The following is a 115,343-nucleotide window of genomic DNA, read 5'->3' as shown; positions in this document are numbered from 1 at the left end:
TTTTGAATCTATTTTAAAACGCTCTACTCAACAAGATATCAATTGGTTTTTTAAAGACTATGTTTCTACAGATCGTAAAATTGATTTTAAAATAAAGAAGGTAAAGAAAGAAACAGATTCTTTACACGTAACCATAAAAAATAAAGAAGGTACCAATGTACCCATTTCAGTTTTTGGACTTAAAAAAGATTCTGTAGTTTCTGAATATTGGTTCAAAGATATTGAGCTAGAAGAAACCTTCTCTATTCCTAATAAAGAGGAAGATAGACTAGTACTTAACTATGACCAAAAAATACCGGAATTTAATCAACGTGACAATTGGAAATCATTAAAAGGATTTTTATCAAGTAACAAAAAATTAAAGTTCACCTTCTTTAAAGATGCTGAGAACCCGTATTACAACCAGGTTTTCTATGTTCCTGTGCTAAGTTTTAATGTTTATGATGGTTGGACTCCTGGTATGCGTTTGTACAACAAAACCTTACTAGAAAGACCATTTGTATATGATTTCTCACCCTCCTATTCATTTAAAGAAAAAGCATTTGTAGGATCTGGAAAATTCAGCTATAGAAAATACTTAAGCAAAAGCGGATTGTATGTAGCTCAATATAATATAGGCGCCGGCACATCGCACTTTAATGAAAACTCTAGATATTCATCTATAACTCCCTCGGTAAGCTTTGGTTTTAGACCAGCAGATTTATTATCGAACAAAAGAGAGTTTTTATCTTTTAGATATGTAAACATTTTTAGAGATTTTGACCCTGCACTTTTAAGTTTGGCGAATGACCCAGAAAATCCAGATTATAGCGTATTCAACGCACGGTATTCTAGCAGAAACAATGGAATTTTAGATTACAACTCTTGGTTTGCAGATTTTCAATTAGGTGGTAATTTCAGTAAATTATCATTTGAATATGAGTATCGAAAATTATTTGAGAACAATAGACAACTGAATTTAAGATTCTTTGCTGGTAAATTTTTAAGTAATAAAACCCAAACAGATTTTTTCAGCTTTGCCTTAGATAGACCTACAGATTACTTATTTGATTACGGCTATTTAGGTAGATCGGAAGATTCTGGTATATATAGCCAACAGATTATTATCGCCGAAGGTGGGTTTAAGTCTTTCCTAGATCAACGCTATAGATTTTCTAATGATTGGATGGCAACCGTAAACGGTAGTTTTAACCTTTGGAAATGGATTGAATTATATGGGGATGCCGGTTTGGTAAAGAATAGAGGTCTAGATGGCAAATTCGTTTATGATTCTGGTGTGCGTTTAAATTTGGTTACAGATTACTTTGAACTGTACCTACCACTTCACTCTAATAATGGTTGGGAAATTTCACAGCCTAACTACGGTGAGAGAATTAGATTTATTATTACCGTTAGTCCAAAAACCCTAACAGGATTATTCACAAGAAAATGGTTTTAAACTAAGAAATTCTAATACCGTCAATAGAAATTTTGGTTTAAATTAAGATATTTTCAAAATAATATCACTTTTGTTGAAAAATATGGAATAAATTAACTGGTTACAGCGTTGCTAAAAAGTACTTGATTAGGTAATTTTGTAAAAACACGTTTAATACATGGATGTTTCTTCTAAAACCAGTAATGATATTTCTTTTGAAGATTTTAAAGAACAAATTATCAATGACTATGAAGTCGCTTTTTTAAGCCGAACTTGTAGCTTATTGGGGAGAAAAGAAGTGCTTACAGGCAAAGCAAAATTTGGCATATTTGGTGATGGAAAAGAGTTACCTCAGTTAGCTATGGCACGTTCATTTAAAAATGGCGATTTTAGAAGCGGTTATTACAGAGACCAAACATTTATGATGGCCTTAGGTCTATTACAGCCCAAGGAATTCTTTCACGCATTGTACGCTACTACAGATATAGAAAAAGAACCTATGAGTGCCGGCAGGCAAATGGGCGGTCACTTTTTAACGCATAGTTTAAATGCGGACGGAAGTTGGAAAGATTTAACTAAACAAAAAAACAGTAGCGGAGACATTTCTTGTACCGCAGGGCAAATGCCACGTCTTTTAGGACTGGCTCAAGCATCTAAAGTTTATAGAAACCAAGAAGGTCTAGACAGTGCTAAATTTTCGGTAAACGGAAATGAAATAGCATGGGGAACTATTGGCAATGCAAGTACTAGTGAAGGCATGTTCTTTGAAACTATAAATGCAGCCGGTGTCTTACAAGTACCTATGGTTATTAGTATTTGGGATGATGAATACGGCATTTCCGTACCAGCTAAATTCCATACAACAAAAGAAAATATTTCAGAGATTCTATCTGGTTTTCAAAGAACTGAAAATGAAAAAGGATATGAAATCTTAAGAGTAAACGGTTGGGACTACACTGCATTAATGCACGCTTATGAAAATGCAGCAGATATTGCCAGACAAGAGCATGTGCCGGTCATTATTCATGTAAATGAATTAACACAACCACAAGGTCATTCTACATCTGGATCACATGAACGTTATAAGGACAATGAACGTTTAGAATGGGAACGTGACCATGATTGTAACAAACGCTTTAAAGAATGGATTTTAGAATCTGGTATTGCCACTTCAGAAGAATTAGCATCCATTGAAAAAAGAATTAAACGCTCTGTCAGAGAAGCTAAAAAAGAAGCTTGGGACGAGTATTTGAAGGATAATCTATCTGACAAGTCAGTTTTATTAAATCTGATCGAAAAAGCTGCTTCTAAGAGTCCGAACAAGAATTTCCTCAATAAATTAAAAAATGATTTAATTGCTACTGAGGAGCCCCTTCGTAAAGATTTGGCTATTTCTGCCAGAAAATCTTTACGCTATTTACTTGGAGAAAATACGCCGGAAAAGCAAGACATTATAAACTGGACAGCAAACTTTTTAGAAGAATCCCAACATAAATATAGTTCTCATCTTTATAGTGAGAATGACAACAAGGCTACAAACGTTACAGGTATTACACCAGAATACAGTGATGATAATGAATTGGTAGATGGTAGAGTTATCCTTAGGGATAATTTTGACAAACTATTTGAAAAATATCCGAATACGTTGATTTTTGGAGAAGATACTGGCGCAATTGGTGATGTAAACCAAGGTCTTGAAGGTATGCAGGAGAAATACGGTAAAATACGTGTCGCAGATACCGGTATTCGTGAAACAACAATTATTGGGCAAGGTATAGGCATGGCATTAAGAGGTCTTAGACCTATTGCTGAAATTCAATATTTAGACTATATCTTTTATGCTTTATCGACCCTTACAGATGATTTAGCGACTTTACTATACAGAACAGCTGGCAAGCAGAAAGCTCCGTTAATCATTAGAACAAGAGGTCACAGACTAGAGGGCATATGGCATTCTGGTTCAGAAATGGGCGGATTGATACATCTTCTTAGAGGTATGTACATTTTGGCACCTAGAAATATGACCCAAGCAGCCGGATTTTACAATACCCTTCTAAAAAGTGATGAACCTGCATTGGTTATAGAAAGCTTAAATGGGTACCGATTAAAAGAAAAGAAGCCAAAAAATCTTGGTGAGTTTTGTACACCTATCGGTAAAGTTGAAACAATTAAGGAGGGTAGCGATATTACTCTAGTTTCTTATGGTTCTACACTACGCATCGTTGAAAAAGCTGCCAAAGAATTGATTGAAGTTGGAATTGATGCAGAAGTTATAGATGCACAAACATTGCTACCATTCGATATTGAAATGGAAGTATTGCAAAGCGTAAAGAAAACAAACCGTTTATTGGTAATTGATGAAGATGTACCTGGTGGATGTTCTGCATATCTGCTTAATGAAATCATAGAAAAACAAGGTGCTTTTCAATATTTAGATAGTACACCACAGACTTTAAGTGCAAAAGCGCATAGACCTGCATATGGTTCTGATGGCGATTATTTCTCAAAACCTAATAGAGAAGATATTTTTGAGAAGGTATATGCAATTATGCATGAAGTTAAACCTAATGATTATCCTAAATTGAGATAGAAAATAATTAAATTTAAGTAAGAAAAATCCCATGAAATATGGGATTTTTTTATACCCTATTATTCCGCCCAAAAAAAATGAATTTATTTAATATTTTCTACTTAATTCTTAACTCACTGAAAACTAAGCAACCTCTATATTTCACTACTACAAAACTAGAACTTACCTATAGTATACTTTAATATATTTCAGAAAAACAAAAAAAAATCTATACTTTTAAAGGAAATAATGCCAAAAATGAAAAACACTTTATTAAAAGATATCGGTTTAGCTTTTTTTAGAATTGCAATTTCAGCAATGATGTTGACACACGGTCTTCCTAAATTTCAAAAATTAATTTCTGGAGATTTTCAATTTGCTGATCCTTTTGGTATTGGAGCAGCCCCTTCTTTATTTTTAGCTGTTATTGGCGAATTCATTTGTCCTATTCTAATTATTATAGGTTTTAAATCGCGTTTGGCTGCAATACCTGCAGCAATTACTATGGCAGTCGCAGCATTTGTAGCCCATGGTGCTGATGATTTTAGTACAAAAGAAAAAGCATTGTTTTACTTAGTAGCTTTTATAACCATTTCCTTAGTAGGACCAGGTAAATTTGGAATAGACAAAAAGTAATTAACCTCAAGCTAAGTCAGCGCGGTTTTGAAATGAAAACCATAGCTCTATTTCTACGCAAATGTAGAAACGCTTGAATTTCAATTATCAACTAATCGTTAAACAATTTTATAAAGTAGTTCTTTTAAAAGGTCTGCCTCTTTCATTGGTGTAGCCCCTACTCCTTTTCCTTTCAAATCCATTTCACGCAAACTAGAGATAATTCCGCTTACTTTCTTCATTGGGTAATTTCTAGCGGCAGTTTGTACCTCTTTTACAAAATAAGGATTTATGCGTAATGCACTCGCCACATTTTTAGGTGAATGATCCGTAAGACCGTGATACTGTAATAACTGTGTAAAGAACGAATGTAATAGCGTAATCGTTAGTATAAACGGATTGTCTTTTGGATTCTGGGCAAAATAATTAATGATTTTGGTCGCCTTCACGATATCTCTATCACCTATAGCTCTTTTCAACTCAAAATTATTATAATCTTTACTTATACCAATATGTTCCTCTATATGCTGAGGATTGATTTCTGTCTGTTTTGGCAGAACCAATTTTAACTTATCTAGCTCTTTACTGATTTTACCTAAATCCGTTCCTAAATATTCTACCAATAGTAGAGCAGCTTTATGAGATATGGTATAACCACGGCTCACCAAATGTTTTCTAAGCCAATCACTTACTTGATTTTCATATAATTTCTTACTTTCAAAAACTACCCCGTTCTTCTTTATAATTTTGTGTAGCTTCTTGCGCTTATCCAGCTTTTTGTATTTATAACAAATAACAAGAACTGTGGATTGTTGCGGGTTTTCTGCATATGAACATAGGTTCTCTATAGTACGGGATAAGTGTTGAGCTTCCTTTACAATGACCACTTGTTTTTCTGCCATCATAGGATAACGTTTGGCATTGCTTACAATATCTTCAATAGATACATCTCTTCCATAAAGCACCATTTGGTTGAATCCCTTTTCTTCTTCGGTCAACACATTGGCACTTATAAAATCGGAAATTTTATCAATAAAATAAGCTTCTTCCCCATAAAGGAAATATATAGGGCTTATCTGCCCTTTCTTTATTGCATTGACTATTTGTACAGCTTCATCCATTCAGAAAAAATCATCAACTTTGTATAATGCAGCCACTAAATTTCCCTAGCTACACTTTCAGGGTCAAAAATAGCGAAAATAGAACCTTGATTTTTGACGTTATACGTAAAAAATTTTTGGTGCTTACTCCAGAAGAATGGGTTCGGCAACATGTAGTTCAGTTTCTTATCCAAGAAAAGAATTATCCAATCAGTCATATTAATGTAGAAAAACAAATTACACTTAACGGATTAAAGAAAAGATATGATGTAGTTGTTTTTAAACCCAACGGTCAACTGCACATACTTGTAGAATGCAAGGCACCAGAGGTTTCTATATCTCAAATGACATTTGATCAAATAGCACAATACAATTTTAAATTGAATGCTACTTACTTAATGGTTACGAACGGACTCTCACATTATTACTGCCAAACAGACCTTATTGCGGAAAAATATGAATTTATGAAGGAAATTCCTGATTTTAGCCGTTAATTTGCGATCGTTTTGAAGATAGCTGTAGTCATATTAAATTGGAATGGTGAAGTGCTTTTAGAAAGGTACCTGCCTTCTGTTATCAATTATTCTCCCGGTGCAGATATATATGTTGCGGATAATGCTTCCACAGACGGCTCCGTTGCATTTGTAAAAGAAAACTACCCAACCGTAAAAATTATTCAAAATTTAGAAAATGGTGGGTTTACAAAAGGATATAATGATGCTTTGGTACATGTAGACGCAGACATCTTTTGTTTATTGAATTCAGATGTAGAAGTTTCACCTAATTGGCTGACCCCTATTAAAGAAACCTTTAACAAGGTACCCGAAGCTGCAATCATACAACCAAAAATTCTAGACTTACTTAAGAAAGATCATTTTGAATATGCGGGTGCAGCTGGCGGATTCATTGATCAGTTGGGCTATCCATTCTGTAGAGGAAGGGTTTTTCAAACCTTAGAGAAAGATGTTGGTCAATATAATGATGTGCGAGAAATATTTTGGGCAACAGGCGCATGCATGTTTATTAAAAAAGAAGTATTTCAAGAGCTAAATGGTTTTGATGAAGACTATTTTGCACACCAAGAAGAAGTAGATTTATGCTGGCGTGCTAAAAACCACGGTTACAAAATATTTTATGTAGGTACCTCTAAAGTATTTCATTTAGGTGGTTCTACATTAAGTAACATGAATCCAAAAAAAACATACCTTAACTTCAGGAATACATTATTTTCGATTACAAAGAATCTTCCTAGAAGAAAAGCTTTCATCATTATATTCTTAAGATTGCTGTTAGATGGTATTGCGGCAATACGATTTCTTTTCCAGTTAAGATTTAAACACTTTTTCGCTATTTTTAGAGCGCATTTAAGCTTTTACAGACAGTTTAGAAAAATGTATAAAAAGAGAGAGAAAACACAATTTCTCAGAAAATACTATGCTACGAAGTCCATTGTATGGTCTTACTTCGTACATAGGATAAGTAATTTTAACATTTTAGTAAAAGATTAACTAACAACACATATAAGTGACTTTGTAATTATATAATTTTGAAGTCGCTTAGATGCGAAAAAAGAGTAAACCACTTAAATAAGTATAATAGAATAGAATTATGAAAAAAGTATTATTAGGATGTCTTGGAGTAACGCTTTTACTTTCATCATGTGTATCTTCAAAGAAGTACGCTGATCTTGAAGCTAAGCACAAAAGTGCACAAGATTTATTGAATTCAGCTACAGTTAAATTAAATGATTGTTTAGAAGAAAAAGCAACAGCTTCATCTAGACTTCAAACTTTAGAAGATCAAAATGCTTTCTTAAAAGCAAACAATCAAGAATTGATTAATAATATGGGTAACTTAACAACTTTGACTACCAAAGGTGCTGAGAACTTGGAGAAATCTTTAGAAAGCTTACAAGAGAAAGATTTAACTATCCGTAAATTAAATGATGCTATTACACGTAGAGATTCTGTAAACCTTTCTTTGGTACAGAGCTTAAAAGGTGTACTTGGTAATATGGACGATGAGGATATAGAAATCAGCGTTGAAAAAGGTGTTGTTTTTGTTTCTATCTCAGATAAATTATTATTTAGCAGTGGAAGTTACAACGTAACTGGTAGAGCTAAAGAAGTTTTAGGTAAAGTTGCCAAAGTAGTAAACAACAAGCCTGATTTTGAATTTATGGTAGAAGGTCATACAGATGACGTACCTTACAGAGGTAACGGTTCTTTATTGGATAACTGGGATTTGAGTGTTAAGCGTGCAACTGCTGTTGTTCGTATCTTACAAAAAGACTTCAATGTAGACCCTAAGCGTATGACTGCTGCAGGTAGAGCTGAATATGTACCGGTTTCTACAACAGAAAAATCTAAGAACAGAAGAACTCGTATCGTTGTTCTTCCAAAAATCGATCAGTTCTATAGCATGATCGAAGAAGGAATGAAAGATCCTGCAATCAACAAATAATTGCTGATTGTCATATAAAATTAAAGCGGCTCAATAGAGCCGCTTTTTTTATGTCTTGGTTTAAAGTATAACTTTTAAATAATATCTAAACTACCCTTTCCTTCACGAATAACTTCTGGTAAACCTCCTGTAGAAACATCTATTATAGTGGATCCTACATTACCACCATAACCACCGTCAATTACAATATCCACAAGGTTGTCCCATTTCTCGTAAATTAATTCGGGATCTGTAGTGTACTCTAAAACATCATCTTCATCACGAATAGAGGTTGAAACAATAGGGTTACCTAATTCTTCAACCAGCGCTTTAACTATGCTATTATCTGGAACACGAATACCAACGGTTTTTTTCTTTTTAAACTCTTTAGGCAGATTATTATTACCGGGTAATATAAAAGTATAAGGACCCGGTAAAGCTCTTTTCAATATTTTAAAGGTAGCAGTATCAATTTGCCGTACATAATCTGACAGATTGCTTAAATCGGTACAAATGAAGGACCAATTGACCTTTGCCAATTTCACCCCTTTAATACGTGCAATTTTTTCCAATGCCTTGGTGTTCGTAATATCACAGCCCAACCCGTAAACCGTATCTGTTGGATAGATAACCAAGCCACCTTTACGCAATACGTCCACTACCCTTTTAATCTCTTTAGGATTGGGATTCTCTTCGTATATTTTGATAAATTCTGCCATTGCCTTTAGGTTTAAAAACCCTACTATTATTAAATATAACTAAACTATCCCAATACCTCTAACTTAGCAAAGCGAAGCAATAGTTTTTTAATATCGCCTTTATCGAACATTATTTCTGCCTTTCTATCATTACCGGCCCCTTCAATTTTCACGACCTTACCACGACCAAAACGAGTATGGTTAATCAATGAACCTTCAGTAAGATTTGGATCGATCTTATTTGTATTACCAACAGGCTCTGATAGCTGAGGCTTTAATTTTCGTAATTTTTTAAGTTGTCCTGTATTTGGTTGACCAACTATTGGCGGTGTGCCCCTTTTTGGTTTTTCTTGACGCAACCTGCTCTTATCTACTTCACCAAAAATATCGGCATTTATAAGAGATTTGTAACGGTACCCACCATCAATTGGTGTAAGGTTCTCCACATATTTCTCGTCTATCTCTTCTAAGAAACGACTAGGTTCTGCGTCTATTAATTTACCCCAACGATATCTATTTTGCGTGTATGTCAAATACGCTTGTTTCTCAGCCCTGGTCAACGCAACATAGAACAACCTACGCTCCTCTTCCAGCTCACTTCGGGTGCTCATACTCATACCAGACGGAAACAAATCTTCTTCCATACCAACAATATACACGTACGGAAATTCTAGTCCCTTTGCCAAGTGAATGGTCATTAATGCAACCCTATCGTCATCACCAGTATCATTATCCAAATCGGTAGCAAGTGCAACATCTTCTAAAAACTCACTAATATTTCCCGTTGCTTCATCAATCTCTTTCTGGCCTTCAACAAAATCCTTAATACCATTTAAAAGTTCCTCAATGTTTTCCATTTTACCAATACCCTCTGGGGTCCCGTCTTTTTTAAATTCTAAAAGAACACCGGTTTTTTTGGCTACATGTTCAGATAATGCAAAGGCATCTACAGTTTCGTTCATGACCTGAAAACTCTTGATCATGGTTACAAAGTCAGTTAACTTACGTTTAGTACCCGAATTAATTTTTAAATCTATACGGTCTATGTTTTCCATTACTTCAAAAATGGAACGGTTGTAATGATTTGCAGCTACAATTAATCTATCTAAAGTAGTACCACCAATTCCCCTAGCAGGAAAGTTTATCACCCTTTTTAAAGCTTCTTCATCTTTAGGATTAATGACCAAACGCAAGTAAGACAACACATCTTTTATCTCTTTACGTTGATAAAATGAGAGTCCGCCATAAATACGATACGGAATATCTCTTTTACGCAAGGCATCTTCCATAGCCCTAGATTGGGAGTTTGTTCTATATAATATACAAAATTGACCATTGGTCATTTGTTGCTGCATTCTATGTTCCCAAATAGAATTTGCTACAAACCTACCTTCTTCAGCATCTGTAGTACTTCTATGAATTTTAATAGAGGGACCATCATCATTATCCGTCCAAACTACTTTTTCAATTTGATTTTGGTTTTTACCGATTACGGAGTTGGCAGCATTTACAATGTTTCGTGTAGAACGGTAGTTCTGCTCTAAACGGTACATCCCTACATTATCGTAATCTTTTTGAAAGTTCAAAATATTACTAATGTTCGCTCCCCTAAATGAATAAATACTCTGTGCATCATCACCTACCACGCATATATTCTGAAAACGATCGGCCAAAGCCTTTACAATCAAATACTGAGAATGATTGGTATCTTGGTACTCATCAACCAAAATATATCTAAATCGATCTTGATATTTTGCCAACACATCTGGGTAGCGTGTTAAAAGCTCATTGGTTCTCAATAGTAAATCATCAAAATCCATTGCACCAGCTTTAAAACAACGATCTACATAATTTTCATAGATATCACCTGTTCTTGGCTTTTTTGCCATGGCATCCTGCTCTACCAAATCTGGATCATTACGGTACGCCTTTACGGTAATTAAGCTATTCTTAAATGACGAAATTCTATTTTGAATCTGCTTGTATTTATAAATATCCTTGTCAAGCCCCATTTCCTTAATGATAGAAGCTAACAAGCGCTGAGAATCTTGCGTGTCATAAATAGTAAAATTGGCAGGATAGCCCAATTTATCACCATCAATTCGCAGTAATTTGGCAAAGACGGAGTGGAAAGTTCCCATCCAAAGATTTTTAGCTTCAGATGCCCCCACAATTTGAGCAATACGTGCTTTCATTTCACGAGCCGCCTTATTGGTAAATGTTAGGGATAAAATATTAAAAGAATCTACACCCTGCGCCATAAGGTGTGCAATTCTATAAGTTAGTACACGAGTTTTACCCGATCCAGCGCCGGCAATTACCATTAAAGGTCCGTCTTTATGCAAAACAGGAGCCTTTTGGGCATCGTTCAATTCATCAATAAATGAGCTCAAATTTTCTTTCTTTTAGTGACGTAAATTTAGCCATAAATGAGGGATAGTAAAAGTGAAGTGATTTAGATTTGTGAACAATGGATGGTATTTCTTTTCATTTTGAATATATTTAAACTTTAATTCCGCATAGAGAATACACCTGTTGATGCATTTTTGTCTTAATGATCAACAAAATATAGAGAACAAACTAACATTAAATACTGATTATGAGAAAACTAGGCTTATTGGCTCTCGTTCTTTTCGGTTTTACCGTTCAGGCACAAGGTCCAAATCTTGAAAAAGACTACAAAGCTATTGAAAGCAAAGTAGTTGATTGGAGAAGAGAAATTCATCAGAATCCTGAATTGGGGAACCGTGAATTTAAGACAGCGGAAAAAATTGCAAAGCATTTAAAGTCTTTGGGAATTGAGGTAGAAACCGGCGTTGCACACACTGGTGTTGTTGGTCTACTAAAAGGTGATTTGCCTGGTAAAGTGGTAGCACTTAGAGCAGACATTGATGCCTTACCTGTAACAGAAAGAAATGATTTACCATATAAATCTAATGTAACTTCAGAATTTATGGGTGAAAAAGTAGGTGTTATGCATGCTTGTGGACATGATACGCATACTGCTATTTTAATGGGTGTTGCAGAAGTAATGTCTAAAAACAAGGACAAAATTAAAGGAACCGTTAAGTTTATCTTTCAACCAGCAGAAGAAGGACCACCACCAGGAGAAGAAGGTGGTGCACTTTTAATGGTTAAGGAAGGTGTTATGACCAATCCTAAGGTAGATGCCATTTTTGGTCTACATATTAACTCACAAACTCCTGTTGGCACAATCCGTTACAAACCAGGTGGAACTATGGCCGCAGCACAACAATTTGTAATTAACGTCAAAGGAAAACAATCTCATGGTTCTCAACCTTGGGCCGGTGTAGATCCAATTTTAATAAGCGCTAAGATTATTGATGGTTTACAATCAATAATTAGTAGAGAAACAGATCTCACCAATGAAGCTGCAGTAATAACTGTTGGTAAGATCAAAAGTGGTGTTCGTTTTAATATTATTCCAGAATCTGCAGAGATGATCGGTACTATTAGGACATTAGATTATGAAATGAAAGACAAGTTAAATGCACGTATGGTAGAAATGGTAAGTGATATTGCCAAAGCTTATGGCGGTGAAGCTACATGTGTAATTACCGATGCTACAGATATAACCTATAACAATCCTGAATTAGTGGAACAGATGTTACCAACTATTAAAAGAGTGGCGGGTGATGAAAATGTTCAATTTCAAAAAGCGGTAACAGGTGCTGAAGATTTCTCTTATTTTCAAAGAGAAGCGCCAGGATTTTTCTTTTTCTTAGGAGGAATGACTCCAGGTACAACAGAATCTTTTCCACACCACACACCAGACTTTTTAATTGATGATAGCGGATTACTTTTAGGAGTTCGCACGTTGACAGAGATGAGTTTAGATTACCTAAATAGCGACCAAACACCGCTTTTAGATATAAAACCAAAAGGATAATTTTGATGAACGATTTTTTAAATGCTATTCCAAGTCCACCATGGTGGACTTGGATTTTTTTGTTTCTTTTCATTGTTGCTATCTATGATATTTTTATTCAGAAACGGCACACCATAAAGCATAACTTCCCCGTTGTTGGTCATTTGCGTTATTGGCTAGAAAGTATCGGTCCGGAAATGCGTCAGTATTTTGTTGCCAATAATAGAGAAGAACTGCCTTTTAATAGAATAGAAAGAGGTTGGATTTACGCTTCTGCAAAAAAGGAAAATAATTATGAAGGTTTTGGTTCTGACAGAGATTTGTATGCACATCAGCATATTTTCGTTAAGAATAGAATGATGGGTTACCAAGTTCCTGCAGGTCACCCTAACGAAGCAGAACCCAATTTTATACCCTGTGCAAAAGTCATGGGTGAGCACAATAAGCGTAGAAAACCTTTTAGACCTGGCAGTGTAGTAAATGTATCTGCCATGAGTTTTGGTTCTTTATCTGCAGCTGCGGTAGAAGCAATGAACAAGGGTGTTCACAAATCAGGTGCATATCATAATACAGGTGAAGGCGGTTTATCACCATACCACAAACACGGTGGCGATATAGTATTTCATTTTGGTACTGGCTATTTTGGTGTTAGAACTGAAGATGGCAATTTCTCTATGGAGAAAATGAAAAAACTGGTAGAAGAAAATCCGTGCATCAAAGCAATTGAAATTAAGTTATCTCAAGGAGCAAAACCAGGAAAAGGCGGTGTTTTGCCAGGAGCAAAAATTACCCCAGAGCTTGCAGAAATTAGAGGTGTAGAAGTAGGTAAAGATGTTTTATCGCCCTCAACGCACAAAGCATTTTCTAATGTAAAGGAGCTAATGGCACTTATTGAAGATATCGCTAACGAAACAGGCTTACCAGTGGGTATTAAAGGTGCTATTGGAAAATTAGACCAATGGGAAGAATTGGCCGATCTCATGTTAGAAACGGGAAAAGGTCCAGATTTTATTACCGTAGATGGTGGTGAAGGTGGTACCGGTGCCGCTCCCCCATCATTTGCCGATCACGTCTCTTTGCCTTGGGTATATGGCTTCTCTAGTCTATACAGAGTATTCTTGAACAGAAAACTTACAGAACGTATCGTATTTATTGGATCTGGTAAATTAGGCTTTCCCGCAAAAGCAGCAATGGCATTTGCTATGGGTGTAGATTGTATTAACGTTGCTCGTGAAGCCATGATGAGTATTGGCTGTATACAAGCTCAAGTTTGCCATAATAATACGTGCCCTACAGGTATTGCTACGCAAAGTAAATGGTTACAAAAAGGTATAAATGTGCCTTTAAAATCAGATAGACTGGCACAATATTTCAGTACATTCAGGAAAGAATTTTTAGAAATCACTCATGCCGCAGGTTATGAACACCCCAGTCAATTTACCATGGATGATGTTCAAGTGAACGTAGATGACAATGACCTAAATAAAAGTTTAGCCTCCACGTACGGCTATAATAAAGCGAAAGTACCGTTTACAAGTGTACAAGATTTAAAAGACTGTTTGTATCTTGGCGGCAAAATATAGATTAACCTATTTAATGCATTTTACTATGAAACGATTTCTTATATGTTCTACTTTATTTTTTATTGGACTAAGCACAATTCAAGCTCAGAAAAAAAGTGAATTGATAGAGCAAAATCAAGAATTGAAATTTAAACTAGATTCTATTTCTAAAATGGTAAGCACATCTCAACGTAACGAGAAATTGGCGGACCAGCGCTCAGATGAATACCAATCTCAAGTGACAGAATTACAAGATGCGAATGCTACCTTAATGAAGAACCTAAACAGTTTTGCAGCATTATCCAGTCAGAATTCCGAGAACATCAACAAAACCATGGCTGCTTTAGAAAGAAAAGAAAAGCAGTTAAAAGGGGTAACCGATGCCGTAGCCAGTAATGACTCTACTGCAGTGGTAATATTGACCAATGCAAAACAAGTACTTGGTGAAAATGCAAAAGTTGGTGTAACCGATGGTTCTGTAGTCATCTCAGAAAAATTAGACTTCTTCTTTACAGATGGTGTTGGTGTTAATCCTTCAAGCGAATCTAGAACATGGATAGAGAATGTAGCCAAGGTTGCAAATGCAAATCCAAAAAGTGTCATAACGGTTGCAAGCCTGAATATTACTGGTGAAATGAATGTAGCATTGCAGCAAGCTACTGCCATTGCAAGTATTTTAATTAAAGATTTTGGTGTAAACGGAGAACGAATTGTTGCTGTTGGTCAAGATGGCGGCTTACGAGAATCGTTACAAATAAAGTTTCAACCAGATTATAAAGCATTTTATGATATGGCGAAGGGAGACGCAAAAAACTAATTTTAAGTATTTCATCGATAAAGCACTATACTAATTGAGAAATTTGGACGTTCTTATTTCGTAAATAATAACTAATTAAAAAATGAACTCCGACCAAATTTTTCAACTTTTCGCTTATTTGATACCTTCTGTCGTTACAGGTGCCATTGCCTTCTATTTCTTTAGAATGCACACTAACAATGAAGAAGGAAGAAGACGTTTTCTTTTACATAAAGATTCTCAGAAAGATACATTACCGGTGCGTTTACAAGCATACGAAAGAATGGCCTTGTTCTTAGAGCGCATTGCAATACCAAGTTTGGTAGTTCGTGTATCACCACAAAGTGATGACAAAAACGCCTATGAAAATTTGTTGATCAAAAGTGTTGAAACGGAATTTGACCACAACCTTTCTCAGCAAATCTATATGACAGATGAATGCTGGAACGTTATTAAAGCAGCAAAAAGCGCCACTATTCAAATGATTAGAAAAGCTGCAATGAGCAATACTGAAACTGCAAATAAATTAAGGGAAGATATTTTGAATGAAACTATGGATAAAACATCACCCTCAGCTACTGCCCTTTCTTTTGTAAAAAGAGAGATTGGTGATTTATGGTAGAAATAAAAATATATTGAAATAAAAAAAATGCTTTCCAGATGGAAAGCATTTTTTGTTTGTAGTTGTAACTAGCATTATTCATGCTCATTTGGTTCTATAGGATTTGTTTCTTCGTTCTTATTCTTTGCATACAAATACCCTCTCTTCCACCACAGTGTCATTTTTGCTTTATCGAATATTAATGAATTGGTAGTTAAAATTGTAGGCGTATAAAACAAGTTGATGATTGCGTTCTTTTGATTGGCAACTAATTTTCCTATTCTAATATTCTGATGTTCTATTCTATCTAAAATAAAACTCATCATTGTTGTAATCAACTCGAATGGATTACGTGAGGCTACCCTGTTCATATAGTTAACTTCAGTATGTAAAACCACCACATCTACTTCTGTGGCACCTCTTTTTATAGCTTCTTCAATGGGCACAATACTACCTAAACCACCATCAGCATACTCACAATAGTTTTTACGTACCAAACTCATGAACGGTGTATAGTTGGCTGAAATCCATATCCAATCGCAATAATCTTCATAAGTACAATCTTTAATAGACTTATACTCTACTTGATTTAATGACAGATTAGACACCGTAATAACAACATCTGAATCTCCGTTCTTTAAGGTTTCAAATTCCTCAATAGTTAAACTGTTTTCTATTAGCTTACGCAGGTTTTCACTTTCGCCAAAAGTCTTTTTCCCAGTCATGAAATTTCTAAAAACATTCCAATGATTAATTGAAATTTCTTCATTACCACGAATATTCTTAACTAAAAACGGACAGTTGTTAAAAATACTTTTCTGATTGACATTAGAATATATTTCTTTGATCTTATCTAGCTTGCCTAATGCCAAATGAGAGATAAGTAGACTACCAGTAGAAGTACCTACAAAAATATCATACTTTCTTCCCTCTTCTTGAATAAGGTATTGGGCAACGCCACCGGCAAAGGCACCTTTACTACCACCACCAGAAATAACTAATGCTTTCATTATTAATTTAATTTCGTTTTAAGATAACGCAAATCTGAGGAATTTAGTTGATTTACAATCTTTTCAATCTCTTTTTTCTGTTCTTGGTCGCTCCAAAGTGCATCAAATAACTTTCTGGCATAATTTCTAAACTGCCAAGAATGATGATTGGTCGCCTTTATCAAATTAATATAGGCATCGTCATTTAAAGCCTGAATTTCTGATAAATATTGAAACGCTGTTTGTCTTACTTCTGTATTATAAATGGGGCTTGTATAACCAACAAGCTCCCGATGAAAGTAAACATTCTCCGTAGGTCTATAATCTGGCGTAAACAATGCTAATGCTAACCATAGTAAACGGACATTTTTATTAGGCAATCCAACAATATCTTTCGTCCTTTCCAAATACCTACTTCTATCATAATCAAAACTGCTCCAAAGATTATAAAGCATTAACTCATTGATTATATAACTATTATCTAACAATAGTGGCTCTGTAAATTCTTTTAGCTCCTCAGAAATTTTACCCATTTTCTGTGCTGCAAATTGTCTTATTTTTATATCGTCGCTAGCAATTAATTTAAAAAGTTCTATTTCAGATATACTATCTTTTAACTCAAGTATTTCAAGTTTTAATCGGGTGCTAAGTTCAGAATCCTTTAAAGTTTCAGAAGATATAAAAGTACTGGCATCATCATTTTTTAGATTATAAAACTTTCTTATTTCAGGGTTTTGTTTCATCAAAAAATCCTTAGCTATCTCTTCAGGAAATTCTTCCGTTTTTAGCCAAACCTCCTTAAACTCATTCAATTCCTTTCCACTCGCCTTTTCCATTTCAGCAATAAAATAGGCAACAGTCACATTTTGGTACTGATATTTATTTAGGTATGTTTTTATTCCTTCTTTAAATGCGGAGTCCCCTATTTCTTCTCTCAATACAGCTAAAGCCCAAGCCCCTTTTTCATAAAATGTAAGACTACTAGCCTTTGGGTTAAGCAAGCTCTGCCCCTCTCCCTTTTCTGAGATATCACTTAATACTTTTGCCGTATCAAATAACTTCCAATAAAAATAATCGTCTCCAAAGACTTCTTTTTCAGCCAAATAGGCATAGTAGGTAGCAAAACCCTCATGCAACCAATGATGCTCGCTGTTCTTTTCCGTAACCAAATTACCAAACCATTGGTGCGCCAGCTCATGGGCATTGATATTTACATAATTTCTATCTATAAACGAAGTGGAATCAATGACATAAGCGTCAGAGAAAAAAGTAGCGCTCGTATTTTCCATACCTGCATATAAAAAATCGTGTACAGGTACTTGCTTATAATTCTGCCAAGGATAAGCGACACCTATCTCATATTCTAAAAAATCAAATATTCGTTTTGTGTATCTATACGTAGGTTCCACTTTTAGACTATCATTAGGATAATAATAGTTTTCAATAACTACTTCACTTTCAGATGTCAATACTTGTTTGTCATAATTACCCATTGCAAATGCCAACAAATAACTACTCATTGGTTTTTTCATATCAAATATCCAAATAGGATCATCTTCGTCATTGCTAGTTTTTAAAAGTAGATTACCATTCGCAATGACTTGATATCTATTATCGGCTTCAATAGTAAGATCAAATTCTACTTTTTCTTCCATGTCATCAAAACTAGGAAGCCAATGGCTAGTGTATTTTCCTTGTCCTTGCGTCCATATCTGCTCATTGCCTTCTACATCATCATCCCAACCAATAAAATAGACCGTTTGTTTGGGTTTCGTTACATATTCAAGAAACAGTTTATGCGATTCACCCTTTTTAAATTTATGTTTAATGGAAATGATCTTTTCTGTGGCATTAAAATCCATCTTTTTTCCGTCAAGTTCTACTTTTGAAAAATCCATATTCTTTGCATCAAGGAATATAGAGTCAACATTTTGTAACACATTAAAACGATAGATTACACCACCTTTAATCGTTTTTTCTTTAGGTACTGGGCTTAGGTAAACCTTAGCCTTAATATAGTCTACTTTATCTTGATGTTGCCCAAAAGCATAGAGGGATAAGAATAAAAAAAAGGTGAAAATTAATTTCTTCATACAGCAAACCAAACAAATAACATTTCAAATTTAATGTTTTGGGGAGCACTTCCCTAACCTTTACCTGAATTGAATGTGATGCTAAACAACACTTAATTCGTTAGTTACCATTAGAACCATATTTACAAGAGCAGTAATGATATTTTCCCCTTTGGGGATTAAGGGCTTATCCCTATTTTAGTGCCATGAACGCAAACTTCTTGCAAACTCCCGTAGTGTACTTAAAAGGTGTTGGTCCAAACAGGGCAGAAACCTTAAAGTCCGAATTAGGGATAAGCACCTACCAAGATTTGCTGAATCTTTTCCCTAACCGTTACATTGACAAAACCCAATATTATAAAATAAGTCAATTACAACGTAGCAGTGCAGATGTTCAGATAGTTGGCAAAATAGTTCATTTAAAAACAGTAGAACAAAAAAGAGGTTCTCGTTTAGTAGCCCGTTTTAAAGATGATACCGGGGAAATAGAATTGGTTTGGTTTCGTGGTCAGAAGTGGTTACGAGAGAACTTAAAACTAAATGTACCCTATGTCATTTTTGGAAAATGTAATTGGTACAACGGTACATTTTCAATGCCACACCCAGAGATGGAACCATTGAAAGCACATGAACAAGGTACTAAGGTATATATGCAACCCGTTTACCCATCTACTGAAAAGCTAAGTAATAAAGGCATCACCAATAAAGTTATCAGTAAACTGATGCAACAGCTTTTTATAGAAATCAACGGAAAATTCACCGAAAGCTTATCAGATAAATTACTGCATGACCTAAAACTCATAAACAAGAGCGAAGCCATGTTCAATATTCACTTTCCTAAAAGTCAGGAATTATTGGCAAAAGCACAATGGAGGTTAAAGTTCGAAGAACTTTTTTACATACAATTACAGCTTATTGGTAAAAACGTTTCTAGAAAGAAAAAGATCAAAGGTTTTCCGTTTAGTGAAGTTGGCGAGTATTTTAAGGATTTTTACAATAATAAATTGCCTTTTGAGCTTACCGGTGCACAGAAACGAGTAATTAAAGAAATACGATCAGACTTAGGCAGTAATGCCCAAATGAACCGTTTATTACAAGGTGATGTAGGGTCAGGAAAAACCATTGTTGCCGTTATGACCATGTTGTTAGCAATCGATAACGGATTTCAAGCTTGTCTAATGGCGCCTACTGAAATTCTAGCCAATCAACACTTTCAAGGCATTTCTGAATTGCTGGAAGGAACGGAGATTACATGCGCCTTACTTACTGGTTCCGTAAAGAAATCTGCTCGTAAACCAATTCACGAACAGTTAGAAAATGGAGAGCTCAACATACTTATTGGCACTCATGCCCTTTTAGAAGATAAAGTAAAATACAAGAATTTAGGAATAGCGATTATTGATGAGCAGCACCGTTTTGGTGTAGCTCAGCGTTCTAAATTATGGCATAAAAATGAATTTCCGCCACATATATTAGTAATGACCGCAACACCCATACCTAGAACTTTGGCCATGAGTTTATACGGTGATCTGGATATCTCAGTAATTGACGAATTACCACCTGGTCGTAAGCCCATTAAAACCGTACATAGGTATGACGGAAACCGATTAAAGGTTTTTCGATTTATACGCAATGAAATTGAAAAAGGCAGACAGATATATGTGGTGTACCCATTAATTCAAGAGTCTGAAGCAATGGACTACAAAGATTTAATGGATGGTTATGAGAGTATTGCCCGCGATTTTCCTCAGCCTAAATATCAGATTTCAATTGTTCACGGGCAAATGAAACCGGCGGACAAGGAATTTGAAATGAACCGTTTTGTACAGGGCGAAACTCAAATTATGGTAGCCACAACGGTTATAGAAGTTGGTGTCAACGTACCTAATGCATCGGTAATGATTATTGAAAGTGCCGAACGTTTTGGTCTATCACAATTACATCAATTGCGCGGTCGTGTTGGTCGTGGGGCAGATCAAAGTTTTTGCATTCTAATGACGAGCCATAAATTATCTAGCGATTCAAAAACTAGATTAGAGACCATGGTCGCCACTAATGACGGCTTTGAAATTGCAGAAGTTGATTTGAAACTTCGTGGTCCGGGAGATATTATGGGTACACAACAAAGCGGATTGCTTAGTTTAAAAATAGCGGATATTGTGAAGGATAATGATATTCTAAAATCGGCTCGCTTCTTCGCATTACAGTTGCTTAAAGAAGACCCATCTTTAAGCAAACCAGAGAATCTAATTATAAGACATATGTATGCCCAGTTGGTAAAGCATAAGAATATCTGGACGTATATTAGTTAGTTGTATTTTTAACAACTTTCCCGTTGAACATCGTAATTTTCAAGAGTGTTAATTTCTAAAAAACCCTTGTTTTTAATAGATTTGTCGTACTTACATTAGAAAGAATATGAGCGCAACAAAAACATTATTTGACAAAGTGTGGGATTCCCACGTAGTACATAAAATACAAGATGGTCCAGATGTACTGTTCATTGACAGACACATGGTTCATGAAGTAACAAGTCCTGTTGCTTTTCTAGGTATTAAGAACAGGAATATTCCTGTTATGCACCCTGAGAAAACTTTTGCAACAGCTGACCATAACACTCCTACTATTAACCAACATTTACCGGTTGCAGATCCACTTTCAGCAAACCAATTAAGAATGTTAGAAGAAAATGCCAATGAATATGGTATTTCTTATTGGGGATTAGGTCATGCAAAAAATGGTATTGTACACGTTGTAGGACCTGAATATGGTATTACCCAACCAGGTGCTACTATTGTTTGTGGAGATTCACATACTTCTACACATGGTGCTTTTGGCGCTATAGCTTTTGGTATTGGTACTTCTGAAGTTGAGATGGTATTGGCTACACAATGTATTATGCAGCCGAAGCCAAAGAGAATGCGTATTAATATTAACGGTAAAATGAGCAAAGGGGTTACTCCTAAAGATGTTGCTCTATTTATCATCTCTCAATTAACCACTTCTGGAGCAACAGGATACTTTGTTGAGTATGCAGGTGAGATCTTTAGAGAGATGAGTATGGAAGGTCGTATGACGGTTTGTAACCTAAGTATAGAAATGGGTGCCCGTGGTGGTATGATCGCTCCTGATGAAAAAACATTTGAATATGTAAAAGGGCGTGAGTTTACTCCAAAAGGTGCAGATTGGGATAAAGCAATGGCATATTGGGAAACCTTATATACAGATGAAGACGCCATTTTTGATAAAGAATTGACTTTTGACGGTTCGCTTATTGAACCTATGATCACCTATGGTACCAACCCAGGTATGGGAATGGGAATTTCTAATGACATACCTATGGCTGATGCTGTACAAGGTGGTGCTACTACATATCAAAAATCATTGAAGTATATGGATTTCAATGAAGGTGATAGTATGATGGGTAAACCAATTGATTTTGTTTTCCTTGGAAGTTGTACCAATGGTCGTATAGAAGATTTTAGAGCATTTGCGTCAATTGTAAAAGGAAGAAAAAAGGCTGACAATGTTACGGCATGGTTGGTACCGGGATCGCATAAGGTTGAATCAGCTATTAAAGAAGAAGGAATTCTTGATATTTTAACCGAATCTGGCTTTGAACTTCGTGAACCTGGTTGTTCTGCTTGTTTGGCAATGAACGACGACAAGGTACCGGCTGGTAAATTAGCGGTAAGTACATCGAACAGAAACTTTGAAGGAAGACAAGGACCTGGTTCTAGAACCTTATTGGCTAGTCCGTTAGTTGCTGCTGCAGCTGCCGTTACAGGTAAAGTAACCGACCCAAGAGAATTAATGGTAGAACTTGTGTAACAAGTTTGCCTTTCGCTATTAGCCGCTGGCTTTTAGCACAGTAACAATTATAATAATACAAGCTAATGGCAATACGCCAGAAGCAAAAAGCTATAAAAAATGGCATACGATAAATTCGACATATTAACATCAACTGCGGTTCCTTTACCAATAGAAAACGTAGATACAGATCAAATCATACCTGCACGATTTTTAAAGGCAACTGAGCGTGTTGGTTTTGGTGATAACTTATTTAGAGATTGGCGTTACAATCAAGACAATACCTTGAAAGAAGATTTTGTTTTGAACCAAGATAAATTCAGCGGAAAAATATTAGTAGGTGGTAAAAACTTTGGCTCAGGATCATCTCGTGAGCATGCTGCTTGGGCCGTTTATGATTACGGTTTTAGATGTGTAGTTTCAAGTTTCTTCGCAGATATCTTTAGAGGTAACTGTTTAAATATTGGTGTATTACCAGTACAAGTAAGTGCTGCATTTTTACAGAAAATATTTGATGCTGTTGACGCCGACCCTTCTACTGAGCTGGAAATTAATCTTCAAGAGCAAAAGATAACCTTATTGCCTACCGGTGAAAGTGAGTCTTTTGACATCAACGATTACAAGAAAAACAATATGCTTAACGGTTTTGATGATATCGACTACTTGTTGAACATCAAAAAAGATATTGAGACATTTGCAGAGAACACTCCGCTTTAATCTCAAATATCCGAACAATACAGAGCACTTACGTTAACTAACCCAATGCCATTTTTAGAACCTAAAAATGGCATTTAGAACACATGAAAAAAAGAAAGTTAGAAATAATGGATACCACCCTTAGGGATGGTGAGCAAACCTCGGGCGTATCCTTTTCTGCATCGGAAAAACTAACCTTGGCAAAGTTGCTTTTAGAAGAACTAAAAGTAAACCGAATTGAAATTGCATCTGCTCGTGTTTCTGATGGGGAGCTAGATGCTGTTCAAAAAATTACCGAATGGGCCGGCGAAAAAGGTTATTTAGAACGTGTAGAAGTATTAACTTTTGTTGACGGCGGTATTTCCTTGGATTGGATGCAGAAATCTGGAGCCATTTCTCAAAATTTACTGACCAAAGGTTCCATGAACCATTTAAAGTATCAGTTAAAGAAAACTCCCGAGCAACATTTTTCTGAAATAGCTGATATTTTCAAACAAGCTACAGAAAGAGGAATTATCAATAATATCTATTTAGAGGATTGGAGTAACGGAATGCGAAATTCCAAAGCATATGTATTTGAATTTCTAGATTTTCTATCCACTCAGAATGTAAAAAGAATATTACTACCAGATACATTAGGCATTTTAACGCACACCGAAACATATGCGTATTTGTCTGAGATAGTGCAAAAATATCCAAGTTTACATTTCGATTTTCATGGTCATAATGATTATGATTTGGGTGTTGCTAATATTATGGAAGCTGTAAAAGCTGGCTGCCATGGTTTACACCTTACTGTGAACGGAATGGGAGAAAGAGCCGGTAACGCACCTATGGCAAGTGCCGTAGCAGTTATTAACGACTTTCTACCAGAAGTTGAAATTAGTGTAAATGAGACCTCTTTATATAAAGTAAGTAAACTAGTATCTGCCTTTACAGGATTTACCATACCAGCTAACAAACCTATTGTAGGGGATAATGTATTTACCCAAACCGCCGGTATACATGCAGATGGCGACAGCAAAAATAATTTGTATTTCAGTGACCTAATGCCAGAACGTTTTGGTAGAAAACGTAAATATGCATTAGGTAAAATGTCTGGTAAAGCCAACATACAGAAAAACCTGCAGGAACTTGGTTTAACTTTAAACAATGAGGAGTTAAAAAAAGTTACTGAACGTATTATTGAATTAGGAGATAAAAAAGAACGTGTCACTAAAGATGACCTCCCTTTTATTATTTCCGATGTTTTGGATACTGCGGATTATAAACAGAAAGTATTTATAAAATCATATGTACTTACCCATGCTATGGGATTAATGCCTTCCACTACCCTATCTGTTGAAATTGATGGAAAAGTGATTGAAGCACATGCACAAGGAGACGGGCAATATGATGCATTTATGAATGCGTTAAAAAAAGTATATATAGCCAAGAAAATTACATTACCAAAATTGACGGATTATGCAGTAAGAATACCCCCAGGAAGTACTTCTGATGCTTTATGCGAAACGGTTATTACTTGGGAATTGGATGGAAAAGAATTTACATCAAGAGGTTTAGATTCTGACCAAACGGTTAGTGCGATTAAAGCTACCGAAAAAATGTTGAATATAATTTAGCGCTGTGCGCTATAATAGTTTATTACTTAAAGCCTTGATAAGTTAATAAGTGATACAAAAGATAAAATTAAAATTAAATTGAACAGATTGCTTCGTACCTCGCAATGACCAGATACGAGCAACATACAAACACATCAAATGAAATTAGATATTGCCTTATTGGCCGGTGATGGTATCGGTCCTGAAGTTATTGATCAAGCAGTAAAAGTATGTGATGCCATTGCAGAAAAGTATGAGCACCATATTACTTGGAAACCTGCTCTTACAGGTGCAGCGGCCATTGATGCCGTTGGTGAACCTTACCCAGATGAGACACATGAAATATGTGCAAATGCTGATGCAGTTCTTTTTGGCGCTATAGGTCATCCTAGATTTGATAATGACCCTTCTGCCAAAGTTCGTCCAGAGCAAGGGTTATTGAAGATGAGACAGAAATTAGGTTTGTTTGCCAATGTTAGACCAACATTTACATTCCCTTCTCTTATAGAAAAGTCGCCATTAAAAAAAGACCGTATTGAAGGTACCGACCTAATAATTCTTCGTGAATTAACTGGAGGTATCTACTTTGGTGAGCGTGGAAGAAAAGATGACGGTAATACCGCTTTTGACACTATGACCTACCAACGTTTTGAAATAGAAAGATTAGCTAAAAAAGGCTTTGATTTCGCTATGAAGCGTTCTAAAAAATTATGTTGTGTTGATAAAGCCAACGTATTGGAATCTTCTAGACTTTGGAGAGAGACTGTACAGGCTATGGAAAAAGATTATCCAGAAGTAGAAGTTACTTATGAATTCATTGATGCGGTTGCAATGCGCTTAATTCAATGGCCAAAAGGGTATGATGTAATTATTACCGCAAACTTATTTGGTGATATTTTAACTGATGAGGCATCTGTAATTGCAGGTTCTATGGGACTTATGCCTTCATCCTCTGTAGGTAGTGATGTTTCTTTATACGAACCTATTCACGGTTCGTATCCACAAGCAGCTGGTAAAGACATCGCTAACCCGTTAGCTACCGTACTTTCAGCAGCAATGCTTTTTGAAGACATGAATATGACAGAAGAGGCAGAAGAAATTAGACGCGTAGTAAACAAATCATTAGCAGAAGGTTATGTAACCGAAGATCTTGCCGATGGTGGTAAAAGTTATAAAACAAGTGAAGTTGGCGATTGGTTAGCTAGCAACATTTAAGAAATATACTTTAAAAGAAAACCCCTTTAATCAAAGATTAAAGGGGTTTTCTATATCTGATAATTACAATGTACTTAAATACTCGTAGCTATTTCAATTTCTTGTTCATAAATACTTTTAACGATTGCACGTAAATCAGGAATTACTGTTTTAACCAATTTCGATGGTCCGTTGATTAGTACACAAATACCTAAATCTGAATCAGGAAAAAGAGCAATTTCATTTCTGTAGTTGTTTACACTACCACCATGATGCCAAATAGTTTCCTCAGGGGCATTCTCATTCTCTTTTACAGTATGTATTCTCCAACCAAATCCATAACCAGAACTCACATGTCCGGGCCATTTTTGATAATATTTTCTATGACCATTTAATTCTACAAAAGGTTTAAATACCTGAGCCATATCTTCTTTAGACATTATATTAGGATTATGACCTAGCAAAAAACGCATCCACTTAGCCATATCTTCAGAGTTTGCATTGATACCACCGGCAGCAATAGCATTATAGTAGTTATCTCTTGGCAAAACTGTTCTCAAACGATGCCCTCTTCTAATATGTGGTAGCGCAATATTTTCATTTTGCATTAATGTCTTATGATCCATAGACACAGAAGTCATACCCAAAGGTCTAAAGAATTTTTCTTCTAAAAGCGTTTGAATATTTTTTCCTGTCGCTTTCAACATCACTTCTTGTGAAACAGAAAACATAGCATTTTGATAGCTATATTGAGAACCAGGTTCGGCAATCGGATTTATTTTATCGAATTTTTCGCTAATCGAAGACATGGTGTAACCCGCCTCCACTAAATCTGTATAACTGTGGTATGGAGTTCCTGTAGTGTGAGAAAGTAAATGTGCTACTTCTATTTTTTGAGTATTCTGTTGATTACCAAAATGGAAATTCGGTAAATAATCAGCCACTTTATCATTTAGGTGTAATTTACCTTCGCTTTCTAAATTGGCTGCTAAAACACCGGTAAAGCCTTTTGAGATAGAACCTAATCTAAATAAAGTTTCCTCGTCTACCGTTTCACTGCCATTAGAACTTCGCTTACCATATCCATCGGATAAGATAACGGAATCACCGTTTACTATACTTACCCCTGCCCCTACGATATCACCAGCTGAAATAGCTTTATTGAAATAATCGGTTAAAGCATCTTTCAGTGCTTTTTGACGTATGTTATATAATTTGATTTCCCTTTTCTCCGCAAGAGTTTTTACGGCATTGGGATTTGAAATAATAGCTTTTGAATGCTCCGGCTTAAATGAGGAAGCCGTAAGAACAAAAAGTAAAAGAACCATAATTATGGCTCCCAGGAATAGTTTGGTACGTGACACAGCATTGTAAGTTTTGGTACTTTAACAACGTGATAAAATGGATAAAATTACCGATGAACTACATAAAATGAAAAATTTAACAATCAAACCAACTGAATACAAGGCAAGAAAATAAATTGAAAATAATCATGCGGCTGAATATTTAGACAAAAAAAAAAGGAACCCCATTTTGAAGTTCCTTTTTTAAAATTTATGAAAATAAAGACTAACAGCTCATCGCCATTTTTCTATATTTAATTTCTTTTCTCTTTCTAACTATCAAAATAGCTACAGCGATTGCAACACCGGAAAAAGCTAAAATAGAGCCTACTAAACTAGAGTAAATAATTCCGTAGCCAAATGCGATAGGTAATCCGGCTAAATAAGCACCAGATGCATTCCCCATATTAAAAGCACTTTGGTTCATAGAAGAACCCAGCATTTCAGATCCCTTAGAAGTATTGATTATCGCCATCTGAATAGGTGTGGCTACCGTAAATGAAATTGCTCCAATAACAAAAGTCAATACCATTAATAAATAAGGGTTAGTAGCAATAATCATATTCAATAATAAAATACCACACATAACCGACAAGCTAATGATTACCGCTTTCAAGGGTGAAAATAACTCTGCCATCTTCGCACCTAAAAAATTACCAACTACCATACCTAAGCCAGCTAACATCATAGCGTAACCAACAAAGTGGTTTGGCAAACCAGCAACATCAGTAATTAAAGGGGCTACGTAACTGTACCAAGCAAAGAACCCACCTGTACCTATAGTGGTCAGTGCAATTAATGCCCAAAGTTCAGTATTCTTTAATCCTTTAGAAACACTTACTTTCTCTTCGGTTTCGTCTACTTCAATTTTTGGCATCCATAGGTAAATGCTTCCTAAAGCCAATAAACCAACAAAGCCTACTAGGTAGAAAGAAACACTCCAGCTGAACTGCTGCCCTAAATAAGTACCAATAGGCACTCCAATAACATTGGCAACCGTAAGACCGGAAAACATAATTGAAATAGCTTGCGCACCTTTGCCTTTTTTTGCCAATTTTGTAGCTACTACAGCACCGATACCAAAAAAAGCACCGTGCGGAATACCAGATAAAAATCTCATAAACAACAAACTGGTATAACCTGTGGCAAGTCCGGACAAGGTATTAAATACTGTAAACCATATCATTAATAAGAACAGTATTTTCTTAGGCGTAAGCTTAGAACCTAAGCCTGTTAATAATGGTGCACCTACTACAACGCCCAATGCATAAGCTGCTATAAAGTGACCTGCCTGCGGAATTGTTATTCCTAACGACCCAGAAACTTCGGTCAAAATTCCCATGATAACAAATTCGGTAAGTCCTATTCCAAAACCTCCTATTGCTAAAGCAAATAATGCTTTCTTATTTGATTTTATAGCATCCATAACTTATAAATTTTAAGTTTAACATATATACTATAGGTTCTCAATCAATTTTAAAAAGACAAAGTTAAAACCAATATCCCGGTTAAAACACGCATGAATTACCATATTTATGTTAATAATTAACCGTGTGAATTGGCAACATATATTCAGTTTTTACAATTCAGTATAGAAATTCTACAACTGAGAAAATCAATTTATTCAAACCTACAATTACGATTCATATTTGTGATATCAATCATAAAAAAAATCAACAATGAAGACGCTATTATCTGCATTACTTACACTTTTCTGTTTCAATGCATTCTCACAATCAACTATTTCGGGTAAAATTATTGATCAACAAGGATCACCAATTATGGGAGTAAATATCTATCTAAAAGGTACTTATGATGGTACTGCCACCAATGAAGATGGGGTATTCACTTTTAATACAGATGTTACCGGTACACAAACATTGATTGCATCATCTATTTCATTTGAGACTTATTCTAAAACAGATGATGTCACGAAGCTAAATACCATAACCATAAAACTCAAAGATGATGTGAATACCCTAGATGCCGTAACCGTAAATGCCGGAACATTCAATGCTGGCGACAACGCTAAGGTTACCGCATTAAAACCTTTAGATATTGTAACCACAGCAGGAGCTTTAGGGGATTTTGTTGGCGCTTTGCAAACATTACCAGGAACATCAAATGTTGCCGAAGACGGAAGGTTATTCGTTAGAGGTGGTGGCGCAGAAGAAACACAAATTTTTGTAGACGGTATGCGTGTATTTACACCCTACTCCCCTTCTGCAAACAACATACCCACAAGAGGTAGGTTATCTCCATTTCTATTTAAAGGAATTACATTTTCTACCGGAGGATATTCAGCTGAATACGGACAAGCCTTATCAAGTGTTTTACTTTTAAATAGTATAAACGAACCACAAGAAGAGAAAACTGAAATTTCTATTATGACCGTTGGTCTGGGACTTGGAAATACCCAAAAATGGAAGAAAAGTTCACTTAGCTTAAATACGTCCTACATTAATTTAGCTCCTTATCAAAAACTGTATCCTGATAATAATGAATGGCATAAACCTGTAGAATCTGTAGGTGGTGAAGCGGTATATAGATATAAATTCAATAACGACGGACTTTTAAAAGTTTATGGAGCATACAGTTCGGTAGACTTTGATCTAACACAAGAAGACATTAATGTAGCTGATGGTATTCGTTTCGGACTTAAAAATAGAAATCTGTACATCAACTCCTCTTACCAAGATTTCTTAGAAAAAGACTGGAGCATTGCAACAGGTATTAGTTTCGCCAATGACCGCTCTGAAATAAAGTATAATAATTCTGACATCACAGATATTGAAAACTCGGCACATCTAAAAATCGCTTTTAAAAAGTTCTTTTCTAGTCGCTACAAATTGAACTTTGGGGCAGAATATTTCGCAACAAACTTCACAGAGAACTTTGAAGATTCTAATTTTGAAGACGATTATGAATTTGATAATAATATATTCAGCAGCTTTGTAGAAACAGATATTTTCTTTTCGAAAAAACTTGCTACTAAGATTGGATTGAGAGGAGAATATTCTGAACTATTACAAGAATTCAATCTTTCACCAAGATTATCACTAGCCTATAAATCCGGTGCAAATTCTCAATTCTCTTTGGCATATGGTGAATTCTTTCAAAACCCGAAGAACGATTACTTAAAATACAATTCTGATTTTACTGCTGAGAATACAACCCACTATATAGCCAATTATCAATATGTAAAAAACAAACAAATATTTAGAGCAGAAGCATATTACAAAGAGTATGGTGATTTAGTAAAATACGACACACCGTTCGCACTGCCGACTTCAACTTACAACAATAGTGGAAGTGGTTATGCAAAAGGATTGGATATATTCTGGAGAGATAATAAGTCCATTAAAAATACTGAGTATTGGATGTCATACTCCTATCTAGATACTGAAAGAGATTACCAGAATTACCCAACAAATGCTACTCCTGATTTCGCATCAAAACACAACGCATCTTTAGTAGTAAAACGTTGGATTGAAGATTGGAAAAGTCAATTGGGCTTTAGCTATAATTATTCATCTGGAAGAAAATACACAGACCCAAATTTAGGAGGATTCTTAACGGAGGAAGCAAAAAGTTTCAATTCTTTAAATGCAAATTACGCGTACTTAATTAGTCCGCAGAAAATATTATACGTATCGGTAAGTAATGTATTAGGAACTAAAAATGTAAACGGTTATCAGTATGCCAATCAAACCAATACAGATGGTTTATTTGATAGAAGAACCATTACCCCCGCTGCAGATCGTTTCTTTTTCATAGGTTTCTTCTGGACAATAAGTGACAATAAAAATGACAACCAATTAGATAATCTTTAAAAATTACAATTCAACACCAAGAACCTACAACTCGGTCATCTATTTTATTAAAAGCAATGGAATAAAAAGATATTTGAACATCAATAATTAACTATAAAACTTCACATCATGAAAACAGTACTACTAATCGCCACATTTATTTTTACGCTAAGCCTAAGTGCACAAACACCATATGAAAAAGGCATGAATGAAGCTTTTGCCTTATGGGAGCAACAAAAAAATACAGAGGCTGTTCAATTATTTGAAAGAATAGCATCTGCTGAAACCGATAATTGGCTACCACCCTATTATGCCGGATTGATAGAAATAGTAAGCAGTTTTGGTTTAAAAGACGAAGCGTTATTAAATACAAAGCTGACAAGGGCGAAAGAATTTTTAGATAACGCCTCTGAAATATCAGAAAACAATCCTGAAATAATGATTACATATGCGCTATTGAACACAGCCTACATTGCTTTTGATGGTGCAAAATACGGTATGACTTTGTCTGGAGAAAATATAGCTATCTATCAAAAGGCACTAGCAATTGCACCAAGCAATCCAAGAGTACTATTAGGCAAGACTGAATGGGATATGGGCGCAGCTAAATTCTTCGGTAAATCTATAGCACCCTATTGTGAAGATGTTGAACGAGCCATTGTATTATTCAATGAAGAAGAACAAACGGTACCCTACTACCCATATTCCGGTTTAGAAAGAGCTAACGAAATCAGTGCAAACTGTAAAAAAGAAACCTCCCCTAATTAATAGGAGAGGTTTTTTATAATCTAAGTTTAAGACCTTTATAATATATAATCTGTACTCACAAAATTAGAAAGTTTGGCTTCCAATAAATTCTGAATTATTTCAGTATTCAATTCATTGTCTTTAAATGCTACAAAAGTTCTAATAGAGAACGAACGTAATGCATCATGAACACTTAAGGTTGCTTGTGCAGAATCTTTTCTTCCCGTAAACGGGTATACATCTGGTCCTCTTTGGCAAGAACTATTTAAATTTACACGACAAACCAAGTTTACCAAGGTATCTATTAATGGAGAAAGTGCATATACATCTTTACCGAATAGGCTTACTTGTTGACCGTAATTACTTTCTGCCATATCATCTAAAGGTTCTTCAATATCAGAGAATGGTACTATAGGGATAATAGGTCCAAATTGCTCTTCTTGATACACACGCATGTCTTTAGTAACTGGGTAAAGAACTGCAGGCCATATATAATTATCAAAATGCTTACCTCCTTTTTTGTTGATGATTTTTGCACCTTTTGAAAGCGCATCATCAATTAAACCTTGAATATAGGCAGCCTTATCAGGTTCTGGTAGCGGAGTTAATTTTACTCCGTCTTCCCAAGGATTTCCAAATTTCAACTCATCTACTTTACTGGCAAAATTCTTATTGAACTCCGCACTGATTTCTTCATGAACATACACCACTTTCAATGCAGTACAACGTTGACCGTTAAAAGACAAGGTACCTGCCAGACATTCATTTATGGTTAAATTTAAATCGGCATCTGGTAAAATAATTGCAGGGTTCTTAGCCTCTAGACCTAGTACTAAACGTAATCTATTGCTCTTTGGGTGTTGATCCTGTAGCGCATTAGCAGATTTACTATTGCCTATTAAAGCCAGTACATCTACTTTACCCGTTTGCATAATTGGTGCAGCAACAGTTCTACCGCGACCAAATAACACATTTACCACACCTTTTGGAAAACTTGTTTGAAAAGCTTCTAAAAGTGGAGTAATCAATAAAACACCATGCTTTGCAGGTTTAAAGATGGTGGTGTTCCCCATAATAATTGCAGGAATCAACAAAGCAAAAGTTTCATTTAACGGATAGTTGTAAGGCCCTAAACATAAAACAACACCTAAAGGTCCTCTTTTAATATGCGCATACACACCATCATGTTTCGTAAACTTTGCAGCATCACGATCTAATTGCTTATAGTCTTCAATAGTATCTTCAATATATTCAACGGTACGGTCAAATTCTTTCTGAGAATCTGGTAAAGATTTACCAATTTCCCACATTAACAATTTAACTACTTCTTCTCTTTTAGTTTTCATTTTTGAAACGAAAACCTCCATACATTCAATACGGTCTTTAACATGCATTGTTGGCCACACTCCTTGCCCTTTATCATATGCTTTTAAGGCACCATCTAAGGCATCTAACGCTTCTGCCTCTTGCAAATCTGGAATAGTGCCCAATAATGTTGGCTTGTATTCTTTTGTTGAAGATATGGTAGAATATACTTCTGTAGTCTCACCCTTCCACTCCTTTAATTCTCCGTTGACCAAATAATGTTTTTGGTCTATAGTTGATGTAATTTGAAATTCTTCTGGAATCTTAATATCGCTCATTTCATTTTCTATTTTGCACTATGATTGATAATTGAATTATAGATTGATTTCTAAAAAACTAGAAATTGAATCTGTAGTATTAAAAGTAGTTTAAACCAAATACTCAAACAAGTCCGGTTTATCATTTATATATTCTCCATAGAAATTGTTAGATTTCATACGTTCTATCAATGGCTTCAAGTCGTCTGGATTCTTTAATTCTATTCCTACCACTGCCGGAGCATTTTCTCTACTAGATTTCTTTGAATACTCAAAGTGTGTAATGTCATCCGTAGGTCCAAGAATGTCAACCACGAACTCTTTTAAGGCTCCTGGTCTTTGAGGGAATCTAATGATAAAATAATGCTTTAGTTTTCCATATAGTAATGCTCTTTCCTTAATTTCAGCCGTTCTAGTGATATCATTATTACTACCACCAATAATACACACTACATTTTTACCAGCAATTTCTTCTTTATAATCGTCTAAAGCTGCAATAGATAAAGCTCCAGCAGGTTCAACCACAATAGCATCCCTATTATAGAGGTCTAGAATAGTCTGGCAAGCTTTGCCTTCATCTACCGTAATCATGTTATCTAAATAATAGTTACAGATGGCATAGGTTAAGTTACCTACTTTTTTGACCGCTGCACCATCAATAAACTTATTTATATGATCAAGCGAAACTACTTCTCCCGTATCTATTGATGTTTTCATAGACGGAGCACCTTTTGGTTCTACACCTATTATTTTAGTATTAGGCGAAAGCTCACTAAAAACACTAATAAGTCCAGATGCTAGACCACCACCGCCAATGCAAACGAAAAGATAATCTATAGGTGTTTTTGATTGCGAAATCAACTCAAGACCAACTGTGGCCTGACCCTCTATAATTTTAGGGTCATCGAACGGATGTACAAATATTTTTCCGTGTTTATCACCATAAGTTCTAGCAGCCATTGAGGCATCATCAAACGTATCGCCTTCCAAAACTATTTCAACCCATTCGCCACCAAACAGTTTCGTTTGTTCTACTTTTTGCTTAGGTGTAACCGAAGGCATATAAATAGTACCCTTGATTTTTAAATGAAAGCAAGCAAATGCCACGCCCTGGGCATGATTACCTGCACTGGCACAAATGACACCTTTTGCCCGCTCTTCTTCGGTTAAGGAGCTTATTTTATTAAAGGCACCTCTAATTTTATAAGAACGTACTCGCTGTAAATCTTCACGCTTTAAACGAACTTGACAGTTGTATTGTTTTGACAAACGAATACTATCTGTTAGTGGAGTTACTTCTGAAATTTCAGAAATGGTTTGTGCAGCTTGTAAGACATCATCTAATTTTGGAAAATATGCCGGCTTTGACCCTTTCATATTATTAGCATTCTGTGATTAAAAAATTATAACTAGCATGAAACCTAAATTGTCCGCTTGAGAACATTACTTTTAAAACTACAACCTAATAAATGGTCATAACTTTTAGAATGCACCCAACCGGACAATCGGTATATCTATAAAATATGATAAATTTATACGATAGGCTTCATTGCTGTCATTGACTCACGTAAACGAGTACCAACTATTTCTACCGGATGCGTACGTAATGCCTTATTTATAGCAATTAACTGTGCATTATCAACGTCATTATCAATATCTCCAGAGAAATTAGTACCAATTACATCAGTATCTATTCCCTTCATGAAATCAGTCAATAATGGCTTACATGCATGATCAAAAAGATAACAACCATATTCTGCTGTATCAGAAATAACACGGTTCATTTCAAACAATTTCTTACGAGCAATTGTATTCGCTATTAATGGAGTTTCATGTAAAGACTCGTAATATGCAGATTCAGCAATAATACCAGATTCCGTCATTGCCTCAAAAGCCAACTCAACACCAGCTCTTACCATGGCTACCATTAACACACCGTTGTCGTAAAACTCTTGCTCGGTAATCTCTTGGCTACCTGCAGGAGTTTTCTCAAAAGCCGTTTCACCAGTTGCAGCTCTCCACGTTAATAAGTTCTTATCATCATTTGCCCAATCTTCCATCATTGTTTTTGAGAAATGACCGGTCATAATATCATCCATATGCTTTTGAAACAACGGACGCATAATATCTTTTAATTCTTCTGATAATTCAAATGCCTTTACTTTAGCAGGATTTGAAAGACGATCCATCATATGGGTAATACCACCATACTTCATTCCTTCAGTGATAGTTTCCCATCCGTATTGGATTAATTTAGAAGCATAACCAGCATCAATTCCTTTTTCAATCATTTTATCGAAACAAAGAATAGAACCTGTTTGCAACAAACCACAAAGAATAGTTTGCTCTCCCATTAAATCTGATTTTACCTCAGCAACGAAAGAAGACTCTAATACACCGGCTCTATGACCACCTGTACCAGCAGCATAGGCTTTTGCCTGTGCTAAACCTTTACCTTCTGGATCATTCTCAGGGTGAACCGCAATTAAAGTCGGTACGCCAAACCCTCTCTTATACTCTTCCCTTACCTCAGAACCAGGACTTTTAGGAGCTACCATAATCACAGTTAAATCTTCACGAACCTGTGTACCTTCCTCTACAATATTAAAACCGTGAGAATAAGACAGTGTAGCACCTTTTTTCATTAATGGCATAACAGCACCTACTACGGCAGTATGCTGTTTGTCTGGAGTAAGGTTGATTACAACATCAGCAGTAGGAATCAATTCCTCGTAGGTACCCACTGTAAATCCGTTTTCAGTTGCATTTACAAAAGATTGTCTTTTTTCTTTTATAGCAGCATCACGAAGTGTGTAAGCGATATCTAAACCAGAATCTCTCATGTTCAACCCTTGATTTAAACCTTGTGCACCACAACCTACGATTACAATTTTTTTGCCTTTTAAAGCATTTACGCCATCTGCAAACTCAGATGAATCCATGAAGCGGCATTTTCCAAGTTGCGTTAATTTATCTCTTAATGATAGCGTATTAAAATAATTGGCCATTTTGTATTTACTTTATTTGATTATTGTTTAGATTCTTTATTTAAAATTCTTTTAGTATCGCTGAAATTTTCATCTCATCTTTAGTAACCGATATACGACCAGATCTAACAAACTGCATTATGCCGTAAGGTTTTAATTGATCGTGCATTTCATCAATTTCATTTCTTCTACCGCTTTTGGCGATTACAAAAAAGTCTCTTGATACGGTAACAATCTGTGCATTGTTATCTTTTATAATGTTCTGAATTTGACGCTCGTCAAACAGAAGTCCTGATGCTATTTTGAATAAAGCAGATTCTTGATAAATGGTTTCATCATCTGTATGGTAATATGCTTTTATAACCTCAATCTGTTTCTCTATTTGCCCGACGATATTATGTACCCATTTCTCAGTTGTATGAGCTACGATTGTAAATTTAGAAACGTCATCAATCTCTGATTTAGAGACATTTAAACTCTCTATATTTATATGTCTCTTTAAAAATATACCTGATATTCTGTTCAGTAATCCAACATTATTTTCTGAATATACCGATATTGTAAACCATTTATTTTCCATAAGCTTTAATTACCTATTCCTTTCTTCAAAAGGATTTTATGGTGTCATTATAATTATTCTATACTATTTCTTTACGGCCATTATTAAGCCTGTAGACCAATTCATTTTGGTCAATTGTAAATCTTTACGTTGTTCTAAATACGCTGTAAGTTCAATCACATTATCTTCATGACCCGCTGGCCAATTTGGCTGTTTGGTCATATCATCTATAATGTAAAAGCCGCCAACATTTATCAAATTTAAAACCTCATCGATTTCACTGTACTTACCTGGCCAGGCATCTGCAAAAATCAAATCGAATTTTGCACCTGAATATTCCTTGATCCAATCAGCACCATCTTTGCAAACAACCTCAACTCTATCATCATCACCAAAAAAACTAGAAGCGATAGAAATTAATTCTTGATCGTTATCTACGGATATCAATTTAGAATCAGCATCCATACCTTCAATCATCCAAGAAAGACTTAGACCAATACCAGTTCCAATTTCTAAAAAATTACCATTTGGTTTAGAAGCTATTAAGGTTTTGAGAAAGCTACCAACGTACAGGTCTGAAGGCATCGTAAATCCGATTTCCTCAGATTTACGAGTTATCTCCGTATGTATTTTAGGAATGTCCTGTATGTTCGTATCGTTCATGAGATTGTTATTGCTGCTATTTCAATCTAACTTCAGAAACCGAAGCTCCAGAAGGTATCATAGGAAATACATTATCTTCTTGCTCAACCTTAACCTCTAAGAAATAAGGTTCTTTAGAAGCCATCATTTCTTGAATGGTAGATTTTAAATCTTTACGCTCAGATATTCTTTTTGCTTCAATGCTATAACCTTCAGCAATTTTTACAAAGTCAGGATTCACCATAACCGTAGATGCATATCTTTTTTCAAAGAACAACTCTTGCCATTGGCGTACCATACCTAAATGTTCATTGTTCAAAACAACAATTTTCACAGGTACTTTATGTTGAAAAATTACACCTAATTCCTGAATAGTCATTTGATAACCACCATCTCCAATGATAGCAACCACTTCCCTATCCATAGCGCCCATTTTAGCACCTATAGCTGCTGGTAAAGCAAAACCCATAGTACCTAATCCACCAGAGGTAATATTACTTTTAGTTTGAGAGAATTTAGCATATCTACAAGCAATCATTTGATGCTGACCTACATCAGAAACGATAACCGCTTTATTATTTGAAGCTAAATTAATTTCTTCGATGACCTCGCCCATAGTTAAACCTTCTTTGGTTGGATGAATGTCATTCTTTATAATAGCATCGAACTCAATTTTATATTTTTCTTTAAAGATATTATGCCAAGACTCATGTTTATTCTCATTTATCAATGGCAATAACAACCCTAAAGTTTCTTTTGAGTTACCTAAAACCGCGACATCTGCATGCACATTCTTATTTATCTCAGCAGGGTCAATTTCAAAGTGAATTACTTTAGCTTGTTTTGCATAAAAATCTAAATTACCGGTTACACGATCATCAAATCGCATACCTATAGCAATTAGTAAATCGCATTCATTGGTCAAAACGTTAGGACCATAGTTACCATGCATACCTACCATACCCACATTTAATGGATGAGAAGTATCTAAAGCCGAAGCTCCCATGATAGTCCAAGCTGCAGGTATACCTGATTTTTCAACTAACGCTTTCAACTCTTGCTCAGCCTTGCCAAGAATAACACCTTGCCCCCATACGATAAATGGTTTTTTAGCGCTATTAATTAAATCTGCAGCCGCTTGAATTGCACTCATTTTTGGTTTTGGAACCGGCTTATAACTACGCACAGCAGTACATTTCTCATAAGAGAAATCGAACGCATCTATCTGTGCATTTTTAGTAATATCGATTAATACCGGACCTGGTCTACCAGATTTAGCGATATAAAATGCTTTCGCCATAACTTCTGGAATTTCAGAAGCTTCGGTAATTTGGTAATTCCACTTCGTTACCGGAGTAGAGATACCTATAATATCAGTTTCTTGAAAAGCATCGGTACCTAACAGTTGCCTAGTAACTTGACCAGTAATGCAAACCATAGGTGTTGAATCTATCTGCGCATCTGCAAGACCAGTCACCAAATTTGTTGCACCAGGACCGGATGTTGCTATTGCGACACCCACTCTACCGGAAACACGAGCATACCCTTGAGCAGCATGCGTAGCACCCTGTTCATGTCTTGTAAGAATATGTGTTAATTTATCTTGAAATTTATATAGTTCATCGTAGACGGGCATAATTGCACCACCAGGGTAGCCATACATTGTTTCGACACCTTCTGCCAACAAACAATGAATTATTGCCTCTGCTCCAGAAATCTTAATAGTTTTCTTGGAATCTGTACCTTTTTTCTTCTCTTTTACTGTTTCCATAATTCATAATCAAATTCAAGCATTGCATATAAGAGTTACAATTACCTGATATTAAAATCCTTCTAGACTTCCTAAAGTCTAGCCGGTGTTATTTAAAACTCATCGGTTACACAACCGTTAGATGCAGAAGATACCATACGAGCATATTTGTATAAGCTTCCTCTTTTCACCTTTAACTCCGGTTGTTTCCAATTCTTTTTTCTTTCTGATAATTGCTCATCGGTAAGATTTACTGAAATTTCGTTTTTCTCTGCATCAATGGTAATAATATCTCCATCTTCCAATAGACCAATTGTTCCACCATCTTGAGCTTCTGGAGCAACGTGACCAACAACAAAACCATGAGTACCACCAGAAAAACGACCGTCTGTAATTAAAGCAACATCTTTACCAAGACCAGCACCCATAATTGCTGCAGTTGGCTTCAACATTTCTGGCATACCCGGTCCACCTTTTGGACCTTCATAGCGAATAACAACAACATCACCTTTTTTCACTTCACCTTTACCGATACCTGCATTCGCAAGAAATTCGTCGTTATATACTTTAGCCGGACCTGAAAAATACAATCCTTCTTTACCGGTAATTTTTGCCACAGCACCTTCAGTGGCAAGGTTACCATAAAGAATACGTAAGTGACCAGTTGCTTTTATAGGATTACTAAGTGGTTTAATGACTTGTTGGTGTTCTAATAAACCAGGAACATCAGCTAAATTCTCAGCAATTGTTTTACCTGTAACGGTAAGACAATCTCCATGTAGCATATCATTTTCTAACATAAACTTCATAACGGCAGGTACACCACCTACACGGTGAACATCTTCCATTAAGAATTTACCACTTGGCTTTAAATCTGCCAAGAATGGCGTAGTATCACTAATTTTTTGAAAATCATCTAAGGTAAAATCTACATCAGCAGCTTTAGCTATTGCTAAAAAGTGAAGTACGGCATTCGTTGACCCACCTAAAAGTGTCAGCAAACGAATAGCATTCTCCATAGATTTACGGGTAATGATATCGCTTGGCTTAATATCTTTTTCCAAAAGGGTTCTTAAAGCTTTACCAGAATTTATGGCATCGTACTGCTTGTCTTTACCTATTGCAGGGTTAGAAGAATTGTAAGGCATTGCCATACCCAAAGCCTCAATAGCCGATGCCATAGTATTGGCAGTATACATACCACCACAAGCACCTGCACCTGGACAAGCGTTCTGGATAACACCTTTGTAATCCTCTTCATTCATAGTACCGGCAACTTTCTCTCCCCATGCCTCAAAAGCAGATACTACATCTAATTTTTTATCTTTAAAACAACCCGAAGCAATAGTACCACCATAAACCAAAACAGATGGTCTATTTAAACGAATCATTGCCATAAGTGCACCAGGCATATTCTTATCACAACCTACAACAGTAACCAAACCATCATAATTCATAGCTTGAACCACAGTCTCCATAGAATCGGCAATAATATCTCTAGAAGGCAAAGAATAACGCATACCATATGTACCCATAGATATACCATCACTTACACCAATAGTATTAAATACAAGCCCCACTAAACCACTATCATTAACACCGACTTTTACCTCTTGCGCCAAATCATTTAAGTGCATATTACAAGGGTTACCCTCATAACCTGTACTACCAATACCAATTAACGGTTTCTTTAAATCTTCTTCAGTTAAACCAATGGCATAAAGCATTGCCTGTGCTGCTGGTTGTGTTGGATCTTGGGTTACATTCTTACTATGCTTATTCAACTCCATAATATAATTCTCGTATGCTTATCTTGATTTCTTAAATACTACTTAATCAAAGATAAAAGTTTATAAAAATTTCTAATTTTAACAATAATTGACAATACAAATTCATTTTATCAAAAATGAACTTAATTAATTGAATATCAAATATTTAAATAGTCATTATATACCATATTCAATACTTCAAAACTCACCGATATTATTCATTTTACATAAAAAAACCTGCATCAAATAAATCTGATACAGGTTTTTTCATTGTATGAAAAGCTATATCATCCCTTAGTAGGAATGACAATGACTAGTCTAGTAATTAAATTTGATAATATCATACTACAATAGTACTGAAAAAATAGCTGATAAATACCCGCTTAACAAAATCGGTACAAAAAGTATTAAATTACACCAATTTGAAGCTAATGGTATCTCCACCTTTCTTTTGTGCCAATATGCAAATAGCCCTATCGGTTAATTGAACCGCTCTTGGATAGCCGCCTGTCGTTTGTCCGTCTTTCATTAACACAATTAGTTTGCCCGCAGGTGTTAACTGTACCGTACCGGGTATAGTTGCAGACGTAAGCATTGAAATTGTATGTGCCTGTATAGTTTCAGACAATTGATATGCCATTCTATTGTTCTCATGTGCAACAGTGAATGTTCTAGAGAAAATTTCTTCTAACTGCTTATCTGTCAATATATCAAATTCTGGTGCTTTATTTACTTCAAGAACAGAATCGTCTAAAAATGAAGCTACCTTAATCTCTGATATTTTAGGCTGAAAATCTTCTTGTACCGCAAAAGGCACGGCATCATTATCACTTAATCTATTATATTTTGTGATCGGTTGATAGAAAGACCTACTACCTAATACTTGTTTAGAAGTAAAGCCACCTTTTACAGCTAAGTATGATCTAAATCCTTTTTCTAATCTACCAAAAGAAAGAATATCACCTTTGTTTATCATATAAACCTTATAATTTTGAATAGGAAGATTATTCAGCGTAGCGGACATTTTTGCCCCACCAAGTGCCATATAGGTTTCTTTTTCAAAAATAAGCGTTGGTCCGGTCATGGTAATTTCTAACACAGCAGCAGATTCTTCATTCTCAAGTAGAGAATTTACCTTAAAAACCGAAATCTCATCCATAACTCCAGAAACAGGAACTCCTTTATTTCTATAGTGAAATCTACCTGCATCTTGTATGGTTGTATAAAAACCTGCTTTTAATACTTTAAGCATTTATCTTAATTTTTTCAGGTTTATAAATTCCTACCTCAGCTTCTATTTTGCAAAGATCATGTTCGGCTTTTGATATTTTATAAAATTCAATTTTATCACCAACACTTACAAAGCAAGGATTCTCTTTGGATGCATCAAAAATAGGTACGGCACAATTACCGATAATATTCCATCCACCGGGAGACTCTTGCGGATAAATACCCGCCTGCTTACCAGCAATACCTACTGCACCTTTTACCACTCTTGACCTTGGTGTAGCTTTTCTTGGCATTTCCAGTTTTTTATCAATACCGCCCAAATACATAAAACCAGGCAAAAACCCGATACCAAAAACGGTATATGTAGCACCTGTATGCAAGGCAATAATCTCTTCTTTCGTTTTATGCAGTTGACTTGCTACTTCCTCTAAATCTAAACCAAACTCCAAATCATACGAAACCGGCAATCGCCACAAATATCTATCCGGTTTTGGTGACTCTTTTAATTGCAAGTACCACTTATGTATGTCAGAAGATAATTTCTGGAAATCAAGTTGTTTCGTCCTATTTATAATTAAAAGAGAATTATAAGAAGGTACCAATTCCCACTCTTTATTCGTAAACACTTCTTTGGTTAAAAACCTTTCGAAATGTAATATCTTTTCTAATATAATTTCACTGACCTCATTTGGCCATTCAATTAAGACAGAATGGACGCCAAACGGTTTAATATTTATTTTAGGGGAATTCACGATTTTACTTGTAGATTATGATGTGGCAATTCATTTGAAAGATACGCCAAAATTTGTAATGCAGCAGGGGTATCACCATGAATGCAGTAGGTATCTGCTTCCATAGTTACATAATTGCCATTTATTGTATTTACCACATTATAATTATACATGCGTAAGATATGGTTCAACACCTCTTTACCAGTGGTAACCAAAGCATTCTTTTCTTTTCTTGACACCAAACTTAAATCATCATTATAATTTCTATCTGCGAAGGCTTCTACCAAAACTTTAAATCTGTTTTTAGTTGCCAATTTTTGAATGACGCTGTTAAAAGGAACATATAACAAGGCAGTATGTTTATAAGGTGCTATCGCTGTTAAAAAAGTTTCTGCCAAATATTCATCTTTAGCTATATCATTATACAAGGCGCCATGGGGCTTAATATGATGTAATGTGATATTAATTTCTTCTCGCACAGATTCAAATAACTCCATTTGTGTTTGAATACTTTTAATAAGCTCATCATTAGAAATTGACATACTAACACGCCCAAAATTTTCTATATCTGGATAGGAGGGATGCGCACCAACCTTAACTCCATATTTTCTTGCCAGTTCTAAGCATTGTATAATAGTTTCTTTTGAACCTGCGTGACCGCCACAAGCAATATTACAAGAGCTTATCATTGGAAATAGGTCTTTCTCGTTCCCTATACCCTCTCCTACATCGCAATTAATATCAATAACTCTTTTCGTCATCTATAAAATACCTAAAACGGTTAGTATACTTTTAGCACCCAATAAAACGGAAAGAAGAATAATTAGTCCGCCGAAAATATTCTGCAACACAGAGTTCTTATATTTTCCCATCACTCCCGTTCTATTTACAACCCATAATAAAAATACCGCAATAACAGGCAATAACAATCCATTTGTTATTTGTGCGAATTTTATAATCTCAATAGGTTTTATTCCAAATGATAAAAAGAAAACACCAAGCCCTAAAATAATCATCCAAATCATTCTAAACTTAGCATCTTTAAATTCAGCATTCCAACCAAAGCAACTATTGGCAACATAAGCTGCAGCTAAAGGCGCCGTTATTGCAGATGTAATACCTGCTGCACACATACCTATTCCTAAAAAATATAAAGCAGCGGAACCATACAATGGCTCTAAAGCTTTCGCCATATCTATTACATTATTAACTTCAGATGAATTAATAGCCGCAGCGGAAATAATAATACTGACAGATACAAGGCCTCCTAATATAATAGATACCAAAGTATCTCTTTTCGCCAATTTCAGATCATCTTTAGATTTCCATTTCTCACTGACCAAGGCGGCATGTAAAAAAAGATTATAAGGAACAACGGTAGTACCTACCAAAGCAATTATGGTAAGAATACCTTTTTCAGGAATTGTTGGTATAAATAATCCCTTAAGAAGTTCCCATACGTCTGGCTTGGTCAATATAGCCGTCATAACAAAAGAAAGGCTCATAATAAGTACCAGTACTATAAATACTTTCTCCAAGGCCTTGTAACTACCTAGATATAGTAATAGAAAAGCAAGACCACCTAATATAAAAGGGTATAAATTACCGTATGTTGTACCAAACAAAGCTTCCATACCTAAAGTGGCACCACCAATATTACCGGCTTCATAAGAAGCATTACCTATTATAATAGCAGAAAAGATAAGAGCTATAACACTATTACGAATCCATGGATTACGAAGCTCTTGCTTAATTACATCTGCTAACCCCTTTTGTGTCACTATACCTAAACGTGCAGACATTTCCTGAAGAATATAGGTTGCTATGATAGATAACAACATGGCCCACAGTAAACTAAACCCAAAATTAACACCTGCCAAAGTACATGCCGTGACTGTTCCCGGACCAATGAACGCCGCAGCTACCAATACTCCCGGTCCTAATTTCTTAAACATATATTAAAATTATAGTTCTTGTAAATATAATTGGTAAATATGACATTCCTCACCATACTCAGCATCATTTTCACCACAATTTTAACATTTCAAAATGCCGTTAATCTAAAAAAATGCAGTTCGTCTAAAACTTGGATGTCATTCATCGAGATTACATAATAAACCAAAAACAACAAGGTTATAGCTATCCCCAAACCTTAAACTTAACCTATTAATGATTTGTTTAGAATGTAAGAAAGAACTCGGTTATTTAGATCACAAAAATGCAATGGAAAGTGCAGGTGTAGAGCTATGTGCCAAACACCATGAGCGAATTAAATTATTGATTAATAAACACAATACACCATTAGAAGCTATACAGCTGTATTATGCCCTTAAAGAAGCAGGTGTAAATTCTATGTTAGAATGGTGGGATGGTAAAAAGTCTATCGACATTGCCATTTCTCGTGTAAAACTCAATATTGAAATTGATTCTGAATATGAAAAGCTAACACAACATGAAGCTATCAATAATTTAGAAGAAGCAATGCATTCATTTAAAAATGGTTTTACAACCATTAGAATTCCGCACATTGTAGTACGCTATTATTTAAATGAAACCGTAAATAATATTATCGGAATAATGGAAGGCTTAAAAGCCAACATTAAGGTTATTAACTAAAAAACTAGATATGGAAAATTCTAAAAAAGCATTTAGAAACCCTATTAGGGCTGCAATAGCAACTCTTTTAATAGGTATGGTAATGCGAATACTTCATTATCCGTTTTCTGAAGGAATAATATTTATTTCTTTTGCCGCGATATTAGTATTATATGCAATACGTTTTTCAAGAAAAGAAGAAAAGAAGTCCGTTGATTTAATAAAAATGGCTTTGGTGCTCTTTTGGACAACCAACGGAATATTGACAATTTTAGACTTTACCCACACCTTGTTTTTTCAAATAGGCACAGCATTTACTTTTATTGCATGGTTTGCTATGGAAGGTACTTCTTATTTCATGTCAAAAGACGGAGATGTAAACAATAACATGACAGAAATTATATGGAATTTTGTAATGGTTATAGGTGTAATTACCCTTATATGTGGCGGATTAATGCATTTGTTAACCTGGGATTATTCCATACCTGTTCTTACTCTTGGTTTAACCATTGTAACCAGTTACATACTTAAAGATATCTTTACAGCTCCTAAAAACACTGAAGACGATATTAACAATGAAGAGTTATATTCTTAAAGAAGACTTCTCTTTATTACAGACAATTATACCCCAACCAACCCTCTCAAGTTGGTGAACAGTTTTGAATGGTTTTTGAAATATAATTACCATTCAATTCTTGTTCATTTTTAGATTAATATTACCCCAGCCAACCTTCTCTATCTAATGAGCGGTATTGTATGGCTTCAGAAATATGGTTTCCATCCAAATCATCGGCGCCACCAAGATCTGCAATTGTTCTTGCCACCTTTAAAATTCTATCATAGGCCCTAGCAGAAAGATTCAATCTTTCCATCGCATTTTTCAACAAGGCTTTAGACTTATCGTCTAACTTACAATATTCACGTATCTGTTTCGTATTCATTTGAGCATTATAGTGTACATTTTCCATACCCTCAAATCTTGCGGTCTGTAACTCTCGTGCTGCTGTTACTCGCTTTCTGATATCAACACTACTCTCCCCTTTTCGTTCTTCGGAAAGCTTTTCAAAAGGAACCGGAGTAACCTCAATATGAATATCTATTCGATCCAATAAAGGACCTGATATTTTGCTTAAATACCGTTGCATTTCTGCAGGCGATGAAGTTACCGGAGCATCTGGGTCGTTAAAATATCCGCCAGGACTAGGGTTCATACTGGCAACCAACATAAAACTACTTGGGTAGGTAACGGTGAATCTAGCTCTAGAAATAGTTACTTCCCTATCTTCTAAAGGTTGACGCATAACTTCTAAAACGCCACGCTTAAATTCAGGAAGTTCATCTAAGAATAAAACCCCGTTATGAGAAAGCGATATTTCTCCCGGTTGCGGGTATGCTCCTCCACCTACAAGTGCGACATCTGAAATGGTGTGATGGGGACTTCTAAATGGTCGCTGACTCATTAACCCCATATTCTTGATTTTACCGACTACACTATGAATTTTAGTGGTTTCTAAAGCTTCATGCAAGGTCATAGGCGGTAAAATAGAAGGCAGCCTTTTTGCTAACATCGTTTTACCGGCACCTGGTGGACCAATTAAAATTATATTATGACCGCCAGCAGCGGCAATCTCCATACAGCGCTTAATGCTTTCTTGTCCTTTAACATCCGAGAAATCAAATTCTGGGAAGTCTAAACTTTTATAAAACTCTTCTCGTGTATCAATAATGGTTTGCTCTAATGGCACTCCTTTATCAAAGAAATCTAAAACTTGTTTAATATTATCTATTCCGTAAACTTTTAAATCTCCAACAATCGCTGCTTCTTTAGCATTAGCGGTTGGCAGAATAAAACCAGTAAAACCTTCTTCTTGAGCTTTAATAGCTATTGGTAAAGCTCCTTTTATTGGCTGCAGACTACCATCTAAAGACAATTCGCCCATGATGATATACTTCTCTATATTCTCTGATTTTATCTGACTAGATGCTGCTAAAATACCAATTGCCAAGGTAAGATCATATGCAGAACCTTCTTTCCGAAGATCTGCAGGCGCCATATTTATGGTAATTTTTTTACCGGGAATTTTATATCCGTTATTCTGTAGTGCAGCAGCTATTCTATAATTACTTTCTTTAATTGCATTGTCAGGCAACCCTACTAAATGATAGCCAATTCCTTTATCGATATTTACTTCAACAATAATCGTAGTGGCTTCTACACCAAATACCGCACTCCCATAAACTTTTGTAAGCATTTTTAATCCTTTGGCTTAAATGTAAGGATTTCTTTACTCTTTTGAATTTCTACCTTATTCATCTTCATTTTACGGAACTCTCCTTTGACGTACATTTCCGCTTGATCTCTATAATGTTTACTAAACGGATTACCTGACTGACCGGTAGGCAAAATACTAATACTGTTTTCTACATCTGAAAAATCTACAAGTCTTCTAGTAGAAGGACCTACATTAGTTTTGTAAAAACCTGTTTTATCGTACGAGAATGCCAAGTTGTTTATTACTTCTCTTGTTCCATTAACGGGAAATGGACCAACATTAAAAAAGGAACGCAAAGCGGCTATTTGACCAATAGGATGAGGATGTTCAATACTATGTACTCTCTCCCAGCGCCAATTACCCATATTATTACCAAAATCTTTCTCTAAAGAAGCTATGGCGTCCATAAAAGATGTATTCACGATGTCTGCCATGTTTTCTTGAACGTTGGAAGTATTTAAATTGTCTAACCATACGGATTCTTCATCCTTAGATAACGGAGCTATTAAACGTTTAATAAAATGGGTATTTATAAGTTGATTGAATAAATCCTCATCTAATTCATCTTTAAACGTATTCTCTAAAAAATAATAAACCCATCTATTATATATAGTGGCTTCAATTGAAGACAGCTTGTAATCTCCTGTCCACATTTTTAAACTATCAATCGCTTTTAATCCATTTTCACTTAATAAAGAAACATCTAAGTATTTAGATAAATTGGTTACAATTTCTGGATCTACAGATGAAACAACATCAGTAATCATTTCGCTTGCCGAATCTAAATTCCAATCATTTTTAGGCTCTAAAAGTTGAACTATTCGTTTTCCTCTATTTTCTGGCAAATAGTAACCAGGGTAAAGCATACCAGCAATGGAATCGGGTTGATTATTGGCAGAATACACATAGTTGCTTGGTGGATTTATAGCCTGCGGATTTTCGTTAAATGGTATAAATTCTTTTTCAACCGGAAGCCCTTCCCCGACTTCAAAAATCAACTTTGTATTTACTGAATCTGGAATATTATATAGTTGGGCAGTAGCAAACCAAGCTACATTACCTTCATTATCGCCATACATAATATTCAATCCCGGCGCATGAATTTTCGGTAATGCTTTCTTGAATTCTTTAAGATTGTTAGAATGGCTTAAACCAAATAATGCATCTATTACTCTATTTTCCATTTGAGTATATAACCAAGACATAGCAATTGGTCTTTCTCCCTGTACTTGATCGGCGATACCATTTAAAACTGGTCCGTGGATTGATTTTTTATAGGTAAACTCAACATCAGAAGAATCTTTAACTTTAAAAGACTTCGTTATAACTTCATAGTCTGCATATCCATTTTCAGATAAATATTGATTCTCATTATCAGGGTTATTCTCTTCAAAATAAAAATCAACATCATCATTCTCGAACATAGTTAGACCATAGGCAACATTTCTATTATGCCCTAATAATGGAAATGGTATACCTGCAATATGATAACCATACTTAGAATATGTAGGTGTCTCTATATGCGCCTCAAACCAAACCGAAGGCTGTGAGAAACCAATATGTGGATCATTGGCAAAAATGACTTTACCATTCTTAGTTTTTTCTGGAGCAATAACCCAGCTATTACTACCTTCAAACAAAGGAATATCCAACACACTTAAAGCCTTGTTTACAGAAGCCGAAAGGTTATTTTGAATAGTGTCTGATGTGGTTGGGTTATAGTTTTTAATCCATTCCGTTTCCACACTTGACCCTACATGTAAACCATTTAAATACTCAGGTCCTAATTTGGCATTTATAGTGGTTAAAAGAGGATCTGTTTTATGGGCCATAGCAAAACTAAAAGCCATATATCCTATAGTGTTATAGACGTCTTCTAAAACGAATTCTTTTTTATCTATACCTGTTAGATAAAACTCTACCGGTGTTGGTCCTTCTTTTATAAATTGATTGATGCCGTCTAAGTAAGCCTTAGCCAAAATAACACCTTCATCGTTGTCACCTGCATTACTTGCTGTTACTTTAGAAGCATCTGCAATACCTAGTGATAAAAAGAATTTATCAGTACCTATTAAATCAGCACCAAAAACTTCTGACAAACCGCCACTGGCAATTCTTCTAAGAAGTTCCATTTGCCAAAGTCGGTCTTGGGCATGTACATAGCCTAAAGTTCTAAAGGCATCTTTTTCATTGGCTCCGTAAATATGCGGAATACCGTATTCATCATAATAGACGTTTACCTCTTGCTCAAGATCTGCAAGTTCTTTTTCACCAGAATAATCTGGTTTTAAAGTATATGCAAATAGTCCGACAACAATAATCAGAAGGGTAATAATAACCAATAGGAAAGCTCCTATTTTTTTAAGTGTTTTCATAGTTCAGTTTGGGGGAATTGTTCCCAAGTTAAAACTATTTTTTACACTAAACACCTCGTAGGTCTGCTTTTTATTGACAAGTAATCAACATCCTACAAAACTCTCTACTTTTCATTATTTCGTAATCCTTCAAGCAACCAGTTTTTATAGGTTGGTATATCGGTATTTTGAATAGATGTGTTCAACACTTTTAAATCTGGAGAAAGTAACACATAAAAAGGCTGAGAAATAGAACCAAAATTCACATCTTGAAAAGTACCCCATTTTTGGGCAATGTTATTAATTTCCTTCACACGACCACTATCAAACTGAAAATTAAATTGTTCAGCTTCTGGCAGTTCTTCTCTATCATCAGTATATAATGATATAAGGACATAGTTTTCTTTTATAATCGGAAAAACCTCTGAATCGCTCCATACATTTTCTTCCATCTTTCTACAGTTTACACATGCCCAACCTGTAAAATCTAATAGAATAGGTTTATTTACTTCTTTTGCATACGCTAAACCTTCATCAAAGTCTTTATAGCAATCAATACCTAACGGACAATCGCTCTCTTGCTCAAAGATGCTGTAAAATTCAGGAGGAGGAAATCCGCTTAACAATTTTAAATTGGTGATATTGGCAACCCCTAAAATCATGTAAATAGTAAATGCAGCACTTACAAAAGCTGCTACCTTTCTACTTAGCGATAATTTTTTAACCGGACCATCATGTGGAAACTTATATAACCCGAATAAGTATAAAGTCATTGCTATACCCAGAACTATCCAAATACCTAAAAAGATCTCACGCTTTAGTATACCCCAATGCCCAACTAAATCTGCATTAGATAAGAATTTTAAAGCCAAACCTATTTCTAAAAAGCCTAATACCACTTTTACCGTGGTCATCCATCCACCAGATTTTGGAAGTGAATTTAACCACGCAGGGAATAAAGCAAATAGTGCAAACGGCAATGCTAATGCTACGCCAAAACCCGTCATACCAGCAGTAAGATTAGACGCAACTTCCCCTTCCGCCAAGGTTGTACCCCCAAGCAACCCTCCTAGTATAGGACCAGTACAAGAGAAAGATACAATAGCTAATGTGACTGCCATGAAAAAGATTCCTAAGACACCACCTACTTTTGTTGATGCGTCATCCATTTTATTTGCCCAAGAACTTGGCAACGTTAGTTCATAATATCCAAAAAAGGAAAAGGCAAAGAATATGAAGATTACGAAGAACAATAAATTCAACCATACATTGGTGGCGATTGAATTTAAAATTTGAGAATCTACCGAGTCGAACAAATGAAAAGGCAGACTCAATAAAAAGTAAATAAGTATTATGAAGAAACCATATAACAGCGCATTAATTATTCCTTTAGATTTTTTCTGCGAGTGCTTGGTAAAAAAAGAAACCGTTAAAGGTATCATTGGAAAAACACACGGAGTCAACAAGGCTATTAATCCGCCAAGAAAACCTAAACCAAAAATAACCCAGATACTGGTTGTCTCTGCAATGCTATCTTGTCCTTGAGTTAGCAATTCCCTATTCTTTAAATCTAATCGTAACTCTTGCCCTAAGGCTAAGCTTCTATCGTCTACTGTAGTTACAACTTCTTGAGCAGCTGAACCATCTAATGTAAAAATGAATTTTTTATCCATAGGGATACAAACCTCTTCACATACCTGAAAAAACAAGTCGACATCTATCTGATTTATGGCCGGATCCAATATTTTAATTCGCTGCGTAAATGTTACATTTTCTTTGAAATAAGTTTCCTCAACCTCAAAAATTTCACTGTATTCTTTTATTGTTTCACTTTCCGTGGTTCCGTCTATTAATTCATAAATAGTTCCATTTCCATTATAAGTAAATTCACTAGGTAGAGAGCCAAATTCTGAAGTAAATTGAGAGTACATATGCCAGCCATCTAAAATTTTAGCCTGCATTACCAATTCATATTCCGATTCTGAAATTTTGTTGACCTGCTGTTCCCAAACCACCGGTTCATCTTCCGTTTGCGCAAAAGTGCTGAACGGAAAGACTACTATAAAAAATAATAAAGTAAAAAATCTAATCATGTAATTCTATTTTTAAAATCTCTTGAGCGGTATCTGAAACCCTAAAACGATGATCCGCACGCATACCAATTACCCAAACAATTTGCTCGCCTGAGCATAACAACCAAGTTTTTTCTTTAGACAAAACGTCTACTTTCTCATCTTTAAAAAACTTAGATAATTTCTTTTTCCGGTTTAATCCTATCGGATAAAAATAGTCGCCCGTTTTCCATTTTCTTACCGTCAAAGGGTACTTTAATGTATTCTTTTGAACAAAAATCTCACTATTCGTATTATCTAAACGTTCAAAAACGACCGAAAATTTTAAATTCACGGGTAGGTTCAAAGGTACTTCTTCTTCAGTAATGAAATACTCCTGCCTTTCTAATTTACTTTCATCTTTAGCAGACAAAATCAATACCTCACGATTTTTAACCAGCACATGAGAACTAGATACCAATTGTTTACCCGAAAGTCCGTCTAACAATGCCTCTAAATTTTCCATCTCCTTGAAACCGTAAGAACTGAACAAACCAAATAAATAGGTAGACAAAGGCTTTAATTCTTTCAACTTTGAGATGCTCACTTCTTGCCTTTCGTCTTTTTCAACAAAGAGTTCTTCTTTAAGTTTTTCAAGGTATGCCGATGCAATAACATCGGTTTGTCCTAAATAATCTAAGGTACTTTTAAAATTATCTGAAAAAGTAGGATGCAGTTCATTCAACTTCGGAATGATCTCTAGTCTAATTTTGTTACGTAAATATTTTGCATCGGCATTACTGGCATCTTCACGCCATTTCATTTTTTTTACCTGTGCAAAAGATTCAAGTTCTTGCCTAGTAAAAGGCAACAAAGGCCTTCGTATATCATTTATTTTAGCAGGAATGCCCGTTAAGCCATCAATACCAGTACCTCTGGATAAGTTGATTAAAAAAGTTTCTAAATTATCATTGGCATGATGTGCTGTTAACAGATAAACACTATTATGCTCTTTTAACAACTGATCAAACCAAGCATAACGCAGTTCTCTTGCTGCCATTTGCACAGAGACCTTGTGCTGATTAACATAACCAAGCGTATCAAAGTGAGTTACAAAAAAGGGTTTATCTATTTTTTTCGCATACTGCCGCACAAAATTTTCATCACCATCACTGGCTTTTCCTCTTAAATTAAAATTACAATGCGCTATAGAAAAACTCAAGTTTGTTAGATGGCACAATTCTACGAGTACAGAACTATCAAGACCACCACTGCATGCAATGATGAAATGAGAATCTAGCAATTCTGGAAAAGAATCTTCAATATGTTTTTTGAATGCATTTAACACAAAACAAAGGTAACGAAGTCCTATAATTTAAATAGAAAGCCTAAGAATAATTTAACTTGCCATTAGTTATGTAGACTTATGAAATTGCCTTTACAAAAGAGTCTAGTTTTGCAGCAAAAACCTTCGCCAGGTCGTCATTGGTAATACCCTTTTCTTCATCAAAGTTTTCACCATACTTAGGTAATGAGAAAGTTTCTACAACCGTACCCTGAAATCTTGCAAGCATTTTTTCCGCAACTTCAAGTGCTCCTATTGCTCCTCTACCCCCACCGGACGTAGCCATTAAGAATATTTTTTTATCAGCAAGAAATTTAGAATCCAATCTAGATAACCAGTCCAAAGTGTTTTTAAAATAAGCTGAAGGATAACTATTGTGCTCGTTAACAGATATGATCAGCCCCTTTGCATTGGTGATTTCATTCTTGAATTCAACCAAAGAATTAGAGAATCCGTTTTCATTTTCTACATCTTGACTATACATAGGAAACGGATATTTAGACATATCTCTCAACTTTACTTCTTGCCCCTTTATTAAACTAGCAGTATACTTTACCAATTTGTAATTAATGGATACTGAAGAATTGCTACCTGCAAATGCCAAAATGTAACTCATAGACCTATTTTTATGTGTGATTGCGAATTTAATTCAATTACAGTAAACCTTAGAATATTTTATCTAATTTTGCGACTTTAAACATCCAAACATACTGTTTTATAAGTATATAGGATATAATTGTGATAATGAGCAACTCTAAGTCAAGATTGTTTTTTCTAGATGCCATAAGAGCATGGGCTATTTTAATGATGTTACAAGGCCATTTTATAGATGGGCTTTTAGACAATGCCTTTAGAAACGATATAAATATACTTTTCAGTACTTGGAAATATTTTAGAGGAATTACCGCTCCGGTTTTCTTTACGGTATCCGGATTCATATTCACTTTCTTGTTGATAAGATCTAAGCAAACTGGTTGGTCTAACCCACGGGTTAAGAAAGGTATTAAGCGCGGATTTGAATTATTGGTCATTGCATACCTCTTACGCATGAACATTTTTGGTTTGTTCAAAGGCGAGGTTTATGATTCTTTCTATTTAGTTGACGTGTTGCACTGCATAGGACTTTCTCTGCTATTCATCATCGGATTTTACATCCTGACATTTGCAAAACAGAAATGGATTTTCCCAACCATACTAGCTTCTACTACGCTGTTGCTTTTTGTTTTTGAACCCATATACAAAACAGTAAGCTTCGAGTTTTTACCACAAGTCTTCGCCAACTATTTGACCAAGGCTAACGGCTCGGTGTTCACCATTATTCCTTGGTTAGGGTATGCTACCATAGGTAGTTTTATGTCCGTAATATTCTCTAAATACCAAGACAGTAAAAATCTTTACAACTACATTATACCTGCTTATGTAGTAACGGGACTAACTTTGATATTTCTTTCTTCGGATTTCTTTCTTTCTGTGTATAATTTTACGGGAATAGAATTGTTTCAATCCATAAATAACAACAATTACTTGTTCATTCGTTTAGGGGATGTACTTATTGTTTTTTCCATATTTATACTACTAAGAAAGTTTTTGATGAACGCTACTTGGCTAAAAATAGGTCAAAGCACCCTTTCTATTTACATTATTCATTTCATTATTCTATACGGTAGTTTTACTGGCGTAGGCTTATATAGATTCTTTCATCATTCCTTGAATCCGTACTTTGTGGTTCCAGGCGCAATACTTTTTATGTTTGCAAGCACTTATTTGGCTTTAAAATATGAAGACCATAAAGTAGAGATTAAATCTAATGTATGTTCAGTATTATCAACTACAAGAATTTACTTAGAGCAATTCGCAATTATTGCTTTTGAAGTATTAAGAACAGTTACAGAAAAGGTATTACGCGTGCTAGGGTTGATAAAAAACTAACATATGAAAATGTAGTTCTCAGCATATTGTAAAACAAAAAAAAGGCAGCCAATTGGCTGCCTTTTACATTACTATTTTTCATCTAATTATACATGCAATGCACGATCATCAGTAGCAGCTAACGCCGCTTCTTTAACCGCTTCCGCATATGTTGGGTGAGCATGGCTCATTCTAGATATATCTTCGGCAGAAGCTCTAAACTCCATCGCTGTTACCGCTTCGGCAATTAAATCAGCACAACGTGCACCTACCATATGAACACCTAAAACTTCATCGGTTTTCTTATCAGCAAGAATCTTTACAAATCCGTCAGTATCCATACTTGCTCTAGCACGACCTAACGCACGCATAGGAAATTGACCTACCTTATATTCCACACCAGCTTCTTTAAGTTCCGCTTCTGTTTTACCAACAGCGGCAACTTCTGGCCAGGTATATACAACACCAGGTATTAAGTTATAATCTATATGTGGTTTTTGACCTGCTAATATTTCAGCAACCAACGTACCTTCTTCTTCTGCCTTGTGAGCTAACATAGCGCCTTTGATTACATCACCAATAGCATAAATGTTATCAACGTTTGTTTTCAAATGCCCGTCAACTATAACCTTACCTCTTTCATCAAGTTTAACACCAGCAGCATCAACATTTAACCCATCGGTATATGGTTTTCTACCAACAGCAACCAAACAATAATCGCCTTCAAAAACTACTTCTTCACCCTTTTTGTTATCAGCCTTTACAATAACCTGATCACCTTTTCTTTCAACGGATTTTACTTTATGAGACAACGCAAATTTTACTTTTTGTTTTTTCAACACCTTAGTAAGCTCTTTGGAAAGTGCAGCATCCATTCCTGGAATTATGCGATCCATAAACTCAACAACAGTAACATCCGCACCAAGTCTTTTGTAAACTTGACCTAGTTCAAGACCAATTACACCGCCACCAATAACAATCATATGCTTTGGTACTTCTTTAAGCTCTAAAGCCTCAGTAGAAGTAATAATACGTTCCTTATCTAATTTTATGAAAGGTAAAGTTGAAGGTTTAGAACCAGTTGCTATTATGATATTTTTAGCCTCTATCTCTTCGGTCTTACCATCGTTCTTCTTGATTGACACATGTGTTGCATCTTTAAAACTACCCAAACCTTCATAAACGGTAATCTTATTCTTATCCATCAAGAACTCAATACCTTTGGTGGTTTGATCAACAACACCTTGCTTACGGGCTATCATTTTTTCCAAGTTCACTTTTATCTCACCAGGAATTTCTATACCGTGTTCGTCAAAATGTTTAATGGCATCTTCATAATGATGGGAAGAATCTAACATCGCCTTAGAAGGAATACACCCAACATTTAAACATGTTCCGCCTAAAGTGGAATATTTTTCAATTATTGCAGTTTTCATTCCTAGTTGCGCACAACGTATAGCTGCCACATATCCTCCAGGTCCTGAGCCTATAATGGCTACATCATATTGATCCATAAATTTTATTTTCTAATGTCTTACAAAATTAATACTATTTTTAGTTTTAGAACTCATTTTAATATATTGTTTAAAAGCGAAAATGTTAGCTTTTATAACAGTTTATTGCAGTTTTTTAACTTTTCTAAGGAAATATGCATTAAAAAGCCAAATAGTCTCACAAAGGGCGATAGTTCTGATTCTCCCTTAGGTTAAAAAATTTCAAAGCGGTATAGCCGTTGAATGCTTCACCTCTTTTATGGTAAATGAACTTTGAGTACTACCAATATGACTCATAGTCGTTAATTTGTTGACCATAAAGTTTCGGTAGGCTTCCATATCTTGAACGTGTATTTTTAATAAGTAATCATAGTCACCACTTAAGTGATGACATTCAACCACTTCTTGCAAGCGCATTACCTGCGCTTCAAATTGGGCAATATTATCCTTTACATGCTGCACCAATTTCACATGACAGAATACCGTGAAATTTCTATCTACTACAGCCTTGTCCACTAATGCTACATAACTTCTAATAGCCCCTACTCTTTCTAACCTTTTAATACGCTCATAAATAGCGGTGGTAGAAAGACCCAACTTCAAAGCATATTCCTTGGTCGTCTTTTTACTATCTGTCTGTAACAGTTCTAAAAGGCTATTATCTATTTTGTCTAGCTTCATAATGATTGATATTCTAGTAATTACACCAAATTTACTAAATAATAGAATTAAATTCTAAAATATTATTATTTATAGTTTCAAAAACTAAATTAACAACTTCATATTGACAATTTTACTATCAAAAAGTATTTTTACGGAAAACAACAACCCATGAGCCACAAGAACAGCAACGACTTACAAGATTTACAATATTTTGGAGAATATGGCGGAGTAAACCCCTCTATATCAGATTCATCTACCTATACCTTTATATCGGCAAAAACAATGTTCGATACATTTGAAGGTAATACAGAGGGTTGTTATCTGTATAGCAGACATTCTTCACCTTCCAATTTATATTTAGGTGAGGCATTAGCTGCATTAGAAGGTACCGAAAGTGCGAATGTAACCGCAAGTGGTATGGGAGCAATTACAGCAGTTATTTTACAATTATGTAATGCTGGTGACCACATTATTAGTAGTAGAACAATTTATGGCGGCACCTATGCATTCATGAAAAACTTCTTGATAAAATTTGGAATCAAAACTACTTTTCTAGACATCACAGATCTTAATGCAGTAGCTGAAGCTATTACACCAAACACCAAAATGATTTATTGCGAAAGTGTAAGTAATCCGCTTTTAGAGGTTGCTGACATTTCTGCTCTATCGAGAATTGCAAAGAAAAATGAATTGCCTTTAGTAGTTGATAATACATTTTCACCATTAACCGTTTCACCGGCAAAATTAGGAGCGGACATTGTTATTCATAGTCTTACAAAATTCATTAACGGAACTAGCGATTGCGTTGCAGGTGTTGTTTGTGGGACAACAGAATTCTGCCTGAGCCTAAAAGATGTAAACAATGGCGCGGGAATGTTATTAGGAAGCACTCTAGATAGCATGCGAGCAGCATCAATTCTAAAAAATATGCGCACGTTACATATTCGCATGAAAAAACATAGTGAGAACGCTCAGTACTTAGCAGAGAATTTTGAAAAAGACGGCTTACGCGTAGTTTACCCGGGACTACCTTCTCACCCAGGGCATTTGATCATGGAAGATCAAATGAATCCGGAATACGGATACGGAGGATTAATTACTATGGATGTAGGCAGCTTAGAGAATGCCAACGCACTTATGGAATTAATGCAAGAAAGAAAATTGGGTTATTTAGCGGTTAGTCTTGGCTTTTACAAAACATTATTCAGCGCACCTGGAAGCTCAACATCTTCCGAAATTCCACTAGAGGAACAAGAAGAAATGGGACTAGGTAACGGATTAATTAGATTTTCTATAGGTTTAGACGATGATATTAAAAGAACCTATTTGTTAATGAAAAAATGCCTTGAAGACCTTAATATACTGGATTTCAAAAGCATAAAAGCCTAACCTTTCAAATATAAAATGGGTTTGCACATCCGTAACAGAAATCGTAATATTACGTAGAAACCAAACTCACTCTTAATGTCAGACCAAAATACCAATGAACACAGGGAAAACGAGCATATCGTTGACAATAAAGAATTAAGCATTTTCGCCGCTTTAATTCCCGTTATAGCCCTGGTTGCTATGTTGGCATACAATGTTTATGTTTTTGGTGATGACGCTTTAAGTGGCTCTAATCAATTCATTCTTTTATTAGGTGGTGCAGTAGCGGCAATTGTTGGTTTTATGAATAAAGTTTCATACAAACAAATGATTGCTGAGGTTGAGGAGAATATCAGGTCTACCACAGGTGCCCTCCTTATACTTTTAATGGTAGGCGCTTTGGCAGGTACTTGGCTTGTAAGCGGTATCATTCCCGCAATGATCTATTATGGCCTGCAAATTCTAAACCCTACCATATTCTTAGCCGCATGTGTGATTATATGTGCTATTATATCGGTAGCAACAGGTAGTAGCTGGACAACATCCGCTACTGTAGGTATAGCTTTAATAGGTATTGGCGAAGCATTGGGTATTTCTTTGGGAATGACCGCTGGTGCAGTTTTATCTGGCGCATATTTTGGCGACAAACTATCTCCGTTGAGTGATACCACAAACTTAGCACCTGCCATGGCTGGCGGAGAACTTTTCTCTCATATTAAATATATGTTGTGGACAACCGTACCAACAATAACGGTCACCTTAATCGTATTCTTGATTATAGGTTTTAGTTTAGATACTAATGGAGAAGCTGATGTTGATGCAATCTTGGCATCCATAGACGCTTCTTTCGATATTAATGGATGGTTGTTTCTTGTACCAATTGCAGTTATAGGTCTAATTGTTAAAAAAACACCTCCACTAGCTGCCTTATTAGTAGGTACATTATTAGCCGCTATTTTTGCTTTGATTTTTCAACCAGAGGTTGTTGCCGGTATTACGGGAGCAACAGAATTAACGTTTCAATCAGGCTATCAAGGTATTCTCAAAGCTATAACCGTAAGCACCGATGTCCCAACCGATAATAAAGCATTAAGCGATTTATTTTCTTCAAAAGGAATGACGGGTATGCTAGGTACCATTTGGTTAATTATTTGCGCTATGTTTTTTGGCGGAATCATGGATGGTATAGGTGCATTGTCTAGAATTACAAAATCACTGCTAAAAATGGCTAAATCCACATTTGGTCTATTTTTTAGTACCGGTATAAGTTGTATCGTTTTAAACGGTACCGCTTCTGATCAATACCTAGCAATAGTTGTACCGGGAAAAATGTTCTCAAAAGCATTTAAAGATAGAGGTTTAGCTCCTGAAAACTTAAGTAGAACACTAGAAGACACCGGTACGGTAACATCCGTATTAATACCATACAATACCTGTGGAGCCTATCATAGTGGAGTATTAGGAGTTGGTGTAGCTGAATATTTCGTTTACGCAATCTTTAATTGGCTAAGTCCTATTATGACATTCATATTCGCCGGATTAAATATTAAGATCAAAAGGCTAGCTTCAAAATAAAATCAAATTCCCTTTTTTATTTTATTTATACATTAGAAGATATTCCTCTATCGATTTGATAATTTTAAGGTCCAAAAATTACGCGATTCTTACCAAAACGATACTATTCCTTTAGCTATTCAAAATAGTTATTCTAGCATTGAAAATTCTAATTTAGAAAGTCTGTAATCCTTCTTTCAAGTGTTAATTTTGTGTTTCAATAAATTATAAAACGAAAACATATTATGGCATTTGTAGGAAAGAAATTCCCAAATATTAGTGTTAACGCAATGAACGACATGGGCGATACTTTTAAACTTAATGTTTTAGAAGAAGCTCAAAAAAACAATAAAAAAGTAGTTCTTTTCTGGTACCCAAAAGATTTCACTTTTGTATGCCCAACAGAGCTTCACGCTTTTCAAGCGGCTATCGGTGAGTTCGAAAAAAGAAACACCATAGTAATCGGTGCATCTTGTGATACTCCAGAAGTACACTTTGCTTGGTTAAGTACAGATAAGGATAACGGTGGTATTGAAGGTGTTACTTACCCAATATTAGCAGATAGCAACCGTAATCTATCTAGCGTTTTAGGTATTTTAGATATCCAAAACGAAGTGTACGATGAAGAAACTGAAACTGTTCAGGTTGAAGGTGATAACGTTACTTACAGAGCTACATATATTATTGATGAGGAAGGTGTTGTACAACACGAAAGTATCAACAACATGCCATTAGGTAGAAACGTTGGTGAGTACTTACGTTTAGTAGACGCTTTAACCCATGTTCAAGAAAAAGGTGAAGTTTGCCCTGCAAACTGGGAAGAAGGTAAAGAAGCCATGTCTGCAAATAGAGACGGTGTTGCTAGCTACCTTTCTGCACACGCTAACTAAGTAGAAAAACTGTAATGAAGATGAAGTCAATTGACTTCATCTTCATTTTATTAATCTTTAAATAACTCATTTATGCTATTAGAATTAGAACAAGATAATTTACAGGAAATCATAGATAACAACCCAAACGTTGTAGTTCAATATTCTGCAACATGGTGTGGTAACTGCAGAATCATGAAGCCTAAATTCAAAAAAGAAGCTTCACAGAACGAGGATATTACATTTGTATTGGCAGATGCAGAGAAATTCCCTGAATCTAGAAAACTAGCAGACGTTAGCAACTTACCAACCTTCGCTTCTTTCGAAAAAGGGAAAATTAAAAATCAGGTACAGACTAATAAGTATGACCTATTAAAAGATTTGATCAGTGAGATTACCCATAATTAAATTACTGACAGAGTTCATTGAAGAAAAAGATAGCGATTTTATTCTAGAGACCATTGAGACTTTAGAAGCACTTACAGAGTTACCTTCATTAAAAGATGAAGAACTAGATGTAATAGGCGAACTTATTTCTAATATGTACGGTGCCATTGAAGTTGCGAACAGCATAGAACAAGGTACACCAAAAAAAGACGCTATGAATCAGTTCATGCAGCGGGTTTTAGGCTCCATAGACAAATAATAGCGATATAAAATATACAAAGTCCTTTCCATAACGAAAGGACTTTTTTTTATCACATTCCCGCTCGTTTCAGCTTTATATTTTATAATTTCACAAACTCAATTATAAAAAGACAAAAGTTATGGCTTCGGTTACACTAAAAGGAAACGAAATACACACATTAGGGACTTTACCTGCAAATGGCGGAAAAGCTCCAGAATTTCAATTAACTAAGAATGACTTATCTACCGTAAAACTTTCAGATTATGAAGGTTCTAGAGTAGTATTAAATATATTTCCAAGTGTTGATACCGGCACTTGCGCACAATCTGTACGTCAATTTAATCAAGAGGCTGCTGAATTAGATAATACAATAGTACTTTGTATTTCTAAAGATCTACCATTTGCACAAGCCAGATTTTGTGGTGCAGAAGGCATAGAAAATGTTGAAATGCTTTCAGATTTTAAAGATGGTAATTTTGGAAAAGGATATAATGTTGCATTTTCAGATGGACCTTTAGCTCCATTACTTTCAAGAGCTGTTGTGGTAGTTGATGAAAAAGGAAACGTATTGTATTCTGAGCAAGTTGCAGAGACTACAGAAGAGCCTAACTACAAAGCAGCTTTAGAGGCGTTAATGAACTAAAAAAAACAAAGGACACTCATGCCCAAAGAATCCTTTTTGGTAAATCGTATTAAAAGTGTTGGCTTTGCCCTAAAAGGCGCCTTCCTTTTAATACGCACCGAAGCAAGTATAAAAATTCAAGTTTTCATTGCCATAGTAATGACTGCTGCGGGTTTCTACTTTGATATCTCAAATACCGAATGGATTCTTCAAATATTTGCTATTGCAATTGTTTTAGGAATTGAGGGAATGAATACGGCGGTAGAAAAAATTGCAGACTATATTCAGCCAGAGTTCGATGTTAAAATCGGATTTATAAAGGATATTTCAGCAGGTGCCGTTATGCTAGTTTCTATCGCATCCACTATTATTGGTCTTATCATTTACCTCCCCAAGGTATTTTAGAGTAGTCCGTAGCTCATCGTAAATTTGTAATTTAGCATCAGAATTAAGTTTTAATGGCAAAAAAGGCAACTAAATCAAAGCCGAAACCTACTAAAAAACGAGCACCGTTTAAATTATCCAAACAGAATAAAATCATTTTGGGTAGTTTATTAATGCTTTTTAGTATTGCGCTGTTCTTTTCATTTATCTCATTCTATTTTAACTGGCAGGACGACCAAAGTCTATTGACAGAGTTTAAAGACCGTAATGAGCTTGCAAAAAACTTACTGAATAAATTTGGAGCAAGTATTAGCCACTTTTTCATGTACAAGGGCTTTGGTGTAGCTTCTCTAATTTTCCCTTTCCTAGTATGTATTACGGGGATACATCTTTTTTTAGGACTGTCTTTAAAGGCATTGTTCAAAAAATGGATTTGGGGATTATTATTCGTAATCTGGATTTCTATTGCCCTAGGTTTCTTTGCAACCACTAGCCCCCTATTAGGAGGGTTGATAGGTTTTGAAATGAACGATTTTCTACAGGATTACGCTGGGAAAATAGGTGTACTACTATTATTAATTTTCGGACTCATATTTATTCTTGTTAGGTTATTTAATGTAACCCCTGAAGGTATTTCATCATTCTTTAAATCTAGAAAAGAAGCTATATCAACAGAATTTAAAGCCAACCAAGAACGTAAGGCAAATAAGAAAAAAGAGCAAGATGATATGCTTGCCACTTCTTTAGAAGAGGAGGCTCCCGTAATTGTGGACACTTATACACATAAAGCAGAAATTCCTCATTTAGAAAAAGAGAAAGAGACTAAGAAAGAAGAAATCAAAGATTTTGAAGTAACCGTTCCAGAACCTGAGCCAGAGGAATCTTTAGCCATGGAGGTTGAATCGGTTATTGAAGAGCCCGAAGAAGTTGATGTTCTAGCAAATAAATTAGTAGATGATTTTGGTGAATTTGACCCAACATTAGAACTAGGCAACTACAAATTCCCACATATTGATCTGTTGGACCAACACGGTACAACTGGTGGTATCACTATTAACCAAGAAGAATTAGAGGAGAACAAGAATAGAATTGTAGAAACTCTAAAAAATTATAAAATTGGAATTGCACAGATCAAGGCTACCATTGGTCCTACTGTTACCTTATATGAAATAGTACCGGAAGCGGGTGTTCGTATTTCAAAAATTAAAAACCTTGAAGATGATATCGCTTTATCATTAGCAGCTTTAGGTATACGTATCATTGCCCCTATTCCTGGTAAAGGAACTATTGGTATTGAAGTACCTAATAAGAATTCATCGATAGTTTCTATGCGTTCTGTAATTGCTTCTAGTAAGTTTCAGAAAGCCGAAATGGAATTACCAATTGCGTTTGGTAAGACTATTAGCAACGAAACCTTCGTAGTAGATTTAGCAAAAATGCCTCACATGTTGATGGCAGGTGCTACAGGTCAAGGTAAATCTGTAGGTCTAAATGCAGTTTTAACTTCATTACTATACAAAAAACATCCAGCAGAGGTAAAATTTATCTTAGTAGATCCTAAGAAAGTTGAACTTACGCTTTATAATAAAATAGAACGCCATTTCTTGGCTAAGCTTCCAGATTCAGAAGAAGCCATTATTACAGATAACACCAAAGTAATCCATACATTGAATTCCCTTTGTATTGAAATGGACAACAGGTACGAGTTGCTAAAATTGGCAATGGTACGTAATTTAAAGGAATACAATACCAAGTTTAAGGCTAGAAAACTGAATCCGAATGACGGACACAAATTCTTACCATACATTGTATTGGTAATTGATGAGTTTGCCGATTTGATCATGACAGCCGGTAAAGAGGTAGAAACACCCGTTGCAAGACTTGCCCAGTTAGCAAGGGCAATTGGTATACATTTGATCATTGCAACGCAGAGACCTTCCGTAAATGTTATTACAGGTATTATTAAAGCCAACTTCCCTGCAAGGCTAGCATTTAGAGTAACTTCTAAAATAGATTCAAGAACAATTTTAGATACTGCAGGTGCTGATCAATTGATTGGTAGAGGTGATATGTTATTTACACAAGGTAATGATGTCACCCGTATTCAATGTGCCTTCGTAGACACTCCTGAGGTTGCCAAAATCACTGAATTCATTGGTAGTCAGAGAGCTTATCCAGAAGCGCACGAATTACCAGAGTATGTTGGCGAGGATTCTGGCACGAGTCTTGATAATAACGTGTCTGAAAGGGATGCAAAGTTCCGTGAAGCCGCAGAGGTTATCGTAATTGCACAACAAGGTTCAGCCTCATTAATTCAACGTAAATTGAAATTAGGCTACAATAGAGCCGGTAGAATTATTGACCAATTAGAAGCAGCAGGAATTGTAGGTCCGTTTGAAGGCAGTAAAGCCAGACAAGTATATGTGGCAGATATGGTTGCCCTTCAACAAATATTGGATAACGAATAATATTAAAAAAGATGAAGAAAATTATTTTTGTATTGACGATTATGTTTACAGTAACCATTGCAAATGCGCAAAGTTCTGACAAAGCAAAAGCCCTACTTGATGAAGTTTATAACAAAGTACAAAGTTATGACAACATCTTTGTAGATTTTAAATTTGATTTAAAAAACGCAGATGCTGGTATAAATCAAGAAACAAGAGGTGATGTAACCCTTGCTGGCAATAAATACATGTTCAATTATTTAGGTTCAAAACAAATATTTGACGGGAACAAAGTGTACACGATTGTTCCAGAAAATGAAGAAGTAACAATTGAAGACCAATCTGAAGACGAAAATGCGATGACACCTTCAAAAATGTTAACTTTCTATCAGGAAGGACATAATTATGCTTGGGATATCCTACAAAATATTCAAGGCAGAAAAATACAATATGTAAAATTGACACCTATTGATTCTGATACGGAAATAAAATCTAGATTATTAGGTATTGACATGGGCACTAAGCACATTTATAACTTAATTGAAACAGGTAAAAACGGCACAAAAACTACGATCACTGTTAATTCTTTTAAAACAGATCAAACTTTGTCCAAAACCTTATTTACTTTTGATGAAGCTAAATATAAGGATGAAGGTTATTTCATTCTAAGAAATTAGAACTATTGAGAATACTAGACCGATATATCCTATCAAGGTTCGTCTTTAATTTTGTCAGTTCGTTTGTAATATTGATGTTCATCTTCATATTTCAAACGATTTGGCTTTTTATTGATGATTTAGCCGGTAAAGGCTTAGATATCGTTATCATTGGTAAGTTCCTGTTCTACCTAATGCCAGATCTTACAGAAAAGGTACTACCCCTAACCGTACTTTTATCTTCTATTTTAACCTTTGGATCCATAGCAGAGAATTACGAATTCGCTGCAATGAAAGCATCAGGTATTTCCCTGCAACGATCTATGCTAAGTTTAATCATATTCGTTACCATTTTAGGCGGAGTTACCTTCTTTTTCGCCAATAATATCATTCCTTTATCACAACGAAAAATATACAACCTACGTAGAAATATTGCTAAGGTAAAACCAGCCGCAGTAGTATCTGAAGGGGTATTTAGTGATTTTGAAGGAATGAATATCAAAGTAGATGAAAAGTATGGCGAAAATGACCGCTTTTTAAAAAATGTCATTATCCATACCAAATCTGCCAATAATGTAAATACTAGGGTGATAAAATCCTATAAAGGAGAATTGATAAGTAGTGAAGATTCAGACGTAATACAATTAGTATTGCAAGACGGACACATGTATCAAGATGTTGAAACCAAGAGCAATGACAAAAAAATGAAATTTCCATTTGCTCGTGCAGATTTTGACACCTATACTATGAACATCGAAATCCCTGAGATCAATAACGATGAACTAGAAGAAGAAAGAGATATCAGTACGGACAAAATGAAGAATATATCTCGACTAACAAAAGATATTGATTCCTTACGTGGTGATAATTACCGTATTGTTCGTGCTTTTTCTAAAAATATTGAAGGCAGAACGGGAATGTTTGCGCCTTTAGTCCCAAAAAAGAAGGACTCCACCAAAACGGAAATGATCAGTAAAAAGGATTCTATAATTGCTGCCAAGGCGATTTTAGCCAAGAATAATGTTGCACTACAAGATTCTATAAATGACAATTTTCTGGTGCTTTTTCCAGACTGGCAACAAATACAAATTTTAAGCAGTGCCAAAAACGCCACCTCTAGTATTCTAGGAACCGTTAGTGGTAAAAAAGAAGAAATGCAAAAGAGATACAAAATCTACAACATGCATATTCTTTCACTTCACAACAAATACGCGTTGGCATTCTCCTGTATCATTCTTTTCTTCGTTGGTGCCCCATTAGGTGCTATTATTAGAAAAGGTGGTTTAGGCTTACCTATGGTTATCGCCATAGTATTATTTTTAATCTATTACTTCATTGGTGTATTTGCAGGAAACTATGCTAAAGAGGGAAATATACACCCAATGTTGGGCGCATGGCTATCAACGTTGATTATGTTGCCTTTAGGAGTTGTTTTAACCAAAAGAGCGACGGAAGATAAAGGAATGATGGATTTCGGATTTATAGCCGATTTCTTCAAAAAATTATTTAAGAAAAAAGATAAAGCTGATTCATAACCATGACAGATCTTAGTACCATACAATTGAACACTATAGAAGAAGCGATTGAAGATATTCGCGCCGGTAAAGTAATTATCGTTGTTGATGATGAAAACCGCGAAAATGAAGGGGATTTTTTGGCTGCGGCAGAACTTGCTACACCAGAAACGGTCAATTTTATGGCAACCCATGGTAGAGGTCTAATCTGCGCTCCTCTAACAGAAGGTCGTTGCAAAGATCTGGGATTACATATGATGGTCAGCACCAATACCGATCCTTTAGAAACTGCATTTACCGTATCTGTAGATTTAAGAGGAAAAGGAGTTACCACAGGTATTTCTGCCGGTGACAGATCTAAAACCGTTATAGCACTAACTGAGAGCGATACCAAACCACATGATTTGGCAAGACCTGGACATATTTTTCCGTTAGTAGCTAAAGAAGGTGGCGTATTACGTAGAACAGGACATACAGAAGCTGCCATTGATTTTGCACGATTAGCAGGATTACAACCAGCTGGTATCATTGTAGAAATCATGAACGAGGACGGAACAATGGCTCGCCTACCACAATTGGTGAAAGTTGCTAAAAAATTCGATCTTAAAATAGTATCTATTGAATCTCTTGTTGCCTATAGAATGGAACATGATAGTTTAATAGACAAAGAAGTTGATTTTGATATTACCACACGTTTTGGCGAATTTAGGTTACGAGCTTACAAGCAAACTACAAATAATCATATCCATATTGCATTAACAAAAGGTTCATGGTCTTCGGATGAAAAAATCTTGACCAGAATCAACTCTACCCTTATCAATAATGATATATTAGGGACGCTTACGCATAATCCGGACGAAAAGCTAGAGGATATGTTCAATAAAATTAATGAAGAAGGCAAAGGAGCCATAGTATTCATTAATCAAGATTCAGAATCCCTTAATTTACTTTCAAGATTAAAGGAGTTGAAAGAATTGCAAAAACAAGGTGTTCACAAAGCTCCTAAGATTGAAATGGATAATCGTGACTTCGGAATCGGAGCTCAAATACTTCATGATTTAGGTATTCATAAAATGAAATTAATGACCAACAGCACCCAAGCAAAACGCGTAGGTATTGTAGGTTACGGATTAGAGATTATTGAGTACGTATCTTACTAATTAAACTTTATACTTAAGAAAATTTAGAAAGTACTTCTTTCATTTTAGAAGCGCGTTCAACAACTTCTTCTTCTGTCCAGCTTAGTTTTACGAGGCAAGAAATGGTCCTACCTATCCAAGCGTCAGATTTTGAAAAATCAGATTTAGAGTATTCAGGTAACTGATTTACAACTTCTTGCGGTAATTTACCTAAAGATCTTTTAGAGGTTAAATGTTCCCACTCTTTATAGTAATGCCAGTTATTATCAAACCAATAAAAACAGGCATCAACACCAGCTTCACTTAAAGCTGTATGCGCTGCTTTGGCTTTTTCTTGATTAGGTAAAAAGAACGATAAAAATGAATAGTTTTCCACGCCACCAGTTGGCACCTTTCTGAATGTAATATTTTTAAGTGGCGACAAGGTATCTCTTAAAACAGTATAATTTTTCTTTTGAATAGCTAAGAAATCATCTAAACGCTCTATTTGTGCACAGCCAACAGCTGCATGTAATTCTGAAATCCTAAAATTATACCCTAAAAATGGATGCGTTTCCGCTCCCCGGTTATTACCTACATGATCATGACCATGATCTGAGTAATGATCGGCATTTGTTTTATAAGTTTCGTTATTGGTAATGATCGCACCGCCTTCACCACAAGTTATCGTTTTCACATAATCAAAAGAGAAACAACCTAAATCACCATAGCTACCCAAAGGTTTACCATTATAACTACCTCCTATAGCCTGACAGGCATCTTCTAGCAGCAGTAAATGATGTTTATCACAAATAGCCTTCAGTGCATCAAGATCTGCCATAGAACCACACATATGAACCGGCATGACTACTTTAGTTTTATTGGTAATGGCATCTTCAACTGCTTTAGGGCTTAAAGTTAAAGTATCATCAACATCAACAAGAATGGGTATGGCACCAATTGCTAAAATAGATTCAAAACTTGCAACAAAAGTAAAGGTTGGCATTATGACCTCATCTCCCGCTCCAATACCTGCACTTGCAAGCGCAACAGTTAAAGCAGCAGTACCGCTACTTACCAATTGTGCATATTTTGAGTCCATTCGTTTCGTCAAGGCTTCTTCAAGTTCTAAAGCCTTCCAATGGTTATTTCGCATACCATCAAAGCCGTAACGCATTAACACCCCAGAATCTAAAACATCTTGAACTTGACTTTTCTCACTCTCTCCAAACAACTCAAAACCTGGCATGCTATCTTATTTTATATTGTATTACAAATTTTGGTTAAATTATTGGTAAAACCAAAGTTTTACAGCTAGTATCGACACCATAAAAATCAAGAACTTTTTCACAAAGCCATCTCCCATATTTACAGACACCCTACTTGCTACCCAAGCACCACTACCATTACCTATTGCCAGTATTAAGCCAATCTTCCAATTTACTTGGTTGTTCCATGCAAATACAATCAACGCCGAAACCATATACATAAAAACAACGGCAACTTTGGTCGCATTTGAACGCACCAGGGTCATTCTATTTACATAGTGCAAAAATAGTATGATTATAAATCCAAGTCCCGCATTTATAAATCCGCCATAAATTCCGAAAAAGAAAAATGATATAATACCAAGCCACAAGTATTTTCCGGTAAGCCGCTCTTGAATCTCTTTCATTCCAATTTTTGGTCCGAACGCTACTATTAGCACCACGCAAACCATAACAATGGCAAGTATCCTATTAAAAAGGGTCTCACTAATATCAACAGCTAAACGAGCTCCGAGAATAGAACCGAAAAAAGCAGCACATCCTAAGTATATATTAAAAGGGAATGTAGAAACGCCTTTACTTTTAAACCCCGCGGTAGCTATAGCAGTTTGAAAAATTACCGCTACCCTATTTGTACCATTTGCTAAAGTTGATGGTAACCCTAAAAAAATCAAAATAGGTAACGATAGTAGAGACCCGCCGCCAGCAACAGTATTGATAAAACCAACAACGAAACCAACAAGAATTAATAAAGGATAGGCATACCAGTCTTCCATACAAAAACGCTGTAAACTTAATCAAAATAGCAACAAAAGCTATTAAAGATCAACTAATCATAAATCTACTTAAAACCCTGGTAACCAAAAGACTTCATCTGACCAAAAGCATCAGTAACTGTTTTTACAGGTAGTTTACAAGTATTATTCTGACATACATAAACAAAGGTTTCATCTTCATTAAAACGATCTTTAAAAAGAGAAATATCACTCTCAACAGTAGAGCCAACGATAATCGAATTAACGATGTATGTGCTGTTTATTTCTGATAACATTTTTTTTGCATCTTTACCAACAACCACTATTTCATAAAAAGGATATGCTTGTTGCAAAAGCAGAGATCCCCATGCTCCGTAACTTACAGCATGATTTTCAAAATCACTTGTAATCAATGCTCCCATTGCCTCTGCCTTTTTTAAATAATCGGTATTGTATTCTAAATGACCAATTCGCAGAAAATTCTGCGCCATAATAGCGTTCGCTGATGGCACCACTCCGTCAGAAGTATTAATTATACTCGGCACCAAATCATTAGAAACATTATAATAGAACAACTCAGAATTACTTTTATACTTTTCTGAACCTAAATTCATCAACTCTTTTGAAATCTGTAAATATGAGACATCAAAGGTAACTTCATATAAGGCAAAAGCACTTTTAGCCAAAAAAGCATAATCTTCTAAGAACACCTCTTTCTGCTGACTATCCTTAGTGTAAGAATGCACTAATTCTCCGCCTTTATAATTATGCAGTTGCAAATAATTAAATATGGACACAGCCTCTCTTAAATATATTTCCTCACCAAAAGCTTTATATGCCTCCAAAAGCCCATCAATTAAAAGAGCGTTCCAGGATGTTAAAATCTTATAGTCTTTAGTTGGCTTTTCTCTTTTTTGCCTCGCTCGATACAAAGTCGATTTCCAATTCTCCTTTTTCTTATCAAAGGCTTCTTCACTCAAATCGAACTCCTTTAAAAATTTATCTTTAGAAATGGTGTTGTTCAACACATAGTTTCCATCTTCCCAAACCTGACTATCCTCTATATCGAAGAATTTGGAGAATAATTCAAAGTCATCACCTAATAATGACTGCAGTTCTTCCTTCTTCCAAACATAATAGACTCCTTCTTCCCCTTTGGTATCAGCATCCATAGCGCTAAAATAACCTCCATCTTCATTTCTCATTTCAACCTTCAAAAACTTCAGGGTTTCCTCCACCTTAGTTTTGTACTCCTTATTTTTAGTCAACTTATATGCTTTTGAAAGTAAATACACGAGCTGTGCATTATCATACAGCATCTTTTCAAAATGAGGAACTTTCCATGTATTATCTGTGCTGTATCTAAAAAAGCCACCATCTACATGATCATAAATTCCACCATGTATTACTTTATCCAATGTATTGATAACATGATTTTCCGCTTCGCCATCTTTTTGTAGAACCGCATAATCTAATAGCATCGTCAAATTAGCGGGTAGTATAAATTTCTGCTGCCCCAGGTTACCGCCCCATTGTTTATCCCAAAGAGTAGCCCACTCCGTAATTCCGTCTACAAATTTATCCGGTGTAATGGCATTTGCTAATTGTTTTGCCGGCTGATCATAAACCTCTTGTACGCCGCCTGCCAACATGGTGGCATACTCCGCCATTTTCTCAGGATTCTTTTCATACTCCGTACTGAACTTGACTAAAATATTCTTCCATTCTTCTTTCTCATAGTAAGTACCTAAAAACACCGGACTCCCATTTGGCATAATAATGGCGTTCATAGGCCACCCTCCTGTTCCGTTAACCAATTGCAGAGCTGTCTGGTAAACCATATCTAAATCTGGTCGTTCTTCTCTATCAACTTTAATGCTAACAAACTTATCATTCATAAGTTTAGCTACATCTGTATCTTCAAAAGACTCCTCTTCCATAACATGACACCAATGACAAGTAGAATACCCTACACTTAAAACAACTAGCTTATTTTCTTCGGATGCTTTTTTAAATACATCCTCAGACCAAGCTTTCCAATCTACAGGGTTGTGTGCATGTTGTAACAAGTAAGGGCTGGTCTCGTTTATAAGATCATTAGTGAATTCATGATTTTCTTGAGCAACGCCGCTAGCTTCGTTATTGTTCTGATTTTTACAAGATGCTATAAAAAGCAATAATATGATATAGGAGACGGACTTATAAATGTTCATATAGTTTTTAAAATACAGTGTAATTAACTACTCAAAGATAAATTTAATTTTTGCCAATCACAGAACACATTTTATAGGCGTCAAAAAGCAAAGCAAAAGTCCAAACAAAGAACATGATTCACTATTAATCGCCCCATAAACAAATAACTTTTTAAGTAATACTCATCTTTTTAAAGACTAATTTTACCGATCAAAATATACCAAACCGTAACCCTTTAGGTTATAGTAGAAATCTTAATGTAGGTAATACAAGATGTTTAATAAAAAATATACACTTTTAGGAGAAACCATTCAGAAGGGCAAAGGCGCACAATTGAATTTGGATATCGCAAAATTACACACCAGAACAAAAATTGAAGTTCCGGTAATTGTGCAGCGTGGTAAAAAAGATGGTCCTACCCTATTGATCACTGGCGGTATTCACGGTAATGAAATTAATGGTGTTGAAATAGTTAGACAAATAGTATCCAAAAAATTCAATACCCCAGAATGTGGAATGGTTATTTGTATTCCCGTTGTAAATATATTCGGATTCTTGAACCAGACCCGTCAATTTCCTGATGGCAGAGATTTGAACAGGGTTTTCCCTGGTAGCTTAAGAGGATCCTTAGCAAGCCGTTTTGCCTATCATTTAGTCAAAGACATTGCACCGGTTATAGATTACTGTATAGATTACCACACTGGGGGCGATAGCCGATTTAACGCCCCGCAGATAAGAATCGACAAAGATGATCTGGACGGATTAGCATTGGCAAAAGTATTTGGCGCAGAATTCATTGTAAAGTCCGCCGGAAGAGAAAAATCGTTTCGAGAAACATTGCATCAACTTGATAAGAAGGTATTATTATATGAAGGCGGAAAATCGCTTCAAATAGACAGTGAAATAACCGATACGGGTATTGTTGGCGCATTGCGAATGATGCATTACTTGGGCATGCGAAATTTCGAAAAAGAACTTGGAGAATATGCCTTGAAAGAAACTGTTCCAAAATTGGTTCATGCCTCTAAATGGATTCGAGCAAAACATTCAGGTATGTTTCACCCATCAATCAAAATTGGACAAGCAGTAGAAAAGGGAGAAGAAATAGGAAGTATTTCTGGTCCGTTCGGGTATTTTGAAAAGAAAGTAAAAGCAAAAGATTCAGGATATATAATTTGCATCAACGAATCACCAATCGTGAATCAAGGTGATGCTATTTTTCATATTGCTCACGATATTGAATAGACTTCAAACACTTTTTGATTATTAAAAAATAAAGACAAAAAAGTTAAAGATCATCTGTAATTAAAATCTGCTATCTTACTGACTGAAGGATCATTAACCGCCAAACAAAAACCTAGACTACTAGCTCAAAAGTTGAGGCAACTATAGCAAAAACATCTCCATTTCTCAAGTAAAGAAAGACCATGATTTAGAGATTTTTTAATCGGTAATCTCCATTTTAAAAAAAATCACTTTCAGACACGTTATTTTTCAAATTTTCAGCACTTTACAACAAAAAGTAAGCAGTTTCAAACACCTTAAATTGCTTAATTTAAAGTTAAAGATCCTCTGAAGTTGAAATCTTTTAAAACATTGATTACATTAGTGTTAAGCGTATTCTTAAACTCCGTTTTTGCATGACTGAAATAGAAAAAACATTAGATAATAAAAGTGTACGCCCTACTGCTATGCGTATACTTATTTACAAATTCATGGCTGGCAAACAAAATGCAGTAGCGCTTACCGATATTGAGAATGCATTTGAAAAAGCGGAGCGAACTACACTGTACAGAACTTTAAAAACATTTGAAGAAAAAGGTATTGTTCATCAAATAGATGACGGCACCAATGTTTCAAAATTTGCATTATGTCAACCCGGCTGTAATTGTGAGATCGACCAAGATTTACACTTACATTTTCACTGTGGACAATGTGACAAAACCGTTTGTTTGACCGAACACAAAATTCCACATATCAATTTACCTGCAGGTTACATTGCGGAAGATGCCAATTTGGTGATAAAAGGTATATGCGATTCATGTAGTGACCATTAAATGCACTTCTGTTGCACCACTCTTTTGCCCACCTTTGTTTTATAATGCAAAAGAAGATGACAGATTTAAAAACATTTACAAAAACAAAGAGTACTTGCGCCCATTGCAGTGACGAGGGGCATAGCCATGAAGCAGCCACAGATACATCAAATTACAATTTATATCTACCAGCACTCATAAGCTTTACAATGCTTGTTACTGGTATGGTATTAGACTATTTCAATACCCTACATTTTTTCAAAGGATATGTACGATTAGCATGGTACATAATCGCATACATACCTGTTGGCTTACCTGTATTAAAAGAAGGTTGGGATAGCATTAAAAAAGGGAATTTCTTTACAGAATTCTTTTTAATGGGTGTAGCTACTATCGGGGCTTTTGGTATTGGTGAATACCCAGAAGGTGTTGCCGTAATGGTGTTCTACGCAGTGGGTGAACTTTTTCAAAGCGCTGCGGTTCAGCGTGCTAGAGGCAGTATTAAAGCTTTACTTGATCTGCGACCAGATCAAGCCTTGGTTTTCCGTGATGATCAATTTATTGCCGTCGCTCCAGAAAAGGTTAAAACAGGAGAAATAATACAAGTCAGAGTTGGCGATAAAGTCCCGCTAGACGGTATTCTACAATCAGAAAAAGGTTCTTTTAATACTGCCGCCTTAACAGGAGAAAGCAAGCCTGATGCCCTTAAAAAAGGAGATGCCATATACGGCGGAAGCATAAATCTAGACGGAGTGATTGAAATTGAAACCACTAAGGTTTTTAAAGATAGTTCCATTGCCCGTATTCTTGATATGGTGCAGAATGCTACTTCTCGTAAATCTAAGACAGAACTTTTTATTAGAAAATTCGCAAAAGTCTACACACCTATTGTCACCTACCTAGCTATTGCGCTAACCTTTTTACCTTACTTTTTTGTAGAGAATTATGTTTTTCAAGATTGGTTGTACAGAGCTTTAATTTTCCTTGTTATTTCTTGTCCGTGCGCCTTGGTAATTTCTATTCCGTTAGGTTATTTTGGTGGCCTGGGAGCTGCCTCACGAAACGGAATTCTATTTAAAGGCGCATCGTTTTTAGACACCATAACCAAGGTCAACACTGTGGTAATGGACAAAACAGGCACTATAACTAAAGGGGTTTTTAAGATTAAGGATCTTGTTAAAGATCAGATCATTACCGAAGACGAATTCATGAAGTACTTGATCGCCATTGAAGAACAATCTACACACCCTATTGCAAAGGCAATTTTGGAATATAAGACAAACGGAGACAAGTTTAAAGCTACGGATGTTATTGAAATTGCCGGTAAAGGATTAAAAGGAATAGTAAACGGTAAATCTGTTTTGGTCGGAAACAAAAACTTGATGAATTCGCATCAAATTGACATTCCCATTGAAACAGAAAGTATAGTAGAATCTATTGTAATGATGGCTATAGATGGAAAATTTGCCGGTTATGTGACCATAGCTGACGAATTAAAAGATGACGCATTCGAAGCTATAGCAAATATGCGTAAGGCAGGAATTGATAAAATTATCATGCTTTCTGGAGATACCGATTCCATTACCCAACAAGTAGCTAAAGAATTGGGAATTGACTGGGCAAAAGGCGGATTATTACCGGAAGAAAAACTAGAAGAAGTAGCGGAACTTAAAAAACAATCCAATACCAAAATTGCCTTTGTAGGCGATGGAATTAACGATGCTCCTGTTCTAGCCATAAGTGATGTCGGTATTGCTATGGGTGGCTTGGGTAGTGACGTCGCCATTGAAACTGCCGATGTTATTATACAAAACGATCAGCCTTCTAAGATTGCTACCGCAATCAAAATCGGGAATTCTACAAGAAAAATTGTATGGCAAAATATTGCCCTGGCATTTGGTGTAAAGCTTATTGTTTTAGCTATAGGTGCCGGCGGATTAGCTACTATGTGGGAAGCTGTTTTTGCCGATGTTGGTGTTGCGCTTTTAGCAATTTTGAATGCAGTGCGATTGCAGAGGATGCAATGGAAATAACCATCATTACGAACGTAGTGAAGTAATCTGTTTATTGGTAGCCGAGAACTCACTTGGTGTAGAAATTCAACAGATTGCTTCGTCGCAAAAAAAGCTCCTCGCAATGACGGCTTAATAACAATCTGTTTTTAGCTGACCGCTCTTTTCAAAAGCTTCAAAACTGATGGCTTGGTTGCCTTGCAATATTCTTTCTAACACATCAAGAACATCATGTTGCATAGCCAGTAATCCACAAATCATAATGGTACCATTTTGGTTAATGGTTTTCAACACTAACTCTTTTTGCTCTAAAACGACATCTTGAACATATTGCTTTTCACCTTCCCTAGAGAATGATGTAAATACATTGATATTTTCATGATTTAAGACTTCTTTTTCCAAAACGGAATTATAAATCTCCATAGAAGCCTTTTCACGTCCTCCCCAGAACATTGAGATATGCTGAGTTGTATTTTCAGAGATCATACCTAAGAAAGGAGCTATGCCGGTGCCATTTGAGATGAAAATTGATTTTTTTCCATTTTTCGGAAAATGGAAGTCTTCGTTTCGATCTATTGCAGCTTTTATAGTTTCGCCAATTTTTAATCTGAAGAGGTAATTAGAACCTCTACCTAACTCGTGTTTTTTAATACTAAGTAAAATAGTATCGTCAATTCTGGCAATTGAATATTGACGAACGGTATCATCATCATTTGGAAATACTTCTAATAAATCTCCCGAAGTGAAATCAACTTTAGATTTTGGTAGTAGTTTTAATAAGAACGTATCATCGACATTTAAATCGGTTCGCTCCAATACTTCAAACTCAACTTTCTTATATTTTTTCTTTCTTAAAAGTGGTCTTTCTACAGGAATTATGAATCCGACTTTATTAGAGAATTGTATCATCCAAAGTTCAAAAGAATCGAAATCTGCTTTATTAATTTTAAACAAAGGCAATTGCTGTTGAAAATTCTTTGCTGATGCTATTTGATCATCTATCTCAATAGCGAACTTACAGTAATCTGGATAATCCAATGAACCAAAACCAATTACCGAAAAATCGATTTTATTAGGTTGTTGTATCCTCGAAAACAATTCAGAAAATTTACGCGCATTTGTTGGCGGCTCACCTTCACCATACGTAGATGTGAAAATAATAATGTTGGTCGCGTTTGCGTATTCAGTATAGTTATTTAGCTCTGATAAATAGACTTTCTTTTCAACCTTTGTTAATCCCTTATAAAATCGCTGTGCAAAATCGAACGCCGTACCACTCTCCGACCCTACTAAGATGATATACTCACATTCATCTTTATCTGTTATTTGCGTTATCCGTTTTGCTTTCTTTCTACGCTTCAACGTCATTACAAAACCTGAATACATAAAAAATAGAATAGAGGCACTTGCAAGCAATAATATAATAGACCAGATGACATTACCCTCACCCGTGTGTAATACCAAACTTAGTCTTGATGCCAATGTTACAAAAGGGTAATCTGCACTGCGCACTATAGCGCCCGTATGCTGATTTACATCAACCTCTTTATTCTGTAAAGCAATAAGGTAATATTCTTCTGGATCACTAGAAAAAGGAAATTCTACCTGTCTAATATCTGCCAAGCTAGTTTCCTTAAAAAATGGAACATCAGTAATATGTTCATAAACCTTAGAGGCTCCATTTGAAGTAACATCTTGTTTCTCGACAACAGTATCCGGCAATAAATTAAACTTCTCGGCAGATAAATAAACACCCGTAAATGCAAGTATCACGATGGGAATAAAGAACCATCTACTGAGTACGACATGGTATCGTAATTCAAAATAATCTTTCTGGACTTTCGAAAATAATTTTAAGAATCCACCTTGGCGCTTAACAAGCAACACAATCCCGGTAATGGCAATAATACATAAGAATAAAGAAATAAGACCGACAAAAAATCGACCTATACTTTTTAGAAATAAAGAACGGTGTACGTTAGTCGCAAAAGTATATATGTACGGTCGTTCTTCAACCTCACCTAATTGTTCACCCGTAATAGGATTCACATATATGTCTAATGTTTCCATCTCCATAGTCAAAACCGAAGCCTTTACGAATCCTGATGATTCTACTTCTAATTCTAAAACCTCATCATAAGAATTCTTTAATGCATCTATGGTGGTTGCCAATGACACTTCTTCCCAATTTTCTACCGCATAGCCTTTTGCTTGGTGAGAAATGGGTTCTACCGCTAAAATGATTCCGGTCACAGAAGCCACTATCAAGAATAGTGAAGAAACCAAGGCAAGTGTAAGATGACTAAAGCGCCAAATAGAAATGGTCATAAATAGAAATGTAATTTTGTAATCTTATTATTTTAAAAATTCCAGAATGTCTGTACTAAGACATTCTGGAATATATAATTGTGATTGTAAAAAATAAACGCACTAACTATAAAACTTTATCACGAACATAATTTAGTAATCTGTTAATTTGTAGCTGAGAACTCATACACTACCTAAATTTGACAGATTGCTTCGTCGCGAAATGCTCCTCGCAAAGAAGTAATTCTGATTCATGGTAACGCAAAACTCACATGCAGCTACTCTTCAACAGATTGCTTCTTCTCGAAATGCTGCTCGCAAAGACAATGTTTTAAAACAATTACTGAGGCAACATACGTACGTATCGAATAAAACCTTTACCCTCTACTTTGGTGGTCAAGTTTTCTGTGGTTAACGGAAATTGAATATCATCAGCATAATACCCTTGATCTTCAACAGAAGTTTCAAAACGTAGTTGATAACCCTGGTCTATTTTATCCGTAGGAATTTGTAAAACATTCAGTGCGCGTTCTCCACCACTAATGGTCTCACCAGAAATAGCATCTATATTGGGGCGATTTTTTCCGTAGAATTTCCACCACTCTGTAATTTCACTGTACCATTCGCTGTCTTTACCTTGAACGTAAATCGTTTCTACATATTCATTATTGGCATCAACAATAGATACGATTAAATAAGCACCTTCACCTGAATAGTTTGTTAATTGAATAAGACATTTTACAGGAGTCTTATCTACAGGGTTGAATGCGGTCAATAAAGACCCTACCAATAGAATTGCCGGAATATATTTTAAAAATTTGTTCATGTATATAAAAATTTGTTCTCTATTAGCGGTTTATAAATATGATTTACTTTCCTATTGCTTTAAGAAATTAAGAGAAGTATTCTCTTTCTGCAATAATTCGTTTTCACTAGCCAAATCATATACCGTTTCTTCAAAATCTGTTGTACTCTTTGCATCTGCACCTTTAGCAAGTAAGAATTTAAGCAACTTATCATTCTCTGCCTTCATTGCAGCTACATGTAAAGCAGTTAAGCCTTCATCGTTCTTAGCATTGACATCGATATTAAAATCGGACACTTTTTTCAATAACTCAAGGTTATTTTTCTTAGCAGCCACATGATATAACGTATTACCTTCACCTTGAACGGTATTGAATTTTAATCCTTTAGACTTCAATAAAGCTAACTTAGCATCAAAAGCCTTGGCGTTTCTTTTATTATACGAATCTGCCAAAAAGTAAGCAGCCGTATTACCCGCAGTATCTTGAGCATTGATATCCGCTCCCTTACTTATTAAAAACTCAACCACATCCGCCTTGTTACTATGAGCCGCTAGCATAAGTGCAGTTTCCCCACTCTTATTGGCAGCATTGATATCCTTCACATTTTTAGATAATAATTGAACTATAGAAAGCTGGTTTCTAGCAGCAGCGTTTAAAAACGGAGTATTCCCCTCTTCGTCTGCTTGGTTTACATCTGCACCAGCATTTAAGAAAAGCTCAATAATTGCAGAGTCCTTAATACCAAAAGCTAAACGGTGTAACGGTGTGCTCCCATTTTTCTCTACAATATTAGGTTCCAAACCAAGACCTTTTAAATAGGTATAGACAGGCAAGCCATTACTGAATCCGCGGCCACCTTGCGATGCGAACATAAAAGCATTACCTCCATTATCATTAAGTGACTTGTAATCAACTCCCTTTTTAATAAGAAGATTTAAAAAATCTATATTTCCTTTTTTAGAAGCGTAGTTGAAAATTCCGTTACCATCCTCATCGTTACTTTCTAAAGACAAACCTTTATCTAAAAAGAAATTCAATTCTTTTTCTGTTTTAAGAGAAGGTGCAGCCAATAGTAAAACATTAGCACCATGTTCATTTTTCTCCTCCACTAAATTCACACCTTTCTTTTCAAAAGCATTATAAATTGCAGGGTTTGTAAGTCCGGCATTTGCACCAAAAGCAAGCGGTGTATAACGGTGACTGTCCAAAGCCGTAACCGATGCACCATTATCTAATAAAAACTGAACCAACTCAGCATCGCCAGCATACGCTGCCCAGTGTAAATAAATACGACTATCATGAGTTTTCTTATCTACAGCGTTACCTTCAAGAGATAATAAATATTTAACTACCTCTGTATCTGCCTTACTGGTAATTGCCAAAGTAGTAGCATCAAAAGAATTGCTATCCATCTCAGCAGGGTCATTACCTTCTGCAACTTTTTGTTTTATGGTAGCAACATCTGGATTACTCTTCCAAAATTTACGATCTATCAACTCATTTTTCTGCTGTGCAATACCAGTGAAGCTTACAAACAACAGAGCGGTTAAGGCTATTTGTTTTACGGTTTTCATGTTCTTATTTTTTAACAAATGATTCAATTACTTCTTCTATCTCCCCTTTTTGATCATATTCATCATCAAAAAGATACTTATACAATACTTTATTATCTACTTTCTGTTCTAAAGAAAGGTCTTGATTACGACCATATATATCATCCCACTTGGTACGTACTATTGCCCATTTATCCGTGTTGGTTTTCCACCAAGCAGCAGCTGCGGCACATCTGCTATCATCGACTTTCACGTAGGTATTATACCCTTTTTCTTGAGCAAGAATAACATCTTCTTTACCAGCTTCACGAATTACCTTAGTATTATCTTGGTCATGCAACCAACCATAGTCGGTTACTTCATGACGGTTACCACGTACAGTTAAGTTATAATCGCTTCTAGTAGTATACTCACGCCTAGGTAGTGGCGCATCTGCGGTATTTTCCCAGTAGCTTTTACCATCTACATGTACCCAAGTTGAAGACCCTTCATATCTAGGACTATCATCTACCTGATACACTTTTTGCGTCCACTGTCCTTTTACCTGATCAGCAGGCAATTTTAAGAATGTCCACGTATTATCTGCATTGTAAGAGTACAAGTCCGTATTCTCAAACAACCAATCTTGTCTCCAGTGCTTTACAATATGTGGCTCTGCAGGGTTACCCACTTGTAATAAATGTTGAATAGAGATTTTATCGTCCTTGTCTGCTATTAGTTCTGCCCACTCTAAGCCTTTATCTACTTTGGTTTTTGATGGTTTATATAGCGAGTCTGTACTATAGTTAAAGGTTTCTGCGAAGTTAAAAGTCACTTCATAACAACCGCACATACGCTTAATTGCTTCGCGGTCTTTCTTCATTTTATCTTTTTGTGAAAAGGCACTTACACAAATTACCAGTGCCATGGCAATAGAAATGGGTGTTCTCATTAGATTTTATTTTATCGTTTTCTGGTTCGACAACAAAAATAGTTATTTTTATTTATTCTAAATAAGAATTGTTTATATATTTGTCGAGTATTAAGAATAATTCTAAATAAGAATAATGCGATATAAGTTTGTTCCCTACTTACTGCTTATTACCTATCAATTGACACTTGCTCAAAGTCAGGTAGAAAGTGCTAAAGATTCTATTTTATCGCAACAACTAGATGAAGTTATTGTTACCGCCACTAGAACCGAGCGTCAACTATCATCTCTTCCCCTACCCGTTACCTTGGTGGGCAAAAAGCAAATTATAAAATCTGGTACAGTTCGTTTAAATGAAATATTGAACGAGCAAACAGGTATAATAACCGTTGCTGATGAAAGCGGATTTCAAGGCGTACAAATACAAGGTATCGCATCAGACTATATTCTTATTCTAATAGATGGCGTTCCCCTAGTAGGCAGAAGTGCAGGTAATTTTGATTTAAGCAGATTAACCGTAGGGAATATTAAACAGATTGAAGTAGTAAAAGGTCCGGCAAGCTCTTTATATGGTTCTGAGGCTTTAGGCGGAGTGATAAATATCATCACAGAAAAACCACAAACGGAAGCCTTAAGTGGTAATGCATCTTACAGAATAGGAAGTTTCACTCAACAGGATATTAATTTAGATTTGAAACAAGCATTTAAAAAGTTTCGTTACGGATTTTTCGCTAATAGATTTTCATCTAACGGGTATGATTTAAATGAAGAAGTAGAAGGACAAACCGTGAATCCGTTTACCAACTACACTTTAAATGGTCGTTTGTATTATGATTTCAACGATAAACTATCCCTATTCACCTCCGCACGTTTTTACGATCAAATCCAAGATGCAGGTTTTACACTAGACAGTATACAATATGAAGGTGATACCAAAGAACGTGAATGGAATACTCACGCTAGATTAGACCATAAATGGACCCCAAATCTTACCATGGCCTACGAGCTTTATTATACAAATTATATAGCTACGGAATTATTGGCAGATCCTATTTCTACAGATGTTTTAAGTGATAGTGATTTTAAACAAAAACTATTTCGCCCAGAGGTACGTGGCAGCTACACATTTGCTTCTAAAAACGAAAATAATACTGGGTTACAAAACGGAACTTTAACTGCTGGTATGGGTATACAACTAGATGAGCTAGACAGAACCTATTTTGATGAAACAGTCAACTTCACCTCTCAATACCTTTATGCACAGTACGATTTTAATCCTATTGAAAAGTTGAATATTATTGCCGGTGCACGGTTTGATAATCATTCAGAATACAACAACCAATTCAGCCCTAAATTGGCTTTGCGTTACCAATTAAATAACAATCTATCGATCAAGGGTTCTGTTGGCTACGGTTTTAAAGCACCCGATTTTAGGCAGCTGTATTTCGACTTTACCAATTCTGCCGTTGGGTACACCGTACTAGGCTATAATGTAGCTTTAGACAAGTTACAAGAATTAGAAGAACAAGAACAGATACTGAATGTTGTAGTTTCTGAAGATGACCTAAGCAAACCCTTGGAAGCAGAAAGTTCTATTGGCTACAACTTAGGGTTCAATTTAAAACATGGCAGAGGTACTACCGATGTCAATTTCTTTAGAAACGATTTTAAGAACCTGATCGACACGCGAATTATTGCGAGCAAGACCAACGGACAAAATGTATTCAGTTACATGAATTTTGATGAAATATATACCACAGGCTTTGAAATCAATTCAAGCTATAAAATTACCGATGAACTGAACATTAGTGCCGGGTACCAATTGCTATATGCTTTTGACAAGCAGAAAAAACAAGATGTAGCAGATAATCAAGTATTTGTACGCGATGCAGCAAGTGGGCAGTCGGTCGCATTATCACAATCAGACTATTTCGGCTTGGTCAATCGCTCTCGACACAATGCTAATTTTAAGGTGTATTATGATATACCGTCTGCCAGTACCAATGTAAATATGCGTGTACTGTATAGAAGTAAATACGCGCAGTACGACACCAATGGAAACGACCTCATAGATAATTATGACACCAGTTTTATAGATGGTTTCGTAACCGTAAATGCGGCAGTGAGCAAAACCTTTTATTCTGATTTCACATTACAGGTAGGTGCAAATAACCTTTTGGACTATACCGATAACAATATCCCGACAATGCCGGGAATTCAAGGATACCTAAAACTAAATTATCAATTTTAACCCACCTGACAACGCGCAGGTATTAATTACATGACCATGACGAAGAACATTTTAGCAGTAGTATTTTTAGCAGTGGCATTCGCCTCTTGTAGCAACGACGATGACAGTACCCAAACAGAACCGTTATTAACTGAAACGGTAAGCAATCTATACGCTCCACAAACAGGAGGACAAGGAGAACCGGTTGGTGGCGAATTCACCAAATTCGATTTTGAAACAGGCGCAGAAACTACAAGTGATACTAATTGGGACATTGCCTTTAGAGGAACAACAATTGCCGTGAACGGTGGCGTTGCAACAGGTACAACAGATGAACCAACAAGAAACGGAGATGTTAGCGCTGCAATAGTAACTGGAACATTTACCAGTGTAACCTCTGCCGCTGACCTTACTTTCAACCAAGACTCAGAAACATCATTTGCCATACCAACAGGTAGCGATAATGGCTGGTACAATTATAATTCTGAAAGCTTTACCGTTACCGCTATACCTGGTAAAGTGTTTGTTTTTAAAACTACAGAAGGTAATTATGTTAAGGTAGAATTTATTAGCTACTACGAAGATGCCCCAGCGGTGCCGGATCCATTTACCGATGCAACACCTTACTACACTTTTAATTATGTGTACAACCCTAACGTAGGGGAAACTTCTTTTGAATAGTTTGTTTTAATTTAAGTTGTTTATAAAAGCTCGTCTGTTAAGACGGGCTTTTTTTATTTAGTATAAAGCAGTTGTTCATACAGTTTAAACTAGTACGGGTTTTCTTCAAATGTAATTTGGTATATTGGTAGTATAAAAGATATATATATATAACATATGTTATATATTTAATTGTTGTAAGTAATCTAAATGAACTGTGATAATACGAAAGGAAATAAAAGACGACAATGAACTTTACCTGTACTTCAATAGAAAATTGATTTACAAAAGATGGCTTAATTTAGGCTACGGAAAAGTTTTTGACACTCACGCTTTCGGAAAATATACTGATTATAGCATTACTGATTTTGACCTTGACGAAACACCTGAATTGATTCACGTGAAAGCAAAATTAAAAATCATTTCGACAGAAAATGGCGGAAGAAAAGCTGGGATAAAAAGTGGATACAGACCAAACCACGTTTTTGAATACCAAACTAATGGACAATTCAAATATGCATATATGGGAGATATTCAATTTGATCAGAATGAATGGATTATGCCTGGAGAAACTAAAGAAGTTTTAGTCCGATTTTTATCGAGACAACCGATTGATGAATATATGGATATCGGAAGAAAATGGTGGATTCATGAAGGACCAAATAAAATTGGAGAAGCAGAGATTATTAAAGTTGAATTCCCAAAATAAAAAGTATGAATTTATTCTGGAAAGATATTGAAATCGGAGAATTGACGGAAACAAACTGGGATATGCGAAGCTCAGGCAATATCAGATTCAAATTCAATTATGACGGAAAAACAAATAATACACATCTCTCAAATTTTATTAAACATTCAATTGAATCAAGTAAGTATCTAGAAAATGGTGATGAGGAAAACTATAATAAAATGTGTAACGAAGAATCCAAATTCCTTTATTTGATTAATAGTTCGGAATGGCGACTAAAAAACGAGAAAGAGGAAATAGTTAAAATTCTATGTCCAATATTTCACGAGAATAATGAAATTACGTGGCAAAGAGATTATGAATAACAATAAAAACTACCTACAACAATTTGTATAGTGCATATGCACCCTGCGGGATGCAAACGCACCATACATAAAACGTTGTAAACAAGCTGAAAAAACGAATACTATTTAAAAAAATTGTCTAATTCCAATCAAGTTCAAAGGTTACTTTAACACTACCTCCATAGTTGTCAATATTTATCTGACTAGGCTTTTCACTAACATAGTCCCCAAAATTTAAAAACCAATTAGTGAAATGTTCAGAATTAGTAGGATCCCCGTCTAAATCAAATAATTCAAAATACAATACATTATCTACACTAAATAACAATTCGTTATTTTCATAATTCCATTCAAAACTGCTTTCATTTTCATGTACCTCTGAAATTGGAAGATCGACATGTTTATATGAAGGAGTTTCCTTGCTCACATCTATCCCTACATATCTCTTATTAATTAGGAAATATAAATCCGCTAGCCGTTCAGGATCGGTATCTGAAAAACTTGAATCGAAGGACTTTCCTTTGTTTGGATAAGTGTTGAGAGTAACCTTTGATATTCTAACCGAATTAGTAATCGAATCAACTTGAATTTGCCTTTCCACTCTTCTTACTTTACCATCTTGAGTTTGTGCCTTAATGAAAAAAGTTTTAAGACCTACTGTTTGATAACTAAAACTTACTTGAAATTGATTCTCATTATCAATACCTACGCACTTCGTTAGTTGACTAACATCTGGATTAAAAAAATCGGAACCAATACATCCCAAACTAAGAGTTTCATCTGAAGAGGCATTTATTATAATTCTTTCATCTATGCCAAAAATATTTCTTTCTAAATCCAAAGACAACTCTAATTCATCTTCAGGAGTCTCTGTGACACTTTCATTATCCGAAGTTTCTGAAGAACAAGAAATCAAAACAAACAATAAAAATAAATTTAAAATTTTTGTCATAAAAAAGTTTTTATCTAAAAAAATCTAAACGTAATTGTTATAAATTTTATTGGATAAATTACATCTCTTTTTAGTTTTTATGCATTATTGTTAGTTAATTCTCTCTTACTTAGACTACGGGGTAATAGATTTTAAAAATTAATTTTAATGGAATAAAGCCAGTTGCCAGCAATGCCTAAACGTAATGCGAACTTTAGGGCAAAAGCAAAAAGGTCTTTGTATATTCATAAAGTCGCTAAATCTTATGAATTTAGCTTTGGATAAGAAAAATAAAACTAAACAATAAGCTTTAGCTTCGTGCGCAGGCGGAACCGAAAGGTTTCCTTACTACCGCATTACGCTTAGCCAAAACGTTAGTTACAATTAGGAAGAATGAAATTAAGTACACTTTACATTTTTTACACTATTGCAATCTGTTTTGCTATTGCCAGTTTGACTTTCCATATTCTCACTTATTTCCCCAACTTAAAGACTACTGACACTTCAATAACATTTTTACTTGGAGTAGCCATTTTCCCCTCTTTTATCACTGGAATTAAATCAACACAAAAACTAGTGGATAAAAACAATCCTATGGGAATGTGGAAAGATGTTTTGAAAGGAACTCCTTATTATTTAAAAGTTCTAATCATCTTAATTATTCCTTATGTATTTTTCAATTTCTTTTACTCACTAATGTATCTGACTGAAGGATTAAGTGCTGATAGACTGAATGATGTTTATATCTTGACTAGCAAAGGAAAAACTGTACGAGAAATCACGGAAATAGAATACTTTAAATACATAGCATACGAATTCAGAGGAATATCTGGTCATTTCATTTTGTTTCAGCTTATTTCAATTGCTTTAATAAGTTCTGCCATTAATATTAATAAAGTACAAACAGCAACCAAAAAACAAGAACATATTAGGAATTAATTTTAGACGTAAAAATAAAGCTGTAACTAACACTGTATATGACAAATAGGTCGTTCGGTGGTTAGCGAAAGTTCGGTGCAATTTACAAACACCGCCAAATCGTTGATTTGGCTTTTAAAAATGAATAAATTAAAAACAAAATACAACGCTTTGGCTTAGTACAAAATTGCAAGTTTATCGCTTTCTACTGCCCTACTTGCCATATACTAAACGTTCTGTACAATTTTTAAATGACCAAAATTAACAAGCTGACTTTCGGAATACTATTTTGTTTGCTGTCTTGTGGAGCTTCTAAGAAATTAGAAAAACAGAGCTCAAATCAAACAAGTGAAATGAAAAAAATACTAACGGACTTATTCCAAAAGTCGTTGACTACAAAAGACAATAATAATTTCACTACCCAGCAAATACAAAATAATTGGATAGGAAATATTCCAGCAACCCAGAAAGAAATTGAGGAGACAGAATCAAGACTTGGAATTAACTTACCCGCTGATTATAAAGAATTTCTAAAAATAGTGAACGGATATCCGACTTATAATGACGCAGTTGAACCGAGTTTTGAAAAAATAAGTGAAATTCAATATTTAAGAGATTTTGAGCCAGTAACAATTCAAATTTGGAAAGAAACAGGCAACGATGATATAGTAAAAGAATTAAAAAAAAGTATAATTGTAGCAGGAAAGCATGAAGAACAATGGTTTCTTTTAATACCGCCAATCGGCGAAAATGATAGATGGAAATATTGGAAATTTGCTAGTTGGATTCCAGGAGAAATTGAATATAAGAATCTTACAGAATACTTTTCAGCAACGGCAAATAGAATTGAATAAAAAACTTTACACAACCACCGCTGGTTCACATTATGGCGGGCTATTCTGCCGAATAATTCCGCAACAAAACCATAGCCTAAACGTTGGCTCTTAATTACTATTCTTATGTAAACTCTTGTTTTCTCAATCAACTTCTGTATTCATATTTGTTTCCCTATATCTTATAAAATTTACGAAATTCATTTCTTAGGTAATTCGTAGTTTTGCTCTTCAATTTTTAATTTATGAACTATCAAGATGTATTTCTTGTTTTCTGGGAACAAGTAACAGAAAGTGTAGAAAAAGGTGATTTTGCGAAATTAACCATGGCAAAAACCATAGGTAAACCTAATCTGAGAAATATATTTGTAAGACCAATTTATTCTGAAGACGGCTTTAAAGTCTTACTTAAATTTCGTTACAGATCTAGAGAAACCGAAGATCAAACCGAAGAACTTACTTTAGATGAGGCTTTTATCATTTTAAAATCACATCTTAAAACATCTTTCTCAACAGTTCTATTATTCACCACAACAAAAGACTTGCTTTTAAAAGTTAATAAAAAGGGGGCTGCAAGCTTTACTGAAAACCCTCCTACTTTCAGCGATATAACTCAGGCTAAGATTGACGATTAGAATAACCAATAAAAACGGGACTTTATTGAATATTTACGTTTTTTACCAAGTATATTCTGGTGGTTGAATATTATTCATTCTAAGATATAAATTTGCTTTAGCCCTGTGGTTGGTCATATGATCCTGCACATAAAAAAAGGCAAATGCCCTACTCACGGTGTTACCACTATGATACATTACACAAGACTCATCCAATTGTTCCTGTTCTATAGTGCCAATTACATTAGTGGTATAAGCAAATCCATTTTGTAACAATTCTATAATCTCAGCCTTTGTCATCTTTGTAGCATCAGGAGTATTGGGTTTTACTTCCATTCCTTGCACATAACGTTTTGTAAGTAGCTCCACTGTATATCCAATATGTACCATTTGCTCACCAAAAGACTTACTTATAGGTGTTGGTTTATATGAATATAGTTCTTCTGGCATTGCTTTGGCAACATCTAATGAGTGTTCACTAGCTGCAAGCCAAACAGCTAAATACGTTTTAGTAAAGGGAGTTTTAGGAACTATTTCAGTTTGTCCATAAGTTATAACCGTACAAAAAAGGGCAGCTAATATTAAAACTAAATTTTTCATAATGATAAAAGTTAAACGATTCTTCAAGATATATATAAGCTTTTTAGATTCTAATAAAATTTTAAAAAGTTTGAATTTCAATGAACTAGAATCTATTTAAAACTTAATATTAAAATCGATGTTAGGAATTGAAAGATTTACAAAAAACAGACAGACCTGTCTGTTTTTAAATTATTTTTATATATTTGCAGTATGAAACATAGTGAAGTAAAAAATAGAATTACTGAAACAGCCTCATTTTTATTTTATAAAAATGGGTATAATTCTACTGGTATAAACCAAATTATTGCCGAAGCTGGGATTGCTAAGGCTACGCTTTACAGTCATTTTAAATCTAAAGAGGAGATATGTTTGGCATATTTACAATATAAAAACATCAATTTTCTTGAAGATTTTGAAAAGTTTACCACATCAAAACCAAAAGGGAAAAATCAAATACTGGCTATATTTGATTTCCTTCAATTGTTTTATCAAAATAAAGATTTTAATGGATGTTGGTGCATTAAAACCGTTTCAGAAATACCAAAGGATAATGAGCTCATTAGACAAGAAATTCAGTCTCAGAAAAACAACTTTATATCACTTATAACAAAACTGATCACCAACAATCTTGAAAACATAAAAAACGAGCAAATTAGTTCACTTGCAAGACAAATCTATTTACTATATGAAAGTGCGGTGGGCGAAAGTCATCTACATCAAGAAGATTGGCCAATAATTGAGTCTAAAAATTTATGTGAAAAAATAATAGCATAAAAAAATTTACTTGAACACAGACAGACTTGTCTGTCTATTATTATTTCTTCTAAATGAAAAATAAAAAAACTTTAAAAGCTTATTCAAAAATAGAATTAGGTGAATTCTCAAATCTGACAGAAAGTATATTTCAACCAAATCCAGATTTTAAACTTGTTGGTAAAAAATTTATAAAAGATGAATTGGGCTTATCCAGTGCAGAAATATCTTTTAATACCATGGCAGCGAATACGGCTGTTCCTTTTCTTCATAAACACCAAGAAAACGAAGAAATATATATCGCAATTAAAGGGAAAGGACAATTACTTCTAAATGATAGTTATGTAGCTATGGAAGAGGGAACAATTGTAAGAGTGGCTACAGATACAGAAAGAGCTATTAGAAATAATTCAAATGAACCTTTCACTTTTATCGTAATACAAGCCAAAGAAAATTCATTAAAAGGAAGCACTATTTCTGACGGATACGGAATTGAAAAAAAACCAAATTGGAATTAATTAATAATTAAATATAATGGAAGAATTTAAAAACAAAGTAGCCTTGGTTATTGGCGGAACGAGTGGAATTGGTAAAGCTACAACAAATGCCTTGTTAGAAGGTGGCGCAACTGTACATGTTGTAGGAAGAAATACCGATAAAATAGCTGATACTGCTAATTTGGTTAAGCATACAGCAAACATATCCAATACAACTGAAGTCGATGCTTTAATAGCTAAAATTGATGGTTTGGACAACTTGGATTATTTGGTAAATGCCTCAGGAATTTTTGGACCTAAGCCATTCCTAGACCATACAATGGAAGACTACAACTCATATTTAGACTTAAATAGAGGTTTCTTTTTTATCACGCAAAGTGCTGCTAAAAAAATGAAAGCTACCAATGGGGGATCTATTGTAAATGTAGGATCTATGTGGGCAAAACAAGCGGTTAAAGCAACACCTTCTACCGCTTACTCTATGCAAAAAGCAGGTTTGCATTCGCTAACGCAACATTTAGCTATGGAATTAGCTGACGATAACATTCGTGTAAATGCGGTATCTCCTGCATTAGTAAACACACCTGTATATCATGGTGTATTTGGAAGCGAAGAAGCTGCCAATGAAGCATTGGTTGGTTTTAACGGTTTTCACCCAATAGGACGTTTTGGTGAGTCGGAAGATATTGCCAATAGTATCGTCTTCTTATTATCTGACAAAGCTGCTTGGGTAACAGGTGCTATTTGGGATACTGACGGTGGTGTTATGGCCGGTAGAAACTAAAAATATATAAACAGAGTCATAACCTGTAGCAATATTGGTTATGACTTTTCTATTCACTTTTCTCAAACCTAATATGAGACTTCTATTTAAATAATGAAAAATATAGTTTTAGCCTTAAGCATCCTTTTACTTTTGTTTTCTTGTAAAGAGCAAATACCTTTAGAAACAAATAACAATAAGAGTACGCTACCCACTTCCAAAAAAAATAAAAAATCAACTTTAAAATATAAAACACTAGAAGTGAACGGGATTAACATTGCCTATAGAGAAGCAGGTGATAAAAATAATCCAACCATCGTTTTGCTACATGGTTTTCCGGCTTCGTCGTATCAATACAGAAAAGTATTAACGCAATTATCAAACGAGTATCATTTAATTGCTCCTGATTATCCAGGTTTTGGTAACAGCGATTTTCCAGATGCTGAAAACTTCAGCTACACCTTTGATAATATAGCAACGGTGGTAGCATTATTTTTGAAGCAAAAAAAAATTGATTCTTATGCCATAATGATTCAAGATTACGGTGCTCCAATTGGGTTTAGATTAGCCACAGCACATCCCGAAAATATTACGGCAATAATAAACCAAAATGGTAATGCTTATGAAGAAGGTTTAGGTGAAGCATGGGCTGGAATAAAAGCACTTTGGAAAAACAGAACTAAAGAAAACGAAGATGCCTTATTACCTGCATTTTCATTAGAAGGTTTAAAATGGCAATACACGCACGGTGTAAGAGATATTGAAACTATAGACCCCGACACCTATAATTTAGATTTTTTGAGATTGTCCAGACCAAACGCTCATGCCGTAAATTTAGATTTGTTTTATGATTATCAAAATAATGTAAAACTATATCCCAAATGGCAGCAATATTTGAGAGATCACCAACCACCGTTATTAATAGTTTGGGGTAAAAATGATGCGTTCTTTCCTGAAAGTGGAGCCGAAGCTTTTAAAAAAGATGTAAAAAATATAGACTACCATATTTACAATACCGGTCACTTTGCTTTAGAAGAAGACGGTGATGCTATAATAGATAACATTAGGGATTTCATGAGAAATCAAAACAAATAGAACTTACGAATGAAAAAACTTGCCATAATTTTATGTATTACTACCGCTTTGTTAGGATGTAAGAATTCATCTATAAAGTCTAAAACCGCGTTCTTTTTACCACCGGCTACAACTTATAATCATATAGAAATTGATAGTGTAAAACTATTTTATAGAGAAGCGGGAGATAAACATAAACCCACTATAGTTCTGCTACATGGATACCCATCATCGTCTCATTCTTATAGAAACTTAATACCTACGTTGGCGACGCATTATCATGTTATTGCACCAGATAATTTAGGCTCGGGTTACAGTACGCATTTAAATCCGGAAACTACAACTTATACTTTTGATTTGTTAGCGACTTATACAGAGAAATTAATTGACACACTTCAACTTAAGAACTATGTAATGTATATGCAAGACTTTGGTGCACCTGTAGGCTATCGTTTAATGATGAACAACCCTAAACGTATAGAAGCCCTAATTGTGCAAAATGCAAATGCTTATTTAGATGGTTTAACGCCCAATAGACAACATTTTTTTAGAACGGCACAGACAGATTCATCACAAGCAAAGCATGATTTTTTATATGGTTTAACAAGTGAAGACGCCATAATAAACAAGCAGTATTTATTTGATATAGACACTACAAATATCAATATTCAAAGTCCTGATGCTTGGACACACGATTTGGCATTTCTAAAATCTAGAAAAGACAGGGAAATTCAGGTACAGTTATTTAAGGATTATAATACCAATTTAATACAGTATCCTAAATGGCAAAAGATGTTGAGAGAAAATCAGCCAAAAACATTAATTGTATGGGGGAAAAAAGATTTAAAATTTAATGCCAATGGTGCAAAAGCTTATTTGAGAGATTTACCCAATGCCGAATTACATTTATTGGATGCAGGTCATTTTGCAGCTGAAGAAAAAACAAGTGAGATTGCTAAATTGATTTTAGATTTTTTGTCTACTAATGAAATAGAATAACTATTAAAAACTTAAAAAAATTATTCTAGGTGAATAGATACTGTATCAGACTCTTTAAGCTTTTTTAAAATTTATCTTACGATCATCCAGGCAATAATAAATTTCACCTTCGTATTAAACACATGGTTTTTATGAATAGAATACTGAATTATATTAAGTATCCAATTACAAATTATTAATAAGAAATACCCAATATAAATACAAGACTCTTAAAGTGTCATTAGTACTGATATGCTATAACTTAAATTTTAGTGCAGTATGTACGTATTGTAAAATAGAGTACCCTAATTTTAATATTTAATGCCATTGTAAATTGCCCTAGCATACTTATCAACTACTTTTTTAAAAATTTTATACCCTCCCTTTACCTGTAAACATTCAGTATAAAATTACCAATACCTTGCGTCTACAACTGACCTAAGTCAGTCTTTCTTATTTAAACTAAAACTAATTTTGTTTTAAATAGAGAAATATGAAAATAAGATAAAAATAGACAAGGAGAATGGTCTTGGTTTTAGTTGTCAAATGAAATAAACTATTGGCAAATTATCAATTAATTTACCGCTCATTAATTATGCATACCGCAAAAAAATGGCAAGCTTAACAAGTAAATACTATTCTCAAACAAAAAAATGTGTTGCTTAATATTTAATTGTTTTTTTTAAATAAAGTACTGATATACAATACGTTAAAAAATTATTTATTTAAATATACATTATTCAAAAAGTCCAAAAAAAAATGCCTTTTGTGGTTTGTTTATTCCTATAAGATCGATAAAAAAATAATCGCTGCCGACCATGCACGGTCCTTTATTTTAAAAACATTTGGACTTAGAATTGAATTTTATACAACAACTTATTTCTAAACTTATTAAATCGTTAATTAACAAAATATAAACTATGGATAATTCTAAAATTTATTTAAACGGATTAGGATTAGGGTCTTTATCTGCAGCTGTTTACTTAGTACAAAAAGCTGGTTTTAAACCAGAAAACATTCACATTTACGAAAAAAATTCTGATACGGATTTAGTAGGAGGATCAATGGATGCATCTTACGAAATTATTGACGGAAAACCTGTTTATATAATGAGAGGAAGCCGTATGTACGAGGATAAAGTATATTGTTGCACCAAAGAGTTTTGGTCATTAATTCCTTACGACGAACTTGGTACTTGCTTGGATGATTATAAGCGAAATCGCGAAGAATGCAGAGTAGACACAGTGGTTAGACTATTACATGCAAATGGGGAAAAAGACACCGGACATGACCTTGGATTAGGTCCTATTGAAACGCTTCAAATGGCTAGGTTAATAGAAATACCAGAATCTAAGATTCCGGCAGATGCTAAAATTACAGATTACTTTAGCGAAGATTTTTTCAAAAGTAATTACTGGTATATGTGGCGTGCTCTTTTTGCTTTTCAACCATGGCACTCCGCAATAGAGATGAAGCGCTATATGAAACTATTCTACCACCGTATGTCCGATATGGAGAAAATGACCTCATTAGAACGTACACGTTACACCAATTACCACTCGTTCATCCTTCCCGCTATTAAACTCATAACAAAAAAAGGAGTTCAAATACATTATAACACTTGTATTACAGATGTTGACTTTAATGAAAGTGGTGATAAGCGCTGGATAGAACGCTTACATTTAAAAACTGCAGAAGGTAAAATATTAGATCCTATAGAGGTTAGACCACAAGACAAAACATTCTTAACAATAGGCTCCATCGTTGCAAATCACTCTTATGGTTCTCACGACAAACCGGTATCAACAACACCCGTAGAAAAACCAGGAGAAGCATATGAGTTATGGGAAAACATAGTGGCAAAACAAGCTGACCTTGGTAGACCTGATCGCTTTTTACGTGACGTATCACTTTCTAGAATGATGCACTTTACCGTAACCTTTAGGGGCAACCTCTTTGAAAGAAAATTTCAATGGTTAGTTGAACGACAAATGGGAAGACAAAGCCCCTTGCCTCTAACTCAATCTCCATGGATTATGCACGTACACACCTACCGCCAACCCTTTTTTCCTACTCAATCCGCAGATACCTGTGTAATTTGGGTTTCTGCGCTTGGTGAAGATAAAATGGGACAATTTGTAAAAAAACCAATGTATGACTGTACTGGAAAAGAAATTTTAGAAGAGCTTTTAGGACATCTATGGGGAGATTTAAACAAAGATGAAAAAGCAGAACTTTTAGAAACATCTTACTGTGTGCCCTGTAGACTACCATACGGTATCTCTCAATTTTTACCCAGAACGGAAGGTGACAGACCTCCTGTTGTACCAAAAGGATCTCAGAATTTCGCACTTTTAGGTCAATTTGTTGAAATTCCAGACGGAATAGTTTTCACTACTGAATATAGTGTTCGTGGAGCAATATTAGCCATTAACCAATTAGTAGACCCATCAATAGAGCCACCTAAAATGTACTTTGGGCAGAACCATTTATGGGATAACTTAAAAAATGCCAAAGCTGTTTTAAGTTAATAATTAGATCTATACTATCTTTAAATCAACGGGGCTTTTCCGTTGATTTAAAGATTTTTATCTACAAAGACAAAAGCTTATTTTATGATAAAGATGCTTTAAATGTACCCGAATAATTAATTAGGACTACATTACAACTTATCAATAAATTCAACGAATATACTTTTCTTCTTTCTCAATATATCATAATCTTCTATAGATTACACTTGCAACCGCATAGCCATTGCTAAGTTTTCTTCTGAAACAATTTAAAATTTAAAAAATACCAAATTAAGAGAATATCAAGAGCTTAGTTTTTGAATAAAGATCATTTGTCTGTGTATAAAAAATCATTAATTCGTATTTTAGTTTTCATACTGGCATTATACTTCAAAACCCTCTAAATTATAAATATGAAACCAAAGAAGTCAATACTAAGATTATGTGTTTTTATTCAATTAATTATAGGGATGACCTACATACATGGTTATGGCCAGAACAATACTAAAATGGAAAATACTACGGAAATTGCTTTTATAATGTTTGACAATTATGAAACATTAGATGTTTTTGGTCCGGCAGAAATCTTTGGGCGCCTAGTTGACAAATACACGCTTAAATTTTATTCATTAGAAGGCGGCGTTATCACCAATAGGCATCGCGTACCAATTATGACAGAAAAATTAGAAACTATCACAAAACAACCTGAGATAATTTTGGTCCCTGGAGGGTTAGGTACGAGAAAAGAAGTAGATAATACTCAACTTTTAAATGAAATAAAAAAACTTTCTTCTGAGAGTGATTATGTGCTATCTGTATGTACAGGTAGTGCACTTCTTGCCAAAGCAGGACTTTTAGATGGTAAACAAGCAACTTCAAACAAAAGAGCGTTTTCATGGGTAGAATCTCAAGGTGCAGATGTAGACTGGAATAAAAAAGCTAGATGGAAAATTGATGGTAAATATTACACCTCTTCTGGAGTTAGTGCCGGTATGGATATGGCATTAGGGTTCTTAGCAGATAGGCATGGTGTAGACTTTGCAAGAAAGGTCGCTAAAGAAATTGAATACAACTGGACCGAAGATAAAGATAACGACAATTTTGTAGCGGAATAATCATGTCTAATAATATAGCATAAGTTGCTAATAGGTAACCTATCTTGAAGTAATAAACCAACTATGAATAAAATTCTACTTCTAATTGTTTTTATAACGGTAAACACATATTCACAGAACAAAAGATTAAGAGATTATGGTATTGAAGTAGGTGTTTTAAAAACCGGTATTAATAACGCTATTACAGACGTTGAAGATGTAACTGTTGGTCATACCACTTTAATCATAGGTGATAGTATTAGGACTGGAGTCACTGCGATCCTACCCCACTCTGGCAATCTCTTTCAAAAAAAATCACCCGCCGCCATATACTTAGGAAATGGCTTTGGAAAATTAGCGGGCTATTCTCAGGTCAAAGAACTTGGCAATATTGAAACCCCCATAATCCTGACCAATACTTTAAGCGTACCGGTTGCTTCAAATGCTTTAATTACCTACACTTTAGAAAACGAAGAGAACCAAAATGTACATTCCGTAAACTCCATTGTTGGGGAAACCAATGACGGTTATCTTAATGATATTAGAGGAAGACATATTAAAGAAGAACACGTATTGAGTGCCATAACAAATGCTAAAGCAGGTAAAGTCGTTGAAGGAAATGTTGGTGCCGGCACAGGAACAATTTGTTTTCAGTATAAAGGAGGTATAGGTACCTCTTCCCGTATTATCCCTGATGCATTTGGTGGTTATACTGTAGGTGTTTTGGTACAGACAAATTTTGGAGGAGTCTTTGAACTGAACGGTGTGCCAATTGCCAAAGAACTAGATAATTACTCTAGAAATTTCACCTATGATGTGGACGGTTCCTGTATGATCGTAGTAATGACAGATGCCCCATTAAATGCAAGAAACCTTGAAAGGTTGGCAAAAAGAGCCATTATGGGACTAGCCAAAACAGGAGGAATTGCTTCTAATGGCAGTGGAGACTACGTGATAGCGGTTTCAACGGCAAAAGAGAATTTAATTCCTTATCAAAGTTCATCTTTGTTCAATGAGAAAAAAGAACTACGAAATAGCGCCATATCCCCACTATTTTTAGGAGTGATCGAAGCTACTGAAGAAGCAATCCTTAACTCGTTATTGGCGGCAAAAAGTATGACGGGTAGAGATGGACATGAAATAAAATCCTTACCAATAGAAAAGGTACTTGAAATACTAAAAAAGTATAATAAATTAGGTTCTAATGAATAGCTGAATTAGAATCATGAAAACAAACTTCTCAAACATTATTTTCATGGTAATTTATCCTACCTTCATACTAATAACACCAATAATCCATAAATCCGCATTTAATTATAGTCATTAAAAAAGCCAAAATGAACTTAAAATATACATTAGGGTCTTTCTTAACCATACCGCTATTACCCATAATGTATTTTCAAGGTAAAAAGATAAAAAAAACTGTTCCACGCTTACCAGAAGCAAAAGGTATTAAAGGGGCTGCATTAGTTTCTTCTAATAAAACACTGCGGTTGCTTACTATTGGTGAAAGTACTATTGCCGGTGTAGGTGTTAAGACTCATAAAGAAGGATTTACAGGTTTCCTTGCCAATGAATTAGCGGCTTCTTTACAAACAAATGTAGATTGGAAAGTATATGCCAAAAGTGGTTACACGGCTAAAAAAGTCAATGACCATATTGTAGACCTTATTACAGAAGAAGCCATTGACCTTATTGTAATTGGTCTTGGCGGTAATGATGCTTTTGAACTGAACTCTCCCAAAAAATGGAACAGAGACGTTCGTGAACTTATTAAAAGCATTAAAGGTAAATTTAGAGATGTACCTATAGTATTTACCAATATGCCTCCAATAAAAGAATTCCCCGCTTTTACAACGATTATAAAATTTACAATTGGCAATCTGGTTGATATGCTAGGTGAGGAATTAAACGGTATTGTAAAAGATTTTGACCAAGTGTATTACTATGCACTAAAGCCTTCTAGCAAAGATTATATAAAAAGATTCAATCTAAAAATAGAACCTTCTGAATTTTTCGTTGATGGAGTACATCCTTCAAAACGAACATATCATATTTGGGCAAAAGATATTTCAAACTTTATTACCCGATCAGAAGAAATTAAAAATAACTTAAACTATAAGCCGTAAACAATTTTTAGTCAATCTTAGAACTATTAAATGATGAAAAATCAGATACAGTTATTTTAAAAGATAAAATGACATTATTTAAAAAATCGAAACTTATTAATTACATATTAGCTCATCAATTATTCAGCTAAATAATGCTTTAACACTATTCTTAATAGGATACTAATTGAGTATTATTTAATTTTCAAGAAGATAATTCATAGATACTAATTTGAATTAATTCCAATACAAAATTTCACCTAAAACAAAATTCAACAAAATATGGGCATATTTAAAAAACTCTTTGGAGGAGATACACCAAAAGATAAAACCGAAATAGACTCTTCTGAATTTAAAGAATTCAATAAAACGGACTATAACAACCTTAATGAGCTAATAGAGCAACATGCAGGACTGTCCTTTGAGAAGCAATTAGTTTTTGGAGATGTTATCGGTTCTAATGCATGGGAACTTGATATGGGAAAAGGAAATATCTTATTTGGCGATTTAGACTTTCCCATTCAAATAATTGGCTCCCTTTCATTTAATGATAGCTCTTGGATGTGGGGATGGGCAAACGCAAAGAGTGGCATGCCAGAAAACCTATTGGTTCAATCTAACCAACTTAAAGAGATAGGACAAGATAAAGGCATTAAAGAATTAACTGATGGTCATTTTAATGTTGCAGAAGGCTTTGAACATAAAATAGGAATGATGGCTTGTGGTCTATTTAAATGTAAAAGTTATTACTGCGCCAATTACGGTCAAGGTACTCTTGTAGTTACCATTAACGATGACAAAATACCTGAAATAGACAAAGACAGATTAGAAAAAGTACTGACCAATTTTCCTCAGTTAATAAGTGCGGTAGATGTAAACCATAAGAATACATTTAAAAACTATTTAATTGACAGAGATTTTAAATTAAACATTTCGGATAATAAAATTGAAGGCATGAAAAATAGTAAGGTGCTAACTGCTGAATTTGATGAGCTTAATAGATTAAAATCTCTGAACGGCAAGCTTTAAAACGTTTACCCACTCAGTGAAAAAGCAGGAACTTTGCCTTGACAAACTAATGAAATAGATTCGTGAGAATGAAAAATGTAATACAGACAATCAATTACTAATAAAACTATTTAGAAAAACGGTCTATGTATATTTATAGAATATCCTAGAGCATTAGTATTTCCCATCTAAAAAAGAACCAATTGAAAAAATACCTTTTCTTTCAAATTAGTATTATAACTATAATTATTTCCTCTTGCACTTGTTATGCACAAGAACAACAGAAAACAAAACCTAACATCATATTTATTTCTATTGATGACCTTAGGCCAACATTAGGTGTTTACGGAGATACTATAGCAGTAACACCAAATATAGACCAACTAGCAGCTGAAGGAATGACCTTTAGGCAAACATTTTCTCAAGTAGCAGTATGTGCACCATCTAGAGCTAGTCTAATGACAGGTTTAAGACCTGATTCTACTAGGGTTTGGCATTTAGGAGATAAGTTTCGTGAGATAAACCCGAATACGGTTACCATGCCACAATACTTTTCAAAATTTGGATATACAACGGTAAACTTGGGTAAAATTTTTCACAATTATATGCCAGACTCCATTCCTTGGGACGAACCGGACCTAAGACCATCAAAGTACCTTAAAAAAGATTGGTTAAATAGAGATGGTGAAACATTTTATATCAGTGAAGAAGTCAATAAATCACAAGCAGTAAAAAGGGATTCTTTATTAAAACTAAGACCAATTAGATATGCTGATGGCTGGAACACAGGTCCCGCGTGGGAAGCGGCAGATGTTCATGATTCTCTTTATTATGACGGAGCGCAAACAGAATTGGCAAAAAAGACACTTAGCCGTTTGGCGAAAACAGAAACGCCCTTTTATATGGGCTTAGGTTATTTTAGACCACATTTACCATTTACCGCTCCAAAAAAATATTGGGACCTGTATGATGCTCAAAAAATTCCATTAGCAGCCAACCCTAATGTACCCCTAAATGCACCAGGACATACAATGAACTCCATGTATGAATTAAGACACTATGATGGTTTTAATGATATAGGGCACCCTCAATCAGAGTTTAAAATGAATGAAGAAAGGTCTAGAAAATTAAAACATGGGTATTATGCGAGTGTAAGCTATGTAGATGCATTGGTGGGTAATTTAGTTGCGCATTTAAAAGAGATAGGTCTTTACGATAACACTATTATTATACTTTGGGGTGATCATGGCTGGAAATTAGGAGATCATAATAGTTGGGGTAAAATGACCAATTATAATATTGATTTACAAGTACCTATGATTATTAGATATCCAAACCAAGAAAACAGAGGTGCTCAGACATTTGAAATAACCGAGTTGGTAGATATGTTTCCGTCTTTATGTGAAATTGCCGGTATTGAAGTTCCCAACTATATGCAAGGAACAAGTTTTTTGCCTTTAATAAAAAATCCAAAACGTACCTGGAAAAGTGCAGCCTTTAGCCAGTTTCATAGAAGACCCAAAGTGTCTGCAGATGGAAATAGATACATGGGCTATTCCATCAACACAAAAGAATATCATTATATTGAATGGTATACTTGGGATCCTAAAACCGGTACAAGAGGCGAACTGACAGGTAAAGAACTATACGATCGTAAAAATGACCCTAACGAGACTGTCAATATTATAGCTGAAGATAAATTAACAGAAGTAAAAACATCATTAGCCAAACAACTTGAAGCCGGTTGGAGAAAGGCTAAACCTAATCTAATGAAATAAAAAACTACGATAAAACACTGCAGTGTAGTAGGTTTTAATTTAACATTAATGGTTTGGCGATACTAGAATCACTATTATGTTAAGTAATTTTTGATGTCAATTTACTAACTTGGATATTCATTGTTTTATAACATTCACTATTAGTTTAAGATATGAAAAATCTAAATTCATTAGTATTAATTCTAAGCATACTCTTTATACTTTTTCTATCCTGTAAACAATCCTCTAAAAAAGTAGAAAAAGACCAAATTGTAAAAAATGTAGATGCTTCTCTTTTTCTCACTAATAATAGTTTAACCATAGATACAGTAAATTGTACACTAAGCGATGGCACGAAAACGAAATGTTTTCAAATAACCACTTTTAGTATTCCTGAAGATCACGAAATGGGTCCATGGTGTCCACATACTATAAATGACAGTGCTGAAAAAGGTGGTATTTGGTTTAAAGATGGTAAAATGTATGATGTGGATGGCGAGTTTATTAAAGAGCTACCAAAACTCTATCATGATGATTTTTGGAAACTATATGATAATAATGGAGACGTATTTAGAACTAAAAGTGAAGATGATTGCATTAAATTAATGGGTGCGCAATTACAAGACGAATTTATTAACTATTGCATTGAGTGTTTACCCAAATATGTCAGCAATCTATCTAGCACATATCTTATACCTATAACTCCGGTTAAATTAGAAACCCCTATTAACCTTTCTGGGGATCCTAAAGGTGGAAACCCACCTAATGGAGATGGAGAAAACCCACCAGGAGAAGAACGTGACGGACCACCACGCGACAAAATTTCTGATGGCGAAAGACCAAATGGACCGCCACCAAATGGACCCCCACCGGGCAACAATGAAGGAGAAAGACCAGGTGGACCTATAAAAAGAGGAATAGCTTTTAACGGAGTAATATTTGACGCCCCTGCCCCACTTCATATTATTTTAAAAGGGTATACCATACCACCAATAGACGATGCTGGCGGACATATAAATATGGATAACGGTTACCATTATCATGCAGCCACGGGTAAAACCAAAGAACATGAGCAACACGATCATCACTCCCCAATGATTGGTTATGCTATGGATGGTTTTGGCTTGTATGCACAACTAAATACCGATGGTCATGAACCAGAAGACTTAGATGACTGCCGTGGACATTATGATGATATTAGAGGATATCATTACCACGTAGATGCTGCAGGAAATAACAATTTCATTAATTGCTTTAGTGGTGCTATTGTGAAATAATTATCTTACTGTTATGTTCAAAGGTAGATTTTAGTCACCTTTAAGAGTATTACCATTAAAATTAAGTAAATGAAGCTTTTTCAAATTTTTAGTCGCAAAAACAATAACGATAATGATCCTTACTGGGTATTTAATGAAAAAAAGCATTTTAAACCAAAACTTAATAAAGGTGATTACTACAAGCTAAGTGGTTTTGATTTTGGGTGGTTCGTTCTTGAACCATTATCAAATTTCGTACAAGATAAAGAACATGAAATTGAGCGTGGCAAAGCATTATCTTATGGGCAAAAAGCACTTTACTATTGGTGGTATTTAGACGCACAGGTTACAAATGGGGGCTTTGTACAATTCTACTATAACGGCTATGGTGATTATATGCCAACCATTATAAAAGGTCTGCAACATATTGGTGATATTGAAATGGCTGAATTGGCTCAAAAAGCAGAAAACATCTATCAAAAAAACAAGAAACTAATGATTAAGGCGCAACAAAGCGATTTGTTTGGTAGCGACCTCTATGAAAGATTAGATGAGCTTTCTGTACTTGATAATAAATATTATAAAATGAACGGTAATACCATGTCTTTAATAGAGGATTACGTTCGTAAACACCCCAATGAAATCTGTATAGACGAGGATGGTTCACCATTCGATTTAAACTATTCCGGCACCTATAAAACATATTATGATGATCAAAAGTTAAAAGAAGAGTTTAGTATTCAAAAAGGTCATATTCACGGAGCATACAAAACCTTTTTTCAAAATGGAAATCTTAAAGAATCCATAGCATACATCGAAGGAAAAAAAACAGGTATTCGACAAGAATTTTATGAAAATGGCCTCTTAAAATATGAAGTAACTAAAAGTGATGCGGAGAACAAGTTAATTCATAAATGGTTTTATGAAAGCGGTATTCCTAAAAAAATAGAGGAAAGAAATGCCGAAACTGACAAAAAATATGGCGAGCTCAAAGAATGGTACGACAATGGCCAATTAAAAGAAGAAAGTTATTTTGCCAATAACACAACAAGAATTGGCAAATGGTTTCTATTCTGGAAAGATGGTAGTAAAAAACTAGAAGGTGAAGCCACGGAAGAAAAAGTACGTTTAATTAATTATTGGAAAGAAAATGGCGAGCAAACCCTAATAAATGGTACAGGTATTCATTATACAGAATGGATATCTGGCGCTCGTACAAGTATATATGAAACAGCATACAAAAACTATTTAAGAGATGGAGTTTCTAAAAGCATAACAAACGATAAGGTCACTTTATATCAAGAATTTAAAGACGGAAAGCAACATGGGTATACCCGTACATACTATAACAATGGTAATTTAAAGGAAGAAAAATACTATGAATTAGGCAAGTTGATATCCAACGAGGAGTTGCCAATGTTCAAAAATCCTAAAGTAAAAACTACCATTGTTTGTGAAATGAAAGACGAATGGCTAATTAATAGGAAATTAGAAACAGCAGACTCCTACCCCATCATCTTGAATAAAACAACATTAGAAGACTCCTTTAAAGCTTCGGTTTCTCTATTTGACAATTATCCACAAGATTATGAATTAAGCTACAACTATTTTGTATCAATTAATGAAGAGGGACATACTACCAATTCAGATTTTCTTATGGCAAGCAATGGATTTTTAAGAGAAGAAGTAGAATCAAGTATTATGAAAATGAAGTTTAAGCCAGCATTGAAAAATGGCATAGCGATTAATTCATATATTATTGTTCACTTTAAATTAAGGCTTAGCTCATAAGGCTTATTACTTACAAGATTTATTAATTTTAAACATGAACTTCAATTGGAATAGTAAGTCTTTAAAAAGTTAATACGAATACTTTATTCGGTCTTAGATTTAAATACCTTTGTAGTTACAGAAATCTTACTGATTAGTTTAATTACTTCATTAAAAGTTCTCCGCTTTTGGTACATGAAGTGAATATAGTTACTACTATTAGTTTCGTTTTCTAATACCGATTTAATCATAAACGGAATGTTTAGACATCAAGGCAAGAGCAGAAAATTAAAGCACAATCTGCAAATTGCCACTATTTTATCTTTTGTAGCAGGCATTGTAAATGTAACTGGGTTTTTGGCTTATAACCAACTAACTACCAATGTTACTGGGCATTTTGCACTTTTCATGAATGATGTTGCAAATCTAGAATTCTGGAAAGGCACTGTTTATTTCCTCTATATATTTTCTTTTCTCTTAGGATCTTTCTTCTCTAGTTTTTTGATTGAAAAATTTAGAAAGAATAAAAAATTAAACGTTTTTGTATTGCCAACGGTAATAGAATGTTTAATTCTAATTGCAATACCACTTTATAATGATGCTTTTGAAATTACCAATTCAGATTTAATTGTCTGTGCTCTTCTCTTTGCTATGGGGCTGCAAAATTCTTTCGTTACAAGAATTTCAAATGCAGTGGTTAGAACAACACATTTAACGGGACTATTTACAGATTTAGGAATTGAGCTATCCCAATTATTTTTCCCAGAAAAACATCCAAATAAAGAAAAATTAAAATCTAATATTAAACTCCGTCTTTACATAATTTGCTTCTTCTTTCTTGGAGGAATCGTTGGCGGATTCCTTTACCTTCAACTCAACTTAAAATTGAATACACTGATTTTTGGTGCATTATTTCTATTGGCAAGTTTGTTCTATGATGATTTTAGATATCAATTTATACGTACCAAAAGAAAATACGCAAGGCGTTGAGTTTTAGTTACCCTTTTTAAGACAGACGGTGATATGTTATAAAAAAGGAATGCGTATTTTTAAAAGAAGTTCTTAATCCTTTTACTTCTAACAATATCGAAATAACACCAAAAACTATGAAACATTTACTCTCCACATTACTTACCGCCACATTATTGATTTCCTGTAATTCATCAGATAAATCCAAATCAACATCTGCAGAAAATACAGAAGCTGTTGAAAAAATAGAAAAGGAATTGAAAACGATAGAAACAGATGAAGACCTTATTGCTACGGCATTAATGGCTGCACCTGCAGAAAGTAGAGCTACAAGTAAAGTTATTGGTTATAATATGGCTGGTGAGTTTGTAACATTAAAAGAAGGTGATAGCGAGTATATCGTACTTGCAGATGACCCAAAGAAAGATGGTTTCAACGCTGCTTGCTATCATAAAGACCTAGACCCTTTTATGGCAAGAGGTAGAGAATTACGTGCCGAAGGCAAATCTGCAGATGAAATTTTTGCTATTAGAGAAGCTGAAGTAAAATCTGGTAAAATTAAAATTACTCCTGGTTCTGCATTACACATTTACTACGGACCTAATGCTGCCTATGATATAAAAACGTCTAAAGTTGATGGCGCAAAGCTTCGTTATGTGATATACACCCCTTTTGCAACATCAGCATCAATTGGCTTACCAGAAACTCCGTCTGCACCCAATCACCCTTGGATAATGAATCCTGGTACGCACAGAGCACATATAATGATTTCTCCACTTGAAAATGAAGTAGAATAATAACAAAGCGAGTCAAACAACGTTAACCATATATGGTAAAACGAATACTAAATTACCTTGGTTGGTTTATTTTAGCTATACTTTTAGGGTTTCTACACATGCGCCTAGTTTTAGGTGCACCACCTGAATCTGACGATGAAAAATTCTCGTTTGCAAGTATGATATATGAATGGGCTTTAGTACAAGTTGGCGCAATCGTTGGGCTTATTATTGCACTTATATTCATTCCATTAGATGTTTTTTATTTAAACAATAAACTCCAAGGCAATAGCAAAGCAACTCTTTTTCGTTTTGTAATAATAACTTTCATAGCTGCAATTGTTGGTGGCACGCATTATATTTTAGAAAAAGTAATAGATGTTATTTAGAAAGGCAAGAGTATAGATATCACTACAAACTATATCTTAGCAGTATGAATAAACTTGATATTAGAACAGTAGATGTTGTTCAATATTTACAGCCCTTACGAGAAGGCGGCTCTATGCCAGCTATTGTAAAAGCTGATGATGATTTTTTGTATGTACTTAAGTTTAGAGGCTCTGGGCAAGGTAAAAAATCACTTATCTCTGAATTTATTGGTGGTGAATTGGCGCGTTCAATCGGTTTAAAAGTACCTGAGTTGGTATTTATGAACTTAGAAGATTCTTTTAGACAAACAGAACCTGACGAAGAAATTCAAGATTTATTGAAGTTTAGCGTAGGGCTTAACCTTGGTTTACACTTTTTATCAGGCGCTATTACCTTTGATCCTTTAATTTCTACCGCGGATGCCATGACGGCGTCTAAAGTTGTGGTATTAGATAGTTTAATAAGCAATATTGACCGTACCGCTAAAAATGCAAATCTATTAAACTGGCATAATGAATTATGGGTGATAGACAACGGTGCAAGTTTCTATTTTCACCATAATTGGGAGACTTGGGAGAGTCACCTAACCAGAACATTTCCGTTTATAAAAGACCATGTACTTTTACAACAAGCCACTGCCCTACCTGAAGCTGCTGCAGAAATTCAAAAATTCATCACACTAGAGAAAGTAACTGAAATTATTTCAAACATACCAGAAGATTGGTTGACGAGCGAATCTGATGTTTTAAATGCGGATGAAAAAAGAGCAGCTTACATTAATTTTATAACCACTAAGCTATCTATGATCGATGTTTTAGTAAAAGAAGCGGAAGATGCAAGATAGACACACATTTAAATTTGCAATAGTTAGAATTGTACCGAAAGTTGAACGAGAAGAGTTTTTTAATGTAGGTGTGATTTTATTCTGTAAACGGACAAAATTTTTAGATATCAAGTATCAAATCGATGAAGAAAAGTTAAAAGCATTTTCTCCGGAAATAGAATACGAAATCTTAAACGAATATCTAAAAGCTTGGAAATTGATTTGTGAAGGAAAGGAAGCTGGCGGACCAATAGGTAAGTTAGATTTACCTGACCGTTTTGGTTGGTTAACAGCTTGTAGAAGCACGGTTATACAAAGTTCCACCACCCGATCCGGATTAAGTAAAAATCCAGAAAAAGAACTAGAAGACATATTTAATAAGTATGTTCTGTAAAAATCTTTAGCTTATAAAAAAGGTCGTTGTCGCATTTACCGTTCGTAATTATCACGTTTAATAAGTAAGTTTGTCAAAAATCTTAGACCTACTTAAATCATTAAAGTATTTAAATCTTTTTCACATGGAAACATCAAAACTTCAAAGTATCATACAAGGCATTCCAAAAACGGAACTGCATTTACATTTAGAAGGGAGTTTTGAACCAGAATTAATGTTCCAAATTGCAAAGAGAAATAATATAACATTACCCTATGATTCTATAGAATCAGTTAAAGAAGCATACAAATTCAATAACCTTCAAGAATTTTTAGATATCTATTATGCTGGCGCACAGGTACTATTACACGAGCAAGATTTCTTTGACTTGACTTGGGCGTATTTAACCAAAGTACACAGTGAAAATGTAAAGCATGTAGAGGTATTTTTTGACCCGCAGACACATACCGAAAGAGGTGTTGCTTTTGATGTGGTGATAAAAGGAATTCACCGCGCTCTAGAAAAGGGAAAAAATGAGTTAAATATATCTTACAAACTCATCATGAGCTATTTGCGTCATATGAGTGAAGAAGATGCTTTTAAAACCTTAGAAGAATCATTACCGTTTAAAGATATTATCGATGGCGTTGGTTTAGATTCATCAGAAATGGGAAACCCGCCAAGTAAATTTGAAAAAGTATTTAAAGCGTCTGCTGAACATGGCTACAAGCTTGTTGCGCATGCAGGAGAAGAAGGTCCGGCAGAATATATTTGGGAAGCTTTAGATATTTTAAACGTAGAACGCATAGATCATGGCAATCGTTGTTTAACAGACGAAGCCTTGGTTAAAAGATTGGTTGACAACAAAATTGCTTTAACCTTATGCCCTACCAGTAATGTTGCGCTGAAAGTGATTCAGAAGATGGTAGAACATCCAGTCGCAAAAATGCTTGATAAAGGAATCGTTGCAACAATACACTCAGACGATCCTGCCTATTTTGGTGGGTATATGAACGAGAACTATTACCAAACTGCTAAAGCACTAAACTTAAGTTTACAACAAATAGAGCAATTGGCTATTAATGGTTTTGAAGCAAGTTGGTTGAACGATGAATCTAAAAAACAGCACATCCAAGAAGTAAAGGATTATTTTAAATCGCTTTAACTGCGAGCGGAATAAATAGTTCAAAAACAGCACCATTACCAAGAGAACTTTCTACCCTAACTTGACCGCTATGTGTAGTAATAATTCGTTTTACAATAGCAAGACCTATACCAGTACCTTGGTACTCTTCATCACTATGTAAACGCTGAAAAATTTCAAAAACTTTACTTTCATATTTTTGATCAAAACCAATACCATTGTCAGATACCGTTATATGAGAATAACGTTTGTCTTCCGCTAAATCTATTTCAGGATAATCTGCACCATCAACAATTTTACCCATTACCTTTATAACAGGTTTATCTTCTTTTTTAGTGAACTTAATTGCATTAGTAAATAGATTGAACAGCAGTTGTTTAAACTGTATTGGTCTAACCGTAATTTCACAATCTTTAGGTATTTTAAGGACTGTTTTATGCTGCTTAAGTTCTTCGCTTAAAACATCTTTTACATCTAATACCAACTTCTTTAAAGAAACCGTAGTTAAACTATTATCAATAGTCTCGGTAGCGCCGTAAGTCAATAAGTCTTGAATAAGATTCCTCATACGAGCTGCAGACCGATCAATTCTTTCCAATTTATGTTTACCAGCCTCAGTAAGATTATTAAATTCATTATCACTAACCTGAGAAATAAACATCTGTATTTTACGCAGCGGTTCTTGAAGGTCATGACTACAGATATGATTAAAAGACTCCAAATCATTAATCATCAACTCTAATTTTATAGTCTTGATTTCCAATTGATTGGTGCGTTGAAATACCTTCTTCTCTAATTTTTTTGAGAATTTCTTCAGCTTTTTATGTGCCCGTTCAAGCTCTAACTTATTCTTTCTAAGCTCCAATAAGTTGATAACTTGCTCTGACAAAATATTCAGAGATTCCTTTTGGCTATCTGTTAATTTCCTAGGCTTGTTATCAATAACACATAATGTTCCTAAAGGCAAACCACTTGCATTCTTTAAAGGAATACCAGCATAAAAAACAATATTGGGATCACCCGTTACTAGCGGATTATCATGAAATCGTTCATCTTCACGAGCATCTTCAGTAGTAAAAATGGGTTCATTTCCAGTTATAGCATGTGCACAAAAGGCATCCTCAATTGGTGTTTCAGAAACTCCTAGTCCGTAATGAGATTTAAACCACTGCCTTTTATCATCTAGTAGTGTGATCAAAGAAATTGGGGTCTGACAAATTTCTGCTGCAAGTTTGGTTAGATTATCATAATCTTTTTCTGGTAACGTATCTAAAATTGAATAGGAATCAAGAAGCGCTAATCTTTCTTTTTCCCTATCATGAATTTTGGCTTTTGTCATATAAAATTATGAAGAGGTGATTTTTTAAGACAACAAAGATAATATGCCTGTTGTATTTGATATCTTAAATATAATATAATCCTGTTAATAATATATAGCTTAGAATATAGTCTTGAAGATTAAAACAAGATTTATATATGAGATTTATATATGAGATTTATATATGAGATTTAAAAATAGAAAAGAAATCAATTGGTGCATTCTTCAATCTCCAAATCTGACAATAAAGCTTAAGACTTTTAACGTACACAAAAAGAAAAAGCTCAATATCATGAAGATATTGAGCTTTGCTCTAAGCGGAGAAAGAGGAACTATCCAAAATTCATGTTTTATGAGGTTTTAATGGCTCTATCAGAGCTTCGCAAACCAAGTGACTCCGAATTGGCCTCTTTTTAACTTTATTTTAACTCTTTTAAGGTAATTAAGAAAAATTGGGTGATGTTTAGTCTAAATCTCAACTGGATTCAAACCTTATTGATTTATCCTAGTTTTTACAAGACCAATGACAAATCTTAAATTTTATATTGACGAATTGTGAACTTCAAAAATATTCAATACAACTGTATAAATAGTTCGCATAATACAAATATTAGGAAGAATGTATTTTATGGTATTCAAATGAAATAGAAAATATTAACTCTTTCTTTCTTCCCTTTTTTCTTTGAAAGAATTGTAAGCCGCTATTAGAAATTCTATAATTTTTTTATTCACGATATCTGGAGTTTGTTCGGCAGGATAATGTCCTGCTTGTTTTGTGACCAAAAACTGTACAGGGTTATTCATTATTTTATCTAATCCTTCTTTCACAGCAATTCCCATTGCATTTTCCCCTCCAATTGCTAAAACAGGAAATGAAACAATTTTAAAATTTCTTGAACTTATTGCTCTAATATCCTCTTCTTGAGTTCGGTAATAACCTAGTGTTGCCGATAAAAATTCTGGTTTTTTATACGTTTTTAGATATATTTCTCTGGCATCGTTATCAATACCTTTTGGCCCTGCACTAGCATCTAAAAATATTCCATAATAATGAGATTCTCTATTTGGGACTAGGCTTTCAGCAAGTCCTAATTGGCGATTAAAAGTTCCATGCCAGTTGGGGTAATATTTTTTTCCTGGTTCCGGAATATTTTGATTAACTCCCGGTAAAATCTCTTCTTCTATTATTAATCCCCAAATTCGAGTAGAGTAATCCATTGAAATGAGATATGCTATTGTACCACCCCAATCATGCCCAATTATAGCAAATTCTTTAATTTTTAAAATATCAATCAACTTTATGACTTCTTCTGAGAGTGTTTCTTTTTCCCAGTTTTCATTTAAAGAAAATTTTCCTCCTAATCCACGTAATGTTACAGCCAAGGTTCTGTACCCTGCTTTATTTAATTCTGGTATATTTTTTCTCCAATGATAAGATGTTATAGGCCAGCCATGGAGTAAAACTATGACAGGACCATTTCCTTGGTCTTCAACATCTAAAAATATTTCATTTTCTAATTTAATATGTTGCAACATGTTTATTCTTGATTTTGTAGCAATATAATTCGTGCTGGAATTATAAAAATTATTTAAGCTTAAAAATAAAAGAAATAGTTAATAAATCTCCACTATTTTCTAATTTAATTTTACTACAAGTAGCATGTATAACTAATAATTATTATAATAATATTATTTATTATAAATAAACTATTTAAAATAATAGAATTTATTTTTATTTGATTTTTTGAATTATGCAATTATTTTAATATTCAAATAAATAATTGCAAATGAGACATGTATGTCAATATTTTTAAAGTGGAAATTACATCTTTCAATCTGATTTTTTAAATAATTTCAATTTTAATATTATCAACTTAATAACTTTAAATGAATATTTAAAATAATATAGTAGCATATACTACTATATTATATTATGTTTGCTGACATGTATAAATTAATACCCAAAATCGGAATGAAAACAAATCTTTTAATATTTAAAAGCCTACTTTTTTTAATATTTATTGTCGCAACGAGCTGTTCGGATGACGAAACTGTCCAAAGTGATTCAAAACAGATTCTTAGTTTTGGGTTCACAACTGAGGATAATCCCGAGCTTGGAACAAATATCATTGCAGATTTGGACCTAGAATCAGACTCCATTCTGTTGATGGTAACATATGGAACCGATGTCACTGAATTAAATCCGGAAATAGAACTGTCCGAAAGTGCCTCGGTCAGCCCAAATGGCCCCCAGGACTTTAGTTCACCAGTAACCTATACGGTAACGGCGGAAAACGGAAGTACGGTTAACTACGTTGTAACTGTTACCGCAGAAAAAAATGGCGAGAGCCAAATTTTGGATGTGATATTTAACTTGGAGAATAATCCAGAACTATTGGAAGCGGAAGTAGCTTCCATCGACCATGAAAATATGACCATCATCGCTAGCTTTCCTTTTGGGAGTGATATTACGTCTTTGACACCTACTCTAGAGGTGTCCGAAGGAGCCACGGCCAGTCCAACTGGAGTTCAGGATTTTACATCACCTGTAATCTATGAAGTTACCGCTGAAGATGGTAGTACGATTGAGTATACCATAAGTGTTTCAGTTGATGAGGATGATTCAAAGCAGATACTAAGTTTTACATTCCTTCCGGAAGAAAATACAGAATTACAGGAAACAATAACTGCAATTATTGATGAAGAAAACAAAACAATAACTGCAGCTTTTCCATCCGAAACAAATATAACCGCCTTAACTCCTAGTATAGCAATATCGGAAAATGCCACCATAAGTCCTGAGGTCAACATATCAGATTTCTCCAGCCCTGTGACCTACGAGGTGATGGCTCAAAATGGAAGTACGGTAGTCTATACAGTTACTGCCTCAATAGAACCTTTTCTACCTTTTGTAACGACCTGGAAAACCACAACGGCCAATGAGAGCATTACCATTTTCACTAATCCTAGCATCCGAACCTACAATTATGAAGTGGATTGGGGAGATGGGCATTTCGAAAGCAATTTAACAAATGACGCCACCCATGAATATGAAAATGCAGGAATTTATACGGTAAAAATTTATGGTGATTTTCCAGCTCCATGTACACCTTCCATATATTTTAACACAGTAAACGCAGCCAAACTTCTGACCATTGAAAGCTGGGGAGATATGGAATGGGAAAGTATGGGGTATGCATTTGCATTCTGTACAAACCTTACCTATAATGCTACTGATGCACCAGATTTGAGAAAAGTTACCGATATGACGGGTGCAT

General features: G+C 34.9%; 97 protein-coding genes (2 of these 97 running past the window's edge). 61 read left to right on the top strand and 36 right to left on the bottom strand.

Annotated elements, in window-relative coordinates; translation table 11 throughout:
- The 3 genes from UH1x_RS17550 to UH1x_RS17540 form a co-directional block, all read left to right on the top strand.
- On the top strand, positions 1–1,438 hold the 3' portion of the coding sequence (locus UH1x_RS17550) for a M1 family aminopeptidase (RefSeq protein ID WP_482623258.1). 1,412 nt of this gene lie to the left of the window's left edge; 1,438 of the gene's 2,850 nt are visible here — the last part of the coding sequence; its start codon lies beyond the left edge, outside the window; the stop codon is at positions 1,436–1,438.
- A gap of 157 nt (positions 1,439–1,595) precedes the next feature.
- On the top strand, positions 1,596–4,007 hold the full coding sequence (locus UH1x_RS17545; protein ID WP_482623257.1) for an alpha-ketoacid dehydrogenase subunit alpha/beta: 2,412 nt from the start codon (positions 1,596–1,598) through the stop codon (positions 4,005–4,007).
- 237 nt (positions 4,008–4,244) lie between these two features.
- A complete protein-coding gene (locus UH1x_RS17540) occupies positions 4,245–4,622 on the top strand; it encodes a DoxX family protein (RefSeq protein ID WP_482623256.1) in 378 nt (125 codons plus the stop codon).
- A 98-nt stretch (positions 4,623–4,720) separates the two neighbouring features.
- On the opposite strand, the gene holA is transcribed toward UH1x_RS17540, so the two are convergent.
- The gene (holA, locus tag UH1x_RS17535; RefSeq protein WP_482623255.1) at positions 4,721–5,722 is read right to left on the bottom strand and encodes a DNA polymerase III subunit delta; all 1,002 of its coding nucleotides are present in this window, start codon (positions 5,720–5,722) and stop codon (positions 4,721–4,723) included.
- A gap of 26 nt (positions 5,723–5,748) precedes the next feature.
- On the opposite strand from holA, the gene UH1x_RS17530 reads away from it, so the two are divergent.
- The 3 genes from UH1x_RS17530 to UH1x_RS17520 all read left to right on the top strand — a co-directional run bounded on the left by UH1x_RS17530 (position 5,749) and on the right by UH1x_RS17520 (position 8,164).
- Positions 5,749–6,195 (top strand): type I restriction enzyme HsdR N-terminal domain-containing protein, encoded by a 447-nt coding sequence (locus UH1x_RS17530; RefSeq protein WP_482623254.1) that lies wholly within the window; start codon positions 5,749–5,751, stop codon positions 6,193–6,195.
- A 12-nt stretch (positions 6,196–6,207) separates the two neighbouring features.
- Entirely contained in the window at positions 6,208–7,209 is a 1,002-nt protein-coding gene (locus UH1x_RS17525) for a glycosyltransferase family 2 protein (RefSeq protein WP_482623253.1), read from the top strand.
- A gap of 100 nt (positions 7,210–7,309) precedes the next feature.
- Entirely contained in the window at positions 7,310–8,164 is an 855-nt protein-coding gene (locus UH1x_RS17520) for an OmpA/MotB family protein (protein WP_482623252.1), read from the top strand.
- Positions 8,165–8,238: 74 nt separating this feature from the next.
- Here UH1x_RS17520 and UH1x_RS17515 read toward each other — a convergent pair whose 3' ends face one another.
- The gene (locus UH1x_RS17515; RefSeq protein WP_482623251.1) at positions 8,239–8,862 is read right to left on the bottom strand and encodes an L-threonylcarbamoyladenylate synthase; all 624 of its coding nucleotides are present in this window, start codon (positions 8,860–8,862) and stop codon (positions 8,239–8,241) included.
- A 44-nt stretch (positions 8,863–8,906) separates the two neighbouring features.
- Entirely contained in the window at positions 8,907–11,234 is a 2,328-nt protein-coding gene (locus UH1x_RS17510; protein WP_482623250.1) for an ATP-dependent helicase, read from the bottom strand.
- Positions 11,235–11,440: 206 nt separating this feature from the next.
- On the opposite strand from UH1x_RS17510, the gene UH1x_RS17505 reads away from it, so the two are divergent.
- The 4 genes from UH1x_RS17505 to UH1x_RS17490 all read left to right on the top strand — a co-directional run bounded on the left by UH1x_RS17505 (position 11,441) and on the right by UH1x_RS17490 (position 15,710).
- Positions 11,441–12,751, top strand: coding sequence for an amidohydrolase (locus tag UH1x_RS17505; RefSeq protein WP_405415364.1), 1,311 nt, complete (start codon positions 11,441–11,443; stop codon positions 12,749–12,751).
- Between the two features lie 5 nt (positions 12,752–12,756).
- Positions 12,757–14,313: an FMN-binding glutamate synthase family protein gene (locus tag UH1x_RS17500; RefSeq protein WP_482623249.1), complete on the top strand. Its 1,557-nt coding sequence runs from the start codon at positions 12,757–12,759 to the stop codon at positions 14,311–14,313.
- Between the two features lie 25 nt (positions 14,314–14,338).
- Entirely contained in the window at positions 14,339–15,109 is a 771-nt protein-coding gene (locus tag UH1x_RS17495; RefSeq protein WP_405415368.1) for a hypothetical protein, read from the top strand.
- Between the two features lie 82 nt (positions 15,110–15,191).
- A complete protein-coding gene (locus UH1x_RS17490; RefSeq protein ID WP_482623248.1) occupies positions 15,192–15,710 on the top strand; it encodes a DUF7935 family protein in 519 nt (172 codons plus the stop codon).
- A gap of 74 nt (positions 15,711–15,784) precedes the next feature.
- On the opposite strand, the gene UH1x_RS17485 is transcribed toward UH1x_RS17490, so the two are convergent.
- Positions 15,785–16,699 carry a patatin-like phospholipase family protein gene (locus tag UH1x_RS17485; protein WP_036153933.1) on the bottom strand — a complete coding sequence of 305 codons (915 nt, stop codon included), beginning with the start codon at positions 16,697–16,699 and terminating at the stop codon, positions 15,785–15,787.
- 2 nt (positions 16,700–16,701) lie between these two features.
- Positions 16,702–18,771 carry a M1 family metallopeptidase gene (locus UH1x_RS17480; protein WP_482623247.1) on the bottom strand — a complete coding sequence of 690 codons (2,070 nt, stop codon included), beginning with the start codon at positions 18,769–18,771 and terminating at the stop codon, positions 16,702–16,704.
- Between the two features lie 185 nt (positions 18,772–18,956).
- Between UH1x_RS17480 and recG the strand changes: the two genes are divergently transcribed.
- The 5 genes from recG to leuB all read left to right on the top strand — a co-directional run bounded on the left by recG (position 18,957) and on the right by leuB (position 26,072).
- Complete coding sequence (gene recG / locus UH1x_RS17475; RefSeq protein ID WP_482623246.1) at positions 18,957–21,062, top strand: ATP-dependent DNA helicase RecG; 2,106 nt, start codon at positions 18,957–18,959, stop codon at positions 21,060–21,062.
- Between the two features lie 106 nt (positions 21,063–21,168).
- On the top strand, positions 21,169–22,581 hold the full coding sequence (gene leuC, locus UH1x_RS17470) for a 3-isopropylmalate dehydratase large subunit (protein ID WP_482623245.1): 1,413 nt from the start codon (positions 21,169–21,171) through the stop codon (positions 22,579–22,581).
- A 99-nt stretch (positions 22,582–22,680) separates the two neighbouring features.
- Positions 22,681–23,277 carry a 3-isopropylmalate dehydratase small subunit gene (gene leuD / locus UH1x_RS17465; protein WP_036153925.1) on the top strand — a complete coding sequence of 199 codons (597 nt, stop codon included), beginning with the start codon at positions 22,681–22,683 and terminating at the stop codon, positions 23,275–23,277.
- 83 nt (positions 23,278–23,360) lie between these two features.
- A complete protein-coding gene (locus tag UH1x_RS17460) occupies positions 23,361–24,878 on the top strand; it encodes an alpha-isopropylmalate synthase regulatory domain-containing protein (protein ID WP_482623244.1) in 1,518 nt (505 codons plus the stop codon).
- Between the two features lie 138 nt (positions 24,879–25,016).
- Positions 25,017–26,072: a 3-isopropylmalate dehydrogenase gene (leuB, locus tag UH1x_RS17455; protein ID WP_482623243.1), complete on the top strand. Its 1,056-nt coding sequence runs from the start codon at positions 25,017–25,019 to the stop codon at positions 26,070–26,072.
- Positions 26,073–26,146: 74 nt separating this feature from the next.
- Here the strand turns inward: leuB and UH1x_RS17450 are convergent, their stop codons facing one another.
- Positions 26,147–27,415, bottom strand: a complete 1,269-nt coding sequence (locus UH1x_RS17450; RefSeq protein ID WP_482623242.1) for a serine hydrolase domain-containing protein — start codon at positions 27,413–27,415, stop codon at positions 26,147–26,149.
- 205 nt (positions 27,416–27,620) lie between these two features.
- Positions 27,621–28,820, bottom strand: a complete 1,200-nt coding sequence (locus UH1x_RS17445) for an MFS transporter (protein WP_482623241.1) — start codon at positions 28,818–28,820, stop codon at positions 27,621–27,623.
- A gap of 253 nt (positions 28,821–29,073) precedes the next feature.
- On the opposite strand from UH1x_RS17445, the gene UH1x_RS17440 reads away from it, so the two are divergent.
- Positions 29,074–31,227 carry a TonB-dependent receptor gene (locus UH1x_RS17440; protein WP_482623240.1) on the top strand — a complete coding sequence of 718 codons (2,154 nt, stop codon included), beginning with the start codon at positions 29,074–29,076 and terminating at the stop codon, positions 31,225–31,227.
- 108 nt (positions 31,228–31,335) lie between these two features.
- A complete protein-coding gene (locus UH1x_RS17435) occupies positions 31,336–31,974 on the top strand; it encodes a tetratricopeptide repeat protein (protein ID WP_482623239.1) in 639 nt (212 codons plus the stop codon).
- 35 nt (positions 31,975–32,009) lie between these two features.
- Here UH1x_RS17435 and UH1x_RS17430 read toward each other — a convergent pair whose 3' ends face one another.
- From UH1x_RS17430 to UH1x_RS17380, 11 genes are all read right to left on the bottom strand, one after another.
- Entirely contained in the window at positions 32,010–33,596 is a 1,587-nt protein-coding gene (locus UH1x_RS17430; protein ID WP_482623238.1) for an NADP-dependent glyceraldehyde-3-phosphate dehydrogenase, read from the bottom strand.
- Positions 33,597–33,686: 90 nt separating this feature from the next.
- The gene (gene ilvA, locus UH1x_RS17425; RefSeq protein WP_482623237.1) at positions 33,687–34,952 is read right to left on the bottom strand and encodes a threonine ammonia-lyase; all 1,266 of its coding nucleotides are present in this window, start codon (positions 34,950–34,952) and stop codon (positions 33,687–33,689) included.
- Positions 34,953–35,107: 155 nt separating this feature from the next.
- Positions 35,108–36,583 carry a ketol-acid reductoisomerase gene (gene ilvC / locus UH1x_RS17420; RefSeq protein ID WP_036153909.1) on the bottom strand — a complete coding sequence of 492 codons (1,476 nt, stop codon included), beginning with the start codon at positions 36,581–36,583 and terminating at the stop codon, positions 35,108–35,110.
- 40 nt (positions 36,584–36,623) lie between these two features.
- On the bottom strand, positions 36,624–37,142 hold the full coding sequence (ilvN, locus tag UH1x_RS17415; protein ID WP_036153906.1) for an acetolactate synthase small subunit: 519 nt from the start codon (positions 37,140–37,142) through the stop codon (positions 36,624–36,626).
- A gap of 63 nt (positions 37,143–37,205) precedes the next feature.
- On the bottom strand, positions 37,206–37,784 hold the full coding sequence (locus UH1x_RS17410; protein ID WP_482623236.1) for an O-methyltransferase: 579 nt from the start codon (positions 37,782–37,784) through the stop codon (positions 37,206–37,208).
- Positions 37,785–37,800: 16 nt separating this feature from the next.
- Entirely contained in the window at positions 37,801–39,534 is a 1,734-nt protein-coding gene (gene ilvB, locus UH1x_RS17405) for a biosynthetic-type acetolactate synthase large subunit (RefSeq protein ID WP_482623235.1), read from the bottom strand.
- Between the two features lie 92 nt (positions 39,535–39,626).
- Positions 39,627–41,303, bottom strand: coding sequence for a dihydroxy-acid dehydratase (gene ilvD, locus UH1x_RS17400; protein ID WP_036153901.1), 1,677 nt, complete (start codon positions 41,301–41,303; stop codon positions 39,627–39,629).
- A gap of 391 nt (positions 41,304–41,694) precedes the next feature.
- Positions 41,695–42,534: a 5-oxoprolinase subunit C family protein gene (locus UH1x_RS17395; protein ID WP_482623234.1), complete on the bottom strand. Its 840-nt coding sequence runs from the start codon at positions 42,532–42,534 to the stop codon at positions 41,695–41,697.
- Positions 42,527–43,264 carry a 5-oxoprolinase subunit PxpB gene (pxpB, locus tag UH1x_RS17390; RefSeq protein WP_482623233.1) on the bottom strand — a complete coding sequence of 246 codons (738 nt, stop codon included), beginning with the start codon at positions 43,262–43,264 and terminating at the stop codon, positions 42,527–42,529. Before pxpB ends, UH1x_RS17395 begins: the two co-directional genes overlap by 8 nt.
- Positions 43,261–44,004, bottom strand: coding sequence for a 5-oxoprolinase subunit PxpA (pxpA, locus tag UH1x_RS17385; RefSeq protein ID WP_482623232.1), 744 nt, complete (start codon positions 44,002–44,004; stop codon positions 43,261–43,263). The genes pxpB and pxpA overlap by 4 nt, the downstream gene beginning before the upstream one ends.
- Positions 44,005–45,198 (bottom strand): Nramp family divalent metal transporter, encoded by a 1,194-nt coding sequence (locus UH1x_RS17380; RefSeq protein WP_036153894.1) that lies wholly within the window; start codon positions 45,196–45,198, stop codon positions 44,005–44,007. It lies immediately after the preceding gene.
- A gap of 214 nt (positions 45,199–45,412) precedes the next feature.
- On the opposite strand from UH1x_RS17380, the gene UH1x_RS17375 reads away from it, so the two are divergent.
- Together UH1x_RS17375 and UH1x_RS17370 are read left to right on the top strand one after the other, a co-directional pair.
- Positions 45,413–45,859 carry a hypothetical protein gene (locus UH1x_RS17375; protein ID WP_482623231.1) on the top strand — a complete coding sequence of 149 codons (447 nt, stop codon included), beginning with the start codon at positions 45,413–45,415 and terminating at the stop codon, positions 45,857–45,859.
- Between the two features lie 10 nt (positions 45,860–45,869).
- On the top strand, positions 45,870–46,433 hold the full coding sequence (locus UH1x_RS17370; RefSeq protein ID WP_482623230.1) for a hypothetical protein: 564 nt from the start codon (positions 45,870–45,872) through the stop codon (positions 46,431–46,433).
- Between the two features lie 121 nt (positions 46,434–46,554).
- On the opposite strand, the gene UH1x_RS17365 is transcribed toward UH1x_RS17370, so the two are convergent.
- The 5 genes from UH1x_RS17365 to UH1x_RS17345 all read right to left on the bottom strand — a co-directional run bounded on the left by UH1x_RS17365 (position 46,555) and on the right by UH1x_RS17345 (position 54,477).
- Positions 46,555–48,090, bottom strand: coding sequence for a YifB family Mg chelatase-like AAA ATPase (locus UH1x_RS17365; protein ID WP_482623229.1), 1,536 nt, complete (start codon positions 48,088–48,090; stop codon positions 46,555–46,557).
- A 2-nt stretch (positions 48,091–48,092) separates the two neighbouring features.
- Positions 48,093–50,486: a penicillin acylase family protein gene (locus UH1x_RS17360; RefSeq protein WP_482623228.1), complete on the bottom strand. Its 2,394-nt coding sequence runs from the start codon at positions 50,484–50,486 to the stop codon at positions 48,093–48,095.
- 104 nt (positions 50,487–50,590) lie between these two features.
- On the bottom strand, positions 50,591–52,558 hold the full coding sequence (locus tag UH1x_RS17355) for a protein-disulfide reductase DsbD family protein (protein WP_482623227.1): 1,968 nt from the start codon (positions 52,556–52,558) through the stop codon (positions 50,591–50,593).
- Complete coding sequence (gene tilS / locus UH1x_RS17350; RefSeq protein ID WP_482623226.1) at positions 52,551–53,864, bottom strand: tRNA lysidine(34) synthetase TilS; 1,314 nt, start codon at positions 53,862–53,864, stop codon at positions 52,551–52,553. Before tilS ends, UH1x_RS17355 begins: the two co-directional genes overlap by 8 nt.
- A gap of 76 nt (positions 53,865–53,940) precedes the next feature.
- Positions 53,941–54,477, bottom strand: coding sequence for an NADPH-dependent FMN reductase (locus tag UH1x_RS17345; RefSeq protein WP_036153855.1), 537 nt, complete (start codon positions 54,475–54,477; stop codon positions 53,941–53,943).
- 128 nt (positions 54,478–54,605) lie between these two features.
- On the opposite strand from UH1x_RS17345, the gene UH1x_RS17340 reads away from it, so the two are divergent.
- Positions 54,606–55,790 (top strand): heparan-alpha-glucosaminide N-acetyltransferase domain-containing protein, encoded by a 1,185-nt coding sequence (locus UH1x_RS17340; RefSeq protein WP_482623225.1) that lies wholly within the window; start codon positions 54,606–54,608, stop codon positions 55,788–55,790.
- 86 nt (positions 55,791–55,876) lie between these two features.
- Here the strand turns inward: UH1x_RS17340 and lpdA are convergent, their stop codons facing one another.
- Both lpdA and UH1x_RS17330 read right to left on the bottom strand, forming a co-directional pair.
- Complete coding sequence (gene lpdA, locus UH1x_RS17335; protein ID WP_396634727.1) at positions 55,877–57,283, bottom strand: dihydrolipoyl dehydrogenase; 1,407 nt, start codon at positions 57,281–57,283, stop codon at positions 55,877–55,879.
- Between the two features lie 201 nt (positions 57,284–57,484).
- Complete coding sequence (locus UH1x_RS17330; RefSeq protein ID WP_036153850.1) at positions 57,485–57,943, bottom strand: Lrp/AsnC family transcriptional regulator; 459 nt, start codon at positions 57,941–57,943, stop codon at positions 57,485–57,487.
- A 150-nt stretch (positions 57,944–58,093) separates the two neighbouring features.
- Here UH1x_RS17330 and UH1x_RS17325 point away from each other — a divergent pair, with 150 nt between their 5' ends.
- The 11 genes from UH1x_RS17325 (at position 58,094) to ribB (ending at position 69,127) form a co-directional block, all read left to right on the top strand.
- The gene (locus UH1x_RS17325; protein WP_482623224.1) at positions 58,094–59,314 is read left to right on the top strand and encodes an aminotransferase class I/II-fold pyridoxal phosphate-dependent enzyme; all 1,221 of its coding nucleotides are present in this window, start codon (positions 58,094–58,096) and stop codon (positions 59,312–59,314) included.
- Positions 59,315–59,389: 75 nt separating this feature from the next.
- The gene (gene nhaC, locus UH1x_RS17320; RefSeq protein ID WP_482623223.1) at positions 59,390–60,868 is read left to right on the top strand and encodes a Na+/H+ antiporter NhaC; all 1,479 of its coding nucleotides are present in this window, start codon (positions 59,390–59,392) and stop codon (positions 60,866–60,868) included.
- Between the two features lie 224 nt (positions 60,869–61,092).
- A complete protein-coding gene (locus tag UH1x_RS17315) occupies positions 61,093–61,737 on the top strand; it encodes a peroxiredoxin (protein ID WP_036153844.1) in 645 nt (214 codons plus the stop codon).
- A 72-nt stretch (positions 61,738–61,809) separates the two neighbouring features.
- Positions 61,810–62,124: a thioredoxin family protein gene (locus tag UH1x_RS17310; RefSeq protein WP_036153842.1), complete on the top strand. Its 315-nt coding sequence runs from the start codon at positions 61,810–61,812 to the stop codon at positions 62,122–62,124.
- On the top strand, positions 62,105–62,362 hold the full coding sequence (locus tag UH1x_RS17305; RefSeq protein WP_482623222.1) for a DUF6952 family protein: 258 nt from the start codon (positions 62,105–62,107) through the stop codon (positions 62,360–62,362). The genes UH1x_RS17310 and UH1x_RS17305 overlap by 20 nt, the downstream gene beginning before the upstream one ends.
- A 121-nt stretch (positions 62,363–62,483) precedes the next feature.
- Positions 62,484–62,987 carry a thiol peroxidase gene (gene tpx, locus UH1x_RS17300; protein ID WP_036153838.1) on the top strand — a complete coding sequence of 168 codons (504 nt, stop codon included), beginning with the start codon at positions 62,484–62,486 and terminating at the stop codon, positions 62,985–62,987.
- 18 nt (positions 62,988–63,005) lie between these two features.
- Positions 63,006–63,371, top strand: a complete 366-nt coding sequence (locus UH1x_RS17295; protein ID WP_482623221.1) for a diacylglycerol kinase — start codon at positions 63,006–63,008, stop codon at positions 63,369–63,371.
- Positions 63,372–63,424: 53 nt separating this feature from the next.
- Positions 63,425–65,818 carry an FtsK/SpoIIIE family DNA translocase gene (locus UH1x_RS17290; RefSeq protein WP_482623220.1) on the top strand — a complete coding sequence of 798 codons (2,394 nt, stop codon included), beginning with the start codon at positions 63,425–63,427 and terminating at the stop codon, positions 65,816–65,818.
- A gap of 11 nt (positions 65,819–65,829) precedes the next feature.
- Positions 65,830–66,474 (top strand): outer membrane lipoprotein periplasmic chaperone LolA1, encoded by a 645-nt coding sequence (gene lolA1 / locus UH1x_RS17285; RefSeq protein WP_396634733.1) that lies wholly within the window; start codon positions 65,830–65,832, stop codon positions 66,472–66,474.
- 74 nt (positions 66,475–66,548) lie between these two features.
- Entirely contained in the window at positions 66,549–67,988 is a 1,440-nt protein-coding gene (locus UH1x_RS17280) for an LptF/LptG family permease (RefSeq protein ID WP_482623219.1), read from the top strand.
- A gap of 2 nt (positions 67,989–67,990) precedes the next feature.
- Positions 67,991–69,127: a 3,4-dihydroxy-2-butanone-4-phosphate synthase gene (ribB, locus tag UH1x_RS17275; RefSeq protein WP_482623218.1), complete on the top strand. Its 1,137-nt coding sequence runs from the start codon at positions 67,991–67,993 to the stop codon at positions 69,125–69,127.
- 13 nt (positions 69,128–69,140) lie between these two features.
- On the opposite strand, the gene UH1x_RS17270 is transcribed toward ribB, so the two are convergent.
- The 3 genes from UH1x_RS17270 to UH1x_RS17260 all read right to left on the bottom strand — a co-directional run bounded on the left by UH1x_RS17270 (position 69,141) and on the right by UH1x_RS17260 (position 73,321).
- Entirely contained in the window at positions 69,141–70,334 is a 1,194-nt protein-coding gene (locus UH1x_RS17270; protein ID WP_482623217.1) for a DegT/DnrJ/EryC1/StrS family aminotransferase, read from the bottom strand.
- A gap of 39 nt (positions 70,335–70,373) precedes the next feature.
- Complete coding sequence (locus UH1x_RS17265; protein WP_482623216.1) at positions 70,374–71,129, bottom strand: sulfite exporter TauE/SafE family protein; 756 nt, start codon at positions 71,127–71,129, stop codon at positions 70,374–70,376.
- 65 nt (positions 71,130–71,194) lie between these two features.
- Positions 71,195–73,321, bottom strand: coding sequence for a thioredoxin domain-containing protein (locus UH1x_RS17260; RefSeq protein ID WP_482623215.1), 2,127 nt, complete (start codon positions 73,319–73,321; stop codon positions 71,195–71,197).
- 253 nt (positions 73,322–73,574) lie between these two features.
- Between UH1x_RS17260 and UH1x_RS17255 the strand changes: the two genes are divergently transcribed.
- The 3 genes from UH1x_RS17255 (at position 73,575) to UH1x_RS17245 (ending at position 77,370) form a co-directional block, all read left to right on the top strand.
- Complete coding sequence (locus UH1x_RS17255; protein ID WP_482623214.1) at positions 73,575–74,546, top strand: succinylglutamate desuccinylase/aspartoacylase family protein; 972 nt, start codon at positions 73,575–73,577, stop codon at positions 74,544–74,546.
- Between the two features lie 395 nt (positions 74,547–74,941).
- Positions 74,942–75,358, top strand: coding sequence for a Fur family transcriptional regulator (locus tag UH1x_RS17250; protein WP_396634740.1), 417 nt, complete (start codon positions 74,942–74,944; stop codon positions 75,356–75,358).
- A 56-nt stretch (positions 75,359–75,414) separates the two neighbouring features.
- Positions 75,415–77,370, top strand: a complete 1,956-nt coding sequence (locus UH1x_RS17245; RefSeq protein WP_482623213.1) for a heavy metal translocating P-type ATPase — start codon at positions 75,415–75,417, stop codon at positions 77,368–77,370.
- 111 nt (positions 77,371–77,481) lie between these two features.
- On the opposite strand, the gene UH1x_RS17240 is transcribed toward UH1x_RS17245, so the two are convergent.
- The 4 genes from UH1x_RS17240 to UH1x_RS17225 all read right to left on the bottom strand — a co-directional run bounded on the left by UH1x_RS17240 (position 77,482) and on the right by UH1x_RS17225 (position 82,946).
- A complete protein-coding gene (locus UH1x_RS17240) occupies positions 77,482–79,677 on the bottom strand; it encodes a PepSY domain-containing protein (protein ID WP_482623212.1) in 2,196 nt (731 codons plus the stop codon).
- A gap of 319 nt (positions 79,678–79,996) precedes the next feature.
- A complete protein-coding gene (locus UH1x_RS17235; protein ID WP_482623211.1) occupies positions 79,997–80,482 on the bottom strand; it encodes a DUF2271 domain-containing protein in 486 nt (161 codons plus the stop codon).
- Positions 80,483–80,533: 51 nt separating this feature from the next.
- The gene (locus UH1x_RS17230) at positions 80,534–82,036 is read right to left on the bottom strand and encodes an ankyrin repeat domain-containing protein (protein ID WP_482623210.1); all 1,503 of its coding nucleotides are present in this window, start codon (positions 82,034–82,036) and stop codon (positions 80,534–80,536) included.
- Between the two features lie 4 nt (positions 82,037–82,040).
- Positions 82,041–82,946 carry a DUF6607 family protein gene (locus tag UH1x_RS17225; RefSeq protein ID WP_482623209.1) on the bottom strand — a complete coding sequence of 302 codons (906 nt, stop codon included), beginning with the start codon at positions 82,944–82,946 and terminating at the stop codon, positions 82,041–82,043.
- A 115-nt stretch (positions 82,947–83,061) separates the two neighbouring features.
- Here UH1x_RS17225 and UH1x_RS17220 point away from each other — a divergent pair, with 115 nt between their 5' ends.
- The 4 genes from UH1x_RS17220 to UH1x_RS17205 all read left to right on the top strand — a co-directional run bounded on the left by UH1x_RS17220 (position 83,062) and on the right by UH1x_RS17205 (position 86,868).
- On the top strand, positions 83,062–85,176 hold the full coding sequence (locus tag UH1x_RS17220; protein ID WP_482623208.1) for a TonB-dependent receptor plug domain-containing protein: 2,115 nt from the start codon (positions 83,062–83,064) through the stop codon (positions 85,174–85,176).
- A gap of 36 nt (positions 85,177–85,212) precedes the next feature.
- The gene (locus UH1x_RS17215; RefSeq protein ID WP_482623207.1) at positions 85,213–85,836 is read left to right on the top strand and encodes an HmuY family protein; all 624 of its coding nucleotides are present in this window, start codon (positions 85,213–85,215) and stop codon (positions 85,834–85,836) included.
- Between the two features lie 196 nt (positions 85,837–86,032).
- On the top strand, positions 86,033–86,524 hold the full coding sequence (locus UH1x_RS17210) for a hypothetical protein (RefSeq protein ID WP_482623206.1): 492 nt from the start codon (positions 86,033–86,035) through the stop codon (positions 86,522–86,524).
- Between the two features lie 5 nt (positions 86,525–86,529).
- Positions 86,530–86,868, top strand: coding sequence for a hypothetical protein (locus tag UH1x_RS17205; protein ID WP_482623205.1), 339 nt, complete (start codon positions 86,530–86,532; stop codon positions 86,866–86,868).
- A 118-nt stretch (positions 86,869–86,986) separates the two neighbouring features.
- Here the strand turns inward: UH1x_RS17205 and UH1x_RS17200 are convergent, their stop codons facing one another.
- A complete protein-coding gene (locus tag UH1x_RS17200; protein WP_482623204.1) occupies positions 86,987–87,799 on the bottom strand; it encodes a hypothetical protein in 813 nt (270 codons plus the stop codon).
- Positions 87,800–88,171: 372 nt separating this feature from the next.
- Here UH1x_RS17200 and UH1x_RS17195 point away from each other — a divergent pair, with 372 nt between their 5' ends.
- The 3 genes from UH1x_RS17195 (at position 88,172) to UH1x_RS17185 (ending at position 90,164) form a co-directional block, all read left to right on the top strand.
- Positions 88,172–88,717, top strand: coding sequence for a hypothetical protein (locus UH1x_RS17195; RefSeq protein WP_482623203.1), 546 nt, complete (start codon positions 88,172–88,174; stop codon positions 88,715–88,717).
- Positions 88,718–89,049: 332 nt separating this feature from the next.
- On the top strand, positions 89,050–89,550 hold the full coding sequence (locus tag UH1x_RS17190; RefSeq protein ID WP_482623202.1) for an SMI1/KNR4 family protein: 501 nt from the start codon (positions 89,050–89,052) through the stop codon (positions 89,548–89,550).
- 224 nt (positions 89,551–89,774) lie between these two features.
- Entirely contained in the window at positions 89,775–90,164 is a 390-nt protein-coding gene (locus UH1x_RS17185) for a hypothetical protein (RefSeq protein WP_482623201.1), read from the top strand.
- Positions 90,165–90,206: 42 nt separating this feature from the next.
- Here the strand turns inward: UH1x_RS17185 and UH1x_RS17180 are convergent, their stop codons facing one another.
- Complete coding sequence (locus tag UH1x_RS17180) at positions 90,207–90,743, bottom strand: DinB family protein (RefSeq protein WP_482623200.1); 537 nt, start codon at positions 90,741–90,743, stop codon at positions 90,207–90,209.
- Between the two features lie 192 nt (positions 90,744–90,935).
- On the opposite strand from UH1x_RS17180, the gene UH1x_RS17175 reads away from it, so the two are divergent.
- The 19 genes from UH1x_RS17175 to UH1x_RS17085 all read left to right on the top strand — a co-directional run bounded on the left by UH1x_RS17175 (position 90,936) and on the right by UH1x_RS17085 (position 110,768).
- Entirely contained in the window at positions 90,936–91,499 is a 564-nt protein-coding gene (locus UH1x_RS17175) for a TetR/AcrR family transcriptional regulator (protein WP_482623199.1), read from the top strand.
- A 53-nt stretch (positions 91,500–91,552) separates the two neighbouring features.
- The gene (locus UH1x_RS17170) at positions 91,553–91,996 is read left to right on the top strand and encodes a cupin domain-containing protein (RefSeq protein WP_482623198.1); all 444 of its coding nucleotides are present in this window, start codon (positions 91,553–91,555) and stop codon (positions 91,994–91,996) included.
- Positions 91,997–92,012: 16 nt separating this feature from the next.
- Positions 92,013–92,759, top strand: a complete 747-nt coding sequence (locus UH1x_RS17165; RefSeq protein WP_482623197.1) for an SDR family NAD(P)-dependent oxidoreductase — start codon at positions 92,013–92,015, stop codon at positions 92,757–92,759.
- A gap of 93 nt (positions 92,760–92,852) precedes the next feature.
- A complete protein-coding gene (locus tag UH1x_RS17160; RefSeq protein WP_482623196.1) occupies positions 92,853–93,833 on the top strand; it encodes an alpha/beta fold hydrolase in 981 nt (326 codons plus the stop codon).
- 9 nt (positions 93,834–93,842) lie between these two features.
- Complete coding sequence (locus UH1x_RS17155) at positions 93,843–94,811, top strand: alpha/beta fold hydrolase (RefSeq protein WP_482623195.1); 969 nt, start codon at positions 93,843–93,845, stop codon at positions 94,809–94,811.
- 899 nt (positions 94,812–95,710) lie between these two features.
- Positions 95,711–97,321: an oleate hydratase gene (locus UH1x_RS17150; RefSeq protein WP_482623194.1), complete on the top strand. Its 1,611-nt coding sequence runs from the start codon at positions 95,711–95,713 to the stop codon at positions 97,319–97,321.
- Between the two features lie 392 nt (positions 97,322–97,713).
- Positions 97,714–98,415, top strand: a complete 702-nt coding sequence (locus UH1x_RS17145) for a DJ-1/PfpI family protein (protein ID WP_482623193.1) — start codon at positions 97,714–97,716, stop codon at positions 98,413–98,415.
- Positions 98,416–98,478: 63 nt separating this feature from the next.
- Positions 98,479–99,606, top strand: a complete 1,128-nt coding sequence (locus tag UH1x_RS17140) for a DmpA family aminopeptidase (protein ID WP_482623192.1) — start codon at positions 98,479–98,481, stop codon at positions 99,604–99,606.
- 125 nt (positions 99,607–99,731) lie between these two features.
- A complete protein-coding gene (locus UH1x_RS17135) occupies positions 99,732–100,523 on the top strand; it encodes an SGNH/GDSL hydrolase family protein (protein ID WP_482623191.1) in 792 nt (263 codons plus the stop codon).
- Between the two features lie 261 nt (positions 100,524–100,784).
- Complete coding sequence (locus UH1x_RS17130) at positions 100,785–101,531, top strand: DUF6882 domain-containing protein (protein WP_482623190.1); 747 nt, start codon at positions 100,785–100,787, stop codon at positions 101,529–101,531.
- 182 nt (positions 101,532–101,713) lie between these two features.
- The gene (locus UH1x_RS17125; RefSeq protein WP_482623189.1) at positions 101,714–103,288 is read left to right on the top strand and encodes a sulfatase; all 1,575 of its coding nucleotides are present in this window, start codon (positions 101,714–101,716) and stop codon (positions 103,286–103,288) included.
- 152 nt (positions 103,289–103,440) lie between these two features.
- Positions 103,441–104,544, top strand: coding sequence for a YHYH protein (locus UH1x_RS17120; protein ID WP_482623188.1), 1,104 nt, complete (start codon positions 103,441–103,443; stop codon positions 104,542–104,544).
- Positions 104,545–104,613: 69 nt separating this feature from the next.
- On the top strand, positions 104,614–106,314 hold the full coding sequence (locus UH1x_RS17115) for a DMP19 family protein (protein WP_482623187.1): 1,701 nt from the start codon (positions 104,614–104,616) through the stop codon (positions 106,312–106,314).
- Between the two features lie 237 nt (positions 106,315–106,551).
- Complete coding sequence (locus UH1x_RS17110) at positions 106,552–107,283, top strand: YoaK family protein (protein WP_482623186.1); 732 nt, start codon at positions 106,552–106,554, stop codon at positions 107,281–107,283.
- 116 nt (positions 107,284–107,399) lie between these two features.
- Positions 107,400–108,059, top strand: coding sequence for a hypothetical protein (locus UH1x_RS17105; protein WP_482623185.1), 660 nt, complete (start codon positions 107,400–107,402; stop codon positions 108,057–108,059).
- Between the two features lie 32 nt (positions 108,060–108,091).
- Entirely contained in the window at positions 108,092–108,427 is a 336-nt protein-coding gene (locus tag UH1x_RS17100; protein WP_482623184.1) for a hypothetical protein, read from the top strand.
- 44 nt (positions 108,428–108,471) lie between these two features.
- A complete protein-coding gene (locus tag UH1x_RS17095; RefSeq protein WP_482623183.1) occupies positions 108,472–109,251 on the top strand; it encodes a HipA family kinase in 780 nt (259 codons plus the stop codon).
- On the top strand, positions 109,241–109,624 hold the full coding sequence (locus tag UH1x_RS17090; protein WP_482623182.1) for a DUF3037 domain-containing protein: 384 nt from the start codon (positions 109,241–109,243) through the stop codon (positions 109,622–109,624). Before UH1x_RS17095 ends, UH1x_RS17090 begins: the two co-directional genes overlap by 11 nt.
- A 124-nt stretch (positions 109,625–109,748) precedes the next feature.
- Complete coding sequence (locus UH1x_RS17085; protein ID WP_482623181.1) at positions 109,749–110,768, top strand: adenosine deaminase; 1,020 nt, start codon at positions 109,749–109,751, stop codon at positions 110,766–110,768.
- Here the strand turns inward: UH1x_RS17085 and UH1x_RS17080 are convergent.
- A complete protein-coding gene (locus UH1x_RS17080; RefSeq protein ID WP_482623180.1) occupies positions 110,755–112,086 on the bottom strand; it encodes a GAF domain-containing sensor histidine kinase in 1,332 nt (443 codons plus the stop codon). The two genes, UH1x_RS17085 and UH1x_RS17080, sit on opposite strands and share 14 nt — an antisense overlap.
- Before the next feature lie 633 nt (positions 112,087–112,719).
- Positions 112,720–113,601, bottom strand: a complete 882-nt coding sequence (locus UH1x_RS17075; RefSeq protein ID WP_482623179.1) for an alpha/beta fold hydrolase — start codon at positions 113,599–113,601, stop codon at positions 112,720–112,722.
- Between the two features lie 436 nt (positions 113,602–114,037).
- On the opposite strand from UH1x_RS17075, the gene UH1x_RS17070 reads away from it, so the two are divergent.
- Positions 114,038–115,343 carry the 5' portion of a BspA family leucine-rich repeat surface protein gene (locus tag UH1x_RS17070; RefSeq protein ID WP_482623178.1) on the top strand. 884 nt of this gene lie beyond the right edge of the window, so 1,306 of the gene's 2,190 nt are visible here — the first part of the coding sequence; it begins with the start codon at positions 114,038–114,040; its stop codon lies beyond the right edge, outside the window.

The organism is Maribacter sp. UH1, from assembly GCF_056839145.1.
This window is presented reverse-complemented; position numbering and strand designations above follow the sequence as displayed.

Coding starts and splice junctions, on each gene's coding strand:
- UH1x_RS17155 (WP_482623195.1), top strand. CDS start 93,843: ATGAAAAAACTTGCCATAATTTTATGTATTACTACCGCTTTGTTAGGA.
- UH1x_RS17195 (WP_482623203.1), top strand. CDS start 88,172: ATGAAATTAAGTACACTTTACATTTTTTACACTATTGCAATCTGTTTT.
- tpx (WP_036153838.1), top strand. CDS start 62,484: ATGGCTTCGGTTACACTAAAAGGAAACGAAATACACACATTAGGGACT.
- UH1x_RS17360 (WP_482623228.1), bottom strand. CDS start 50,486: ATGAAAACACTTAAAAAAATAGGAGCTTTCCTATTGGTTATTATTACC.
- leuD (WP_036153925.1), top strand. CDS start 22,681: ATGGCATACGATAAATTCGACATATTAACATCAACTGCGGTTCCTTTA.
- UH1x_RS17260 (WP_482623215.1), bottom strand. CDS start 73,321: ATGAACATTTATAAGTCCGTCTCCTATATCATATTATTGCTTTTTATA.
- ilvC (WP_036153909.1), bottom strand. CDS start 36,583: ATGGCCAATTATTTTAATACGCTATCATTAAGAGATAAATTAACGCAA.
- UH1x_RS17095 (WP_482623183.1), top strand. CDS start 108,472: ATGAATAAACTTGATATTAGAACAGTAGATGTTGTTCAATATTTACAG.
- UH1x_RS17205 (WP_482623205.1), top strand. CDS start 86,530: ATGAATTTATTCTGGAAAGATATTGAAATCGGAGAATTGACGGAAACA.
- UH1x_RS17530 (WP_482623254.1), top strand. CDS start 5,749: ATGCAGCCACTAAATTTCCCTAGCTACACTTTCAGGGTCAAAAATAGC.
- UH1x_RS17150 (WP_482623194.1), top strand. CDS start 95,711: ATGGATAATTCTAAAATTTATTTAAACGGATTAGGATTAGGGTCTTTA.
- UH1x_RS17105 (WP_482623185.1), top strand. CDS start 107,400: ATGAAACATTTACTCTCCACATTACTTACCGCCACATTATTGATTTCC.
- UH1x_RS17085 (WP_482623181.1), top strand. CDS start 109,749: ATGGAAACATCAAAACTTCAAAGTATCATACAAGGCATTCCAAAAACG.
- UH1x_RS17520 (WP_482623252.1), top strand. CDS start 7,310: ATGAAAAAAGTATTATTAGGATGTCTTGGAGTAACGCTTTTACTTTCA.
- UH1x_RS17365 (WP_482623229.1), bottom strand. CDS start 48,090: ATGCTTACAAAAGTTTATGGGAGTGCGGTATTTGGTGTAGAAGCCACT.
- UH1x_RS17090 (WP_482623182.1), top strand. CDS start 109,241: ATGCAAGATAGACACACATTTAAATTTGCAATAGTTAGAATTGTACCG.
- UH1x_RS17225 (WP_482623209.1), bottom strand. CDS start 82,946: ATGAGAACACCCATTTCTATTGCCATGGCACTGGTAATTTGTGTAAGT.
- leuB (WP_482623243.1), top strand. CDS start 25,017: ATGAAATTAGATATTGCCTTATTGGCCGGTGATGGTATCGGTCCTGAA.
- UH1x_RS17445 (WP_482623241.1), bottom strand. CDS start 28,820: ATGGATGCTATAAAATCAAATAAGAAAGCATTATTTGCTTTAGCAATA.
- UH1x_RS17145 (WP_482623193.1), top strand. CDS start 97,714: ATGAAACCAAAGAAGTCAATACTAAGATTATGTGTTTTTATTCAATTA.
- UH1x_RS17435 (WP_482623239.1), top strand. CDS start 31,336: ATGAAAACAGTACTACTAATCGCCACATTTATTTTTACGCTAAGCCTA.
- UH1x_RS17200 (WP_482623204.1), bottom strand. CDS start 87,799: ATGACAAAAATTTTAAATTTATTTTTATTGTTTGTTTTGATTTCTTGT.
- lpdA (WP_396634727.1), bottom strand. CDS start 57,283: ATGGATCAATATGATGTAGCCATTATAGGCTCAGGACCTGGAGGATAT.
- UH1x_RS17120 (WP_482623188.1), top strand. CDS start 103,441: ATGAAAAATCTAAATTCATTAGTATTAATTCTAAGCATACTCTTTATA.
- UH1x_RS17430 (WP_482623238.1), bottom strand. CDS start 33,596: ATGAGCGATATTAAGATTCCAGAAGAATTTCAAATTACATCAACTATA.
- UH1x_RS17245 (WP_482623213.1), top strand. CDS start 75,415: ATGACAGATTTAAAAACATTTACAAAAACAAAGAGTACTTGCGCCCAT.
- UH1x_RS17540 (WP_482623256.1), top strand. CDS start 4,245: ATGAAAAACACTTTATTAAAAGATATCGGTTTAGCTTTTTTTAGAATT.
- UH1x_RS17140 (WP_482623192.1), top strand. CDS start 98,479: ATGAATAAAATTCTACTTCTAATTGTTTTTATAACGGTAAACACATAT.
- UH1x_RS17410 (WP_482623236.1), bottom strand. CDS start 37,784: ATGAACGATACGAACATACAGGACATTCCTAAAATACATACGGAGATA.
- UH1x_RS17315 (WP_036153844.1), top strand. CDS start 61,093: ATGGCATTTGTAGGAAAGAAATTCCCAAATATTAGTGTTAACGCAATG.
- UH1x_RS17230 (WP_482623210.1), bottom strand. CDS start 82,036: ATGAAAACCGTAAAACAAATAGCCTTAACCGCTCTGTTGTTTGTAAGC.
- ribB (WP_482623218.1), top strand. CDS start 67,991: ATGACAGATCTTAGTACCATACAATTGAACACTATAGAAGAAGCGATT.
- UH1x_RS17340 (WP_482623225.1), top strand. CDS start 54,606: ATGAGCAACTCTAAGTCAAGATTGTTTTTTCTAGATGCCATAAGAGCA.
- UH1x_RS17395 (WP_482623234.1), bottom strand. CDS start 42,534: ATGCTTAAAGTATTAAAAGCAGGTTTTTATACAACCATACAAGATGCA.
- UH1x_RS17500 (WP_482623249.1), top strand. CDS start 12,757: ATGAACGATTTTTTAAATGCTATTCCAAGTCCACCATGGTGGACTTGG.
- UH1x_RS17280 (WP_482623219.1), top strand. CDS start 66,549: ATGTTCATCTTCATATTTCAAACGATTTGGCTTTTTATTGATGATTTA.
- lolA1 (WP_396634733.1), top strand. CDS start 65,830: ATGAAGAAAATTATTTTTGTATTGACGATTATGTTTACAGTAACCATT.
- UH1x_RS17190 (WP_482623202.1), top strand. CDS start 89,050: ATGAAAAAAATACTAACGGACTTATTCCAAAAGTCGTTGACTACAAAA.
- ilvN (WP_036153906.1), bottom strand. CDS start 37,142: ATGGAAAATAAATGGTTTACAATATCGGTATATTCAGAAAATAATGTT.
- UH1x_RS17185 (WP_482623201.1), top strand. CDS start 89,775: ATGAACTATCAAGATGTATTTCTTGTTTTCTGGGAACAAGTAACAGAA.
- UH1x_RS17290 (WP_482623220.1), top strand. CDS start 63,425: ATGGCAAAAAAGGCAACTAAATCAAAGCCGAAACCTACTAAAAAACGA.
- UH1x_RS17505 (WP_405415364.1), top strand. CDS start 11,441: ATGAGAAAACTAGGCTTATTGGCTCTCGTTCTTTTCGGTTTTACCGTT.
- UH1x_RS17440 (WP_482623240.1), top strand. CDS start 29,074: ATGAAGACGCTATTATCTGCATTACTTACACTTTTCTGTTTCAATGCA.
- UH1x_RS17495 (WP_405415368.1), top strand. CDS start 14,339: ATGAAACGATTTCTTATATGTTCTACTTTATTTTTTATTGGACTAAGC.
- UH1x_RS17075 (WP_482623179.1), bottom strand. CDS start 113,601: ATGTTGCAACATATTAAATTAGAAAATGAAATATTTTTAGATGTTGAA.
- UH1x_RS17130 (WP_482623190.1), top strand. CDS start 100,785: ATGGGCATATTTAAAAAACTCTTTGGAGGAGATACACCAAAAGATAAA.
- UH1x_RS17250 (WP_396634740.1), top strand. CDS start 74,942: ATGACTGAAATAGAAAAAACATTAGATAATAAAAGTGTACGCCCTACT.
- UH1x_RS17355 (WP_482623227.1), bottom strand. CDS start 52,558: ATGATTAGATTTTTTACTTTATTATTTTTTATAGTAGTCTTTCCGTTC.
- UH1x_RS17325 (WP_482623224.1), top strand. CDS start 58,094: ATGAGCCACAAGAACAGCAACGACTTACAAGATTTACAATATTTTGGA.
- UH1x_RS17485 (WP_036153933.1), bottom strand. CDS start 16,699: ATGAAAGCATTAGTTATTTCTGGTGGTGGTAGTAAAGGTGCCTTTGCC.
- UH1x_RS17370 (WP_482623230.1), top strand. CDS start 45,870: ATGGAAAATTCTAAAAAAGCATTTAGAAACCCTATTAGGGCTGCAATA.
- UH1x_RS17265 (WP_482623216.1), bottom strand. CDS start 71,129: ATGGAAGACTGGTATGCCTATCCTTTATTAATTCTTGTTGGTTTCGTT.
- UH1x_RS17330 (WP_036153850.1), bottom strand. CDS start 57,943: ATGAAGCTAGACAAAATAGATAATAGCCTTTTAGAACTGTTACAGACA.
- UH1x_RS17115 (WP_482623187.1), top strand. CDS start 104,614: ATGAAGCTTTTTCAAATTTTTAGTCGCAAAAACAATAACGATAATGAT.
- UH1x_RS17380 (WP_036153894.1), bottom strand. CDS start 45,198: ATGTTTAAGAAATTAGGACCGGGAGTATTGGTAGCTGCGGCGTTCATT.
- ilvB (WP_482623235.1), bottom strand. CDS start 39,534: ATGGAAACAGTAAAAGAGAAGAAAAAAGGTACAGATTCCAAGAAAACT.
- UH1x_RS17175 (WP_482623199.1), top strand. CDS start 90,936: ATGAAACATAGTGAAGTAAAAAATAGAATTACTGAAACAGCCTCATTT.
- UH1x_RS17310 (WP_036153842.1), top strand. CDS start 61,810: ATGCTATTAGAATTAGAACAAGATAATTTACAGGAAATCATAGATAAC.
- UH1x_RS17460 (WP_482623244.1), top strand. CDS start 23,361: ATGAAAAAAAGAAAGTTAGAAATAATGGATACCACCCTTAGGGATGGT.
- UH1x_RS17255 (WP_482623214.1), top strand. CDS start 73,575: ATGTTTAATAAAAAATATACACTTTTAGGAGAAACCATTCAGAAGGGC.
- ilvD (WP_036153901.1), bottom strand. CDS start 41,303: ATGGAGTTGAATAAGCATAGTAAGAATGTAACCCAAGATCCAACACAA.
- UH1x_RS17345 (WP_036153855.1), bottom strand. CDS start 54,477: ATGAGTTACATTTTGGCATTTGCAGGTAGCAATTCTTCAGTATCCATT.
- UH1x_RS17110 (WP_482623186.1), top strand. CDS start 106,552: ATGTTTAGACATCAAGGCAAGAGCAGAAAATTAAAGCACAATCTGCAA.
- UH1x_RS17240 (WP_482623212.1), bottom strand. CDS start 79,677: ATGACCATTTCTATTTGGCGCTTTAGTCATCTTACACTTGCCTTGGTT.
- UH1x_RS17100 (WP_482623184.1), top strand. CDS start 108,092: ATGGTAAAACGAATACTAAATTACCTTGGTTGGTTTATTTTAGCTATA.
- UH1x_RS17165 (WP_482623197.1), top strand. CDS start 92,013: ATGGAAGAATTTAAAAACAAAGTAGCCTTGGTTATTGGCGGAACGAGT.
- UH1x_RS17490 (WP_482623248.1), top strand. CDS start 15,192: ATGAACTCCGACCAAATTTTTCAACTTTTCGCTTATTTGATACCTTCT.
- UH1x_RS17235 (WP_482623211.1), bottom strand. CDS start 80,482: ATGAACAAATTTTTAAAATATATTCCGGCAATTCTATTGGTAGGGTCT.
- pxpA (WP_482623232.1), bottom strand. CDS start 44,004: ATGACGAAAAGAGTTATTGATATTAATTGCGATGTAGGAGAGGGTATA.
- UH1x_RS17215 (WP_482623207.1), top strand. CDS start 85,213: ATGACGAAGAACATTTTAGCAGTAGTATTTTTAGCAGTGGCATTCGCC.
- UH1x_RS17135 (WP_482623191.1), top strand. CDS start 99,732: ATGAACTTAAAATATACATTAGGGTCTTTCTTAACCATACCGCTATTA.
- recG (WP_482623246.1), top strand. CDS start 18,957: ATGAACGCAAACTTCTTGCAAACTCCCGTAGTGTACTTAAAAGGTGTT.
- leuC (WP_482623245.1), top strand. CDS start 21,169: ATGAGCGCAACAAAAACATTATTTGACAAAGTGTGGGATTCCCACGTA.
- UH1x_RS17545 (WP_482623257.1), top strand. CDS start 1,596: ATGGATGTTTCTTCTAAAACCAGTAATGATATTTCTTTTGAAGATTTT.
- UH1x_RS17375 (WP_482623231.1), top strand. CDS start 45,413: ATGATTTGTTTAGAATGTAAGAAAGAACTCGGTTATTTAGATCACAAA.
- UH1x_RS17180 (WP_482623200.1), bottom strand. CDS start 90,743: ATGAAAAATTTAGTTTTAATATTAGCTGCCCTTTTTTGTACGGTTATA.
- UH1x_RS17295 (WP_482623221.1), top strand. CDS start 63,006: ATGCCCAAAGAATCCTTTTTGGTAAATCGTATTAAAAGTGTTGGCTTT.
- UH1x_RS17220 (WP_482623208.1), top strand. CDS start 83,062: ATGCGATATAAGTTTGTTCCCTACTTACTGCTTATTACCTATCAATTG.
- ilvA (WP_482623237.1), bottom strand. CDS start 34,952: ATGAAAGGGTCAAAGCCGGCATATTTTCCAAAATTAGATGATGTCTTA.
- UH1x_RS17080 (WP_482623180.1), bottom strand. CDS start 112,086: ATGACAAAAGCCAAAATTCATGATAGGGAAAAAGAAAGATTAGCGCTT.
- holA (WP_482623255.1), bottom strand. CDS start 5,722: ATGGATGAAGCTGTACAAATAGTCAATGCAATAAAGAAAGGGCAGATA.
- UH1x_RS17160 (WP_482623196.1), top strand. CDS start 92,853: ATGAAAAATATAGTTTTAGCCTTAAGCATCCTTTTACTTTTGTTTTCT.
- nhaC (WP_482623223.1), top strand. CDS start 59,390: ATGTCAGACCAAAATACCAATGAACACAGGGAAAACGAGCATATCGTT.
- UH1x_RS17480 (WP_482623247.1), bottom strand. CDS start 18,771: ATGAAGAAATTAATTTTCACCTTTTTTTTATTCTTATCCCTCTATGCT.
- UH1x_RS17270 (WP_482623217.1), bottom strand. CDS start 70,334: ATGCCAGGTTTTGAGTTGTTTGGAGAGAGTGAGAAAAGTCAAGTTCAA.
- UH1x_RS17515 (WP_482623251.1), bottom strand. CDS start 8,862: ATGGCAGAATTTATCAAAATATACGAAGAGAATCCCAATCCTAAAGAG.
- UH1x_RS17170 (WP_482623198.1), top strand. CDS start 91,553: ATGAAAAATAAAAAAACTTTAAAAGCTTATTCAAAAATAGAATTAGGT.